At 60.7% G+C, this 82940-nt stretch carries 70 protein-coding genes, 4 tRNA genes and 1 pseudogene (1 of these 75 only partly in view); 51 read left to right on the forward strand and 24 right to left on the reverse strand.

The window, feature by feature from the left end; all coding sequences use genetic code 11:
- The 3 genes in view from bcsG to bcsE are tightly spaced (each overlapping or abutting the next) and all read right to left on the reverse strand, a layout consistent with a single transcriptional unit that may run on beyond the window.
- On the reverse strand, positions 1-1595 hold the 5' portion of the coding sequence (gene bcsG, locus AC2CGQ_RS21840) for a cellulose biosynthesis protein BcsG (RefSeq protein ID WP_021504109.1). Its footprint begins 61 nt before the window's first position; the window shows 1595 of its 1656 coding nt (coding positions 1-1595); the start codon lies at positions 1593-1595; the stop codon falls past the left edge of the window.
- On the reverse strand, positions 1592-1795 hold the full coding sequence (gene bcsF / locus AC2CGQ_RS21845; protein WP_004934139.1) for a cellulose biosynthesis protein BcsF: 204 nt from the start codon (positions 1793-1795) through the stop codon (positions 1592-1594). The genes bcsG and bcsF overlap by 4 nt, the downstream gene beginning before the upstream one ends.
- The gene (gene bcsE, locus AC2CGQ_RS21850; protein ID WP_044030238.1) at positions 1782-3350 is read right to left on the reverse strand and encodes a cellulose biosynthesis protein BcsE; all 1569 of its coding nucleotides are present in this window, start codon (positions 3348-3350) and stop codon (positions 1782-1784) included. Before bcsE ends, bcsF begins: the two co-directional genes overlap by 14 nt.
- 189 nt (positions 3351-3539) lie before the next feature.
- Between bcsE and bcsR the strand changes: the two genes are divergently transcribed.
- The 9 genes from bcsR (at position 3540) to AC2CGQ_RS21895 (ending at position 19556) form a co-directional block, all read left to right on the forward strand.
- A complete protein-coding gene (gene bcsR / locus AC2CGQ_RS21855; protein ID WP_004934148.1) occupies positions 3540-3731 on the forward strand; it encodes a cellulose biosynthesis protein BcsR in 192 nt (63 codons plus the stop codon).
- Between the two features lie 3 nt (positions 3732-3734).
- Positions 3735-4475 (forward strand): cellulose biosynthesis protein BcsQ, encoded by a 741-nt coding sequence (gene bcsQ, locus AC2CGQ_RS21860; RefSeq protein WP_031300299.1) that lies wholly within the window; start codon positions 3735-3737, stop codon positions 4473-4475.
- On the forward strand, positions 4472-7075 hold the full coding sequence (gene bcsA, locus AC2CGQ_RS21865) for a UDP-forming cellulose synthase catalytic subunit (protein WP_004934153.1): 2604 nt from the start codon (positions 4472-4474) through the stop codon (positions 7073-7075). The genes bcsQ and bcsA overlap by 4 nt, the downstream gene beginning before the upstream one ends.
- Before the next feature lie 62 nt (positions 7076-7137).
- Entirely contained in the window at positions 7138-9426 is a 2289-nt protein-coding gene (gene bcsB, locus AC2CGQ_RS21870; protein WP_484593883.1) for a cellulose biosynthesis cyclic di-GMP-binding regulatory protein BcsB, read from the forward strand.
- Between the two features lie 5 nt (positions 9427-9431).
- The gene (bcsZ, locus tag AC2CGQ_RS21875) at positions 9432-10544 is read left to right on the forward strand and encodes a cellulose synthase complex periplasmic endoglucanase BcsZ (RefSeq protein WP_080062489.1); all 1113 of its coding nucleotides are present in this window, start codon (positions 9432-9434) and stop codon (positions 10542-10544) included.
- Complete coding sequence (gene bcsC / locus AC2CGQ_RS21880; protein ID WP_484593884.1) at positions 10526-13999, forward strand: cellulose synthase complex outer membrane protein BcsC; 3474 nt, start codon at positions 10526-10528, stop codon at positions 13997-13999. Before bcsZ ends, bcsC begins: the two co-directional genes overlap by 19 nt.
- A 227-nt stretch (positions 14000-14226) precedes the next feature.
- Positions 14227-16233, forward strand: a complete 2007-nt coding sequence (gene hmsP / locus AC2CGQ_RS21885; RefSeq protein WP_015376245.1) for a biofilm formation regulator HmsP — start codon at positions 14227-14229, stop codon at positions 16231-16233.
- A gap of 273 nt (positions 16234-16506) precedes the next feature.
- Positions 16507-17793: a dicarboxylate/amino acid:cation symporter gene (locus AC2CGQ_RS21890; protein WP_015376246.1), complete on the forward strand. Its 1287-nt coding sequence runs from the start codon at positions 16507-16509 to the stop codon at positions 17791-17793.
- A 260-nt stretch (positions 17794-18053) separates the two neighbouring features.
- Entirely contained in the window at positions 18054-19556 is a 1503-nt protein-coding gene (locus AC2CGQ_RS21895; RefSeq protein ID WP_031300297.1) for a M16 family metallopeptidase, read from the forward strand.
- A gap of 24 nt (positions 19557-19580) precedes the next feature.
- Here AC2CGQ_RS21895 and ppiC read toward each other — a convergent pair whose 3' ends face one another.
- Entirely contained in the window at positions 19581-19862 is a 282-nt protein-coding gene (gene ppiC, locus AC2CGQ_RS21900) for a peptidylprolyl isomerase PpiC (RefSeq protein ID WP_004934175.1), read from the reverse strand.
- Between the two features lie 109 nt (positions 19863-19971).
- On the opposite strand from ppiC, the gene rep reads away from it, so the two are divergent.
- Positions 19972-21996 (forward strand): DNA helicase Rep, encoded by a 2025-nt coding sequence (rep, locus tag AC2CGQ_RS21905; protein WP_004934177.1) that lies wholly within the window; start codon positions 19972-19974, stop codon positions 21994-21996.
- A 32-nt stretch (positions 21997-22028) separates the two neighbouring features.
- Here rep and ppx read toward each other — a convergent pair whose 3' ends face one another.
- A complete protein-coding gene (gene ppx, locus AC2CGQ_RS21910; protein WP_049278782.1) occupies positions 22029-23525 on the reverse strand; it encodes an exopolyphosphatase in 1497 nt (498 codons plus the stop codon).
- A gap of 5 nt (positions 23526-23530) precedes the next feature.
- Positions 23531-24817, reverse strand: coding sequence for an ATP-dependent RNA helicase RhlB (gene rhlB / locus AC2CGQ_RS21915; protein ID WP_015376249.1), 1287 nt, complete (start codon positions 24815-24817; stop codon positions 23531-23533).
- Between the two features lie 131 nt (positions 24818-24948).
- Between rhlB and trxA the strand changes: the two genes are divergently transcribed.
- The 20 genes from trxA to AC2CGQ_RS22015 all read left to right on the forward strand — a co-directional run bounded on the left by trxA (position 24949) and on the right by AC2CGQ_RS22015 (position 42839).
- A complete protein-coding gene (gene trxA / locus AC2CGQ_RS21920) occupies positions 24949-25275 on the forward strand; it encodes a thioredoxin TrxA (protein WP_004934187.1) in 327 nt (108 codons plus the stop codon).
- A gap of 400 nt (positions 25276-25675) precedes the next feature.
- Positions 25676-26935, forward strand: coding sequence for a transcription termination factor Rho (gene rho / locus AC2CGQ_RS21925; RefSeq protein WP_004934188.1), 1260 nt, complete (start codon positions 25676-25678; stop codon positions 26933-26935).
- Positions 26936-27231: 296 nt separating this feature from the next.
- The gene (gene wecA / locus AC2CGQ_RS21930) at positions 27232-28329 is read left to right on the forward strand and encodes a UDP-N-acetylglucosamine--undecaprenyl-phosphate N-acetylglucosaminephosphotransferase (RefSeq protein WP_004934192.1); all 1098 of its coding nucleotides are present in this window, start codon (positions 27232-27234) and stop codon (positions 28327-28329) included.
- A 20-nt stretch (positions 28330-28349) separates the two neighbouring features.
- The gene (wzzE, locus tag AC2CGQ_RS21935) at positions 28350-29402 is read left to right on the forward strand and encodes an ECA polysaccharide chain length modulation protein (protein ID WP_021505188.1); all 1053 of its coding nucleotides are present in this window, start codon (positions 28350-28352) and stop codon (positions 29400-29402) included.
- Between the two features lie 86 nt (positions 29403-29488).
- Positions 29489-30619, forward strand: coding sequence for a non-hydrolyzing UDP-N-acetylglucosamine 2-epimerase (gene wecB / locus AC2CGQ_RS21940; protein ID WP_004934198.1), 1131 nt, complete (start codon positions 29489-29491; stop codon positions 30617-30619).
- Positions 30616-31878, forward strand: a complete 1263-nt coding sequence (gene wecC, locus AC2CGQ_RS21945; protein WP_015376252.1) for a UDP-N-acetyl-D-mannosamine dehydrogenase — start codon at positions 30616-30618, stop codon at positions 31876-31878. The genes wecB and wecC overlap by 4 nt, the downstream gene beginning before the upstream one ends.
- Positions 31875-32942: a dTDP-glucose 4,6-dehydratase gene (gene rffG, locus AC2CGQ_RS21950; RefSeq protein WP_015376253.1), complete on the forward strand. Its 1068-nt coding sequence runs from the start codon at positions 31875-31877 to the stop codon at positions 32940-32942. Before wecC ends, rffG begins: the two co-directional genes overlap by 4 nt.
- A 48-nt stretch (positions 32943-32990) precedes the next feature.
- A complete protein-coding gene (gene rfbA, locus AC2CGQ_RS21955) occupies positions 32991-33872 on the forward strand; it encodes a glucose-1-phosphate thymidylyltransferase RfbA (RefSeq protein WP_015376254.1) in 882 nt (293 codons plus the stop codon).
- A complete protein-coding gene (gene rffC / locus AC2CGQ_RS21960; RefSeq protein ID WP_118892565.1) occupies positions 33850-34578 on the forward strand; it encodes a dTDP-4-amino-4,6-dideoxy-D-galactose acyltransferase in 729 nt (242 codons plus the stop codon). The genes rfbA and rffC overlap by 23 nt, the downstream gene beginning before the upstream one ends.
- A complete protein-coding gene (gene rffA, locus AC2CGQ_RS21965) occupies positions 34565-35695 on the forward strand; it encodes a dTDP-4-amino-4,6-dideoxygalactose transaminase (RefSeq protein WP_048326565.1) in 1131 nt (376 codons plus the stop codon). Before rffC ends, rffA begins: the two co-directional genes overlap by 14 nt.
- Position 35696: 1 nt before the next feature.
- The gene (gene wzxE, locus AC2CGQ_RS21970; protein ID WP_015376257.1) at positions 35697-36947 is read left to right on the forward strand and encodes a lipid III flippase WzxE; all 1251 of its coding nucleotides are present in this window, start codon (positions 35697-35699) and stop codon (positions 36945-36947) included.
- Positions 36944-38029 (forward strand): TDP-N-acetylfucosamine:lipid II N-acetylfucosaminyltransferase, encoded by a 1086-nt coding sequence (locus tag AC2CGQ_RS21975; protein ID WP_015376258.1) that lies wholly within the window; start codon positions 36944-36946, stop codon positions 38027-38029. Before wzxE ends, AC2CGQ_RS21975 begins: the two co-directional genes overlap by 4 nt.
- Positions 38026-39393, forward strand: a complete 1368-nt coding sequence (gene wzyE / locus AC2CGQ_RS21980) for an ECA oligosaccharide polymerase (RefSeq protein ID WP_015376259.1) — start codon at positions 38026-38028, stop codon at positions 39391-39393. Before AC2CGQ_RS21975 ends, wzyE begins: the two co-directional genes overlap by 4 nt.
- Before the next feature lie 14 nt (positions 39394-39407).
- Positions 39408-40148, forward strand: a complete 741-nt coding sequence (wecG, locus tag AC2CGQ_RS21985; protein ID WP_004934224.1) for a lipopolysaccharide N-acetylmannosaminouronosyltransferase — start codon at positions 39408-39410, stop codon at positions 40146-40148.
- 365 nt (positions 40149-40513) lie between these two features.
- Positions 40514-41917, forward strand: coding sequence for a bifunctional threonine/serine APC transporter ThrP (gene thrP, locus AC2CGQ_RS21990; protein WP_004934226.1), 1404 nt, complete (start codon positions 40514-40516; stop codon positions 41915-41917).
- A gap of 135 nt (positions 41918-42052) precedes the next feature.
- Positions 42053-42129 (forward strand) — tRNA-Arg (locus AC2CGQ_RS21995).
- Between the two features lie 63 nt (positions 42130-42192).
- Positions 42193-42268 (forward strand) — tRNA-His (locus AC2CGQ_RS22000).
- A gap of 41 nt (positions 42269-42309) precedes the next feature.
- Positions 42310-42396, forward strand: a tRNA-Leu gene (locus AC2CGQ_RS22005).
- 74 nt (positions 42397-42470) lie between these two features.
- Positions 42471-42547 (forward strand) — tRNA-Pro (locus AC2CGQ_RS22010).
- Positions 42548-42602: 55 nt separating this feature from the next.
- Positions 42603-42839, forward strand: a complete 237-nt coding sequence (locus AC2CGQ_RS22015) for a hypothetical protein (RefSeq protein ID WP_164095907.1) — start codon at positions 42603-42605, stop codon at positions 42837-42839.
- 429 nt (positions 42840-43268) lie between these two features.
- Here AC2CGQ_RS22015 and hemY read toward each other — a convergent pair whose 3' ends face one another.
- Genes hemY through hemC form a run of 4 tightly spaced genes read right to left on the reverse strand, consistent with a single transcriptional unit; the run spans position 43269 to position 47294 of the window.
- Positions 43269-44465, reverse strand: a complete 1197-nt coding sequence (gene hemY / locus AC2CGQ_RS22020) for a protoheme IX biogenesis protein HemY (RefSeq protein ID WP_004934228.1) — start codon at positions 44463-44465, stop codon at positions 43269-43271.
- A 3-nt stretch (positions 44466-44468) separates the two neighbouring features.
- Positions 44469-45593, reverse strand: a complete 1125-nt coding sequence (gene hemX, locus AC2CGQ_RS22025) for a uroporphyrinogen-III C-methyltransferase (protein ID WP_015376260.1) — start codon at positions 45591-45593, stop codon at positions 44469-44471.
- 22 nt (positions 45594-45615) lie between these two features.
- Positions 45616-46356, reverse strand: coding sequence for a uroporphyrinogen-III synthase (gene hemD / locus AC2CGQ_RS22030; RefSeq protein ID WP_015376261.1), 741 nt, complete (start codon positions 46354-46356; stop codon positions 45616-45618).
- Positions 46353-47294 carry a hydroxymethylbilane synthase gene (gene hemC / locus AC2CGQ_RS22035; protein WP_004934233.1) on the reverse strand — a complete coding sequence of 314 codons (942 nt, stop codon included), beginning with the start codon at positions 47292-47294 and terminating at the stop codon, positions 46353-46355. Before hemC ends, hemD begins: the two co-directional genes overlap by 4 nt.
- 316 nt (positions 47295-47610) lie before the next feature.
- Between hemC and AC2CGQ_RS22040 the strand changes: the two genes are divergently transcribed.
- Positions 47611-50163, forward strand: coding sequence for a class I adenylate cyclase (locus AC2CGQ_RS22040; RefSeq protein ID WP_019452546.1), 2553 nt, complete (start codon positions 47611-47613; stop codon positions 50161-50163).
- A gap of 36 nt (positions 50164-50199) precedes the next feature.
- Here AC2CGQ_RS22040 and cyaY read toward each other — a convergent pair whose 3' ends face one another.
- Positions 50200-50520 (reverse strand): iron donor protein CyaY, encoded by a 321-nt coding sequence (gene cyaY / locus AC2CGQ_RS22045; RefSeq protein WP_015376263.1) that lies wholly within the window; start codon positions 50518-50520, stop codon positions 50200-50202.
- 78 nt (positions 50521-50598) lie between these two features.
- On the opposite strand from cyaY, the gene lptM reads away from it, so the two are divergent.
- From lptM to uvrD, 6 genes are all read left to right on the forward strand, one after another.
- The gene (gene lptM, locus AC2CGQ_RS22050) at positions 50599-50805 is read left to right on the forward strand and encodes an LPS translocon maturation chaperone LptM (RefSeq protein ID WP_004934241.1); all 207 of its coding nucleotides are present in this window, start codon (positions 50599-50601) and stop codon (positions 50803-50805) included.
- A 71-nt stretch (positions 50806-50876) separates the two neighbouring features.
- Positions 50877-51701: a diaminopimelate epimerase gene (gene dapF / locus AC2CGQ_RS22055; protein WP_015376265.1), complete on the forward strand. Its 825-nt coding sequence runs from the start codon at positions 50877-50879 to the stop codon at positions 51699-51701.
- Positions 51698-52411, forward strand: a complete 714-nt coding sequence (locus AC2CGQ_RS22060) for a DUF484 domain-containing protein (protein ID WP_004934247.1) — start codon at positions 51698-51700, stop codon at positions 52409-52411. Before dapF ends, AC2CGQ_RS22060 begins: the two co-directional genes overlap by 4 nt.
- Positions 52408-53319 (forward strand): tyrosine recombinase XerC, encoded by a 912-nt coding sequence (gene xerC / locus AC2CGQ_RS22065; protein WP_015376266.1) that lies wholly within the window; start codon positions 52408-52410, stop codon positions 53317-53319. Before AC2CGQ_RS22060 ends, xerC begins: the two co-directional genes overlap by 4 nt.
- Positions 53319-54035 carry a 5-amino-6-(5-phospho-D-ribitylamino)uracil phosphatase YigB gene (gene yigB, locus AC2CGQ_RS22070; protein ID WP_015376267.1) on the forward strand — a complete coding sequence of 239 codons (717 nt, stop codon included), beginning with the start codon at positions 53319-53321 and terminating at the stop codon, positions 54033-54035. Before xerC ends, yigB begins: the two co-directional genes overlap by 1 nt.
- Positions 54036-54113: 78 nt before the next feature.
- Positions 54114-56276, forward strand: coding sequence for a DNA helicase II (gene uvrD / locus AC2CGQ_RS22075; protein WP_015376268.1), 2163 nt, complete (start codon positions 54114-54116; stop codon positions 56274-56276).
- 43 nt (positions 56277-56319) lie between these two features.
- Here the strand turns inward: uvrD and AC2CGQ_RS22080 are convergent, their stop codons facing one another.
- Positions 56320-56793 carry a WbuC family cupin fold metalloprotein gene (locus tag AC2CGQ_RS22080; RefSeq protein ID WP_004934257.1) on the reverse strand — a complete coding sequence of 158 codons (474 nt, stop codon included), beginning with the start codon at positions 56791-56793 and terminating at the stop codon, positions 56320-56322.
- Positions 56794-57238: 445 nt separating this feature from the next.
- Between AC2CGQ_RS22080 and corA the strand changes: the two genes are divergently transcribed.
- Entirely contained in the window at positions 57239-58189 is a 951-nt protein-coding gene (corA, locus tag AC2CGQ_RS22085) for a magnesium/cobalt transporter CorA (RefSeq protein WP_004934262.1), read from the forward strand.
- A gap of 16 nt (positions 58190-58205) precedes the next feature.
- Here the strand turns inward: corA and rarD are convergent, their stop codons facing one another.
- Together rarD and AC2CGQ_RS22095 are read right to left on the reverse strand one after the other, a co-directional pair.
- Complete coding sequence (rarD, locus tag AC2CGQ_RS22090) at positions 58206-59093, reverse strand: EamA family transporter RarD (protein WP_004934265.1); 888 nt, start codon at positions 59091-59093, stop codon at positions 58206-58208.
- A 66-nt stretch (positions 59094-59159) separates the two neighbouring features.
- The gene (locus tag AC2CGQ_RS22095; RefSeq protein WP_004934267.1) at positions 59160-59630 is read right to left on the reverse strand and encodes a thioesterase family protein; all 471 of its coding nucleotides are present in this window, start codon (positions 59628-59630) and stop codon (positions 59160-59162) included.
- Positions 59631-59833: 203 nt separating this feature from the next.
- Between AC2CGQ_RS22095 and pldA the strand changes: the two genes are divergently transcribed.
- Genes pldA through rhtC form a run of 3 tightly spaced genes read left to right on the forward strand, consistent with a single transcriptional unit; the run spans position 59834 to position 63221 of the window.
- Positions 59834-60712, forward strand: a complete 879-nt coding sequence (pldA, locus tag AC2CGQ_RS22100; protein ID WP_004934270.1) for a phospholipase A — start codon at positions 59834-59836, stop codon at positions 60710-60712.
- A 43-nt stretch (positions 60713-60755) separates the two neighbouring features.
- Positions 60756-62588 (forward strand): ATP-dependent DNA helicase RecQ, encoded by a 1833-nt coding sequence (recQ, locus tag AC2CGQ_RS22105; protein ID WP_031300091.1) that lies wholly within the window; start codon positions 60756-60758, stop codon positions 62586-62588.
- Between the two features lie 12 nt (positions 62589-62600).
- Complete coding sequence (gene rhtC, locus AC2CGQ_RS22110; protein WP_004934276.1) at positions 62601-63221, forward strand: threonine export protein RhtC; 621 nt, start codon at positions 62601-62603, stop codon at positions 63219-63221.
- Between the two features lie 48 nt (positions 63222-63269).
- On the opposite strand, the gene rhtB is transcribed toward rhtC, so the two are convergent.
- A complete protein-coding gene (rhtB, locus tag AC2CGQ_RS22115; RefSeq protein WP_004934282.1) occupies positions 63270-63890 on the reverse strand; it encodes a homoserine/homoserine lactone efflux protein in 621 nt (206 codons plus the stop codon).
- Between the two features lie 147 nt (positions 63891-64037).
- On the opposite strand from rhtB, the gene pldB reads away from it, so the two are divergent.
- Both pldB and yigL read left to right on the forward strand, forming a co-directional pair.
- Positions 64038-65081: a lysophospholipase L2 gene (gene pldB, locus AC2CGQ_RS22120; protein ID WP_484593885.1), complete on the forward strand. Its 1044-nt coding sequence runs from the start codon at positions 64038-64040 to the stop codon at positions 65079-65081.
- Positions 65082-65085: 4 nt separating this feature from the next.
- Entirely contained in the window at positions 65086-65883 is a 798-nt protein-coding gene (gene yigL, locus AC2CGQ_RS22125; RefSeq protein WP_004934290.1) for a sugar/pyridoxal phosphate phosphatase YigL, read from the forward strand.
- A gap of 43 nt (positions 65884-65926) precedes the next feature.
- Here yigL and glpQ read toward each other — a convergent pair whose 3' ends face one another.
- Together glpQ and glpT are read right to left on the reverse strand one after the other, a co-directional pair.
- On the reverse strand, positions 65927-67006 hold the full coding sequence (glpQ, locus tag AC2CGQ_RS22130) for a glycerophosphodiester phosphodiesterase (RefSeq protein WP_004934292.1): 1080 nt from the start codon (positions 67004-67006) through the stop codon (positions 65927-65929).
- 82 nt (positions 67007-67088) lie between these two features.
- Positions 67089-68441, reverse strand: a complete 1353-nt coding sequence (gene glpT, locus AC2CGQ_RS22135; protein WP_015376273.1) for a glycerol-3-phosphate transporter — start codon at positions 68439-68441, stop codon at positions 67089-67091.
- Positions 68442-68805: 364 nt separating this feature from the next.
- Here glpT and glpA point away from each other — a divergent pair, with 364 nt between their 5' ends.
- Genes glpA through glpC form a run of 3 tightly spaced genes read left to right on the forward strand, consistent with a single transcriptional unit; the run spans position 68806 to position 72909 of the window.
- Positions 68806-70455: an anaerobic glycerol-3-phosphate dehydrogenase subunit A gene (glpA, locus tag AC2CGQ_RS22140; protein ID WP_021504814.1), complete on the forward strand. Its 1650-nt coding sequence runs from the start codon at positions 68806-68808 to the stop codon at positions 70453-70455.
- Positions 70445-71713, forward strand: coding sequence for a glycerol-3-phosphate dehydrogenase subunit GlpB (gene glpB / locus AC2CGQ_RS22145; protein ID WP_015376275.1), 1269 nt, complete (start codon positions 70445-70447; stop codon positions 71711-71713). The genes glpA and glpB overlap by 11 nt, the downstream gene beginning before the upstream one ends.
- Positions 71710-72909 carry an anaerobic glycerol-3-phosphate dehydrogenase subunit GlpC gene (gene glpC / locus AC2CGQ_RS22150; protein WP_015376276.1) on the forward strand — a complete coding sequence of 400 codons (1200 nt, stop codon included), beginning with the start codon at positions 71710-71712 and terminating at the stop codon, positions 72907-72909. The genes glpB and glpC overlap by 4 nt, the downstream gene beginning before the upstream one ends.
- A gap of 34 nt (positions 72910-72943) precedes the next feature.
- Here the strand turns inward: glpC and AC2CGQ_RS22155 are convergent, their stop codons facing one another.
- From AC2CGQ_RS22155 to AC2CGQ_RS22165, 3 genes are all read right to left on the reverse strand, one after another.
- A complete protein-coding gene (locus AC2CGQ_RS22155; protein WP_015376277.1) occupies positions 72944-73507 on the reverse strand; it encodes a DcrB family lipoprotein in 564 nt (187 codons plus the stop codon).
- 80 nt (positions 73508-73587) lie between these two features.
- Positions 73588-74022 carry a GNAT family N-acetyltransferase gene (locus AC2CGQ_RS22160; RefSeq protein WP_004934307.1) on the reverse strand — a complete coding sequence of 145 codons (435 nt, stop codon included), beginning with the start codon at positions 74020-74022 and terminating at the stop codon, positions 73588-73590.
- A gap of 41 nt (positions 74023-74063) precedes the next feature.
- Positions 74064-74723, reverse strand: a complete 660-nt coding sequence (locus AC2CGQ_RS22165) for a 7-cyano-7-deazaguanine/7-aminomethyl-7-deazaguanine transporter (RefSeq protein ID WP_004934310.1) — start codon at positions 74721-74723, stop codon at positions 74064-74066.
- A 220-nt stretch (positions 74724-74943) separates the two neighbouring features.
- Between AC2CGQ_RS22165 and tusA the strand changes: the two genes are divergently transcribed.
- Positions 74944-75189, forward strand: a complete 246-nt coding sequence (tusA, locus tag AC2CGQ_RS22170; protein WP_004934314.1) for a sulfurtransferase TusA — start codon at positions 74944-74946, stop codon at positions 75187-75189.
- Positions 75190-75269: 80 nt separating this feature from the next.
- Here tusA and AC2CGQ_RS22175 read toward each other — a convergent pair whose 3' ends face one another.
- A complete protein-coding gene (locus tag AC2CGQ_RS22175; protein ID WP_484593886.1) occupies positions 75270-77588 on the reverse strand; it encodes a zinc/cadmium/mercury/lead-transporting ATPase in 2319 nt (772 codons plus the stop codon).
- Positions 77589-78270: 682 nt separating this feature from the next.
- Here AC2CGQ_RS22175 and AC2CGQ_RS22180 point away from each other — a divergent pair.
- Positions 78271-79734 carry a serralysin family metalloprotease gene (locus tag AC2CGQ_RS22180; RefSeq protein WP_484593887.1) on the forward strand — a complete coding sequence of 488 codons (1464 nt, stop codon included), beginning with the start codon at positions 78271-78273 and terminating at the stop codon, positions 79732-79734.
- Positions 79735-79789: 55 nt separating this feature from the next.
- Positions 79790-80167, forward strand: a complete 378-nt coding sequence (locus AC2CGQ_RS22185; RefSeq protein WP_015376281.1) for an AprI/Inh family metalloprotease inhibitor — start codon at positions 79790-79792, stop codon at positions 80165-80167.
- A gap of 40 nt (positions 80168-80207) precedes the next feature.
- On the opposite strand, the gene AC2CGQ_RS22190 is transcribed toward AC2CGQ_RS22185, so the two are convergent.
- On the reverse strand, positions 80208-80834 hold the full coding sequence (locus tag AC2CGQ_RS22190) for a lysoplasmalogenase (protein WP_015376282.1): 627 nt from the start codon (positions 80832-80834) through the stop codon (positions 80208-80210).
- Positions 80835-80994: 160 nt separating this feature from the next.
- Here AC2CGQ_RS22190 and AC2CGQ_RS22195 point away from each other — a divergent pair, with 160 nt between their 5' ends.
- Positions 80995-81351: a DUF2500 domain-containing protein gene (locus AC2CGQ_RS22195; RefSeq protein WP_015376283.1), complete on the forward strand. Its 357-nt coding sequence runs from the start codon at positions 80995-80997 to the stop codon at positions 81349-81351.
- A gap of 3 nt (positions 81352-81354) precedes the next feature.
- On the opposite strand, the gene AC2CGQ_RS22200 is transcribed toward AC2CGQ_RS22195, so the two are convergent.
- Positions 81355-81627 carry a DUF1145 family protein gene (locus AC2CGQ_RS22200; protein ID WP_004934327.1) on the reverse strand — a complete coding sequence of 91 codons (273 nt, stop codon included), beginning with the start codon at positions 81625-81627 and terminating at the stop codon, positions 81355-81357.
- Positions 81617-82237, reverse strand: coding sequence for a 16S rRNA (guanine(966)-N(2))-methyltransferase (gene rsmD / locus AC2CGQ_RS22205; protein WP_015376284.1), 621 nt, complete (start codon positions 82235-82237; stop codon positions 81617-81619). Before rsmD ends, AC2CGQ_RS22200 begins: the two co-directional genes overlap by 11 nt.
- A gap of 242 nt (positions 82238-82479) precedes the next feature.
- Here rsmD and AC2CGQ_RS22210 point away from each other — a divergent pair.
- Positions 82480-82940 (forward strand): annotated as a pseudogene (locus AC2CGQ_RS22210) (signal recognition particle-docking protein FtsY); the annotation flags it as partial.

An 82940-nucleotide genomic window follows, 5' to 3' on the forward strand; every position in this document is an offset into this window, starting at 1 on the left:
TGCATCACGATGGCGTTGTCGTTTTCGGAGATGACCGGGGTCTGCGGCAGCCCCTGGGTCAGCGCCTGCCAGTCGACGCTGGATTCGCTGAAGACCTTGCCGTCCACCAGACGTGATACCAGCTCCGACAGCGCCAGATAGCTGCTCGGCGTTTTGATCTGCAGCGGGCTGCCCTGATGCGGCGCCTTCATGCCCACCAGTTTGATGCCGACCGGCGTATGGGTGATGTTCGGGCTGGGAATATCGCGCAGGCCGGACATTTGCATCTTGTCGCCCACCAACGCCGCGCCGTGCTCCGGCACGATCACCACCACCACTTTGCGGCCGGATTTTTCCAGCTGATCGAGGAAGGTGTTCAGCTGATCGAACAGCTTCTGCGCGCGCGGCTGATAGTCGGCGCTCTTGTTGGAGCCGACGAAGCGGTTGCCGTCGTGCAGCGGGATGACGTTGAAGAAGGTGGCGGTGCGGGCGTCTCCGGCTTTTTGCTGCTGATCCAGCCAGCGGGTCAGCAATTCCAGATCGTTATAAATCGGCTCACCGTCGAACGACGTCAGCTCGTTGCCGATGCCGGCCTGCGACATTAACGGCGCCTGCATGTCGCCCTGTTCACGCAGCTCTTTCAGGTAGTTGCCGAACACACCGGAGTGATCGAGCATCAGCTGTTGCTTGAAGCCGAGCTTCGCCAGGTTGTCGAACAGGTAACACTGCTGGTTCACCGGCTGGTACAAATCATGATGCGAAAGCTGGCCGCAGCTGGCGCGCAGCAACCGTATCGAGGCCGGGCCGCTGTAGGCGGTGGCCGAGTTGAAGCTGTCGAACATGATGTCCATCTTCGACCACAGCGGATGATTCTGCAGGTTGACCGCCTCCATATCGGCCCAGGCCAGCGAACAGATGTTGATCACCAGCAGATCGAACGGTTGGGCGTCGGCGGGCAAGGTGGCCGGGAACGCGGTGGCGCGGCCTTTTTCCCGCTCGTAGAACTGGTTCAGGTAGGCCGTCAGGTTGGCGCTGGTCGGCGGCAGGCTGTCTGCCGGCGCAGCGTCCCCCGCCGCCGGCGCTGATGTGGCCGGGGTATTGGCGCCGCCGGCGGCAGCCGTGGAAGTGGCGGGCAGCAGTGAAACCGCCGGCCCGGCGATGTTGACGATATTGAGCCACACCAGCGCCGCCACGGTGAACACCGTGACGCGCACCCACTGTGCGACGAACAGGTAGGCGATAAACAGCACGAAGGCCGCGCCGATCATCTGCCAGTTGATAAAGCGGTTGATCAGCTCCAGCAGATACTGGGCGCTGAAACCGGCCAGCTGCGAGCCCTGGCTGAGGATGCTGTTGATGCCCGGCAGCCAGGTGTCGTGGTAGAACAGCGCGATGCCGATCGGGATAGCGAGGTAATGGCGCCAGCGATGCAGGCGTTGCGAAGGGATCGGCATCAGCAGAAACGCCATGAACACCAGGTTCGGTAGCGCGTGGAAATTCAGGTAGCCGAACCACAGCAGGGCGAATTTGGCCAGAAAGTAGAGGTTCCAGCCGCCCAGCCCGCGCCAGTAGCGCCACAGAGCGTTATCGGATTGCGTCTTCGAGTTTGGATTCATGGCTGCTTCTTACGTTTAATCTGAGATGAGGAGCCTGTGCGCACCCATAAACCGGCGGATTTCAAATAGCGCGGCGATAACAACAGGTTTTGCCAGTATTGACGCAAATGCGGAAAACGCCGGTGAAAGGCGTAGCCCAGCGGAATGAAGATAAGCGCGCACAGCAGGATCAGTTGCACGATGTCGTTAAGGTTCAGCATGCGGTTCCTCCTGCGGGCCAAGCGGCAGCGTGAAGGCGACCGGCTGCCGCCGTTCCGCGGGCACCTCGGCTGCCGCCACGCGGGGGCGCGGCGCGGCACCGGCGGCGCCGGTGGCCGAAATCTGCCAGCGCCCCTGGGCCATGCGTTTTATTTCCGAAATGATATCGACATCCTGGTGCCACACCACCCGGTTGCTGAAGGCTTCATCCACCGGCAGGCGGAAGATGAACTTCAGCGCGGTATCCAGATCGTTGATGCGGCAGGTGGAAAGGAACAGCACCAGCCGCCCCTGCACCACGGTCATCACGTCGCCGAACCGCCGCAGGTGGCACAGGGTCATCGCCTGTTCGGCGCGCAGGCCGGTGGCCGGGCGCAACGCCACCATCACGCCTTTGCCGTCCTCGGGCAGCAAGGTGTTGGCCATCAGCGAAAGCACCGCCTGGCTGAACGCTTCCGGCCGCATGTAGCCTTTGAGCTGCAGCGGACGCAGCCCGGCCAACAGCGCATCGATGTCGGCGGGCACATGCCGTGAGAAGCGCTGCCCCTGGATGCCCTCGAGCATGGTCAGAAAACGCGACAGCGGCGCGACGTGCGGCACGATCAGGTTGGCGCCGCAGGCCAGCAGCAGCCGTTCGTCGCTGTAGCGCAGGCTGGCGCTCATCTCGCGCACCGCAATTTTCAGGCCGTTGCCGCGGCTGCGGCGCAGGGTGTGGATCTGGTGCGCCAGATGATCGATTTGGTCGCTTTGATACAACGCGAAAATCAACGTCGCCGAGAGTCTCAGCATGCCGTGCTGCGCCAGTTCGTCGTTGCTCTCCAGCAGTTGCCAGTTGGCGGACAGCGGCGGCGCGCCTTCCAGGATGCTGCGCTCGGCCAGATACAGGCTTTCGTCGCTGCGTAAGGCGGTGGGGGAGGGTTGGCTATTTTCATCCTCGCCCTGCCAGCCGCCTTCCGCCGCATACAAGGTCAGCAGCTGGTTGGCGTTGATGCCGTTTTCGGTGCTCCACCAGTTCACCAGGTATTGCGCGCTGTCCTGCTGCCATTGCAGGCTGGACAGGCCGTTCAGGATGCGGTGCTGTGCGCTGAGCTGCCCTTTGAGCTTATTGATGCCGCCGCCGTGGCTAAGGATCAACAGCGTACAGCCCTGCCGCCGCAGCCAGGCGGCGAGGGTGCGCGTCCACTCGCGCAGCTCTTCGGTGGTGAAGGTTTGCCACAGGCTGGCGTGGGCCAGCAGGATAAGTAAGCGATTTTGCGGCCGCAGGGCGCGCATCAGATCGTCGTTCAACTGTGTCAGCGCGGCTTTTTTCTCCGGTAATTGATACAGCGGCAGCTTCTGCAACGCGGGCGCAGCCAGTTCGGCCAGCAGGCGCTCGGGTTTGTCGCCGCTGCAGATCAGGGCGACTTTGTGAGTGGCCGGTTGAGCGGCGATGACCTGGCGACACAGCAGCGCGGCGTCGCTTTGCCTGTCGATATTGATCCAATAAAGCCCGGGGGCCTGCATCACCGACAGCTCTTCCCAAATCTGCCGAATGCCTAGAGAAAAAGAGTGCGCCATAGGATGTGTTCTACTTTCGTTGAAAGCCGACTAAAGGCGTTTATATTTAAAGATAGCCATTTTTACGCTGGCAATAACAAATCTCCGACGCTCTTCAACAATATTTGTTGAGAATCATCTTATTGCCTCTCTCTTTTTGTATCGTTGCTATAGTTAATTAACATAGCCTATTTTCGCCAAGGCGGAAGAATGAATAACGCACCCACCCATTTTCGTGCAGCGGCGCCTGGGGAGAGCCAGGATGACCTGCAGGCGCTCAGCCAGGCTTTTTCATTGCCGAAATTACGCTATGTCGATATTTCGCGGCAGGAGCGGTTAACGCAAATGATGACGCGCTGGCCACTGTTGGCCGAATTGGCGCAGACCACGGGGAGCCACTGATCTATGCCGGTGCTCGCGCTGCAAGGGTTGCGGGGTGGAATGGGGACGACCTCGGTCACGGCGGCGCTCGCCTGGGCGTTGCAGCAGCTGGGCGAGTCGGTGCTGGCGATCGACTTCACGCCGGATAATCTGCTGCGCTTGCATTTCAACACCCCGTTCGAGCTGGCGCGCGGCTGGGCCCGCGCGGAGCGGGATGGCGGCGTTTGGCAGGAAGGCGCGCTGCGTTATTGTGAAAACCTCGACTTTCTGCCTTTTGGCCGCCTGAATGGGGCGGAACGGCTGGAAGTACAACGTCAATGTCAGCAGCAGCCCGAGCGTTGGCGAGACAATCTGCGCCAACTGATCGCCGGCGATCCGCAGCGCTGGATCCTGCTGGATGTCCCGGTCGGGGACGGCGTGCTCGCGCAGCAGGCGCTGCAGCTTGCCGACAGCGTGTTCGTGCTGTTGAACCCCGACGCCAACTGTCAGGTGCGGCTCCATCAACAGACGCTGCCGAATGACTGCCGTTTCCTGGTCAATCACTACTCCTCCGCCAGCCAGCTGCAGCAGGATCTGCATCAGCTGTGGCTGCAAACCCTGAGCGGCCTGCTGCCGGTGGTGATCCACCGCGACGAAGCGTTGGCGGAAGCGCTGGCGGTCAAACAGCCGTTGGGCGAGTATCGCCCCGAGAGCCTGGCGGCGGATGAAGTGCTGACGCTGGCCAACTGGTGCCTGATCAACCTCAAACGGGGCGTTGCCCCATGAGCCGGGTACTGAGCCTGCTGCTGGTACCGCCGGTGCGTCAGGCGGTGCAGGCGCGCTACCGCGGCTATCGCCGCAACGGCGCGTCGGCGCTGACCGCCTTTTTCGCCACGCTGCTGGTGGCGCTGGGGTGGATGCTGCTGCGCTTCGAGTCACCGGCCTGGCAGCGCGTGCGCGTCGGCCGCGCTTACTGGTTCCCGCATCTGTCCGCCGAACGCCCGCGCCCGGCGGATGCGCTGCGCTATCTGCTGCAGGGCCTGTGGCTGCTGCTGTTTCGCAGCGGTCGCGCGCCGGTGCCGCGCGACTATTTCGCCGGGTGGCGGCGGCTGCAGCAGCGCTACGCCGATTGGCTGCAGAGCCTGCCGCAACGGCTGAAAAACGCCGGCGTGGAACAGCGTTCGGTAGAGCGCCTCGGCCGCATGAACCGCGGCATGCGACGCGCGCTGTTTATTCTGGTCGGCGTGCTGGCGGCGATCCTCGCCATACTGTGCATTTCGCAGCCGTTCGATCTGTCGGCGCAGTTCGTGTTCGTCGTGCTGCTGTGGGGGATCGCGATGGTGGTGCGCCGGGTGCCGGGGCGTTTGCCTGCGCTGATGCTGATCGTGCTGTCGCTGACCGTGTCCTGTCGTTACCTGTGGTGGCGTTATACCGCCACGCTGAACTGGGACGATCCGCTCAGCCTGGTGTGCGGCCTGTTGCTGCTGGTGGCGGAAACCTACGCCTGGGTGGTGCTGGTGCTGGGCTATTTCCAGACCATCTGGCCGCTTAACCGCCAGCCGGTGCCGTTGCCCGAAGACAGCGCCACCTGGCCGACCATCGATCTGATGGTGCCAACCTACAACGAAGACCTCGGGGTGGTGAAGCCCACCCTCTATGCGGCGTTGGGCATCGACTGGCCGAAAGAGAAAGTGAACATCTATATCCTCGACGACGGCAATCGCCCCGAATTCCGGGCGTTCGCCGCCGAAGTGGGGGTGAAATACATCGCCAGGCCGACCCACGAACACGCCAAGGCCGGCAACATCAACAATGCGCTGAAGCAGGCCACCGGCGAGTTCGTGGCGATTTTCGACTGCGACCACGTGCCGACGCGCTCCTTCCTGCAGCTGACCATGGGCTGGTTCTTCAAAGACAAAAAGCTGGCGATGCTGCAGACCCCGCACCACTTCTTCTCGCCGGATCCGTTCGAACGCAACCTCGGCCGCTTCCGCCAGACGCCCAACGAAGGCACTTTGTTCTACGGGCTGGTGCAGGACGGCAACGACATGTGGGACGCCACCTTCTTCTGCGGTTCTTGCGCCATTCTGCGCCGCAGCGCGCTGGACGAAATCGGCGGCATCGCGGTGGAAACCGTCACCGAAGACGCCCATACCTCGCTGCGTTTGCACCGGCGCGGGCACACCTCGGCCTATATCCGCATTCCGCAGGCCGCCGGGCTGGCGACCGAAAGCCTGTCGGCGCACATCGGCCAGCGCATTCGCTGGGCGCGCGGCATGGTGCAGATCTTCCGGCTCGACAACCCGCTGCTGGGCAAGGGGCTGAAACTGGCGCAGCGCCTGTGCTACGCCAACGCCATGCTGCACTTCCTGTCGGGCATTCCGCGGCTGATCTTCCTCACCGCGCCGTTGGCGTTTTTACTGCTGCATGCCTACATCATCTTCGCGCCGGCGCTGGCGATCGCGCTTTATGTGCTGCCGCACATGATCCACGCCAGCCTGACCAACTCGCGCATCCAGGGGAAATACCGCCATTCGTTCTGGAGCGAGATCTATGAAACGGTGCTGGCCTGGTATATCGCGCGGCCGACGACGGTAGCGCTGTTTAATCCGCACAAGGGCAAATTCAACGTCACCGCCAAAGGCGGCCTGGTGGAAGAGGAGCACGTAGACTGGGTGATCACCCGGCCTTACATGTTCCTGGTGGTGCTTAACCTGGCTGGGCTGGCGTTCGGCGCCTGGCGGCTGGCCTATGGCCCGACGGACGAGGTGATGACGGTGATCATCAGCCTGGTGTGGGTGCTGTACAACATGACCATTCTCGGCGGCGCGGTGGCGGTGGCGGTGGAGGCCAAGCAGGTGCGCCAGGCGCACCGCGTGGAGATCGCCATGCCGGCGGCGATCGCGCGTGCCGATGGCCACCTCTACCCCTGCACGCTGCGCGATTACTCCGACGGCGGCGTGGGCATTGAGATGCGAGTGGAAAACGCGTTGAAAGACGGCGACAAGGCCTCGCTGTTGCTCAAGCGCGGCCAGCAGGAGTACAGCTTCCCCTGTGTGGTGACGCGCGCCTTCGGCAACAAGGTGGGGGTGCGTCTGGTCAGTCTCTCCACCCGTGAACACATCGATTTCATTCAGTGCACCTTCGCCCGCGCCGATACCTGGGCGCTGTGGCAGGACGGGTTCCCTGAAGACCGGCCGATCGAAAGCCTGCGCGACGTGCTGGCGTTGGGCTTCCGCGGCTATGTGCGCATGGCGGACTACGCGCCGCCGCTGGTGCGCGGCCTGCTGGTCGGGGTCACTTCGCTGACCGCCTGGGTAGTGTCGTTTATTCCGCGCGGCGTCGGCAGGGATCCGACCTTGGGTCAACAAGAAACCGTGGGTTAGCTGCGAGTTCAACCGCCCGCTCACTCGCCCGGTGAACAGGCTCCAACATTGATGATGATACGATGACGAGAAAAATAACCTGGTTAACTGCTCTGGCCTTAGGCATCAGCACCCTGTCGCAGGCCGAAACCGCCACCGCGCCGACCGTGGCGGCCCAGCCGCCGATCGCCGCGGCGGCCGATACGGCGACCGCGCCGCAGGATCCGAATGCGCCGGTGCGCGACGTGTCGCTGCCGTTCGCGCAGATAGCGCCGCCGCCGGGCACCTTTGTTCTGCGCGGCACCCGGCCGGACGGGCAGATCGAATTCGGCGTGCGCAGCGATGAGGTGGTCTCGCAGGCGATGCTCGACCTGGAATTTACGCCGTCGCCGGCGCTGATCCCGGTCGAGTCGCACGTCAAGATCTACCTGAACGACGAGCTGATGGGCGTAACCACGATCTCCAAGGAGCAGTTGGGCAAGCCCAATCGCATCCAGATGGCGATCGATCCGCGCTATATCACCGATTTTAACCGCGTCCGGCTGGTGTTCGTCGGCCATTATCAGAACATCTGCGAAAACCCGGCCAGCACTTCGCTGTGGCTCGACGTCAGCCAATCCAGCGCGCTGAAGCTGCGTTTCCAGACGCTGCCGGTGAAAAACGAGCTGTCGCACTTCCCTGAGCCGTTCTTCGACAGCCGCGACAATCGGCCGCTGACGCTGCCGATGGTATTCGCCGGCCAGCCTGATCTCGCCCAGCAGCGCGCGGCGGGCATTCTGGCCTCCTGGTTCGGCAGCAAGGCGCAGTGGCGCGGGCAATCCTTCCCGACGCTGTACAATGCGCTGCCGGCGCAGCACGCGGTGGTGTTCGCCACCAACTCGCAGCGCCCGGATTTCCTGCGCGATTATCCGGCGGTCAACGGCCCGACGGTGGAGATGATCAGCCACCCCGACAATCCGTACGTCAAACTGCTGTTGATTCAGGGGCGTGACGACAACGATTTGATCACCGCGGTGAAGGGTATCGCGCAGGGTAACATTCTGTTCCGCGGCCAGAACGTGACGGTGGACAAGGTGGAACAGCTCGCGGCGCGCCAGCCTTACGACGCGCCGAACTGGGTGCGCACCGATCGGCCGATGACCTTCGCCGAGCTGCAGCAATATGCCGAACAGCTGCAAACCAGCGGCATCGAACCCGGCCCGATTTCGCTGACCATGAACCTGCCGCCGGATCTGTTCCTGATCCGCAGCACCGGCATCGACATGCACCTGAAATACCGTTATACCGCGCCGCGCATTCAGGACGGTTCGCGGCTGAGCGTCAGCCTGAACAACCAGTTCGTGCAGGCTTACTCGCTGGTGCCGGAACACGAGCAGGGCGCGCAGCTGCTGCGACTGCCGCTGACGCAGGGGCTGCTCGACTCCGACAGGAACGTCAGCATCCCGGCGTTGCGGCTGGGCGCCACCAACCAGCTGCGCTTTGACTTTGACTACACCACGCTGCTGGCCAGCGGCGCGGAAGGGCGCTGCGAAACCTACTCCTTCACGCAAAACCACGCGGTGATCGACGGCGCGTCCACCATCGATTTCTCCGGCTATCGCCACTTTATGGCGATGCCGGATTTGCGCGCCTTCGCCAACGCCGGCTTCCCGTTCAGCCGCCTGGCGGATCTGTCGCAAACGCTGGTGTTGGTGAACCAGAAACCGCAGCCGGCGCAGGTCAGCGCGCTGCTGAACGCGCTCGGCGTGATCGGCGCGCAAACCGGCTACCCGGCGCTGGCCTTTACGCTGAGCGACGACTGGTCGCAGGCCAAGGATCGTGACGACGATATCCTGATGATCGGCACCATTCCGCCGGCGCTGCGCGACGACAAGAAAATCAGCCTGCTGGTGGACGCCACTCAAAGCTGGGTGAAGCAGCCGACGCGCCAACCGCCGTTGCCGAGCGCGGAATTGCTGGCGGAGGACGCCAAGCCGGACAGCAAAACCACCGTCAGCTCCGAGGGCGCAATGTCGGCGATCATCGGCGTGCAATCGCCGTTCAACGATCAGCGCAGCATCGTGGCGCTGCTGGCGGACAGCCCGCGCGGCTATGAGTTGCTGAACAATGCCCTGCTGGACAGCGGCAAGCGCGCCGCGGTGTTCGGCTCGGTGGCGGTGATCCGCGAATCGGGGGTCAACAGCCTGCGCGTCGGCGATGTTTACTATGTCGGCCACCTGCCTTGGTGGGAGCGGCTGTGGTATGCCCTCTCCACCCATCCGGTCCTGCTGGCGGTGCTCGCGGTGGTGCTGGTGGTGATCCTGGGGCTGATGCTGTGGCGCGGCCTGAAGGCCTTCAGCCGGCGGCGTCTGGCGCCTGAAGATCGGGATTGACGGCGGTGAACGCGATGCTGCAACGCCTGTCGCTCGGCATGCTGCTGCTGTGCGCTTTCAGCGCGGCGGCGGCCTGCGAGTGGCCGGGCTGGCAACAGTACAAGCAGTTCTACATCAGCCCGCAGGGGCGGGTGATCGACCCGAGCAGCCCGAACAAAATCACCACCTCTGAGGGCCAGAGTTACGGCCTGTTCTTCGCCCTGGTGGCCAATGACCGGCCGACCTTCGACCAGCTGTTGACCTGGACGGAGAACAATCTGGCGGCGGGCGATCTCAGCGCCCGTTTGCCCGCCTGGCTGTGGGGCGAGAGCGACGATAAGCAGTGGAAGGTGCTGGACGCCAACTCGGCGTCGGACGCCGATCTGTGGATCGCCTACAACCTGCTCGAAGCCGGCCGCCTGTGGAAAAGCCGGCGTTATCAAACCCTGGGGACGCTGCTGCTGCAACGCATCGGCCGCGAGGAAGTGGCCGACATTCCCGGCCTGGGCCTGATGCTGCTACCGGGCAAAGTCGGGTTCGTGGCGGAAGATCGCTGGCGGCTGAATCCCAGCTACCTGCCGCCGCAGCTGTTGGCGCGTTTTGCGGCGCTGAACGGCCCATGGCGCGCGATGCGCGAGGTCAATCAACGGCTGTGGCTGGACACCGCGCCGCACGGTTTCTCACCGGATTGGGTGGTGTGGCGTGTCGGTGCCGGTTGGCAGCCGGACACCGTCAAGCCGAACGTCGGCAGCTACGACGCCATTCGGGTTTATCTGTGGGCCGGCATGCTGGCGGACGACGATGAACACAAGGCGGCACTGCTTGAACGCTTCCAGCCGATGGCGCAGTTCACTGCCAAACAGGGCGTTCCGCCGGAGAAAACCGATACCGCCAGCGGCAAAACCACCGGAGACGGCCCGGTCGGTTTCTCCGCTTCTGTGCTGCCGATGCTGGCGACGCAGGCTGAAGCGCTGGCGGTGCAGCGGCAGCGCATCAGCGAGCACCCGCCGGGTGACGACGCCTATTTCAGCGCTTCGCTGACGCTGTTCGGTCAGGGGTGGGATCAACAACGTTATCGCTTTAATCGTCAGGGTGAATTGCAACCCTCGTGGGACGGCCAATGCACAACTTCAAAATAAACTGGCTGAATTTGATTCCGCTGAGCCTGGCGATGCTGCCGCAGGCGCGCGCTGCGGAGGCCGTGGCCCCGGAACAGTGGCTGCTGGAACAGGTGCGCATTGGCGAGGCCGGCAACAAGGACGATCTGGTGCGCCAGTCGCTGTACCGGCTCGAGCTGATGGATCCGAACAACCCGGACGTGATCGCCGCGCGCATGCGTTTGGCGCTGCGGCAGGGCAACCTGGCGCTGGCGCAGCAGCAGCTGGACAAACTGAAAACCCTCGCGCCACAGTCCAGCGCCTATCGCCAGGCGCAAATGAACATGCTGCTGACCCAGCCGGAAACCCGGCAAAAGCTGCAGCAGGCGCGCCTGATGGCGACCGCCGGCCGGTTGCCGGAAGCCAAGGCGCAGTACGATGCGCTGTTTCACGGCGAGCCGCCGACGCTCGATCTGGCGGTGGAATACTGGCGGCTGGTGGCGCGTTTGCCGGGGCAGGAGGCGAAGGCGTTAAAGCAGCTGCAGGCGCTGGATCAGCAATATTCAGGCAATGTGGCGCTGCGTATGTCGCTGGCGCGTATGCTGTTCAGTCAGAACCAGGACGCGCAGGCCTATGAACTGCTGCAGAAGATCGCCGCCGATCCGGCCGGGCGCGGCGATGCCGCCGATCTGTGGCTGGACAAGGTCAAAGCGATGCCGGTCAGCGCGCAGAGCGTGGCGGCGCTCAACCGCTTCCTCGGCGTGTTCGACACTGGCGATCAGGCGACCAGCGCCCGCGAAGAGCTGGCCAGACAGCAGAAATTGTTGGCCGATCCGGCCTATCAGGCGCGGGTGCGCGGCCTGGCGCAGGTGGATAAAGGCGGCAGCCGGGCAGCCATTCCTGAGTTGCAAAAGGCGCTGGCGGCGGCGCCGAACGACGCCGAGGTGCTGGGGGCGCTCGGCCAGGCCTACTCGCGCGCCGGCAACCGCCCGCAGGCGCTGAAGCTGTTTCGCCAGGCGCTGGCGGCCGACAAGAACGGCTACGACAGCGGCAAGTGGCAGAGCCTGATCAAAAGCACCAGCTACTGGCTGGCGATCGACGAGGGCGACAAAGCGCTGAAGGCCGGCAATCTCGCGCTGGCCCGGCAGAAATATCAGCAGGCGCGTCAGCTCGACGACAGCGACGGCGACGCGTTCATCGGCCTGGGCGATGTGGCGGTGGCGAGCAAGGATGACGCCGCGGCGGAAGGGTTTTATCAGCAGGCGTTGCGACGCGATCCCGGCAACGGCAGCGCGCTGCGCGGCCTGGTGAATATCTATCAGCGCCAGTCGCCGGAAAAAGCGCTGGCCTACCTCAACGGCCTGCCGCGCAGCCAACAGGCCAAGCTGCGCAGCACCCTCGACGGACTGCGGCTCGATATGTTGAAGCAGCAGGCGGAGACGCTGGCGGCACAGCAGCAGTGGCGGCAGGCGGCGGAAATCTATCGCCGCGCTCAGCCGATGGATCCCGACGACGTCTGGCTGACCTATCGCTATGCGCAGGCGCTGCGTCAGGCCGGGCAGCCGCAGCAGGCAGACGCTCTGTTCCGGCAGCTGGCGCAGCGCCAACATGCCAATCCGCAGCTGACCTACGCCTATGCGCTCTATCTTTCCGGCAGCGATCGCGACAGGCAGGCGCTGGCACAACTCAATACGCTGCCTGCGGCACAGTGGAACGACAACATGCGCGAGCTGGCGCAGCGGCTGAAAATGCAGGCGGTAATCGAGCATGCCGAACGGCTGCGGGCGGCCGGTGACGAACCGGCGGCGGAAGCCTATCTGCGCCGGCAGCCGGCGGACACGCGCATCGATTTACTGCTGGCCGATTGGGCACTGGCGCGCGGGGAGTATGCGGCGGCGCTGGACGACTATCAGCGGGTGAAACGGCGTGAGCCGAACAACCCGGATGCGCAGCTGGGCGAGATCGAAGCCTATGTGGCGCAGGGGGATCTGGACGCGGCGCGTCAACGGCTTAAAACCGAACCGCAGCCACAAGACGCTTCGCTCAACAGCCAGCGGCGAGTCGCCAACGCCTGGGGGGCGGTCGGCGATCCGCAGCAGGCCGAAGCTATCTTCGACCGACTGAAAACGGCGGCGGCTTCGGAGCCCGTCGGGCAGAGCAAGGCGCTGGTTTACCGTGACGCCGCCCGGCTGGAGCGGGCTCAGCAACAGCCTGAGCGGGCGCAGCAGGATTACCGCCAGGCGATGGTGGCCAGCGGCATCACGCCGACGCTGCCGCAGGATAATGACAGCTACACCTATTTGACGCGCAATAATCCGAGCGACGACTGGCTGAAACGCGGCATCCGCTCCGACGCCGCGGATCTGTATCGACAGCAAGACGTGAACGTCACGCTCGATCACGATTACTGGCGCTCGAGCGGCACCGGCGGCATTTCCGACTTCAACGCGCACGATACCATGCTGCAGGTGGACATGCCGCTGTATGACGGGCGCGCCTTCTTGCGCACCGACACCGTGCAGCTGGATGCCGGCCGCTTTTCGACCGACGGCAGCGGCAAATACTACGAAACCTTCGGCACCTGCCACACGCAAGGGTGCCGCGGCGATGAACACCAGAAAACCACCGGCACCAGCGTGGCGGCCGGTTGGAAAAACGATCGCTGGGCCGCCGATATCGGCACGACGCCGATGGGCTTCGAGGTGGTCGACTGGAGCGGCGGCCTGGCCTACAGCGGCGACTGGAACCACATCGGCTGGACGCTGGCGGCCTCGCGGCGGCCGATCTCCAGCTCGCTGCTGGCGTTCGGCGGCGCCAAAGACCCGAATACCGGCATCACCTGGGGCGGCGTGCGCGCTACCGGCGTCAGCCTGAGCGCCAGCTACGATCGCGGCGAGGCGAACGGCGTCTGGGCCGATCTCAGCGCGCACCAGATTACCGGCAAGAACGTGGCGGACAACCAGCGGCAGCGGTTGATGGCCGGTTACTACTACAAGCTGATCAACGAAGACAATCGCCGCCTGAGCGTCGGGCTCAATACCATGCTGTGGCACTACCAGAAGGATTTGAGCGGCTATTCGCTGGGGCAGGGCGGCTATTACAGCCCGCAGCAATATCTGTCGCTGTCGTTACCGGTCAACTACCGCCAGCGCACCGAGAACTGGTCGTGGGAGCTGGGCGGTTCGGTTTCGCTGTCCCATTCGAAAACCGACAGCCAGCGCCGCTATCCGCTGCAGGGGCTGATCCCGGATTCGTTGCCCGATAAGTTCGCCGTCGAGGACGGCAGCTCTTCGAGCGGCGTCGGTTATACCCTGCGGGCGATCGTCGAACGCCGTCTCAGTTCGCACTGGACGCTCGGCGCCGGCATCGATATTCAACAGGCGAAGGACTATACGCCGAGCCACGCGTTGATTTATCTGCGTTATTCCCTGGCCGGCTGGCAAGGGGATCTCGATTTGCCGCCGCAGCCGCTGACGCCATACGCCGACTTCAAGTAGCCGGGAGGGGAAGATTCGGAGTGTCGGACACCGGGGAGTTTTGTTACCCTGTGTCCGGGTCGCGTTTGTCCGCTTTAGGAAAAGACTGAAACCCGCGATTTTCTTGGTTTTGCCTGCGGCATAGCCAGATAAAAACAGCCGATGATCGAGTATACTCAGCCCGGTTCGAGGGGGCGGGTGAGAGTCAGCCCCCTTTTTGTTTCAGCCCGATTTCACGGAGAGCAGGTTTGCGGGTCAGGCGTTCGTTAACGATTAAGCAGATGGCGACAGTGTCCGGCGTGGCGCTGGTCACGATCTGCATTTTTATCGTGATCCAGTTATTCCACTTTGTGCAGCAGCGCAGGGATGACTACGCCCAGCAACTGGAGAATATCGCTCATTCCGTGCGCCAGCCGCTGGCGGAAGCGGTGCTGCGCATGGACGTGCCGGAAGCCAAAAAGGTGCTGAACACGCTGTTGCCGGTCGGCATTCTCAGCCGGGCGGATATCGTGTTGCCGAACGAGTTTCAGGCGCTGCACGCCAATTTCCCGCCGGAGCGGCCGGTGCCGACGCTGATCGCCCGGCTGTTTGAACTGCCTATCCAAATTTCCGTGCCGCTCTATTCGCTGGAGCGGGTGCCCGCCAACCAGCAGCCGCTGGCCTATCTGGTGCTGCAGGCCGATTCGTTCCGCATGTACCAGTTTATCCTCAGCATTTTGTCGACCATGCTGTCGACCTACCTGCTGCTGGCGCTGATCCTGTCGGTGGCCATCACCTGGTGCATGAACCGGTTGATGGTGCATCCGCTGCGCGCGATGGCCAAAGAGCTGGAGAACATCTCGCAGGACGAAGCGCCCTATCACCAGCTGATGCTGCCGGCGCTGCACCAGGACGACGAGCTCGGCCTGCTGGTGCGCAATTACAACCGCAATCAACAGACGCTGGCCAAGGCGCATGCCGATATGAGCCGCCTGAGCACCCGCCACCCGGTGACCGAACTGCCGAATCCTGCATTGCTGAACGCGTTGCTGGAACAGCATATCGCCTCCAGTCTGCGCCCTGAGCGTTTTAACCTGCTGGTGATCGGCATCGAGACGCTGCATGAAGCGTCTGGCGTGATGAGCCCGGCGATGCGTGAAGCGCTGCTGCTGGCGCTGGCGAAGAAGCTGCGCGGCTGCATCGACGAAAACGGCGTGCTGGCACAGTTGAGCAATACCGAATTCGCCATTCTGGCCAAGGGCATTGAGCGGCCGTTCCACGCCATGCAGCTGGCGCGGCGCATCATGGCGGAGATCAATGCGCCGTTGACGCTGGAAGGTCTGGCGCTGCGGCCCAACGCCAGCATCGGCATCGCGCACTACCTCAATCAGGGGGAGAGCGCGGAACAGCTGCTGCGCAGCGCCACCTCGGCAATGATGTCCGCGCACCGCGAAGGAAAAAATCAGATCCTGTTCTTCGAACCCAGCCTGACGGAACGCACGCAGAAGCGGCTGACGCAGGAGAGTGAGATCCTGCACGGCATCGAGCAGCGGCATTTCACGCTGTTCCTGCAGCCGCAGATCGACATGCAGTCCAACGAGGTGATCGGCGCCGAAGCGCTGCTGCGTTGGCAACAGTATGACGGCAGCTATACCCTGCCGGCCGACGTTATCCCGCTCGCGGAAGAGCTGGGCGTGATCGTGCCTCTCGGCAACTGGGTGCTGGAAGAGTCTTGCCGTATCCTGGCGGACTGGCAGCAACGCGGCATTGCGCTGCCGCTGGCGGTTAACGTTTCCGGTATTCAGATGCAGGATGAAGCGTTCGTCCCGCATCTGAAAAACCTGCTGGCGCAGTATCGGATCGATCCGCGCAAGCTGCTGCTGGAGATCACCGAGACGGTACGCATCGACGATCTCGATCGCGCCCTGGCGCTGCTGCGCGAGTTGCACGACCTGGGGCTGTCGATCGCGCTGGACGACTTCGGCATGGGCTACTCCAGCCTGGAGTACCTCAACCGCTTGAAATCCCTGCCGATCGATTTGATTAAGATCGACCGCAGTTTCATTCAGGGGCTGCCGGGCGACGATGCGATGGTGCGCATCGTCAGTTCGATCTCCGAAGTGCTGGCGTTGCCGGTGATGGCCGAAGGCGTGGAAAACGCCGAACAGCGCGACTGGCTGCTGCAGCACGGCATTCGCAGTGGGCAAGGATTCCTGTTCGCTCGGCCGCTGCCGCGCGAAGCGTTCGAAGCCGAGTTTTGCCGCGCGGCGCCGTGAGCGTCGCGATACCTTTCCGGTACTTTTCCTCGTCCGAAAATCGCCATTCTTTATCTACCTCTTTTGCGTTAGTGCAAACAAAGGCTTACGCAATTTTCAGCTTTGCACCCCGACTGACGCGTTTCAGCTCTTAAATTCACATCAACCCCACACGGTGGGTGCAACAAATTATTTCCATGTTGTTAAGTGGGTGTTATTTTCCGCGCAAGCGATGAACAGGCTGGATTTTTAGACTGCTGCCTGGTGCGTGTCTTCCCCCCATAGGATGTTCATATGAAAACAACGATCTTTAAGAGCCTCTATTTTCAGGTGCTGACGGCGATCACGCTGGGTATCCTGCTTGGCCATTTCTACCCTGACCTTGGCGCCGAGATGAAACCTCTGGGCGATGGCTTCGTCAAACTGATCAAGATGATCATCGCGCCGGTGATCTTCTGCACCGTGGTGACCGGCATCGCCGGCATGGAAAGCATGAAGGCGGTGGGGCGCACCGGCGCCATCGCGCTGCTGTATTTTGAAATCGTCAGCACCATTGCGCTGATTATCGGCCTGGTGATCGTCAACCTGGTGCAACCGGGCGCCGGCATGAACGTCGATCCCGGCACGCTGGACGCCAAAGCGGTGGCGATCTACGCCGAGCAGGCGCAGCAGCAGGGCATCATTCCGTTCCTGCTGGATATCATCCCCGGCAGCGTGATCGGCGCGTTCGCCAGCGGCAACATTCTTCAGGTGCTGCTGTTCGCGGTACTGTTCGGCTTCGCCCTGCATCGTCTGGGCGACAAAGGGCAGCTGATCTACAACGTGATCGACAGCTTCTCGCGGGTGATTTTCGGCATCATCAACATGATCATGCGCCTGGCGCCGCTGGGGGCCTTCGGCGCCATGGCGTTTACCATCGGTAAATACGGCGTCGGCACGCTGGTGCAACTCGGCCAGCTGATCGTGTGCTTCTATATCACCTGCATCCTGTTCGTGGTGGTGGTGTTGGGCAGCATCGCCCGCGCCAACGGCTTCAGCATCTTCAAATTCGTCAACTACATCAAAGAAGAGCTGCTGATCGTGCTGGGAACCTCGTCGTCCGAATCCGCGCTGCCGCGCATGCTGGATAAAATGGAGAAGTTGGGCTGCAAGAAATCGGTGGTGGGTCTGGTGATCCCGACCGGATACTCCTTCAACCTGGATGGCACCTCTATCTACCTGACCATGGCCGCGGTGTTTATCGCTCAGGCGACCAACACCCACATGGATATCATGCATCAGATTACCCTGCTGGTGGTGTTGCTGCTCTCCTCCAAAGGGGCGGCGGGCGTGACCGGCAGCGGCTTTATCGTTTTGGCCGCCACCATCTCCGCCGTAGGCCACCTGCCGCTGGCCGGCCTGGCGCTGATCCTCGGCATCGACCGCTTTATGTCGGAAGCCCGCGCGCTGACCAACCTGGTGGGCAATGGCGTGGCGACCGTGGTCGTGGCCAAATGGTGTAATCAACTGGATGAGAAACAGCTGAAAGACACCCTGAACAACAAAAACACCGGCGCGGACAAAACGCTGCCTTCCGCCTGATTTCGGCTGTAAATCACCGGCCGCAGCCGCGGCCGGTGAGCTTCTTCCCCTGCCTCGTAACGATTTTTTGCATTAAAAACCCCGCAATCTATTATTTTTCACTCTAATGAGTGACATCCGCAAAGGCGCGCGGTCTAACACGATGGTACACTTTCTGCTTTCCGCCCCACTGTGAAACTCAGGGCGTATTTTTATGATTCCATTGAATGGAATACACGCATTTGCATAAGAAATTGGATAGTCATTAAGTAGGGGTTCACATGCAGGGCACCAGAATTCATCTTATAGTTGGTGGGCTGCTACTGGCGGCAGCCAGTAGCAGCGTGCAGGCTGAAGCACTACAACCCGATCCTGCCTGGCAGCAGGGGGCGCTGGCCAACGGGTTTTCATGGCAGATTCTCGATACGCCGCAGCGGCCAAGCGACCGCGTGGAACTGCGGCTGATCGTCAATACCGGCTCTCTGGTGGAGTCTTCGCAGCAGACCGGTTTCGCCCATCTGCTGCCGCGGCTGGCGTTGGCGCGCAGCGAAAGCTTTACCGCGCCGCAGCTGCGCGCCCTGTGGCAACAGAGCGTGGATAACGAGCGGCCGCTGCCGCCGGCGATCATCTCGTATGATTTCACCATGTATAACCTCAGCCTGCCGAACAACCGGCCCGACCTGCTGAAAGAAGCGCTGGCCTGGCTGGCGGACACCACCGGCAAACTGGCGATCGACGAGCATACGGTGCACGCGGTGATGAATTCCAGCATCAATCCGGTCGGCACTTTCCCGCCCAATACCCAAGATGCCTGGTGGCGTTATCGCCTGAAAGGCTCGACGCTGCTGGCGCACGATCCGGCGCAGCCGGCGAAACGGCCGGTCAACCTTGAGCAGTTGAAGAAATTCTATCAGCAGTGGTACACACCGGACGCCATGACGCTGTTCGTGGTCGGCAAGGTTGACAGCCGCAGCCTGGGCGAGCAGATCAACAAGGCCTTCTCGCCGCTGCAGGGCAAACGTGAAACCCCGGCCCCGATGCCGACCCTGACGCCGCTGCCGCAGCAGCCGGTGAGCCTGATCAGCGAGCAGGTGAAACAGGATACGCTGTCGATCATGTGGGATTCGCCGTGGCACCCGATTCGCGATTCGCAGAGCCTGCTCCGTTACTGGCGTGGCGATCTCGCCCGCGAGGCGCTGTTCTGGCATCTTCAGCAGACGCTGGAAAAAAGCGACCAGAAGAGCCTGCATCTGGGCTTTGACTGCCGCGTGCAGTACCAGCGTGGGCAGTGCGCCATCCATCTGGATACGCCGAACAACAATCTGAACGGCAGCCTGGGCTTTATCGCCCGCGAGCTGGCCAACGTGCGTGATAACGGTCTGTCGAAAGAGGAATTCGATGCGCTGCTGGCGCAGAAAAACGATCAGCTGAGCAAGCTATTCGCCACCTACGCCCGCACCGATACCGACGTGCTGATGAGCCAGCGCCTGCGTTCGCAGCAGAGCGGGGTGGTGGATATCGCGCCAGAGCTGTATCAGAAATTGCGCCAGGAATTCCTGGCCAGCCTGACGCTGGAGACGCTGAATCAGGCGCTGAAGCTGCAGCTGTCTCAGGAGGCGACCCTGGTGCTGATGCAGCCGAAGGGCGAGCCGGAAATGAGCATGAAGCAGCTGCAGGAAACCTATGACGGCATCATGATGCCGGCGCCGGCGGTGGTGACGGAAGAAGCCAAACCGGCCGACACCGCGGTGGCTGCGCCGGCGACGGACGCCGGCGCGCAGTAATTCGCAGCAGGGGGCGCAGGCCCCCTAGTTGCGGTACAGCACCTTGATGATGTGGTAACCGAACTGGGTTTTGACCGGGCCGTAAGGTTTGAGCAGCGGTATGCTGAACACCGCTTTATCGAACGCCGGCACCATCGCGCCCTTGTTGAATTCGCCCAGCGAGCCGCCGTTGCGTTTTGACGGGCAGCTCGAATATTTGCGTGCCAGCGTGTCGAAGCTGACGCCGCGCTTCAGCTTGGCCAGCAGCTCGTTGGCCAGCTTTTCATTGTCTACCAGAATGTGCAGGGCGCACGCCGTTTTTGCCATGGTATTGCCTTTGTCGATGCGAAAATTGCGCTGATTATACCCGCTAAATCTCATCGGCGCTTTCTGCTACAATTCCCTTCCACGTTTTACAGTTGAGCAAGCCAGCACCATGCGATTAAACCCCAGCCAACAACAAGCCGTCGAATTCGTTACCGGGCCCTGCCTGGTGTTGGCCGGCGCCGGTTCCGGCAAGACGCGCGTTATCACCAACAAGATAGCCCACCTGATCCACCACTGCGGCTATCAGGCGCGGCACATCGCCGCCGTGACCTTTACCAACAAGGCCGCACGCGAGATGAAAGAGCGCGTGTCGCAAACCCTGGGGCGCAAAGAGGCGCGCGGGCTGATGATTTCGACCTTCCATACCCTGGGGCTGGAGATCATCAAGCGTGAATACGTGGCGTTGGGGATGAAGTCCAACTTCTCGCTGTTCGACGATCAGGATCAGCTGGCGCTATTGAAAGAGCTGACCGAAAAGTGGCTGGAAAGCGACAAAACGCTGGTGGCGCAGCTGATTTCGACCATCTCCAACTGGAAAAACGACCTGATCGATCCCCAGCGGGCGGCAGAGTTGGCGCGCTCGGAACGCGACAAGCTGTTCGCCCACTGCTACGGTCTTTACCACGCCCATATGCGGGCGTGCAATGTGCTGGACTTCGATGACCTGATCCTGCTGCCGACGCTGCTGTTGCAACGCAACGAAGAGGTGCGCGAACGCTGGCAGCAGCGCATCCGCTATCTGCTGGTGGATGAGTATCAGGATACCAACACCAGCCAATACGAGCTGGTGAAGCTGCTGGTGGGCAACCGCGCGCGCTTTACCGTGGTGGGCGACGACGACCAGTCGATCTACTCCTGGCGCGGCGCGCGGCCGCAGAACCTGGTGTTGCTGAAGGAAGATTTCCCGGCGCTGCAGGTGATCAAGCTGGAGCAAAACTACCGTTCCAGCGAGCGCATTTTGAAGGCGGCCAACATTCTGATCGCCAATAACCCACACGTGTTTGAAAAGCGGCTGTTTTCTGAGCTGGGGTATGGCGAAGAGCTGAAGGTAGTGACCGCCAACAATGAGGATCACGAAGCCGAGCGGGTGGTAGGGGAGCTTATCGCCCACCACTTCGTGAAAAAGACCAATTACGGCGACTATGCGATCCTGTACCGCGGCAATCACCAGTCGCGGGTGTTTGAAAAGATGCTGATGCAGAACCGTATCCCGTACAAGATTTCCGGCGGCACCTCGTTCTTCTCGCGCCCCGAGATCAAGGATCTGCTGGCTTACCTGCGCGTGCTGACCAACCCGGAAGACGACAGCGCCTTTCTGCGCATCGTCAATACCCCCAAGCGTGAGATCGGCCCGGCAACGCTGCAGAAGCTTGGCGAGTGGGCCAACCAGCGCAACAAAAGTTTGTTCCATGCCAGCTTCGATCTGGGGCTGAGCCAGCACTTGACCGGACGCGGGCTGGAATCGCTGCAGCGCTTCACCCATTGGCTGGGCGGCATCGCCCAGCAGGCGGAACGTGAGCCAGTGGCGGCGGTGCGCGATCTGATCCGCGGCGTGGATTATGAGAGCTGGCTGTTTGAAACCTCGACCAGCCCGAAGGCCGCCGAAATGCGGATGAAAAACGTCAACACGCTGTTCGGTTGGATGACGGAAATGCTGGAAGGCAACGATCTGGACGAGCCGATGACGCTGACCCAGGTCGTGACGCGCTTCACCCTGCGTGACATGATGGAACGCGGCGAAAGTGAAGAGGAGCTGGATCAGGTGCAGCTAATGACGCTGCACGCCTCAAAGGGGCTGGAGTTCCCTTACGTGTTCTTGGTGGGCATGGAAGAGGGGCTGCTGCCGCACCAGAGCAGCATCGACGAAGACAATGTCGATGAAGAGCGGCGTCTGGCCTATGTAGGGATCACCCGCGCGCAAAAAGAGCTGATTTTCACCCTGTGCCGCGAGCGCCGTCAGTACGGCGAGCTGGTGCGGCCGGAGCCGAGCCGGTTCCTGCTGGAGCTGCCGCAGGACGATTTGGCGTGGGAAACCGAACGCAAAGTGGTGAGCCCGCAGGAGCGGATGCAGAAGGGGCAGAGCCATCTGGCCAATATCCGCGCCCAGCTGGCCAAGGCCAAAGGCGGGAATTAAAAAGAAAGGGCGCGATTCGCGCCCTGGTCATGTCAACGTTGTTCTTCCAACCGCAGCGTCCAGTGGACGTAGCTCTGCCAGTGGCTTTCCTGCTCCAGCGCCTCGGCGCGCAGCGGATGCTGTTCCAGCCAGCCCGGCGGCAAGATCACCGTCAGTTCATCGTCCTGATTGGCGCGTAACCGCACCGCCGGCAGCGTGTCGTCGCGGCGGCGGCTGGCGAAGATGATCGCCAGGCGCAAAATGCGGCACAGGCGCTGCGCAGTGCGCGGCGGCAGGGCGTTTTGCTGGTTCAACAGCGACAGGTCGAGGGTGTTGCTCTGATTTTGCAGCAGGGTGGCCAGCAGTTTTTTCTGCGCCGGGGTAAAGCCGGGTAAGTCCAGGTGGCGGATCAGGTAGGCGGCGTGTTGCGGCGCCTGCTTGAAATCGACGCTGAGGCCGAGTTCGTGGATCAGGCTGGCGCTGTGCAACAGCTCGCGACATCGCGCATCCAGCTGCCACTCGTTGGCGACCTGCTGGGAGAAGTTGGCGGCGAGCTGGCTGACGCGTTCGGCCTGCTCGGTGTCGATCAGGTAGCGGCGCTGCAGGTTGCGGATGGTGCGGATGCGAATATCCTGCTCCACCGGCAGATGCAGCATGCCGTAAACCAGACCTTCACGCAGCGCCCCGCCGGCCAGCATCATGCTCTCGATGCCCAGCTCCTGGAAGATGGCCAACAGGATGGACAGGCCGCTCGGGAACACCAGCGCGCGCTCCAGCGTCAACCCTTCGATCTCCAGCTCTTCCAGCTTGCCGCACTGAATGGCGCGCTGTTTCAGCTGGCGCAGTTTGGGCAGGGTGATGCGCTCATCCATGCCCTGCGCCACCATGATCTCCTGCAGCGCTTGCACGGTGCCGGAAGCGCCGACGCAGATCTGCCAACCTTGCTGGCGCAATTGCGGTGCGATCGGCCGCACCATTTCGCGCGCGGCCTGTTCGGCGCGCTCGAAGTTTTCTTGCCCAAGGTTGCGATCGCTGAAGTAGCGTTCCAGCCAGGTGACGCAGCCCATCGACAGGCTATACAGCTGCGTTGCCTGTGCGCCGCTGCCGGTGACCAGTTCGGTGCTGCCGCCGCCGATGTCGACGACCAGCCGACGATCCGGCCCGCCGGTGGTGTGCGCGACGCCGTGATAGATCAGCCGTGCCTCTTCTTCGCCGCTGATCACCTGTACCGGGCAGCCGAGGATTTGCTCGGCGGCCTGCAGGAACTCATCGGCGTTGGACGCCAGACGCAGCGTGGCGGTGGCGACGACGCGGATCTGCTCGCGTGGTATGTCCTGCAGGCGTTCGGAGAACAGCCGCAGGCACTGCCAGCCGCGTTGCATGGCCTCATGCGACAGGTGATTGTTCTGATCCAGCCCGGCCGCCAGGCGCACTTTGCGCTTGATCCGCGCCAGAGTCTGAATGCTGCCGGCCACCTCGCGCACTACCAACATGTGGAAGCTGTTGGAGCCGAGATCGATGGCAGCATAAAGCGTGCTGGAACTGAGCATGGCGATCAGCTCGAACGTTTACGGTTGTTGCGCGGCGCGCCGCCGCGACGTGGCGCGGAGTTGCGACGTGGGCCGTTGCCGCCGCGCGGACGCGACAGGCGCTTCGGCGCCGGCAAATCGGTCAGCAGCGCATCGCTGTTGTACTTGCTCACCGGAATGCTGTGGTCGATATAGGTCTCGATCGCCGGCAGGTTGAGCGCATACTCTTCACACGCCAGGCTGATGGAGTGGCCGCTGGCGCCTGCGCGGCCGGTACGGCCGATGCGGTGCACGTAGTCTTCGCAGTCGTCAGGCAGATCGTAGTTGAAGACGTGCGTGACGGAAGGGATGTGCAGACCGCGCGCGGCGACGTCGGTGGCGACCAGAATATCGAGATTGCCTTTGGTGAAGTCGTCGAGGATGCGCAGGCGTTTTTTCTGCGCCACGTCACCGGTCAGCAGGCCCACGCGGTGACCGTCGGCGGCCAGATGGCCCCAGATGTCTTCGCAGCGGTGCTTGGTGTTGGCAAAGATGATGGCGCGATCCGGCCACTCTTCTTCGATCAGCGTCTGCAGCAGACGCATTTTTTCTTCGTTGGACGGGTAGAACAGCTCTTCTTTAATGCGGTGGCCGGTTTTCTGTTCCGGTTCCACTTCAACATATTCGGCGTTGTTCATCTGCTCGAAGGCCAGTTCGCGTACGCGATAGGACAGGGTAGCGGAGAACAGCATGTTCAGGCGTTGATCGGCCGCAGGCATGCGGCGGAACAGCCAACGGATGTCTTTGATAAAGCCAAGATCGTACATGCGATCGGCTTCATCCAGCACGACGACCTGCATCGCGCCGAGATCGACATAGTTCTGTTTGGTGTAATCGATTAAACGGCCGGTGGTGCCAATCAGAATGTCCACGCCGCTTTCCAGCACCTTCAGCTGTTTGTCGTAGCCGTCGCCGCCGTAGGCCAGGCCCAGTTTCAGGCCGGTGCTCTGGGAGAGCGCTTCCGCATCGGAGTGGATTTGCACCGCCAGTTCACGCGTAGGCGCCATGATCAAGGCGCGCGGCTGATTGGTCTGGCGATCCTGTTTCGCCGGGTGAGTCAGCAAATAGTGAAAAGTAGACGCCAAAAACGCCAGCGTCTTTCCGGTACCGGTTTGCGCCTGACCTGCAACGTCACGCCCGGAGAGCGTGAGCGGCAATGCTAACGCCTGGATGGGCGTGCAATTGTGAAACCCTTTTTTCTCAAGGGCTTCAAGGACTAACGGGTGCAGGGCGAAGTCGGAAAACTTCTGTTCGGTCAAGTGTGTTTTGCTCATAGTGTGGTAGAATATCAGCTAACTATTGCTTTACGAAAGCACATCCGTTGAAATAAACGCGGTGCAATAAAATCACCTTGAGTTGGTTAATGCTACACCAACAAGGTAGACATAATCCTGTGGAGTAGAACATGAGCGATAAAATTATTCACCTGACTGACAGCAGCTTCGAAGCTGACGTGCTGAAAGCGGAAGGGCCGATCCTGGTCGATTTCTGGGCTGAATGGTGTGGGCCGTGCAAGATGATTGCTCCGATTCTGGATGAGATTGCCGAAGAGTTCGAAGGCAAACTGACCATCACCAAGCTGAATATCGATCAGAACCCGGCTACCGCGCCTAAGTACGGTATCCGTGGCATCCCTACGCTGTTGCTGTTCAAGAACGGTGAAGTGGCCGCGACCAAGGTTGGCGCGTTGTCCAAAGGTCAGCTCAAAGATTTCCTGAACGCGAATCTGTAATCGGGCGGGAAGCCCAGTATCAGGCGCCTGGCGGTGATGTTCAATTCACCGCTAGACGCCTGCCAAGAAGCGTGTTAAGTTTAACCACACTGCATATAGAACTTGCCCGAAGTTTTAAATCTAAAGAGTTTGAATCTAAAGCTATACTCTGTGTCGAATCACTGGCGTTGAAAGTAAACTGAACTCAGCCCGTGTTTTGGCAATCAAACGGTTTTGCAAAAATCATTTTTAAGGTACCTTCGATCTTCAACCGTCAATGCGTGCGCCCGATGTAAGCCATTTCTTACCGCGACGGCTCTGCGCCCGGTGATCGAACGTCCAGTAAACAGGCACGCATTTCGCTGCCATACCATTCACGATACAAGTTCGAGACATACCCCGAGTTTAAGAACCCACCACTATGAATCTTACCGAATTAAAGAATACGCCGGTTTCTGAGCTGATTACTCTCGGCGAAAATATGGGGCTGGAAAACCTTGCCCGTATGCGCAAGCAGGACATTATCTTCTCCATTCTGAAGCAACATGCGAAAAGCGGAGAAGATATCTTCGGCGACGGCGTGCTCGAGATATTGCAGGATGGATTCGGTTTCCTCCGCTCTGGAGACAGTTCCTACCTCGCCGGTCCCGACGACATCTACGTATCCCCTAGCCAAATCCGCCGCTTCAACCTCCGCACTGGTGACACCATTTCCGGTAAGATTCGTCCGCCAAAAGAAGGCGAGCGCTATTTTGCACTGTTGAAAGTCAACGAAGTCAACTACGACAAGCCGGAAAACGCCCGCAGCAAGATCCTGTTCGAGAACTTGACGCCGCTGCACGCCAATTCTCGTCTGCGGATGGAGCGCGGCAACGGCTCGACCGAAGACCTGACGGCGCGCGTACTGGATCTGGCGGCGCCTATTGGCCGCGGCCAGCGTGGCCTGATCGTGGCACCGCCGAAAGCCGGTAAAACCATGCTGCTGCAGAATATTGCGCAGAGCATTGCCTACAACCACCCAGACTGCGTGCTGATGGTGCTGCTGATCGACGAACGTCCGGAAGAAGTGACCGAGATGCAGCGCCTGGTGAAAGGCGAAGTGATCGCCTCGACCTTCGACGAGCCGGCTTCGCGTCACGTGCAAGTGGCCGAAATGGTGATCGAGAAGGCCAAGCGCCTGGTTGAGCACAAGAAAGACGTGATCATTCTGCTCGACTCCATCACCCGTCTGGCGCGTGCCTACAACACCGTGGTACCGGCCTCTGGCAAGGTGCTGACCGGTGGTGTGGACGCCAACGCCCTGCATCGTCCGAAGCGTTTCTTCGGTGCGGCGCGTAACGTGGAAGAGGGCGGCAGCCTGACCATCATCGCGACCGCGCTGGTTGATACCGGTTCGAAGATGGACGAAGTGATCTACGAAGAATTTAAAGGTACCGGCAACATGGAATTGCATCTGGCGCGTAAAATCGCCGAGAAACGCGTATTCCCTGCGATCGATTACAACCGCTCCGGTACCCGTAAAGAAGAGCTGCTCACCACTTCCGAAGAGCTGCAGAAAATGTGGATCCTGCGCAAAATCATTCACCCGATGGGTGAGATTGACGCGATGGAGTTCCTCATTAATAAGTTGGCGATGACCAAAACCAACGATGAATTCTTCGATATGATGAAACGCTCATAATTCGTTAAAAAATTCGCTGAACGCCACGCCTAGTCGTGGCGTTTTTCGCTTTTGGCGGATACGATAAGTAGCAGTAATGGAAAAGTAAGTTGTTTCCTCGACTTATTGAGAATTCATCTTGTTTGTCGGTCGGCCCGGTGCCGGTCGGCTTTGCTGCTGTCGTTTTGTCAGCCGATGCGAAGAAAATAGGCATGAATCACCGTTGTCATAGGAAATGACCGAAAGGTGGCGGGGGTCGATGGCACAAGCTATTGCCCGTGGTAAGCTGCCTTATCTTCTACAGAGATCTGTTAACTGTGAACTTACTCACTATGAGTACTGAAATTCTATTTGTTTTCCTGTTTTCTTTGGCTTTTCTCTTTGTTGCCCGCAAGGCGGCAAAACGTATTGGTCTGGTAGATAAACCCAATTATCGCAAACGCCATCAGGGGTTGATTCCGCTGGTCGGCGGTATTTCCGTTTATGCCGGGTTGTGCTTCGCGTTTTGGATTTCCGAACAACCTATCGCGCACGCCAAGCTTTATCTCACCTGCGCCGGCATTCTGGTGTTTGTGGGCGCGCTCGACGATCGTTTCGACATCAGCGTTAAAATCCGCGCCCTGGTGCAGGCGCTGGTCGGCATCGCCATGATGGTGTTCGCCGGTCTGTATCTGCGCAGCTTCGGCCATGTGCTGGGTGACTGGGAGATGCTGCTGGGGCCGTTCGGTTATCTGGTGACGCTGTTCGCGGTATGGGCGGCGATCAACGCCTTCAACATGGTCGACGGCATCGATGGCCTGCTGGGTGGGCTGTCGTGCGTTTCCTTCGGGGCGCTGGGCCTGCTGCTGTACCTGAGCGGCCATCATGAGCTGGCGTTCTGGTGCTTTGCGATGATCGCCACCATCGTTCCCTATATTTTGCTCAACCTCGGCATCCTCGGCCGCCGTTATAAGGTGTTTATGGGGGACGCCGGCAGCACCCTGATCGGCTTTACTGCCATTTGGCTGCTGCTGCAAAGCTCGCAGGGTAAGGCTCACTCGATCAACCCGGTGACCGCGCTGTGGATCATCGCTATTCCGCTGATGGACATGATAGCAATCATGTACCGTCGTTTACGCAAGGGGATGAGCCCCTTCTCTCCCGATCGTCAACATATTCACCACCTGATCATGCGCGCCGGCTTTACGCCGCGGCAGGCTTTCGTGTTGATCACCCTGGCGGCCGCATTGCTGGCGGCGGTGGGCGTGATCGGCGAACGCCTGACTTTTATCCCTGAGTGGGTTATGTTGGCATTATTTTTGCTTGCTTTCTTCCTGTACGGTTACTGCATCAAGCGCGCCTGGCGGGTTGCGCGGTACATTAAGCGTATCAAGCGCCGGCTGCGGCGTTCGAGCGATAACAAGCAAGTATCTTAACCAGAGGCTTTTTGGCTGTGATGAATCCAGAAACAACGTCTGACAAGCATACCCCGGCGGTGGATAACGAACTCGATATCCGCGGCCTGTGCTGCACCCTGTGGCGCGGCAAACCGTGGATTATCGGCATTGCGGTGCTGTTCGCGGCGGTCGCGCTGATCGTTTCTTACCTGGTTAAGCAAGAGTGGAGCGCGACCGCAATCACCGACAAACCCACGGTGAATGCGCTGGGTGGTTACTATTCCCAGCAGCAGTTCCTGCGCAATCTGGACGTGCGCACGCTGCCGGCGATGGCCGGCGATCAGCCGAGCATCGCGGATGAAGCGTACAATGAGTTCATCATGCAGCTGGCGGCTTACGACACGCGTCGCGATTTCTGGCTGCAGAGCGATTACTACAAACAGCGTCAGGAAGGGGATGCCCGCGCCGATGCGGCATTGCTCGACGAGTTGATCAATAACATCCTGTTCACGCCGCGCGACGACAAAAAAGTCCCGAACGACGGCGTGAAGCTGACGGCGGAAACCGCCGCAGACGCCAACCGCCTGCTGCGCCAATATGTGGCCTTCGCCAGCCACCGCGCTGCCCTGCATCTGAACGAAGAGATTCAGGGGGCGTGGGCCGCTCGCACTACTTCGATGAAGGCACAGGTCAAGCGCCAGGAAGCGGTGGCGGAGTCGGTTTACAAGCGCGAGCTGAACACCACGCAGCAGGCGTTGAAAATCGCCGAAAGCCAGGGGATCAGCCGCACGCAAACCGACACCCCGGCAGAACAGTTGCCGGATTCGGATCTGTTCCTGCTGGGCCGGCCAATGCTGCAGGCGCGTCTGGAAGGCCTGCAGGCCTCCGGCCCGACCTACGATCTGGATTACGATCAGAATCGCGCAATGTTGGCGACGCTGAACGTTGGCCCGACGTTGGATGAGAAGTTCCAGACCTATCGTTATTTGCGCACGCCGGAAGAGCCGGTAAAACGCGACAGCCCGCGCCGGGTATTCTGGCTGATTCTGTGGGGCGCGATGGGCGCTTTGGTTGGCGCGGGTGTTGCCTTGGCGCGTCGGCCGCGTAGTTAAAAAATAATATAATAATCTGATGCAGGGCGCGTGAGCGCCCCATTCGCAGGCGGGGCCTGCGATTAACCGACCAAAAGAGATTCGCTGTGAAAGTGTTGACTGTTTTCGGCACCAGACCTGAAGCCATTAAAATGGCACCGCTGGTACATGCACTGGCCCAGGATGAGGCCTTTGAAGCAAGAGTCTGCGTAACGGCACAGCATCGTGAGATGTTGGATCAGGTATTGCGGTTGTTCGAGATCACGCCGGATTACGACCTGAACATCATGAAACCCGGCCAGGGGCTAACGGAAATCACCTGTCGCATCCTGGAAGGGCTGAAAGGGGTGCTGGAAGACTTCAAACCGGACGTGGTGCTGGTGCACGGCGATACCACCACCACGCTGGCGACCAGTCTGGCAGCGTTCTATCAACGCATCCCCGTCGGGCATGTCGAGGCCGGGCTGCGTACCGGCAATCTGTATTCTCCCTGGCCGGAAGAGGCCAACCGAAAACTGACCGGCCATCTGGCGATGTACCACTTCGCGCCGACCGAGAACTCGCGCCAAAACCTGCTGCGCGAGCTGCTGCCGGACAACCGTATTTTTGTGACCGGCAATACGGTGATAGACGCGCTGTTCTGGGTGCGCGATCGCGTGATGAGCGATGCTGCGCTGCGCGCCAGCCTGGCGCAGCGTTACCCGTTCCTCGATGCCGACAAAAAACTGATTCTGGTCACCGGCCATCGCCGGGAAAGTTTTGGCGGCGGTTTTGAGCGGATTTGCAGTGCGCTGGCGGAGATCGCCCGCAGCCACCCGGAAGTGCAGGTGGTGTACCCGGTGCATCTCAATCCGAATGTCAGCGAGCCGGTGAATCGCATTTTGAAAGGCATCGACAACGTCATGCTGATCGAGCCGCAGGATTATTTGCCGTTTGTCTATTTGATGACCCACGCTTACATGATCCTGACCGACTCCGGCGGCATTCAGGAAGAGGCGCCCTCGTTAGGCAAGCCGGTGCTGGTGATGCGCGACACCACCGAGCGCCCGGAGGCGGTAGATGCGGGCACGGTGCGCCTGGTCGGCACCGATGTGGCCAAAATTGTTGAAGCGGTGACCCGGCTGTTGACGGACGAAAGCGAATATCACGCGATGAGCCGGGCGCATAACCCATACGGCGACGGGCATGCCTGTCAGCGTATCCTCGAAGCTTTAAAGAATCATCAGGTGACACTATGAGTTTTGACACTATTTCGGTTATCGGCCTGGGTTATATCGGCTTGCCAACGGCGGCGGCGTTTGCTTCCCGCAAGAAAAAAGTGGTGGGCGTAGATGTTAACCAACATGCGGTAGATACCATTAACCGCGGCGCGATCCATATCGTCGAGCCGGATCTGGACAAAGTGGTCAAGGACGCCGTCGACGGCGGTTTCCTGCGGGCGGTGACCAAACCGCTGGCGGCCGATGCGTTCCTGATCGCGGTACCTACGCCGTTCAAGGGCGATCACGAGCCGGATCTGGCTTATGTCGAAGCAGCGGCGAAATCGCTGGCGCCGGTGCTGAAAAAAGGCGATCTGGTGATCCTGGAGTCCACCTCGCCGGTGGGCGCCACTGAACAAATGGCGGACTGGTTGGCGCAGGCGCGCAGCGATCTCAGCTTCCCGCAGCAAGCGGGCGAAGCGGCGGACGTGAATATCGCCTACTGTCCGGAGCGCGTGTTGCCGGGGCAGGTGATGGTAGAGCTGATTCAAAACGACCGAGTGATCGGCGGCATGACGCCGAAGTGCTCGGAACGAGCCAGCGCGCTGTACAAGATTTTCCTCGAGGGGGAATGCGTAGTCACCAACTCACGCACTGCCGAGATGTGCAAGCTGACGGAAAACAGCTTCCGCGACGTGAATATCGCCTTTGCCAACGAACTGTCGTTGATTTGCGCCGAACAGGGGATCAACGTCTGGGAACTGATCCGCCTGGCGAACCGCCATCCGCGGGTGAATATTCTGCAGCCGGGGCCGGGCGTAGGCGGTCACTGCATCGCCGTCGATCCGTGGTTTATCGTGGCGCAAAACCCGCAGCAGGCGCGTTTGATTCACACCGCACGCCTGGTGAACGACGGCAAACCGCTGTGGGTGGTCGACCGGGTGAAAGCGGCGGTGGCCGATTGCCTGGCCGCCACCGACAAGCGCGCGTCCGAGGTGAAAATCGCCTGCTTCGGCCTGGCCTTCAAACCGAATATCGACGATTTGCGTGAAAGTCCGGCGGTGGAAGTGGCGCACCTGATCGCCGAATGGCACGTCGGCGAAACGCTGGCGGTGGAACCGAACGTCGAACAGTTGCCGAAGTCGCTGGCGGGCCATGTGACGTTGACGCCAATCGCTGAGGCGTTGCAGCAGGCCGATGTGATTGTGATGTTGGTCGATCACCAACAGTTCAAGGCCATCCGGCCGGAAGAGATCAAGCAAAGCTGGGTGGTGGATACCAAGGGAGTCTGGCGTTGAAGCGTATCTTAGTCACCGGCGGCGCCGGTTTCATTGGCTCCGCAGTGGTGCGGCACATCATCGAAGCCACCGGCGACAGCGTGGTGGTAGTGGATAAGCTGACCTATGCCGGTAACCTCGAGTCGCTGGCGGTGGTGGCCGACAGCGAGCGCTATGCTTTCGAGCAGGTCGACATCTGCGATCGTGCCGAGCTGGACCGGGTATTTGCCCGCTATCAGCCGGACGTGGTGATGCACCTGGCGGCGGAAAGCCACGTCGATCGTTCTATCGACGGCCCGGCGGCGTTTATCGAGACCAACGTGGTTGGCACTTACACGATGCTGGAAGCGGCGCGCCATTACTGGCAGCCGTTGGCGGCGGAGAAGAAGCAGTCTTTCCGCTTCCATCATATCTCCACCGACGAAGTGTACGGCGACCTGCACGGCACCGACGATCTGTTCACCGAAACCACGCCGTATGCGCCGAGCAGTCCGTATTCCGCCTCCAAGGCATCGAGCGATCATCTGGTGCGTGCCTGGTTGCGCACCTACGGTTTGCCGACCCTCGTGACCAACTGTTCGAACAACTACGGCCCTTATCACTTCCCAGAGAAGTTGATTCCGTTGGTGATCCTGAATGCGGTAGCCGGCAAACCGCTGCCGGTATACGGCAACGGCGCGCAGGTGCGTGACTGGTTGTATGTTGAAGATCACGCGCGCGCGCTCTATCAGGTCGTGACCGAAGGCGTGGTAGGCGAAACTTACAATATTGGTGGCCATAACGAGCGCAAGAATATCGAAGTGGTGCAGACCATTTGCGATCTGCTGGAAGAATTGGCGCCAAATAAACCGCAGGGCGTGACGAACTACCGCGATCTGATCACTTACGTGAAGGATCGCCCAGGCCACGATATGCGTTACGCCATCGACGCCGGCAAAATCGATCGCGAGTTGGGCTGGCGGCCGCAGGAAACGTTTGAAAGCGGCATTCGCAAGACGGTCGCCTGGTATTTGGCTAACGAAACCTGGTGGCGCCGGGTGCAAGACGGTTCTTATGCCGGTGAGCGTTTGGGGTTGTCAGATTAATTTAACGCCGCGTCGCTTTGCGGCGGTGCGGCGGGTTTTGGAGTAAGTATGAAAGGTATTGTGCTGGCTGGCGGTTCCGGTACGCGTCTGCATCCGATCACGCGCGGCGTGTCCAAGCAACTGCTGCCGATTTATGACAAGCCGATGATCTATTACCCGCTGTCGGTACTGATGTTGGCAGGGATCAAAGACATTCTGATTATCTCCACGCCGGAAGATCTGCCTTCTTTCAAGCGTTTGTTGGGCAGCGGCGAAGCGTTTGGCATCAATCTCAGCTATGCCGAGCAGCCTAGCCCCGATGGCCTGGCTCAGGCATTTCTGATTGGCGAAGAATTCTTGGCCGGCGAGCCGAGCTGCCTGGTGTTGGGCGATAATATTTACTTTGGTCAGGGGTTCAGTCCCAAGCTGAGAAGCGTTGCGGCGCGCACCGCCGGTGCCACTGTATTTGGCTATCAGGTGATGGATCCCGAGCGTTTCGGCGTGGTGGAGTTTGACGACCACTTCCGCGCGCTGTCGATCGAAGAAAAGCCGGTTAAACCGAAGTCCAATTGGGCGGTGACCGGATTATATTTTTATGATGCTCAGGTGGTGGAGTTCGCCAAGCAGATCAAGCCGTCAGCTCGGGGAGAATTGGAGATCACCAGCATCAACCAGATGTATCTGGAGCGTGGCGAGCTGACCGTCGAGCTGCTGGGGCGCGGTTTTGCCTGGCTGGACACCGGGACTCACGACAGCCTGCTGGAAGCCAGTAGCTTCGTGCAGACGGTAGAGAAACGTCAGGGCTTTAAAATCGCCTGTCTTGAAGAGATCGCCTGGCGCAATGGCTGGCTGGATGATGAGGGCGTGAAACGCGCGGCTCAGACGCTGGCCAAAACAGGTTACGGCAAATACTTACTGGATTTATTGCATGCACGTCCACGCCAGTATTGAACCGCTGAATTGGGAGAGCGACTTCTTCCAATTGAAGAGCGCCAAGTTGCATTTCGACGACTCTGCGGCCCCCGTGAGCAACGCTGATTTGGATGCTTATGCGTTGGTGCAGGCTAAAATCCCCGCTTACCGATTGGAGTGGGCCGATGCACTGTCGGCGCTGGGCTTCCGGCTGGTCGAAGGCGAAGTGGATCTGGCCGTGAACATTGCAACTGGACGCGAGACGGTCGATACCGCTGCGGCCGGGGTGCGCATGGCCGTGCCCGAGGACATCCCGTCGTTGCGGGCTGCCGCCGGTGAGGTGTTCGCCGCCAGCCGATTTCGCGCACCGTGGTACGAGCGCACCGATAGCGGGCGATTCTATGCGGCCTGGATCGAAAAAGCGGTGCTGGGCACCTTCGATCATCAATGCTTGCTGGTATTGGGTAACCAGGGGCAACCTGAAGGCTTTGTCAGCCTGCGCGACATTGGCGGCCAGGAAATGCGTATCGGCTTGCTGGCGGCCTACCCCGGCGCATCAGGCCGGGGCATTGGTTCCAGACTGATGGCGGCGGCGCTGGCCGAATGTCGGCGGCAGGGGATGCAACGCCTGCGGGTTGCGACCCAGGTAGGCAATATCGCCGCATTACGACTCTATCAACGACAGGGTGCCGTGATTGAAAGCACCGCGTACTGGTTATACAGAGGTAGACATGATTCCATTTAACGCTCCACCGGTTGTTGGCACTGAACTGGAATATATGCAGGCTGCGATGAGCAGCGGCAAGTTGTGCGGCGACGGCGGTTTTACCCGTCGCTGCCAGCAGTGGATGGAACAGCGTTTCGGCAGCGCGAAAGTGCTGTTGACGCCTTCCTGCACCGCGTCGTTGGAAATGGCCGCCATCCTGCTGGATATCCAGCCGGGTGACGAAGTGATCATGCCGAGCTTTACCTTCGTTTCCACCGCCAACGCCTTTGTGCTGCGCGGTGCCAAAGTGGTGTTCGTCGACCTGCGTCCGGACACCATGAACATCGACGAAACCAAAATCGAAGCGGCGATCACCGATAAAACCCGCGCGATTGTACCGGTGCACTATGCCGGCGTTGCCTGTGAGATGGATACCATCATGGCGCTGGCGAAGAAATATAACCTCTTCGTGGTGGAAGACGCCGCGCAGGGCGTGATGTCGACCTACAAAGGCAAGGCATTGGGCACCATCGGCCATATCGGCTGCTTCAGCTTCCATGAAACCAAAAACTACACCGCCGGCGGCGAAGGCGGCGCGACGCTGGTGAACGATCCTGCCCTGATCGATCGGGCTGAAGTCATCCGCGAGAAGGGCACCAACCGCAGTCAGTTCTTCCGTGGCCAGGTCGACAAATATACCTGGCGCGACATCGGTTCCAGCTATCTGATGTCTGACCTGCAGGCCGCCTACCTGTGGGGCCAGCTGGAAGTGGCGGAACGCATCAACCAGCGCCGTTTGGCTCTGTGGCAGAAGTACTACGACAGCTTCCTGCCGTTGGCGCAGGCCGGCCGTATCGAGTTGCCGACTGTGCCGGCGGACTGCGAGCACAATGCGCACATGTTCTATATCAAGCTGCGTGATATCGACGATCGCACCGCCTTTATCGACTACCTGAAGGAAGCTGAGATCATGACGGTGTTTCACTATATCCCGCTGCATGCGTGCCCGGCCGGCGAACAGTTTGGCCGCTTTGCCGGTGAAGATCGCTATACCAGCCAGGAAAGCGCGCGCCTGGTGCGTTTGCCGCTGTTCTACAATATGTCCGATGCTAATCAACGTACGGTAATCAATACCATCCTGAGCTTCTTCGCCTGATATGTCGTTGGCAAAAGCGTCGATATGGACCGCCGGCTCCACGCTGATCAAGATTGGCGTGGGGCTGTTGGTGGTGAAACTGCTGGCGGTGGCGTTTGGCCCCAGCGGCGTGGGGCAGGCGGGTAACTTTCGCCAGTTGATCACCGTGCTGGGCGTGCTGTCCGGCGCGGGCATTTTTAACGGCATCACCAAATACGTGGCGGAGTACCATCAGGACTCGCAGCGTCTGCGCCTGGCGGTCGGTACCGCATCGAGCATCGTGCTGGGTTTTTCGACCTTGCTGGCGCTGGTGTTTTTGTTCGCCGCCGAGCCGATCAGCATCGGGCTGTTCGGGCATGCCGATTACGTCGGCGTGGTGCGCGCCGTCGCCTTCATTCAGATGGGCATCGCCTACGCCAACCTGTTCATGGCGGTGCTGAAAGGCTATCGCGACGCGATGGGCAACGCGCTGGCGGTGATCGGCGGCAGCCTGATCGGCGTGATGGCTTATTATCTGTGCTTCAAGCTGGGGGGCTATGAAGGCGCGCTGGCAGGGCTGGCGTTGGTGCCGGCGTTGGTGGTGCTGCCGGCCGGGCTGATGCTGTGGCGGCGCAAAACGTTGCCGCTGCGCTACCTGGCGCCGCGCTGGGACAAAGGGGTGGCCGGCAACCTCGGCAAATTCACCCTCATGGCGTTGATCACCTCGGTGACGCTGCCGGTGGCCTACGTGATGATGCGTAACCTGTTGGCCGCGCATTACGGTTGGGATGAGGTGGGGATCTGGCAAGGCGTCAGCAGCATTTCCGATGCCTATCTGCAGTTTATCACCGCCTCGTTTACCGTCTATCTGCTGCCGACGCTGTCGCGGTTGACGGACAAGGGCGCCATCTCGCGGGAGATCGTGCGCTCGCTGAAATTCGTGCTGCCGGCGGTAGCGGCGGCGAGCTTTACGGTGTGGTTGCTGCGTGATTTCGCCATCTGGCTGTTGTTCTCGGACAAGTTCGTCGCCATGCGCGATCTGTTTGCCTGGCAACTGGTGGGCGACGTGCTGAAAGTCGGGGCCTATGTGTTCGGCTATTTGGTGATCGCCAAAGCGTCGCTGCGCTTTTATATCCTGACGGAAGTCAGCCAGTTTCTGCTGCTGACGCTGTTCTCGCACTGGCTGATCCCACTGCGCGGCGCGCTGGGGGCGGCTCAGGCCTATATGGCAACCTACATCGTGTATTTCGCGCTCTGTAGCTGCGTGTTTCTTATTTATCGTAGACGAGTATGACCATACTGATTCACGTTCTGGGATCCGATATCCCACATCATAACCAGACGGTGCTGCGCTTCTTCAACGACGTGTTGGCGCCGCGTCTGCCGGCTGAGCAGACGCGGCATTTTATGGTGGCGGCCAAGGATGTGGCGGCACTGGGAGATTTCCCCGCCCTGAACATTGAGCCCTACGCGGACAAGAAAAGCCTGGCGGCGGCGGTCATCGCGCGCGCCCAAGCCGATCGCGATACGCGTTTCTTCCTGCACGGCCAGTTCAACCCGGGGCTGTGGCTGGCGCTGCTGAGCGGCAAGATCAAGGCGCGTCAGGTCAGTTGGCATATTTGGGGCGCCGATCTGTATGAGGACGCCACCAGCTGGAAATTCCGGTTGTTCTATCTGCTGCGCCGCATTGCGCAGGGGCGGGTAGGGAATGTGTTTGCCACTCGCGGCGACGTGATTCACTACCAGCAGCGCCATGCGCGGGTGCCGGCCTCGCTGCTGTATTTCCCTACCCGCATGGATCCGGCGCTGACCGACGTTCACGTCGAGAAAAACCTGGCCGGGCCGATGACGATTCTGGTGGGCAACTCCGGCGATCGCAGCAATCGGCATATCGAAGCGCTGCAGGCGATTCATCAGCAGTTCGGCGCCGACGTGCGCGTGATCCTGCCGATGGGTTATCCGGCCAACAACGATGCTTACATCGAGCAGGTGCGCGCCGCCGGGTTGCCGCTGTTCGGCGAGAAAAACCTGCAGCTGCTCACGCAGCAGGTGGCATTCGAGGACTACCTCAATATTCTGCGCGCCTGCGATCTGGGCTATTTCATTTTCAATCGCCAGCAGGGGATTGGCACCCTGTGCCTGCTGATTCAGTTCGGCGTGCCTTTTGTGCTCAGCCGGCAAAACCCGTTCTGGCAGGATTTGGCGGAACAGCACCTGCCGGTGCTGTTCTACGGCGATTCGCTGGACGAGGCGGTGGTGCGCGAAGCGCAGCGTCAGCTGGCGGCGGTGGATAAACAGGCGATCGCCTTCTTCAATCCGAACTATGTTGACGGCTGGCAGCAGGCCCTGGCGCTGGCGGCGGGAGAGCACTCATGACGTTGGCGCAATTCGGCGGCCTGTTTGTCGTCTATCTGGTCAGCCTGACGTTTATCCTGACGCTGACCTACCAGGAGTTTCGGCGCGTGCGCTTTAACTTCAACGTCTTCTTCTCGTTGCTGTATTTGCTGACGTTCTATTTCGGCTTCCCGTTAACCTGCCTGCTGGTGTTTCAGTTTGACGTCGAGGTGGTGCCGGTGGAGTTTCTGCTGTATGCCCTGCTGTCGGCGACGGCGTTTTACGCCATCTATTACGTCACTTACAAGACCCGGCTGCGCAAGCGCCGCACTCAGCCGCGCGCGGCGCTGTTTACCATGAACCGGGTAGAGACTCATATGACCTGGGTGCTGCTGGCGCTGGTGGCGATCGGTACCGTTGGGATCTTCTTCATGCAGAACGGCTTCCTGCTGTTCAAGCTCAATTCCTACAGTCAGATCTTCTCCAGCGACGTGTCCGGCGTGGCGCTCAAGCGGTTCTTCTACTTCTTCATTCCGGCGATGCTGGTGGTCTATTTCCTGCGGCAGGATCTGCGCGCCTGGTTTTTGTTCCTGGTGGCGACGGTGGCGTTCGGTATTCTGACCTACGTGATCGTCGGCGGCACCCGTGCCAACATCATTATCGCTTTCGCGCTGTTCTTGTTTATCGGCATCGTGCGCGGCTGGATCACGCTGTGGATGCTGGCGGCGGCGGGCATATTCGGCGTGGTCGGCATGTTCTGGCTGGCGTTGAAGCGCTATAGCCTGGACGTCAGCGGCGCGGAAGCGTTTTATACCTTCCTCTATCTGACCCGAGACACCTTCTCGCCGTGGGAAAACCTGGCGCTGCTGCTGCAAAATTACGACAAGATCGATTTCCAGGGCCTGGCGCCGATCTTGCGTGATTTCTACGTCTTTATCCCAACCTGGCTATGGCCGGGCCGGCCGGACGTGGTGCTGAACTCGGCCAACTATTTCACCTGGGAAGTGCTGAACAACCACTCCGGGCTGGCGATATCCCCGACGCTGATCGGTTCGCTGGTGGTGATGGGCGGCGCGCTGTTCATCCCGCTCGGCGCGATTCTGGTGGGTATGATCATCAAGTGGTTCGACTGGCTGTATGAGCTGGGCAAAACAGAGCCGAACCGCTATAAGGCGGCTATCCTGCAAGGATTCTGCTTCGGCGCGGTGTTCAACATGATTGTATTGGCGCGCGAAGGGGTGGACTCATTCGTTTCGCGCGTGGTGTTCTTCTGCATTATTTTCGGCGCCTGTCTGGTGCTGGCGAAGTTGCTGTATTGGCTGTTCGATACCGCCGGGCTCATCAAGGCCAGAGTGACGCGCGCCCGCGCGCTGGCCTCTTCCCCACGGGCGGACGGTCTTTTGTAAGGGTAATGACGACGATGGAAACAAAGATTTCGGTGCCGCAGTATGAGCTGCGCGGTTTCAGCCTGTGGGGCTTTCGCGATATGGCGCACTGTATGGATTTTCTGTTCGACGGCGGCCGGGTCAAACAGGGCACGCTGGTGGCGATGAATGCGGAAAAGATCCTGAAGGCGGAAGAGGACCCGGCGCTGCATGCGTTGCTGGATGAAGCGGAGTACAAGTACGCCGACGGCATCAGCATGGTGCGCTCGATTCGCCGCAAATACCCGGCGGCGGATGTGTCGCGCGTCGCGGGCGCCGATCTGTGGGAAGCGTTGATGCAGCGCGCCGGCCGCGAAGGCACGCCGGTCTTCTTGGTCGGCGGCAAGCCGGAAGTCTTGGCGGAAACCGAGCAGAAGCTGCGCAGCCAGTGGAATGTCAACCTGGTGGGCAGCCAGGACGGCTATTTCAAACCGGATCAGCGAGAGGCGTTGTTCGAGCGTATTCGCGCCAGCGGCGCCGCTATCGTGACGGTGGCGATGGGATCGCCGAAGCAGGAGATCCTGATGCGCGACTGCCGCAAGGTGCATCCGCAGGCGCTGTATATGGGCGTGGGCGGCACCTACGACGTTTTTACCGGCCATGTGAAGCGTGCGCCCAAGGTGTGGCAGAACCTTGGTCTGGAATGGCTCTACCGCCTGCTCAGCCAACCCAGCCGCATCGGCCGTCAGTTGAAGCTGTTGAAGTTTGTCGGCTACTACTACAGCGGCAAGATGTAACCCCTCATCCGGGGTGGAAAGTGCTGTTCCGCTCCGGACTGCTGTACCAATAATCTGCTTTTGTGCGTTTCTCCCGCATATCTATAACCCTCGGCCCTAAACGCCGCAGCATTTATTCCATAAAGTTTTAAATTGCGGTTTGCTTATAGCGGCGAAATGCGAAACGATACCGCCCGGAAATTATCCCTGGCCGCTGAAGCCTGATGCGACAGCGCTGAACGATGTCCTTCTCACGGTAACTTCGCTCCGACTACCCGTTGATGCCAGTCCGATCGGCAGGGGATGATTTATTCTTTTAATAATGACAATAACGACCGGCAGCGGCCGGCAGGCAAACACAACCCGAGAAAAATTATTGAGGATTTATGGCACACAAAGAGAAACCGCAAGGGCTACACCGGGGTCTTGAGGCCCGGCACATCGAGCTTATCGCTCTGGGGGGCACCATCGGCGTCGGCCTGTTTATGGGCTCGGCCAGTACGCTGAAGTGGGCGGGGCCATCGGTGCTGCTGGCTTACATCATCGCCGGGCTGTTCGTATTCTTCATTATGCGTTCGATGGGAGAAATGCTGTTCCTTGAGCCGGTCGCCGGGTCGTTTGCCGTTTACGCGCATAAGTACATGAATCCCTACTTCGGTTATCTGACCGCCTGGGGCTACTGGTTTATGTGGATTGCCGTCGGCATTTCTGAGATCACCGCCATCGGGGTGTATGTGCAGTTCTGGTTCCCGGAAATACCGCAGTGGGTGCCGGCGCTGATTGCCGTGGCGATGGTGGCGCTGGCCAACCTGGCGGCGGTGCGCCTGTATGGGGAGCTGGAGTTCTGGTTCGCCATGATCAAGGTCACCACTATCATCGTGATGATTCTGGTGGGGCTGGGGGTGATCTTCTTCGGCTTCGGCAACGGCGGTGAACCTATCGGTTTCGCCAATTTGACGGCGCACGGCGGTTTCTTTGCCGGCGGCTGGAAAGGCTTCCTGTTTGCGCTGTGCATCGTGGTGGCGTCCTATCAGGGGGTTGAGCTGGTGGGCATCACCGCCGGGGAAGCCAAGAACCCGCAGGTGACACTGAAACGCGCGATCAACAATATCCTGTGGCGCATCCTGATCTTCTATGTCGGCGCGATCTTCGTCATCGTGACCATCTTCCCGTGGAACGGCATCGGCACCACCGGCAGCCCGTTCGTGCTGACCTTCGCCAAGATCGGCATCGTCGCCGCCGCCGGCATCATCAACTTCGTGGTACTGACCGCCGCGCTTTCCGGCTGCAACAGCGGCATGTACAGCGGCGGCCGCATGCTGTACGCCCTGGCCAAGAATCGCCAACTGCCGGCGGCGCTGACCAAGCTTTCCGCCAGCGGCGTGCCGGTCAACTGCATCGCCGTCACCATTGGCTGCCTGTTGGTGGGCTCCGCGCTGAACTACATCATCCCTAATCCGGAGCAGGTGTTCGTCTATGTCTACAGCGCCAGCGTGTTGCCGGGCATGGTGCCGTGGTTCGTGGTGCTGATCAGCCAGCTCTATTTCCGCCGCGCCCATAAGGAAGCGATCAAAAACCACAGCTTTAAGTCGATCATGTTCCCGTATGTGAACTATCTGACCATCGCTTTTCTGGTTTGCGTACTGGTCGGCATGGGAATCAACCCGGATACGCGAATTTCCCTGCTGGTCGGGGCGATTTTCTTAGCGGGCGTCAGCCTGTGCTACTTCGCTTTCGGCATGCATAAGAAACATCATCCGGCTGAAAATCGGGTAGAAACACGGCAATAAACGGTGAAAAGGGGCTACGGAGTGCGCTTTCCTGCGCAGGAGTGAGCAAAGCGTAATCAAACGCAACATTTCTGCGAAAAAGCACTAGACAGGATTGGCGTAAATCCGTAGTATCCCCTCCCGCAACGGCGCTACGCGCCCGTAGCTCAGCTGGATAGAGCGCTGCCCTCCGGAGGCAGAGGTCTCAGGTTCGAATCCTGTCGGGCGCGCCATTAAGTTTGTGCGCAGGAGCTGCGGTGGTAATATTACCGCGTGAGTAAGAAGAAGTAGTAATGGTGGCTATAGCTCAGTTGGTAGAGCCCTGGATTGTGATTCCAGTTGTCGTGGGTTCGAGTCCCATTAGCCACCCCACTTCCTGATGAAGTGAAGATTTAGCAGTATTTTGTGACAGTGCGAAGGTGGCGGAATTGGTAGACGCGCTAGCTTCAGGTGTTAGTGTTCTTACGGACGTGAGGGTTCAAGTCCCTCTCTTCGCACCACGCAAAATATCTGATAAATATAAGATTTATATGGACAACGGTCTGATAAATCGGGTAGTATGAGCAACACAAATCGGCGAGTAGCGCAGCTTGGTAGCGCAACTGGTTTGGGACCAGTGGGTCGGAGGTTCGAATCCTCTCTCGCCGACCACATTCGAAAAACCTGCTTTTTAAAGCAGGTTTTTTTTCGTCTGCAGTTTATGAGGATGAGTACCTCCGCAGGAGGAGCCTCGCGAAGCGAGACGAGAAGGCAGGCCCGCGCAGCAATGTGCGGGCTTTTTGCATCCATGAGGGCTGGCATCTTGTGCCTGCCTGTGAGCATGTTGGTTTTCAGCGACATGACCATCCAGCGCTGTCGTCAGGTTGAGACAAATAATTTATTGATTTTAAAAGATAAAAATGGATTTGGCTTAAGCCGTCGTTTTGAAGCGACATTCTTATAACGGCCGCTGGCATGGAATGCCAGGGAGAGGTATCAGGCAGGAAGGGTGGGGAGGAAGTATAAATTATTTATATTTCAATGCATTGAATTAAATTTCCTATTGGAAATGGGCTCAATCTAAAAGTTGGCACGTCAAATGCATTATCTATAGCGTAGATGCTCATTCCACCTCTTATGTTCGCCTTAGGCTTCATAAACCCTGGGAATGACGCAGAGCCGATTTAGGGTGCCTATCGCCCACGAGAACGATGACTAACCCGTCATCACGCTCAGGGCAAAACGTTGAGTGAGGCACCGCCCCTGTTGTCCTAGACCTGATTGCTTCTTTATACACTTGCCATACGGCAAGTGTTTTTTTTTGCGCCACAGAAAACCCTGGGCAAAAAAAAGCGCGGCATCGGAGCCGCGCTTTTCTCACTTGGGCAGGGCGTTATTCGCCGCCGTTCTGTTTCAGCGTCAACATCAGTCCCTCACGTCGCATCTGCGCCGCTTCATCCGAACGATGCAGTTTTTCCAGCGTATCGGCCAACCAGGCGTAGTCGTAAGCATCCGGGCGCTGTTTCAACGCTTCGCGGAAAGCGTCGGCCGCTTGCTGCCACTCGCCGTGCTTCATCAGCAGTTGCCCCAGCGTGCTGTTCAGCAGCGGCGTCGCGCCGTGTTGCTTCATCTGCTGACGCAGCGCTTTTTCCAACTGCTCGGGGTTGCCGGACTTCAGCCGCGGCAGCAACAGCACCAGGCGCTCGTCATATTGGCGCTTCAGGCTGTCGAGCACAATCTCCTGCGCCAGTTCGTGGTCGTTGCATTCGATCAGGTGCTCCACCATCGCGATTTGCAGCGGCACTTCGTGACGCGTCTTGCGGCTCTGATCTTTCCACCAGCGCTTCAGGCCTTCGCTGCCTTCGTCCGCCATCGCCTGATTCATCAGCCCGATATAAGCCTGTTGCTGCAATGCCTGCAGCTGCTCTTCACTGTGCAGCTCGATTTTACGCATCGACGGCAGCACTTCCAGCAGCGACGCGTAGGCGCCGGTGCGCAGATAGGCTTGTTCCGCCAGGCGCAACACTTCCGGATGGCGCGGCGCCTGGTTCAGCAGGCGATCGACGCCGTGGCGCGCGGCATGGTTCTCGCCCTGCGCCAGCTGGATGCGAACCCGGGTGATATCCACCGGCAGCTGATCGGTATCGGCGGCTTCAGCGGCGCGCTCCAGATATTGGTTGGTACGGAAGTCATCGCCGCGTTGTTGTGCGGCCTCGGCGGCCAGCAGGTAGTTCACCACCGGTTGCTCAGCGTGATCGGCGTTGCGCGTCATCAGCTTTTCAACCTGCTTGTAGTCGCCTTCCGCCAGTTTGATCAGCGCGGCTTTGGTTTGCTGGCGCGCGCGGGTGCGCTTGCGGCCGATAAACCAGCCGCGCGTGCGGGCGCCGGTACGGAAGATACGGCGCAGGATCCATTCGATCGCCAGCAGCACCACGAACAGCAGCACCAGCATGATCACCAGGCCGGTGACGCTGGTTTCAATATTGTAATTATCGGTCTGGATCAGCACATAGCCCTGATGCCCGGCTAACATCGGCCCGAGCACCACGCTGGCGATCACCACCAGGAACAGAAATAGCACGCGTAACATGGCTTAACCCTCCTGGTGAGCGGCAGGGGACTGGGTCATCAGGTTGCGCACCCGGGTCTGCATCACTTTTTCCAGCAGCGGCTGGCTCTTCAGCTGATCCGGCACATCCATCGAGATCGACTGTTGGCTCAGGTTGTCCAGTTCTTCCAGGAAGGCCTTGGTCGCCGGGTCGGTGGTGTCGAAATAGGCGCGCACCCAGGTGGAGACGGTTTCCAGCGACTGCTTGTAGGTCTCGTTCTGATGGCGCGGGATGGCCTGTGCGGCCACCAGCAGGCGCGAACGGATGTTCTCGCGCAGGTAGATGTCCTGGTTCGGCGCCAGCAGCGGTTCGGCGCTGGTGTCGCGGCGGCGGATGGTGATGAAGTCGGCCATGAAATTGCGCCAGCTCTTGGCCAGGTTCTGCCGCCATTCGCCGATCGAGCCGGAGAGCTCGCTGCTGTTTTGATCCATCGGCGCTTCGTCGGTGTCGTTGTCCGCCAGGCGCAGGTTATCCACCTGATTGGACAGCTGATTGACCTTGAGGATGATGCCGTCGTAATCGACCTGGGTCAGCGTGGAAAGCGTGCTGATGTCTTCGGTAATGGCGCGGCGCACGTCGAGCAGGCTCGGATCGTTCATGTCCGCCAGGCTGGCGTCGGCGCTTTTCAGCAGCGCGGCGGCGCTGGTGACGTCCTGATCGCTCCACAGCTTGCGGCCGGCCATTTTCACCAGGAAATCGGCCTGCGCCAGCAGCCAGGTTTTGGCGTCGCTGCCGGAGATGGTCGCCACTTTTTCCTGCAGCTCGCTCAGTTGGCGCGCCAGATTCGCCTGCTCGCGATCGGCGGCGTCCAGGGTTTTACCCTGCTGTTGCAGCAGGCCTTCCAGCGCGTTTCTTTCCTGCTGCTGGCTCTGCTTTACGCCTTCAAGCTGCTGCTGCAGTGCCTGATTGGCGGCGATCAGCTGTTGCGCCTGCTTGTGCGTGTGGTAATAGCCGCCCGCGCCGAGGGCGATGACCAGCACGATAGCGATCGCGCCGAGCACCGGGCCGGTGTTCTTGCCTTTGCGGCTGGCAGCGGCTGGCTGCTGGGAGCTCTCAACCGCGGTGGTTGGCTCTTCAACCGGGGCGGATGGGGTATTTTGTTCCGTCATAGTGGCACATCCCATAGTCAGATTATTGTAGCGCGCGGATCAGCGCGTCATTATCGGCGTTGTCAGCTACCCGAATCGTACGCCAGCCCAAGTCCCGGGCGAGGGTAGCCAGGCGTTCGCTCACTACTACCAGGCGGCAACGCAGCAGCCATGAAGAACGATAGTAATCAGGAACTAAAGTATAGAGCTGTTGTAACATTTCACCGCTGGTCACCACCAGCGTATCCACACCGGCGCGCTGCCAGTGGGCGCTTTGCTCGCTGCCGTCATAGTGCACCGGGCTGCGTTGATAACATTCATAATAGCTGACGTCGGCGCCGCGCTCGCTCAGCGTCGACCCCAACAGTTCGCGGCCGCCGTTGCCGCGTAAAATCAGCGCGCGTTTGCCCGCCAGCTTTTGCAGCGCCGGCAGCAGCAGCAGCGTTTCGCTGATCTCGCGTTCGCGCGGGTACTCCACCGGCAAACTGCTGATGCGGTGCAGCGCCAGCCCGGTGGTGCGACCGATGGCGTAATAAGTCAGGTGCGCGGGCCAGCTCAGCCCGGCGCGGCCGATAACCGAATCGGCATAACTCACCGAATGCTGCGACAGCACGAACACCAGATCGCCGGCGCTAAGCTGCTGCAACGCCTGCGGCAGCTTCGGCAGATCGCCGCCGGGGGCGAAGTCGATCAGCGGTGCATGATAGGCAACCCGGCCGAGCGCGCGCAGCCGGCTCACCAGCAGCTCTCCCGAAGGCGATGGGCGGGTTACCAGAATGGTCATGCCGGCGGATTTCCCTGATAAACTTCGCGCAGGATCTCGCGCGCGCCGCGCGCCAGCAGCTCTTCCGCCAGCTCAACGCCCATCCGTTCGGCCTCGGCGGCCGGGCCGCGGCGCTCGCCGCGCACCATCTGGCTGCCGTCCGGCGCGCCGACCAGCGCGCGCAGCCACAGGCTGTCGCCATCCAGTTCGGCATAGCTGCCGATCGGTACCTGGCAGCCGCCTTCCAGGCGGGTGTTCATCGCCCGTTCGGCGCGCACGCGGGTTTCGGTGGCCGCATGGTTCAGCGGCGCCAGCAGCGCGCGGGTGACGCTGTCGTCGAGACGGCATTCAATGCCGACCGCACCCTGGCCGACCGCCGGCAGACACTCTTCGGCGCTCAGCGGGCTGCGGATGCGTTGCTCCAGACCTAAACGCTTCAGGCCGGCCACCGCCAGGATAATCGCGTCGTAGTCGCCGTTGTCCAGCTTGGCCAGGCGAGTGCCGACGTTGCCGCGCAGGTCGCGCACGATCAGATCCGGGCGGCGTTCACGCAGCTGGCACTGGCGGCGTAGGCTGGAGGTGCCGACCACGCTGCCCTGCGGCAGCTGATCGAGCGAGGCGAAACGATTGGAAACAAAAGCGTCGCGCGGATCTTCGCGTTCGCAAATGGTGGTCAAACCGAGCCCGGCAGGGAAATCGACCGGCACGTCTTTCATCGAATGCACGGCGATGTCGGCGCGGCCTTCCAGCAGCGCCAGCTCGAGTTCTTTAACAAACAGGCCTTTACCGCCGACTTTCGCCAACGGCGTATCCAGAATAACGTCGCCGCGGGTGACCATCGGCACCAACTCGACCTGCAGGCCGGGATGGCAGGCCATCAGACGTTGCTGCACATAATGTGCTTGCCAAAGAGCAAGCGGGCTTTGTCGGGTGGCAATTCGAATAATTTTGTCTAACATGCTTGTTACCGTTTTTATATTTCGCCATCCATCCTACCACTGAGAGCCAATACTGTCAGTGCAAGAAGCCGGAGGCGGAAAAAGGACAACGGAATCAAAGGGACGTGTGATGTGCTTTGGGGCAGTTAACACTGCGGGTAAATCGTTTAGGGAAGCGCTACAATAATTGTGAAGCGTTACCTCCTTTACGGTCAATCAGCAAGGTGTTAAATTGATCACGTTTCCAGCAATAAGTCGCCAAATATTCTTCTTACACTAACGGCGCTTATGGAATACGGGTTTTTTTCTAAACACCGGGATAATCAGGCGAGACGTCTTGTACCTCTACATCGAGACATTGAAGCAGAGACTGGATGCGATCAATCAGCTACGCGTCGATCGCGCCCTGGCGGCTATGAAGCCCGCGTTTCAACGGGTATACAGTCTGCTGCCCACCTTACTGCACCACCACCACCCGCTGATGCCGGGTTACCTGAACGGTAACGTTCCCCACGGCATTTGCCTCTACACGCCTGATGAAACTCAACAAGATTACCTGAACGATTTAGAAGACAAATGGGGCAGCCCGTTTGACAAACCGGCCAGCGGCGAGCTGCCGATCACCGGCGTCTATTCGATGGGCAGCACCTCGTCTATCGGCCAAAGCTGCAGCTCGGATCTCGATATCTGGGTCTGCCACCAGTCCTGGCTGGACAACGAAGAACGCACCCGCCTGCAGCAAAAATGCAGCCTGCTTGAGAAGTGGGCCGCCTCGATGGGGGTGGAAGTCAGCTTCTTCCTGATCGACGAAAACCGTTTCCGCCATAATGAAAGCGGCAGCCTGGGCGGCGAAGACTGCGGCTCGACGCAGCACATCCTGTTGCTGGACGAGTTCTACCGCACCGCGGTGCGCCTGGCCGGCAAACGCATCCTGTGGAACATGGTGCCGGGCGAAGAAGAAGCGCACTACGATGAATACGTGCTGTCGCTGTACGCGCAGGGCGCGCTGACGCCGAACGAGTGGCTGGATCTCGGCGGCCTGAGTTCGCTGTCGGCGGAAGAGTACTTCGGCGCCAGCCTGTGGCAGCTGTACAAGAGCATCGATTCGCCTTACAAGGCGGTGCTGAAGACCCTGCTGCTGGAAGCCTATTCCTGGGAATACCCCAATACCCAGCTGCTGGCGACGGACATCAAACATCGCCTGCATCAGGGCGAGATCGTCAGCTTCGGGCTCGACGCCTACTGCATGATGCTCGAGCGCGTGACCCGCTATCTGACCGACATCAACGACACCACCCGCCTCGATCTGGCCCGCCGCTGTTTCTACCTGAAAGTGTGTGAAAAGCTGTCGCTGGCCAAGGCCTGCGTCGGCTGGCGGCGCGAGATCCTCAGCCAACTGGTCAGCGAGTGGGGCTGGAGCGAAGAGCGTCTGGCGATGCTGGACAACCGTGCCAACTGGAAGATCGAGCGGGTGCGCGAAGCGCATAACGAGTTGCTCGATGCGATGATGCAGAGCTACCGCAACCTGATCCGTTTCGCCCGCCGCAATAACCTCAGCGTCAGCGCCAGCCCGCAGGATATCGGCGTGCTGACCCGCAAACTGTATGCGGCGTTCGAAGCGCTGCCCGGCAAGGTGACGCTGGTGAACCCGCAGATTTCGCCGGACCTGTCGGAAAACGATTTAACCTTTATTCATGTGCCGGTTGGCCGCGCCAACCGCACCGGCTGGTACCTGTACAATCAGGCGCCGGCCATGGATTCGATAGTCAGCCATCAGCCGCTGGAATATAACCGCTACCTGAACAAGCTGGTGGCCTGGGCCTATTTCAACGGCCTGCTGACGCCGCAGACCCGCCTGCACATCAAGAGCGGCAACCTGTGCGACACCGCCAAGCTGCAGGAGCTGGTGGCCGACGTTTCTCATCACTTCCCGCTGCGCCTGCCGGCGCCGACGCCGAAAGCGCTGTACAGCCCGTGCGAGATTCGCCATCTGGCGATCATCGTCAATCTGGAAAACGATCCGACCGCCGCCTTCCGCAATCAGGTGGTGCACTTCGATTTCCGCAAGCTGGACGTGTTCAGCTTCGGCCAGCAGCAGCAGTGTTTGGTGGGCAGCATCGATCTGCTGTACCGCAACTCCTGGAACGAAGTGCGTACCCTGCATTTCAGCGGCGAGCAGTCGGTGCTGGAAGCGCTGAAAACCATTCTCGGCAAAATGCATCAGGACGCCGCACCGCCGGAGTCGGTGGAAGTGTTCTGCTACAGCCAGCACCTGCGCGGCCTGATCCGCACCCGCATTCAGCAGTTGGTATCGGAATGCATCGAGCTGCGCCTGTCCAGCACCCGGCTGGAACCCGGCCGCTTCAAGGCGGTGCGCGTCGCCGGGCAGACCTGGGGGCTGTTCTTCGAGCGCCTGAGCGTGTCGGTGCAAAAACTGGAGAATGCGGTGGAGTTTTACGGTGCCATCTCCAACAACAAGCTGCACGGCCTGTCTATCAAGGTGGAAACCGATCAGGTGCATCTGCCGCCGGTGGTGGATGGCTTCGCCAGCGAAGGGATCATCCAGTTCTTCTTCGAAGACACCTCGGATGACAAGGGTTTCAACATCTATATTCTGGACGAGTCGAATCGGGTGGAGGTGTATCACCACTGCGAGGGCAGTAAAGAAGAGCTGGTGCGCGACGTCAGCCGCTTCTACTCTTCATCGCACGATCGTTTCACCTACGGCTCCAGCTTCATCAACTTTAACCTGCCGCAGTTCTATCAAATCGTGCAGCTCGACGGGCGCACGCAGGTGATCCCGTTCCGCAGCAACGTGCTGTCCAGCCTGTGTGTGACGGTGGCCGACGGCGCCGCTCAGCCGCTGAAGCAGCAGTTCCAGCTGCATTGACGCCGCAAGGGCTCGGTGGCCGAGCCCCGCATTGCCTCAGGAAAAACGCAGTTCCTCACCGGCCTGCGCGCTGGCCGCTTCGCTGAGCAGTTGGTAAAACGGCTGCCCGCTGCGATCGCATAACCAGACGCCGTCGCGGTAGTTGAAGTGGTAACCGCCGGCCTTGGTGGCGAGCCACACCTGGTGCAGCGGCTCCTGGCGGTTGATGACAATTTTGGTGCCGTTTTCGAAGCTCAGCGTCATCACGCCGCCATTGGTTTCGTAATCGATGTCCGCATCGCCGTCAAAATCGTCCAGTGTCTCTTCAATATTCAGCATCAGCTGGTCGGCCAACTGGTGAAACTCGCTGTCGTTCATATTCAATTCCTATTGCTTTTCATGATCCACCTGCGATTATAGAGACCTTGGACGCATGAATTACAGGCATTAATGCAAATGAAAAAACAACTACGCTATGCGCTGATGGCAGTTCTGGTTACCGGCCTCGCCGGCTGTGGTCTGAAAGGCCCGCTTTACTTCCCGCCTGCCGACCCCGCCAGCCAAAAACCGGCCAAGCCGCCGGTGCAAACGGGCGATCAGGTGCAAAAGAACCAGCAGGAGCAGTCTGGCTCTCAGCAAAAACCGTCGATGGTTGACCAGTAACACCCTGTTTGCGGTGGCGAGCGCCGCCGTAAAATCAAGACGGATAGCGCGTCCAGATAGCGGAGTATGATATGCAGTTCTCCAAAATGCACGGTCTGGGCAACGACTTTATGGTGGTCGATGCCGTTACACAGAATGTCTATTTTTCACCTGAGCTGATCCGCCGGCTGGCCGATCGGCACCTGGGCGTCGGCTTTGACCAGATGCTGGTGGTAGAACCGCCTTACGATCCCGAACTGGATTTTCACTACCGAATTTTTAACGCCGACGGCAGCGAAGTGGCGCAGTGCGGCAACGGCGCGCGTTGCTTCGCGCGCTTCGTGCGGCTGAAAGGGCTGACCAACAAACGCGACATCCGCGTCAGCACCCAAACCGGGCGCATGGTGCTCAGCGTCACCGACGACGATCTGGTGTGCGTCAACATGGGTGAGCCGAATTTCGACCCGCAGGCGGTGCCGTTCCGCGCCGCCAAGGCTGAAAAGACCTACATCATGCGCGCGGCGGAACATACCGTGTTGTGCGGCGTGGTGTCGATGGGCAACCCGCATTGTGTTTTGCAGGTGGACGACGTAAACACCGCCAAGGTGGAGCTGCTCGGGCCGGTGCTGGAAGGGCATGAACGCTTCCCGGAACGGGCCAACATCGGCTTTATGCAGGTGGTCAGCCGCGATCATATCAAGCTGCGCGTTTATGAGCGCGGCGCCGGTGAAACGCAGGCCTGCGGCAGCGGCGCCTGTGCGGCGGTGGCGGTGGGGATCCAACAGGAATTGCTGTCAGAAGAAGTGCATGTAGAGCTGCCGGGCGGCAGCCTGCATATTCGCTGGAAAGGGCCGGGCAACCCGCTGTTTATGACCGGTCCGGCAACCCATGTCTATGACGGATTTATTCATCTATGAAAAGCGTAGAAGAACAGAGCGTCGCCGGCCTGGCGCTGGATGACGACACCGTGATGCAGTATCTGCTGCAGAACCCGGATTTCTTTATTCGCAACGCGCGCCAGGTTGAGCAGATGCGCGTGCCTCACCCGGTGCGTGGCACCGTTTCGCTGGTGGAATGGCATCTGGCCCGCCAGCGCAATCATATCGAACGGCTGGAAGAAGAGATCACGCTGCTGATGGAGCAGGCCAGCGCCAACGAAGGGCTGTTCGCCAGGCTGCTGCACCTGCAGGCCGATCTGGCCACCGCCGACAGCTTGCAGGACATGCTCAACCGGCTGCAGCGCTGGGCGCGCGGCTTCGGTTTGGCCGGCGCCACGGTGCGTCTGTTCGCCGAGCGCTGGAATATCGGCGCGCCTTCCGATTTCACCCATCTGGCGCTGACGCGTTCGGCGTTCGAGCCGTTCCGCATCCAGCGGCTGGGCAGCGAACAACACTACCTCGGCGGCCTGAACGGCCCCGAACTGCTGCTGCTGTTGCCGCAGGCCAAACAGATCGGCCAGATTGGTTCGGTAGCGCTGTCGATGCTGGGCGACGATGGCGAGCTGGGCATGGTGATCTTCAGCAGCCGCGATACGCAACATTATCAGCAGGGCATGGGCACGGTAATGCTCAATCAACTGGCGCGCATGCTGCCGGAACTGCTGGAACGCTGGATCGAACGCGCATGACGCCGATTGCGCCCAGCCTGCAGCAGCCGGTGGACGCTTTTCTGCGTTATCTCAAGGTAGAACGGCAACTCAGCCCGCTGACGCAGCTCAGCTATTCACGCCAGCTGACGGCGCTGATGTGCCTGGCGCAGGAGATCGGCGTCACCGACTGGGCGGCGCTGGATGCCGCCCGGGTGCGCATGCTGGCGGCGCGCAGCAAACGCGCCGGCCTGCAGTCCGCCAGCCTGGCGCTGCGGCTCTCTTCGTTGCGCAGTTTCCTCGACTGGCTGGTCAGCCAGGGCGTGCTGCACGCCAACCCGGCCAAAGGCATCCGCACGCCGCGCAGCGGTCGCCATCTGCCGAAAAATATCGACGTCGATGAAATGAACCAACTGCTGGAGATCGATCTCAACGATCCGCTGGCGGTGCGCGATCGCGCCATGCTGGAGGTGATGTACGGCGCCGGCCTGCGTCTTTCCGAGCTGGTGGGGCTGGATTGCCGCCATGTCGATATGGCGGCCGGCGAGGTGTGGGTGATGGGGAAAGGCAGCAAAGAGCGTAAACTGCCGATCGGACGCACCGCCGTCACCTGGCTGGAACACTGGCTGGCGATGCGCGATCTGTTTGGGCCGCAGGATGATGCGATGTTTCTGTCCAATCAGGGGCGACGCATCTCGACGCGCAACGTGCAAAAGCGCTTCGCCGAATGGGGCGTGAAACAGGGCGTCAACAGCCACATTCACCCGCACAAACTGCGTCACTCCTTTGCTACCCACATGCTGGAGTCCAGCGGCGACCTGCGCGCGGTGCAGGAGCTGCTCGGCCACGCCAACCTGACCACCACGCAAATTTATACCCACCTCGACTTTCAACATCTGGCGAACGTGTACGATGCCGCGCATCCGCGCGCCAAACGGGGGAAATCCTGATGCATTTTTATCGCCCGCTGCGCCCGCTGGCGGCGCTGACTTTCGATCTGGACGACACGCTGTATGACAACCGTCCGGTGATCCGGCAAACCGAGCAGCAGTCGGTGGCCTTCCTGCAGAGCTACCATCCCGGCCTGAACAGCTTCCAGTCGGCGGATTTCCACCGTCTGCGCCAGGAGCTGCGTGAGCAGGATCCGGAGATCTACCACGACGTCACCCAGTGGCGCTGGCGCGCCATTCATCTGGCGCTGAGCCGGCAGGGGCTGCGCGACGCCGAAGCCGCGATCGGAGCCGATGCGGCGATGCAAAACTTCGCGCTGTGGCGCAGCCGCATCGAGGTGCCGGAAGCGACCCACGCCACGCTGAAGGCGCTGGCCGCGCGCTACCCGCTGGTGGCGATCACCAACGGCAACGCCGATCCGGCGCAGTGCGGCCTGGACGGTTACTTCCAGTTCGTGTTGCGATCCGGGCCGGACGGGCGCGCCAAGCCGTATCAAGACATGTATCACCTGGCCGTCGAACGGCTGGGCGTGGCGCCCGGGCAGATCCTGCACGTGGGCGACGATCTGACTACCGACGTCGCCGGCGCGCTGCGCGCGGGGCTGCAGGCCTGTTGGATCAACGATCGGCAACGCTGCCTGATGCAGGCCGCCGACAGCCGCCTGCTGCCGCATATTGAGATTTCGCAGTTGGCATCGCTGACAGCATTGTTATAATCCCTGCCAGAACTCTGTATAAATTTCCAGTGAAAAACTCGTCACCGGCGGGTTTTCCCTTAACCATTAGTGGTGCCTATGGACGTCTCCGATCTGCTCGACAGCCTGAATGAAAAACAACGTGAAGCCGTGGCGGCGCCGCGCAGCAACCTGTTGGTTCTGGCCGGAGCGGGCAGCGGCAAGACGCGGGTGCTGGTGCATCGCATCGCCTGGCTGCTGTCGGTGGAGAACTGCTCGCCGTATTCGATTATGGCGGTGACCTTCACCAACAAGGCGGCGGCGGAAATGCGTCACCGAATCGAACATCTGATCGGCACCAGCCAGGGCGGCATGTGGATCGGCACCTTCCACGGCCTGGCGCATCGTCTGTTGCGCGCCCACCACCTGGAAGCCAACCTGCCGCAGGATTTCCAGATCCTCGACAGCGATGACCAGCTGCGGTTGCTCAAGCGCATCATCAAGGCGCTGAACGTCGACGAGAAGCAGTGGCCGCCGCGTCAGGCGATGTGGTACATCAACGGCAAGAAAGATGAGGGCCTGCGCCCGCAGCACGTCGAAACCTACAACAACCCGGTGGAGGCCACCTGGCTGCGCATCTACCAGGCCTATCAGGAAGCCTGCGATCGCGCGGGGCTGGTGGATTTCGCCGAGCTGCTGCTGCGCGCGCACGAGCTATGGCTGAACAAGCCGCATATCCTCAACCACTACCGCGAGCGTTTCACCAACGTGCTGGTGGATGAATTCCAGGATACCAACAGCATCCAGTACGCCTGGATCCGCCTGCTGGCGGGCGGCAACAGCAGCGTGATGATCGTCGGCGACGATGACCAGTCAATCTACGGTTGGCGCGGCGCGCAGGTGGAAAACATCCAGCGCTTCCTGAAGGATTTCCCCGGCGCGGAAACCATCCGTCTGGAGCAGAACTACCGTTCCACCAGCAACATCCTGAAAGCGGCCAACACCCTGATCGCCAACAACGACGGGCGCATGGGCAAAAACCTGTGGACCGAAGGCGGTGAAGGCGAGCCGATTTCCCTCTACTGCGCCTTCAACGAACTCGACGAAGCGCGCTTCGTGGTCAACCGCATCAAGACCTGGCAAGACAACGGCGGCGCGCTGAACGACTGCGCCATCCTGTACCGCAGCAACGCCCAGTCGCGGGTGCTGGAAGAGGCGCTGTTGCAGACGGCGATGCCGTACCGCATCTACGGCGGCCAGCGCTTCTTCGAACGCCAGGAAATCAAGGATGCGCTGGCTTACCTGCGCCTCATTTCCAACCGCAACGACGACGCAGCCTTCGAGCGCGTGGTCAATACCCCGACGCGCGGCATCGGCGATCGCACCCTCGACGTGGTGCGCCAGGCGGCGCGCGATCGCCAGCTGACGCTGTGGCAGGCGACGCGCGAGCTAATGCAGGACAAGGTGTTGGCCGGCCGCGCCGCGTCGGCGCTGCAGCGTTTCATCGAACTGGTGGAATCGCTGGCGCATGAAACCGCCGACATGCCGCTGCATGTGCAGACCGACCGGGTGATCCGCGACTCCGGGCTGTTCATCATGTATGAACAGGAGAAGGGCGAGAAGGGGCAGGCGCGTATCGAAAACCTCGAGGAACTGGTGACGGCGACGCGCCAGTTCAGCTATCAGGACGAAGATCAGGATCTGATGCCGCTGCAGGCGTTCCTGTCGCATGCGGCGCTGGAAGCGGGCGAAGGCCAGGCCGACGCCTATCAGGACGCGGTGCAGCTGATGACTCTGCACTCGGCCAAGGGGCTGGAGTTCCCGCTGGTGTTTATCGTCGGCATGGAAGAGGGCATGTTCCCGAGCCAGATGTCGCTGGATGAAGGCGGCCGTCTGGAGGAGGAGCGCCGTCTGGCCTATGTGGGCGTAACGCGCGCCATGCAGAAGCTGACGCTGACCTATGCCGAAACGCGCCGTCTGTACGGCAAAGAGGTTTACCATCGGCCGTCGCGCTTTATCGGCGAACTGCCGGAGGAGTGCGTGGAAGAAGTGCGCCTGCGCGCCAGCGTATCGCGCCCGGTCAATCACCGCCGCATGGGCACGCCGATCAGCGAGAACGATACCGGCTATAAGCTGGGCCAGCGCGTGCGCCATCCCAAGTTTGGCGAAGGCACCATCGTCAATCTGGAGGGCAGCGGCGAGCACAGCCGGCTGCAGATCGCCTTCCCGGGTGAAGGCATCAAATGGCTGGTGGCGGCCTACGCGCGTTTGGAAACGGTCTAACGAGAGAGGCGTTGCAGGGGCAAGCCCCTGCAATCGTTCACCATCAGTGAGGGTAGCGGTCGCCGACCTGTGCGGTGGCGTACCAGCGCATCACTGCTTCGGTACCTTCGCCGCCTTCCTGCGGCGCCCACGGCATGCAGTCTTCTTCGGTCAGCGCCTGATACGGTCCCTGCTTCACTTCGAACACCACGCCGCCGGCATCGACCGACAGCACCGCATGCCAGGTAAAGGCCGGCATCTCCAGCACTTTGGTTTCTTCGCCGAGCAGGGTGCGCTGCGTCACGACGCCGTCATCGTTGAACTGTAACACGACGAAACGGCCGCGCAGCGGCGTCAGCAGCTCCCAGGTTTGCGGGTGGCGGTGCGGGCGGATATAGGTGCCGGGTTCCATGGCGATCGCCAGGCGTTGCACCGGGTCGCTCAGCTCTTCGTGTAAGGTGCGGTGCGCGCGCAGGCGGGCCACGCTGGCGGCCTGTTCGCTCATCGCGGTCAGTTCATGGGCGGTAATCTGTTTCATCGTTTAAATCCGCATGCTTGTCGTACCATTAGGGTGATGTCATCTTAGCAACATTCTGGGAGGTGGTAAGCGATCGCCGCGACTTTTTCAGTACGGTTTAAGCGCCATTTCTGCCATTGATCATCGTGATGATTTGTTGCGCAATTATCCCGCCTAACGTGTTGACAGGCTTTTTCTTCTCGGCGTAACATGCGCGCACTATTATCATTGAGGACAGACGCCTTGGACACACCCAGTAGATACTGGCTCACTGACCTGCGCCGCAGGTATAACTTCTAAGGCTCTCCGTTTTTGCTGATAGCCTTCGTGGTTGTCGGCGACCCCGCAAAGCGTCGCTATGAGTCAGATCTCTTCATGGTCTGAAACAAATCGGTGATACGCATCCCCTCTGTTTCTGTGCTTCAACGCGTTGTCCGCACCCGTTACCTTCACGGAGTTTTGGCACATGCTGAGCGCTTTTAAATTAGATAACCGCCGCTTGTCCCGTCTGGAACTGGACGACTCGGATGATCTCACGTCATCGCTGTGGGTTGATCTGGTCGAGCCGGAAGAGGGCGAGCGTGAGCGCGTGCAGAATGAGCTGGGACAAAGCCTGGCGACGCGTCCCGAACTGGACGACATCGAAGCCTCCGCCCGTTTCTTCGAAGACGAAGACGGTCTGCATATCCACTCCTTCTTCTACTTTGAAGATGCGGAAGATCACGCCGGCAACTCCACGGTGGCCTTCACCATCCGCGACGGTCGCCTGTATACCCTGCGTGAGCGTGAACTGCCGGCGTTTCGCCTGTACCGCATGCGCGCCCGCAACCAGACCATGCTCGAAGGCAACGCCTACGAACTGCTGCTGGATTTGTTCGAAACCAAGATTGAACAGCTGGCGGATGAGATAGAGAACATCTACAGCGATCTGGAACAGCTTAGCCGGGTGATCATGGAAGGGCATCAGGGCGACGAATACGACGCCGCGCTGTCGACGCTGGCGGAGCTGGAAGATATCGGCTGGAAGGTGCGTTTGTGTCTGATGGATACCCAGCGCGCGCTCAACTTCCTGGTGCGCAAGGCGCGTTTGCCGACCGGCCAGCTGGAGCAGGCGCGTGAAGTGCTGCGCGATATCGAATCCCTGCTGCCGCACAACGAATCGCTGTTCCAGAAGGTGAACTTCCTGATGCAGGCGGCGATGGGTTTCATCAACATCGAACAGAACCGTATCATCAAGATCTTCTCGGTGGTGTCGGTGGTGTTCCTGCCGCCTACGCTGGTGGCCTCCAGCTACGGCATGAACTTTGAATTCATGCCGGAACTGAAATGGTCGTTCGGCTACCCGGGCGCCATCACCTTGATGATCCTGGCGGGCCTGGCCCCTTACCTGTACTTCAAGCGCAAGAACTGGCTGTAACTCGGCGGCGCCGGGCTCAGCGCAGCTTGCGCTGGGTATAGAGCGCGTCGAGGGTGAACAGGATCAGCGCCGCCCAGATAAAGCCGAAGGTCACCAGCTTGTCCTGGCCGACGGTCTCGCCGTAGAAGGTGACCGCCAGCAGGAACATCAGCGTCGGGCCGAGATACTGGAAGAAACCGAGCGTCGACAGGCGCAGCCGGGTAGCCGCCGCGGTGAAGCACAGCAGCGGCACGGTGGTGACGATACCGGCGGCGACCAGCAGTAGATTCAGCGACCACGGGTTGGCGCTCAGGTGGCTGGTGGGGCTGTCGGCGAACAGGAACAGGTAGCCCGCCGCCACCGGCAGCAGCCACAGCGTTTCAATCAGCATGCCGGTCTGCGCGTCGATGGCGATTTTCTTGCGCAGCAGGCCGTAGAAGGCGAAGCTGAACGCCAGGCCCAGACCGATGATCGGCAATGAGCCGAACTGCCAGAGCTGCACCAGCACCCCGGTGAACGCCAGCGCCACCGCCACCCACTGCATGCGGCGGAAACGTTCGCCGAGAAACAGCATCCCCAACAGCACGTTAACCAGCGGGTTGATGAAGTAGCCCAGGCTGGCTTCCAGCATATGGTGATTGTTCACCGCCCAGATGAACAGCAGCCAGTTGCCGCCGATCAACAGCGCGGTGACCGCCAGCAACAGCAGCCGTTTGCGGTTTTGGCAGGCGGCGCGCACTTTCGGCCAGTTGCGGCCCAGCGTGATCAGCGCCAGCATGAAGAAAAACGACCAGATGATCCGGTGGGTGAGGATCTCGTCCGCGGATACTTGCTGGATCAGTTTGAAATAGGCCGGGGCGATGCCCCACATAAAATAGGCGGCCAGGGCGAAGAAAATGCCCTGACGCGTTTGCTTTGCGTCCATGACGTCACTCTGGTGGGGAACGTAAGATGCGGTGAGTGTACTGAAGTCGCTCACCGCACACAATCATCAGCCGACCAGATAGGTGGCGGTAGCGGTGGCGATATGCAGGCCGTCGTGGTTATGCAGTTCTACGCGCGCGACGGCGACCTTGTTGCCGCTGCGCAGCACGCTGGCGGAGGCGACGAAGTGTTCGCCGCGGCCGGGGCGCAGATAGTCGACGCGCAGATCGATGGTGCCCATGCGCGACAGTTTGGCGGCGATCTCTTCTTCGATCAGCGGTTCCATACGCGTCAGCACGCCGCCGGCGCAGGCCAGCCCGGCGGCGACGTCGAGCACCGCGGCGATCACGCCGCCGTGCAGAATTTCCTGCGCGGCGTTGCCCACCAGCTTGCGCTGGTTGGTGAAGCTCAGCTCGACGTAGTCATCGTCGAAGCGGCGCAGCTCCAGGCCAAGCTCGCGGTTGAACGGCATGTGGTAGACAAAGATTTCGCCGATCTTGCGGCGGGCGGCTTCCAGGGTCAGAGCAGTGGTTGACATAGCGGGGTTCCGTTTTTCTTTTGCGTTTTAAGGGAGCTAACTGGTCAGTCCAGGTTAATGGAATGTTGATTTTATGCTTAACCTTTGTTGCTTTCCAGACTATTCCAATAAAACCGGACCGCGCTGCGGTAAATCCTCCTTTGTGTGTAAAATGGCCTGATTTTTTCCGGGCTTGCCCTTTTTCGTTGGAGTAAGGAGAGGTTATGCGCATTTTGTCAGGGATCGTTTCCGCCACGCTGTTGATGCCGGCGCTGGCATTGGCTGAGGAAGCCAAAGAGCAGCAGATTCACGATAAGCCGGCGGTGCGCGGCAGCATTATCGCCAACCTGCTGCAGGAGCACGATAATCCATTCACGCTGTATCCTTACGATCCCAATTACCTGCTGTACACCGACACCAGCGATATCAACAAAGAAGCCATCAAGACGTACAACTGGGCCGACAAGGCGCGCAAGGACGAGGTGAAATACCAGCTTAGCCTGGCGTTTCCGCTGTGGCGGGGCATTGCCGGTGACAACTCGGTGCTCGGCGCGTCTTATACTCAGCGCTCCTGGTGGCAATTGTCCAACCGCGGCGAGTCTTCGCCGTTCCGCGAGACCAACTACGAGCCGCAGCTGTTCGTGGGGTGGGCGACCGATTACCGCTTTGCCGGCTGGACGCTGCGCGATGTTGAAATCGGCGTTAACCATCAGTCTAACGGCCGCTCGGATCCGACGTCGCGCAGCTGGAATCGCGGCTATGCGCGGCTGATGGCGCAAAATGGCAACTGGCAGGTGGATCTCAAGCCCTGGTTCCGCTTCTCGGAGAGCTCGAGCAACGACGACAACCCGGACATCACCAAATACATGGGATACTACCGGTTGAAGGTCGGTTACGCCTGGGGCGACAGTGTGTTCAGCGTCGACAGCCACTACAACTGGAACAGCGGCTACGGCGGCGCGGAACTGGGCTGGAGTTACCCGATCACCCGCAACGTGCGTTTCTATACCCAGGTGTTCAGCGGCTACGGCGAATCGCTGATCGACTACAACTTCCGGCAGACACGGGTGGGCGTTGGTGTCATGCTGAACGATATTATGTAATCATACCCGATGGGTGTGTACCGATGAAAAAATGGGGAAGTGTGTGTCAACCGCAGCAGTGATTAACAGAGAGTTGCTGGCCGAGCAGGTATTGCGCGATACCTTTGGCTACCAGCAATTCCGCCCGGGCCAACAAACGATTATCAACGCCGCGATCGGCGGGCAGGATTGCCTGGTGGTGATGCCGACCGGCGGCGGCAAGTCGCTGTGTTACCAAATCCCGGCGCTGGTGATGGACGGCCTGACGCTGGTCGTTTCCCCGTTGATCTCGCTGATGAAGGACCAGGTCGACCAACTGTTGGCCTACGGCGTTTCCGCCGCCTGCTACAACTCGACGCAAACCCGCGAGGAGCAGCTGGACGTTATGGCCGGCTGCCGCAACGGTACCATCAAGATGCTGTACATCGCGCCGGAGCGGCTGATGATGGAAAGCTTCCTCAGCCTGCTCGATCACTGTCCGCCGGCGATGCTGGCGGTGGATGAGGCGCACTGTATTTCGCAGTGGGGCCATGACTTCCGGCCGGAATATCGCGCGCTGGGTCAGCTGAAACAGCGCTTCCCGTCGATGCCGGTGATCGCGCTGACCGCCACCGCCGACGAGGCCACCCGCGGCGATATCGTGCGCCTGCTGTCGCTGCAGGACCCGCTGGTGCAGGTCAGCAGCTTCGACCGGCCGAACATCCGCTACACGCTGGTGGAAAAATTCAAACCGCTCGATCAGCTGTGGCGCTTCGTGCAGGATCAGCGCGGCAAGAGCGGCATTATCTATTGCAACAGCCGCGCCAAGGTGGAAGACACAGCCGCGCGCCTGCAAAGCCGCGGGCTGAGCGTCGGCGCTTATCACGCCGGGCTGGACAACGATCGCCGCGCCCAGGTGCAGGAAGCGTTCCAGCGTGACGATCTGCAGGTGGTGGTGGCCACCGTCGCCTTCGGCATGGGCATCAACAAACCCAACGTGCGTTTCGTGGTGCATTTCGACATCCCGCGCAATATCGAATCCTATTATCAGGAGACCGGCCGCGCCGGGCGCGACGGCCTGCCGGCCGAAGCCATCCTGCTGTACGATCCGGCCGATATGGCCTGGCTGCGCCGCTGCCTGGAAGAGAAACCCGCCGGGCAACAGCTGGACATCGAGCGCCACAAGCTGAATGCCATGGGGGCGTTCGCCGAGGCGCAAACCTGCCGCCGCCTGGTGCTGCTCAACTACTTTGGCGAAGGCAAGCACGAAAACTGCGGCAACTGCGATATCTGCCTCGATCCGCCCAAGCGCTACGACGGGCTGGAGGACGCGCGCAAGGCGCTGTCCTGCGTGTATCGCGTCGGCCAGCGCTTCGGCCTCGGGTACATCGTGGAAGTGCTGCGCGGCTCCAACAACCAGCGTATCCGCGAATATGGCCACGACAAGCTGCCGGTGTACGGCATCGGCCGCGATCAGACCACCGAACACTGGACCAGCGTGCTGCGTCAGCTGATCCACCTGGGTTTTATCACCCAGAACATCGCCATGCACTCGGCGCTGCAATTGACCGAGGCGGCGCGCCCGGTGTTGCGCGGCGAGGTGGCACTGCAGCTGGCGGTGCCGCGCATTCAGAGCCTGAAGTCGCGCAGCAGCGCCAACCAGAAATCCTACGGCGGCAATTACGATCGCAAGCTGTTCGCCAAGCTGCGCAAACTGCGCAAGTCGATCGCCGACGAAGAAAACATTCCTCCCTACGTGGTGTTCAACGACGCCACGCTGCTGGAAATGGCCGAACAGATGCCGATCAAGGCCGGCGATCTGCTGAGCGTCAACGGCGTCGGCCAGCGCAAACTGGAGCGTTTCGGCGCGCCCTTTATGGCGATGATCCGCGACCATCTCGACAATGACGAAGACTGAGGGCGATAAATCATGCTAATGCTGTTTCTCACCGTGGCGCTGGTGCATCTGATTGCGCTGATGAGCCCGGGGCCGGACTTCTTTTTTGTGTCGCAAACCGCCGCCAGCCGTTCGCGCCGCGAGGCGATGATGGGCGTGGTCGGCATTTCGCTCGGCATCGTGGTGTGGGCCGGCGTGGCGTTGATGGGGCTGCACCTGATCCTGCAGAAGATGGCCTGGCTGCATCAGATCATCATGGTCGGCGGCGGGATGTACCTGTGCTGGATGGGGTGGCAACTGCTGCGTTCCGCGCGGGCGCAGCAAGCGCAGCCGGCAGCGGAGGCCCAGGTGGCGTTGCCCAAGGCCGGGCGCAGCTTTATTCGCGGCTTCCTGACCAATCTGTCCAACCCGAAAGCGGTGATCTATTTCGGCAGCGTGTTCTCGCTGTTCGTCGGCGACAGCGTTGGCGCCGGAGCGCGCTGGGGGCTGTTCTTGCTGATCGTCGCCGAGACCTTTGTCTGGTTCAGCCTGGTGGCGGTGGTGTTCGCGCTGCCGGCGATGCGCCGCGGTTATCAGCGGTTGGCCAAGTGGATAGACGGGGTGGCGGGCGTGCTGTTTACCGGCTTCGGGTTACACCTGATCTTTACCCGCTGACCGGCAGTGAAATGCCCAAGGCCGAGCAGCGATGCCCGGCCTTTTTTGTCAGGCTTTGCGGGCAGTCGCCAGCAGCCCCGCCACCAGAATGAACAGCGAACCGAACAGTCGGTTGAGCAACTGCATCTGGCGCGGCGTTCTCAGCCAGCCGGCGATGCGCGTCGCCAAAGTGGCGTAACCGATCATCACCAGAATATCCACCACCACGGTGGTGACGCCGAGCACCAGATACTGCTCGGCCTGCGGCTGATTGGGCAAGATGAACTGCGGGAACAGCGCGGCGAGAAACACGATGCTTTTCGGGTTGGTCAGGTTGACCAGCACCGCGCGGCGGAACAGACGGCGGCGCGGCATGCTGCCCGCCAGCGCATGCAGATCCAGCGCGCCGGCGGCGCGCCACTGCTGGATGCCGAGCCACACCAGGTAGGCGGCGCCCAACCATTTCAACAGTTCGAACGCCAGCAGCGATTGCGATATCAGCGCGCCGAGACCGATGCCCACCAGCACGATGTGCGCGCTCAGCCCGACCTGCAGCCCGGCTATCGAGGCGGCGGCGCCGCGATAGCCGTGGCTGATGCCGGTGCTCATGGTATTGATGGCGCCTGAGCCGGGGGAAAGGCTCAGGATAAGCGTGGTCAGCAGATAGGTTAACCACCAGTCCAAGGTCATGGTGCTTCGGCTCCCTGAAAGTGTCGTTTTGTGCCACAATGCGCCGAGGCGGCGCTGTTTTTGTCAGAATTGAATCACAATACGCTAGTATGATTTCTTGTGCCAGCGGTCACATTTTCCGCCGGCCCCACAGGGAAAACGCTCTCGATGACCTCGTTCACTCTCAGCTCCGATGACTGGTTAACGCGTGAAACGCAGTTCGCTGCCTTCGCCACCGGGCCGCTGCTGGATTTCTGGCGGCAGCGCGAAGAAGGCGAATTCAGCGGCGTGGACGGCGTGCCGATCCGCTTTGTGCGCTTCAGTTCTGCGCGGCATCAGCGAGTGGTGGTGGTCAGCCCCGGCCGCATCGAAAGCTACGTGAAATACCCTGAGGTGGCCTACGATCTGTTCCACTGCGGCTACGACGTGGTGATCGTCGATCATCGCGGCCAGGGGCGTTCCGGGCGTTTACTGGCGGATACGCACCGCGGTCATGTGGTAAACTTCGCCGACTACGTGGACGATTTCGAACAGCTGTGGCTGCGCGAGGTCGAATCGCACGGTTATCGGCAGCGCTTCGCGCTGGCGCATTCGATGGGCGGCGCGATCCTGGCGCAGTTTCTGCAGCGCCGGCCGCAGGCGTTCGACGCGGCGGCGTTTTGCGCGCCGATGTTCGGCATCCGGCTGCCGATGCCGGGTTGGCTGGCCGATCGCATTCTCGACTGGGCGGAGACCCGCCCGGCGATCCGCGACTATTACGCGGTGGGCACCGGCCAGTGGCGTCCGCTGCCCTATGTGGTCAACGTGTTGACCCATAGCCGCGAGCGTTACCGGCGCAGCCTGCGTTATTATGCCGATTACCCCGAGCTGCAGGTGGGCGGGCCGACCTACCATTGGGTGCGGGAGAGCATCCGCGCCGGCCGGCAGATTATCGCGCAGGCCGGGAAGATCACCACGCCGCTGTTGCTTTTGCAGGCCGGTGAAGAACGGGTAGTCGACAACCGTTCGCACCAGGCTTTTTGTCAGGCTCTGTCAGACGCGGGGCGGCCTTGCGAAGGGGGGCTCCCGTGGGTTATCAACGGCGCACGCCATGAGATCCTGTTCGAGCGGGACGCGCTGCGCGCCGAAGCACTGAACGCAATTCTGCGCTTCTTTGCTCAACACTTAGGCGGCACGCTGCCGCCGACAACTCCATCAGAGGTTAGAACATAACGCTATGTATCACGTCGTCGCTTCCGATTTAGATGGCACGCTGCTGTCTCCCGACCATACCCTGTCGCCGTACGCTAAAGAAACGCTGAAGTTGCTGACTCAGCGCGGCGTGCATTTCGTGTTCGCCACCGGCCGCCACCATATCGACGTGGCGCAGATCCGCGACAGCCTGGAGATCAGCGCCTTTATGATCACTTCCAACGGCGCACGGGTGCACAACACCGCCGGCGAACTGATTTTCAGCCACAACCTGGACGGGGATATCGCCCGCGATCTGTACGGCATGCTGCACGACGATCCGGATATCACCACCAACGTCTACCGTAACGACGATTGGTTTACCAACCGCGAAAGCCCGGAGCAGGAAGAGTTCTTCCAGGAGTCGGTGTTCAAATATCAGCTGTTTGAGCCGGGCCTGCTGGAAACCGACGGCGTCTGCAAGGTTTACTTCACCTGTGAAGATCACGAGCGGTTGCTGCAGGTGGAAGACGCCATCAACGCGCGCTGGGGCGATCGGGTCAACGTCAGCTTCTCGTTCCCTACCTGCCTGGAAGTGATGGCGGGCGGCGTGTCGAAAGGGCATGCGCTGGAAGAAGTGGCCAAGATCATCGGCTATACGCTGCAAGAGTGCATCGCCTTCGGCGACGGCATGAACGATCTGGAGATGTTGTCGATGGCCGGCAAGGGCTGCATCATGCGCGACGCACATCAGCGCCTGAAGGACATGCTGCCGGAGCTGGAAGTGATCGGCTCCAACGTCGATAACGCGGTGCCGCACTACCTGCGCAAGATGTTCCTTTGAAATAACCATTAAATAATAAGGGCGCCTCGCGGCGCCCTTGGCATTACTTGTGCTGGCCCTGCTTCTGCAGGAACTGCACGCCCTTGTCCGGGAAGTCGGTGAACACGCCGTCGACGCCGGCCTGGTTGTAAATCACGTCATACAGCTGGTTCACGTCGGTCACGTACTTCGGCAGCGCATCGGCGCGGATGGTGAACGGATGCACCGCCAGCTTGCTGGCGTGCGCTTCTTTCACCATGTCGGTCAGCACGATGTGACCCGGCTTGGATTTTTCCGCCACCACCAGCATGTGGTAGTCCGGCCCGATGCCGTCGGCATACTGAGCGATTTTCTTCATCGCGCCCGGTTTGAACATCCAGTCGTAGTCGTATTCCACCCACTTGCCATCGGCTTTCTGCTCGTAGGTTTCCTGCCAGTCGTTATAGGCGATCAGCTGCACCAGCTTCAAATCCATGCCCAGCTTCGGCTCCAGCTCGTTCTTGATGCGCTTGAGCTCGTTGGCGTCGAAGCACTGCAGGTAGACGTTGTCGTTTTTGCCGGTGTAGCCGTACTGCTTGAGCACCGCCAGCACTTTACTGGAGATGTCTTTGCCTTCCTGTTTGTGGAACCACGGCGCCTTGATTTCAGGGTAGATGCCGATGTTCTTGCCGGTCGAATGGTTCAGACCCTGCACGAACTCGATCTCTTCCTGGAAGGTGTGCACGCGGAAGTCGGATTTGCCCATCGGGAAGCGGCCAGGGTAGCCCTGCACCTTCTTGCCGTTTTCGATTTCAAAGCCTTCGGTGAACTTCAGCGATTTGATCTCCGCCAGCGTAAAGTCGATGGCGTAATAACGGCCGTCTTTACGCGCGCGGTCCGGGAAGCGTTCGGCGACGTCGGTGACGCGATCGAGGTAATGGTCGTGCAGCACCACCAGCTCGTTGTCCTTGGTCATCACCAGATCTTGTTCGAGATAATCGGCGCCCTGCGCGTAGGCCATCGCCTTCGCCGGCAGGGTGTGTTCCGGCAGGTAGCCGCTGGCGCCGCGGTGGGCGATCACCACTTTGTCCGCCGCCTGCGCGGCGCTGACCATCGAGGTGGCGAGAATGATCCCTGTCAGCAGGGCTTTGACTTGAGTCCGCATTCCGTTTTCTCCGTGTTGTTGGGGGCAGGGTAGTAAAAAGGCCGCAGGGCGGCCTTTAAATCATGCAAAAGTCGTGTGACGCTTAACCGCGCTTGGCGGCGATTTCCGCGTGGTGTTTCTTCTCGTTCAGCATGGTCAGCAGCAGCAGGATGACCGCTGCGATGCTGCCGCCGATCATCACCATGAAGCCGCCGTCCCAACCGAAGAAGTCCACGGTGTAACCGACGATGGCGCTGGCCGCGACCGAGCCGCCCAGGTAGCCGAACAGGCCGGTGAAGCCCGCGGCGGTGCCGGCGGCTTTCTTCGGCGCCAGCTCCAGCGCGTGCAGGCCGATCAGCATCACCGGGCCGTAGATCAGGAAGCCGATGACCAGCATACAGATCATGTCCACGGTCGGGTTGCCGGCCGGGTTCATCCAGAACACCACGGTGGCGATGGTCACCAGCGTCATGAAGAACACGCCGGTGGCGCCGCGGTTACCTTTGAACACTTTGTCCGACATCCAGCCGCACAGCAGAGTGCCCGGGATACCGGCGTATTCATACAGGAAGTAGGCCCAGGAAGACTTGTCCAGCGCGAAGTGCTTCACTTCTTTCAGGTAGGTCGGCGACCAGTCCAGAATGCCGTAACGCAGCAGGTAGACGAACACGTTGGCGACCGCGATGTACCACAGCAGCTTGTTCGGCAGGATGTACTGCATGAAGATCTGCTTGGCGGTCAGCTCTTCTTCGTCTTTTTCGCTGTAGTCGTCCGGATAGTCGTTTTTGTACTCTTCAATCGGCGGCAGGCCGCAGGATTGCGGGGTGTCGCGCATCAGGGCGAAGGCGATCAGGGCCACCAGGATGGCGCCGAAGGCCGGCATGTACAGCGCCGCGTGCCAGTCGTTGAACCAGGCCATACCCAGCAGGAACAGCAGCGGCGGCAGGCCGCCACCCACGTTGTGGGCGCAGTTCCAGATGGAAACGATGCCGCCGCGTTCTTTCTGCGACCACCAGTGCACCATGGTACGGCCGCACGGCGGCCAACCCATGCCCTGGAACCAGCCGCACAGGAACAGCAGAACGAACATCACCGCGATGCTGGAGGTGGCCCACGGCACGAAGCCCATGAACAACATCACCGCCGCCGCCAGGATCAGGCCGGCAGGCAGGAACACTCGCGGGTTGGAACGGTCGGAGACCGAACCCATGATGAATTTGGAGAAGCCGTAGGCGATGGAGATGCCCGACAGCGCGAAGCCGAGGTCGCCGCGGCTGAAGCCTTGTTCGATCAGGTAAGGCATGGCCAGGGTGAAGTTCTTACGCACCAGATAGTAAGCGGCGTAACCGAAGAAGATCCCCAGGAAAATTTGCCAGCGCAGCTTACGGTAGAGCGGGTCTACCTTATCGCTCGGCACACGGGCGATGTGTGCGGCCGGCTTAAAAATACTCAACATGAGCGCCTCCGATGGCTTTATCTGTTATCACATCAATATGACCTTTTACGTTCATTTGATGATTGAGCGGATATCGAATGTGGTGTTTTTGTGTTCCATAACGAGCGCCATTGTCGACAAATACGCCTGGTGTCGCTGTGACGAATGGCGCAATTGTTACACTTTCATGAAACCACGGCGGATTTTGAGCGATTCGTTAACGTTATGAAATAGAAAAACGTCCAAAAATCGTGATTATGATCACATTGATGGTTTTTTGTGGACATTTTTATTTCGTTTTATGTTCGTTCTTGTTCCTTATCAAACAAAGACCCTAATAACCGTGGCTCAATAGGCTCATAACTACCGATCCTGAGGGAGCGACATGAGCAGCTATTTTGACGGCGGCGAAACGGATGTGATCATCATCGGCGGCGGCGCCACCGGCGCAGGCATTGCCCGCGATTGTGCGCGGCGCGGCTTGCGCTGCATTTTGCTGGAGCGTCACGACATCGCCACCGGCGCCACCGGCCGCAACCACGGCTTGCTGCACAGCGGCGCGCGCTATGCGGTGACCGACGGCGAGTCGGCGCGCGAGTGCATCGAAGAGAACCGCATCCTGAAACGCATCGCGCATCACTGTATCGAGCGCACCGATGGGCTGTTCATCACCCTGCCGCAGGACTCGCTGGAGTATCAGCAACAGTTTATCGCCGCCTGTCGCCAGGCCGACATCGACGCCGAAGCGATCGACCCGCAGCTGGCGCTGCGGCTGGAGCCGGCGGCTAATCCGGCGCTGATTGGCGCGGTGCGGGTGCCGGACGGCACCGTCGATCCTTTCCGGCTGACCGCCGCCAATATGCTGGATGCGCGCGAACACGGCGCGCAGATCCTGACTTACCACCAGGTGGTCGGATTGTTGCGCAGCGGCGACCGGGTGACGGGCGTGCGCGTTTACGACCATCAGAATCAGCGGCGCTATGAGCTGCACGCAGCGGTGGTGGTCAACGCCGCCGGCATCTGGGGCCAGCAGATCGCCGAATACGCCGATTTGCGTATCCGCATGTTCCCGGCCAAGGGAGCGCTGCTGATCCTCGGTCACCGCATCAACAACATGGTGATCAACCGCTGCCGCAAACCGGCGGACGCCGACATCCTGGTGCCGGGCGACACCATCTCGCTGATCGGCACCACCTCGACCCATATCGACTACGACCAAATTGACAACATGCTGGTGACCCCGCAGGAGGTGGACATTCTGATCCGCGAGGGGGCGCTGCTGGCGCCCACCCTGGCGCAGACCCGCATTCTGCGTGCCTATGCCGGGGTGCGGCCGCTGGTGGCCAGCGACGACGATCCCAGCGGGCGCAATGTCAGCCGCGGCATCGTGCTGCTCGATCACGCCGCCCGCGACGGGCTGGAAGGGTTTATCACCATCACCGGCGGCAAGCTGATGACCTACCGCCTGATGGCGGAGTGGGCCACCGACAAGGTATGTGAAAAGCTCGGCGTAAATAGTCCGTGCACCACCGCGCAGGACGCGCTGCCCGGATCCCGTCAGTCGGCGGAGGAAACGGTGCGCAGCGTGGTTTCTCTGCCCGCCAGCATCCGCGGCTCGGCGATTTACCGGCACGGCGATCGCGCCAGCCAGGTGCCGGCGGCCGATCGGCTCGACACCAGCCTGGTGTGCGAGTGCGAGGCGGTGACCGCCGGGGAAGTGCGCTATGCGGTCAATTCGCTGACCGTCAATAACCTGGTGGATCTGCGCCGCCGCACCCGCGTCGGCATGGGCACCTGCCAGGGTGAACTCTGCGCCTGCCGCGCCGCCGGACTGCTGACGCGCTTCAAGGTCAGCACGCCGCAGCAATCCATCGCGCAGCTGTCGCAGTTCCTCAACGAACGCTGGAAAGGCGTGCGGCCGATCGCCTGGGGCGATGCGCTGCGCGAGAGTGAATTTACCAGTTGGGTTTACCAGGGATTATGCGGGCTTGAGGCCCAGGCAGACAAAGAGCAGGAGGCGGATGATGCGATTTGACGTAGTGGTGATTGGCGGCGGCCTGGCGGGCCTGAGCTGCGCCATTGCCGTGGCCGAACAGGGCAAACGCTGTGCGGTGGTCAGTTCCGGCCAGAGCGCGCTCTACTTCTCCTCCGGCTCGCTCGATCTGCTGGCGAGATTGCCGGACGGCACGCCGGTCGAGATGCCACTGGCGGCGCTGCCGCAGCTGGCGCAACAGGCGCCGCAGCATCCGTATTCTCTGATTGGCCCCGGCCGGGTGGCGGCGCTGTCCGCCGCCGCGCAGCGGCTGCTGGAACGCTGCGGGCTGAATCTCCAGGGCGAGGGGGTGAACAACCATCTGCGCATCACGCCGCTCGGCACGCGCCGCGCCACCTGGCTCAGCCCGCAGGCGATCCCGACGCTGCCGCTGACCGGCCAACTGCCCTGGCGGCGCATTGCGGTGATCGGCATCGAAGGGTTCCTCGACTTCCAACCGCAGATGGCCGCCGACGCCTTAAGCCGCGAGCTCGGCGTGCAGACGGACGTGGCCTATCTGCACATGCCGGCGCTGGACAGATTGCGCAATAACCCCAGCGAGTTCCGCGCGGTGAACATCGCCCGGGTACTGGATTTGATGGAAAGCCTGCCGCCGTTGGCTGAAGAGCTGCGGCGGCTGGCGGGCGAGGCCGAGGCGCTCTTCCTGCCGGCCTGTCTGGGCCTGGAGGACGACGCGTCGCTGGCGGTGTTGCAGGATGCGGTCGGCAAGCCGGTCCGACTGCTGCCGACGTTGCCGCCTTCGGTGCCCGGCATGCGCTTGCACCAGGCGTTGCGGCGGCGTTTCCAACAGCTGGGCGGCGTTTTCATGCCGGGCGACAGCGTGCTGCGCGCCGAGTGTGAAGCCGGCCGCGTCACCGGCCTGTATACCCGCAACCACGGCGATATTCCGCTGCGGGCGCAGCAGGTGGTGCTGGCCAGCGGCAGCTTCTTCAGCAACGGGCTGGTGGCGGATTTCGATGAAGTGCGTGAGCCGATCTTCGGGCTGGACGTGCACAGCCGCGCCGATCGCGCCGACTGGAGCCGACGCGAGCTGTTCGCGCCGCAGCCTTACCTGCAGTTCGGCGTGCGTACCGACGGCAGGCTGCGGGCGATGAAGCAGGGAGTGCCGTTCGACAATCTGTATGCCATCGGTGCGGTCGCCGGCGGTTACGATCCGCTGCAGCAGGGCTGCGGCGCCGGCGTGTCATTGATCGGTGCGCTGCACGTTGCGCAGCAGATCGCCGCGGAGGAGAACGCATGAGCCTGCATCAGGATCACAGCTTTGAAAGCTGCATCAAATGTACCGTCTGCACCACCTACTGCCCGGTCGCCAAAGTGAACCCGCTCTACCCGGGGCCGAAACAGGCGGGGCCGGACGGCGAGCGGCTGCGGCTGAAAGACCCGACGCTGTACGATGAAGCGCTGAAATATTGCACCAACTGCAAGCGTTGTGAAGTGGCCTGCCCGTCCGATGTCAAAATCGGCGACATCATTCAGCGCGCCCGCGCCGACTTTGCCCAGAGCAAGCCGACGCTGCGTGACGCCATCCTCAGCCACACCGATATCATGGGATCGCTGTCGACGCCGTTCGCGCCGATCGTCAACGCCGCCACCGGGCTGAAACCGGTGCGCAAGCTGCTGGACAAGGCGCTGAAGATCGATCACCGTCGTGAACTGCCGAAATACTCGTTCGGCACCTTCCGCCGCTGGTACCGGCAACAGGCGCAGGCGCAGCAGCGTTACGCCGAGCAGGTGGCGTTCTTCCACGGCTGCTTCGTCAACTATAACCACCCGCAGCTGGGCAAGGATTTGGTCCGGGTGTTCAACGCGCTGGATATCGGCGTGCAGCTGCTGAAACGCGAGAAATGCTGCGGCGTGCCGCTGATCGCCAACGGGTTTATCGAGCAGGCCAAAAAGCAGGCCAGGGTCAATGCCGAATCGCTGCATGAAACGGTGCTGGAGCGCGGCATTCCGGTGGTGGCCACTTCGTCGAGCTGCACCTTCACCCTGCGTGACGAATACCCTCATCTGCTGGACGTGGACACCACTGCGGTGCGCGAGCGGGTGGAGCTGGCGACGCGCTATCTCTATCGTCTGATCAATCAGGGGCGCAGCCTGCCGCTCAAGCGCACGCCGCTGCGGGTGGCTTATCACACGCCTTGCCATATGGAGAAGATGGGCTGGACCGCCTACACCCTGGAGCTGCTGCGGCAGATACCGGGGCTGGAGCTGGTGGTGCTGGATTCGCAGTGCTGCGGCATCGCCGGCACCTACGGGTTCAAATCGGAGAACTACGCCACGTCGCAGGGTATCGGCGCACCGCTGTTCCGGCAGATAGAAGAGAGCGGGGTGGATCTGGTGGTGACCGACTGCGAGACCTGCAAATGGCAGATAGAAATGTCCACCAGCAAACGCTGCGAACATCCGATCACCCTGCTGGCGCAGGCGCTGGCATAAAGCGAAAGGGCCGGCAAGCCGGCCCTTTGTGGGATTACTGCTTCAGCTTCAGGGTGGAGATGATGCCTTCGGCTTCGGTCTGCGCCTGCTGCTGATTGTCCGCCGGCAGCGTTACCTGAATGGTCAGCATGTTGTTGTTCAGCGAGCCGATCAGGACGGAAGAATAGGCTTTCTCGCCGCCGCTGGTGATGATGCTGTCCAGCTGACGCAGCGGTACACCGTTGACGTCGAGCGCTTTGTTGGTGATCACCTGCAGGTTGGCGTCACGCGCGCGTTGGGTATTCTCCAGGCGCTTGGCCAGGGTCTCCAGGCTGTCGGCGGTCTTGTCACCCAGGATCACAATCACCGCGCGCTGGCCGGTGCTGTCTGCGTAAACATGCATGTTGTTGGCCTGGTTGCCCAGCTTGCCGCTCTGATCCGCCATGCCGACAGGCAGGGTGAACGCCAGTTTACCGTCCAGCAGGCTCACCTGCTGCCCGGCCGGCGCGCTGGCCGCCGCGCCGTCCGTTGCCGCCTTGGTGTCTTTGGTTTCGCCGTCGCAGGCCGCGAGGCCAAGCGCCAGCAGGCTGATACCCATCAATTTCGCTACTTTACGCATCGGGCTTCCTTCTTCCTTTCCGGTAGGGATTCACTGTCGTATCGCAACCTATTCCAGGTTGAAATGCAAGGCAGATGTTGTCACAAGTTTTTTTCCAGTAATAGCCGATAATCAGCCACTTCGCCTTTCTTTTCCAGCTGAACAATCTGATAGTGGTGGGCGATCAGCATCGTCAGCATGGCGCGGAACCGGTTACGGGTTTTGACCGTCAGTTGGCGATAGCCCTGCGCCCGCGCCCAGCGCTCTTGTTCGGCCAACAAGGCCTGCGCCACGCCGTGGCGACGAAATGCCGGCAACACGCCGCCCAGCCAGCTGTAAAACACCGTTTCCTGCCGTTGATAACCGAGTTTGAAACCGGCCGGTTGCCCGGCTATCTCGGCGATCAACAGGCTGGCGGGGGCGGCGCCGATGCGCCGCTGCAGATCGGCCAGGCTATGCAGGCCGCCGAATTCAGGGATGCGTTGGTAAAGGCGGTGGATGTCTTCAAGCGTGGCGGTGCGGACGATTGGGGTCATGAGCGGCCTCCAAAGGATAGGGCCGCCCAGAATAACACGACTCAGCCCGGCTGCAGGCCGCCGCTGCGCGCCGCGATGCGTTTGAGCAGCATGTTCAGCAACACGCCGTACATCGGCAGGAAGAACAGCAGGCAGATCATCACCTTGAAGCTGTAATCCACCAGCGCGATCTCCACCCAGTTGTTGGCCATGAAGGGATCGCTGCTCTTATAAAAGGCGATGAAGAAGAACGCCAGCGTATCGCTGATGTTGCCGAGGAACATCGCCGCCGCCGGCGCCACCCACCAGGCGCTGCGTTGACGCAGGCGGTTGAAGACGTGTACGTCGAGGATCTGGCCGAGCACATAGGCCATAAAGCTGGCGACGGCGATGCGCGCCACGAACAGGTTAAAACTGTTCAGCGCCGCAAAGCCCTGCCATTCTCCCTGATAGGTGACGGTGGAGATCACATAAGAGATGAACAGCGCCGGCACCATCACCGCCAGGATGATGCGCCGCGCCAGCGGCGCGCCGAAGATGCGCACGGTCAGATCGGTCGCCAAGAAGATAAACGGGAAAGTAAAGGCGCCCCAGGTGGTATGGAAGCCGAAAACGGTGATCGGCAGCTGCACCAGGTAGTTGCTGGAGGTAATGATGGCGATATGAAACAGCGAAAGCCAGACCAACGCGGTAAAGCGCTGCTGTGCGGTAAACGAATACATGTTGTAGCCTTTTTAGCAGTGGGGTGAGGGAACCCAGTGTGTCTTGTCAAAACAGCAAAAAACGCTGCGCGGCGGCATGATACGCGTTTGCGCAACCAATGCAATGGTTAAATTTAACGCAAACGTTAACGCATCTTGCGCAGAAAAACTACCGGCGTAAACTAGGCGCTAATGAGATGCGGCGAGCGTTCGCCGATCGTTTTTGAACGAGAAAAATTGCATGACTGACTTATTTGCCCAGGCAGACCAGACGCTCGACGCGCTGGGGCTGCGCTGTCCGGAACCGGTGATGATGGTGCGCAAAACCGTGCGCCATATGGACAACGGCGAAACGCTGCTGATTATCGCCGACGATCCGGCCACCACCCGCGATATCCCGGGGTTCTGCCGCTTTATGGAGCATACGCTGGTGGCGCAGGAGACCGAACAGGTGCCATACCGTTATCTGTTACGTAAAGGCGTCTAACGGCGGCGCGGCCGAGTTAAAAGTTCCCTCCCCCAAATGACAACGGGCGCGGTATGCCGCGCCCGTGTTTGTTTCAGAGCTTAGCTGCGCTTTCTCAATAGCCGCAGCGCGTTGGCGGTGACCAGCGCGGTGGCGCCGGAGTCAGCCAGCACCGCCAGCCACAAACCGGTCAGCCCCAGCAGGCTGGTGATCAGGAAGACCCCCTTCAACCCCAGCGCGATGGTGATGTTTTGCCGGATATTGGCGTGGGTGGCGCGCGAGATGCGGATCATCTCCGCGACGCCCACCAGCCGATTGTGGGTCAGGGCGGCGTCGGCGGTTTCCAGCGCCACGTCGGTGCCGCTGCCCATGGCGATGCCGATGCTGGAGGCTTTCATCGCCGGGGCGTCGTTGATGCCGTCGCCGATCATCGCCGTCGGGCGCAGTTCGCTCAGCTCGGTGACTGCGCTGACCTTATCTTCCGGCAGCAGACCGGCGCGATAGTCGAGGCCCAGCTCGCCGGCGATCGCGGCGGCGGCGCGCGGGTTGTCGCCGGTCAGCATCACGCCGCGAATGCCCAGCGCGTTCAGTTCGGCTATCGCCTGCTTGGCGTCGCCGCGCAGCGTATCGCGCAGCGCCAGCAAGCCGATGGGCGCGCCGTCTTCCAGCACCACCACCGCCGTTTTGCCGGCGTTTTCCAGCTTGTCTACCTGGCTCTGCCATTGGGCGTCGAGCAGGCCCGGCGCCAGCTTGCCCGGCGCGCTGATCAGCACGGTCTTGCCGTCCACGATCCCTTCCACGCCGACGCCGGCCAGCGCGCGGCGCGCCTGCGCCAGCGGCAACTCAGCCCCGCTTGCGGCGGCGCGGTTGATGATCGCCTGCGCCAGCGGGTGATGTGAACCGGCTTCCACCGCGGCGGCAAGCTGCAGCAGCCGCTGTTCGGTGAGCGCGCCGATCGGCAGCACGTCGGTCACCGTCGGCTTGCCTTCGGTCAGGGTGCCGGTTTTATCGAAGGCGATGGTTTGGATCTGGCCCAGTTGCTCCAGCGCCGCGCCGCCTTTAATCAGCGCGCCGCGCCGCGTGGCGGCCGCCAGTCCGGATGTGATGGCCGCCGGCGTTGAGATCACCAGCGCACATGGGCAGCCGATCAGCAGCAGCGTCAGGCCGCGATAGATCCAGGTATCCCACGGCTGCGAGAACAGCAGCGGTGGCACCAGGATCACCGCGACGGCCAGCAGCATAATGGCCGGGGTGTAATAGCGGCTGAAGCGATCGAGGAAGCGTTCGATCGGCGCGCGGCGCTCTTCGGCCTCTTCAATCAGCTGCAGGATGCGGTCGATGGCGTTTTTGCCGGGCTCGGATATCACCTTCATCTGCGCCGCCTGATCGACGGACAGGCTGCCGGCGGCCACTTTCTCCCCCTGTTGGCGCTCGACCGGCACCGATTCGCCGGTCAGGGCGCTTTCATCGAAGCTGGCGAACGGATTGAGCAGCTCGGCGTCGGCCGGCAGGCGCCCACCGGGCGCGATTTCAATCACGTCGCCGGGGCGCAGGCTGGCGACCGGCACGCGTTTGCGTTCCGTGCCTTGCAGCAGCAGCGCATCTTCCGGCACCAGCTCCATCAGCGCTTTCACCCCGCGCCGTGCGCGGTTGGCGGCGTAGGATTCCAGCAGTTCGCCGACCATAAACAGCAGCAGCACCATCGCCGCTTCGGCGGTGGCGCCGATGAACAGCGCGCCGATGGCCGCCACGCTCATCAGCGTTTCGATGGCAAACGGCGTGCCGGAACGAATCAAACGCAGCGCCTTGGCGGCGACCGGCGCCAACCCGACCAGCGTGGTGGCGATAAAGGCGATGCGGCCCAGCTCCGGGTTAACCCGATCCAGCACCCAACTGACCACCATCAGGGTGGTTAACAGCAGCAGCGGCGCGAATTCGCCGAAGCGTGAGGTTTTCGGCGCGGCGGCTTTGGCGGTCTGAGCGCCGAGCAGGGTAAAGCCGGCCTGGGCGACCGCGTCCTGGATCCGCAGGCTGAGGTCGGACTGCGCGTCGACCACCAGTTTCTCGGTGGCGAACAACACGCGCGCGCTGTCGACGCCGGGGAGTGCGGTGACGGCATTTTCGATTTTCTTGGCGCAGCTGGGGCAGTCCATGCCGGTGACTTTCCAGCTGAAACGTTGGCTGCCGGAAGGGGGAGCGGCGGCCAGCCTGTCGCTTTCCTCGTCCGGATCGTCGGGCGCGGCGGTGCAGCAGCCGCTATCGCCATGATCGTGATGATGGTGGGCGTGTTCGGCCTGTGCGGCGGCGTTTTTCGGTTCGCTGCTGCAGCCGTGCTGAGTTTTGCTGTGGCTGTGGTTGCAGCCGCATCCGCCTTCGGCGTGGTGATGTTCCTGATGATTATGGTTTTGCTGATTGTGCATAACGTCCCCCTGCGGGCTGTTAAACGGGTTTGCTCAACTGACTCTACACCCTGGAGTCCACTCCAGAGTCAAGCGCCGGATGAGAATTATTGCTAACGGCGTTCAAGCGTAGAAAGGGGGTATTCATTCAATAATGAATAATGCGGATTTTAATCTATCGGCTTTTCTTATCCCCTATTGGGGGGAAAAGGCTCGCCACCGTTAGTTTAAATAAGAAAATAATATTCCTATAGAAACTAAAAAATCGCCCGACCTAATAATAAAGAGTTATTAATCTATAACGCTTTAGCAAAATTTACCTTTTCCCCTGAGTAAAGCCAGCATGATTCGCTTGAGTCTGCAGGCCGCATTGCTATTGAAGTTTGGTGCCAACTTATCCTCATCAAGTTTCATTTGCTTTGTAAAGAAGCCTAAAAAGCAGCATAACAAACTTTCGTTGCGATAATAAATGGTTGATTATTTTATGTGCGGTTTTGCGACCCTGCCTATAATTGGAATCGATTACCATTTTTAATGGTGATCTTATTTGCTGATATATATGCATTAATTCTACCTAACACACTGCCGGTAACGGCGCATAAGCCCCTTCCAGCAAGCTTAAGGTTTATTAACCGTGGCTTACGGGGAGGTTATGTCTATCTGTCTGATTGATATCAATCAGGTAATGAGTGGAATCGAACCAATGCAATCTACTAAAAAGGCAATTGAAATTACTGAATCCAGCCTTGCGGCCGCGACAACCGGCTACGATGCTGTAGATGACCTGCTGCATTATCATGAGCGGGGTAACGGGATTCAGATTAATGGCAAGGATTCATTTTCTAATGAGCAAGCTGGGCTGTTTATTACCCGCGAGAACCAAACCTGGAACGGTTACAAGGTATTTGGCCAGCCGGTCAAATTAACCTTCTCCTTCCCGGACTATAAGTTCTCTTCCACCAACGTCGCCGGCGATACCGGGCTGAGCAAGTTCAGCGCGGAACAGCAGCAGCAGGCTAAGCTGTCGCTGCAGTCCTGGGCTGACGTCGCCAATATCATCTTCACCGAAGTGGCGGCCGGTCAAAAGGCCAATATCACCTTCGGCAATTACAGCCAGGATCGTCCCGGCCACTATGATTATGGTACCCAGGCCTACGCCTTCCTGCCGAACACCATTTGGCAGGGCCAGGATTTGGGTGGCCAGACCTGGTACAACGTCAACCAATCCAACGTGAAGCATCCGGCGACCGAAGACTACGGCCGCCAGACGTTCACCCATGAGATTGGCCATGCGCTGGGCCTGAGCCACCCGGGCGACTACAACGCCGGTGAGGGCAACCCGACCTATAACGACGTCACCTATGCGGAAGATACCCGCCAGTTCAGCCTGATGAGCTACTGGAGTGAAACCAACACCGGTGGCGACAACGGCGGTCACTATGCCGCGGCTCCGCTGCTGGATGACATTGCCGCCATTCAGCATCTGTATGGCGCCAACCTGTCGACCCGCACCGGCGACACCGTGTACGGCTTTAACTCCAATACCGGTCGTGACTTCCTCAGCACCACCAGCAATTCGCAGAAAGTGATCTTTGCGGCCTGGGATGCGGGTGGCAACGATACCTTCGACTTCTCCGGTTATACCGCTAACCAGCGCATCAACCTGAATGAGAAATCGTTCTCCGACGTGGGCGGCCTGAAGGGCAACGTCTCGATCGCCGCCGGTGTGACCATTGAGAACGCCATTGGCGGTTCCGGCAACGACGTGATCGTCGGCAACGCGGCCAACAACGTGCTGAAAGGCGGCGCGGGTAACGACGTGCTGTTCGGCGGCGGCGGGGCGGATGAACTGTGGGGTGGTGCCGGCAAAGACATCTTTGTGTTCTCTGCCGCCAGCGATTCCGCACCGGGTGCTTCCGACTGGATCCGCGACTTCCAGAAAGGGATCGACAAGATCGACCTGTCGTTCTTCAATAAAGAAGCGAATAGCAGTGATTTCATCCACTTCGTCGATCACTTCAGCGGCACGGCCGGTGAGGCGCTGCTGAGCTACAACGCGTCCAGCAACGTGACCGATTTGTCGGTGAACATCGGCGGGCATCAGGCGCCGGACTTCTTGGTGAAAATCGTCGGCCAGGTAGACGTCGCCACGGACTTTATCGTGTAACACAGCAACGGAACGCCCGGCGCAGTCTCGGCCGGGCGTGATGCAGGAGCCCGGTATGAAAGGTACTTTAACGCGCGCCGCTTTGGCGGCGGGTGGCATGATGGTGACGAGTGCGGTGATGGCCGGCAGTTTGGCATTGCCGACCGCGCAGTCGCTGGCGGGGCAATGGCAGGTGGCCGACAGCGAACGGCAATGCCAAATCGAGTTTCTGGCGCATGAACAAAGCGAGACCAACGGCTATCAGCTGGTGGATCGGCAACAGTGTTTGCAGAGCGTGTTTGCGGCGGAAGTCGTGGGCTGGCGCCCGGCTCCGGACGGCATCGCCCTGCTGCGGGCGGATGGCAGCACGCTGGCGTTCTTCTCGCGCGACGGCGATCTGTACCGCAATCAGCTGGGTGCGGATGATGCTCTGACGTTGAAAGCGCTGGCTTGATGAAGAAACGGGTTCGGCGCGCCGAACCCGCGGTAGGTCTCTACAGGTAGAGCGAACGCACGATCAGGAAGTGGCCGGAGAAGTAACAGAAAGCCACGATGGCGTCCGCCGCGCGGAAGGTGAAGCGGTAGCGGTTGAGCAGCCAAACCACGTTGGCCAGCAGCAGCAGCGAGGTGCCGGTCAGCAGCGAGAAGCCGAAATCGGTGCTGCGCAGGAAATATTGTTCGCCCGCCAGCCAGACCATCAGCAGCGTCATCGCCACGTAGGTAACGATCGGCCAGCGCATCTCTTCCAGCCGGGTCCAGACGGTGGCCAGCAGCAGTGCGCCGATCGCCAGCAGCGCCAGCGGCAGCGGCCAGAACAGGCTGAACGTCATCTGGCTGGCGAAACTCAGGGTGTACAGCAGGTGGGACAGGAAAAAGGCGCCGATGGCATACAGCACCCGTTCGCGCGGCAACAGGAGCAATGCGTCGCCGATCAGCGTCGCCAGCAGGCCGAGTACGATCAGATAACCCGCAGCGCTGAGCACCGGCGCCTGCCAGGCCAACAGCAACAGCAGCAGCAGCGTGACGGGTTTGAACACCCAGCGCTGCCAGCGCGGCCCACGGTAAGAGGCGTCGACGAACAGCCAACCGGAAAAGAATACGGCAAGGAACGGCCAACTCATTAATGTCTTCCTTATGTATGAGGGAGCCGCAACAACCGGCTCCAAACTGTCACCAATGTCACTTCTTCATTTCAGTGTAGGTAGCCTGCCGGCGATCGACAATGCTTTCTTGAGAATGCTATGTTTACGCTGATTTAGCCGCGAAGGAAATGGGAAACCGATGAGTAAGCCACCGTTATTTTTTGTCGCCGTGATTGCGCTGATCGCCGTGCTGGCCACGCAACGCTACTTCAAGCAGCGGCAGCAGGAGGCGGAAAACGATCGCGCGCCGATGCGCAGTCTGCAGGTGACGGTGAGCGACAAACGCGCGGTGCCGGTCACCAAGACCCGCGCGCCGCAGCGCGAGCCGTTGGTCAATGAACCGATGAATTACGAGGTGGTGTTCAGCCCGGTACAGGGAGGTGAAGACATCCAGCTGCGGCTGAAGCAATGGCAGTACAACCCGATAGAAAAGGGCGCGCAGGGCACGTTGAACATGCAGGGCACGCGCTTCGTCTCGTTCACCGCTCAGCCGTAGCGGTCACTTCTTCTTGATGGGCGGCTGTTTCTTTTGCCAGGCCAGCAGCTCGAACACGCCAAAGATAAAGATCTTGGCCTCTTGCCAGTAGCTGATCGGCTGATCCTTCGGCTGGGTGGATTTCAACAGCACCAGCTGCAGGCCGTGCATCACCACCATAAAGAACAGCGCCACGTCGATGAAATACTTCAGCGGCTTGGGAAACGGATGGAACAGGTTAGAGAGCAGGAAGCCCCACACGCACAGCATCAGCAGGCGGCCCAGATTAATCAACATGGTCGGTTTTCTCTTGCGAACGAATATAAAGGCGATAGGCCACCTGGCCGGCGACCTTCTCCCGGTGCAGTTGCCAGCTGGCAGGCACGTCCGCCGCGGCGCTTTCCGCCTCGGCTTCTACATAGATCCAGGCCTCGTCGGCCAGCCAGCCGCGTTGCTCCAGCAACAGGGCGGTCTCCGCCAGCAGGCCTTTGCGAAACGGCGGATCGAGGAACACCACGTCGAACGGTTGGCCATCGCCCGCCAGCCAGCTCAGCGCGTTGGTGTTGATAACCACCCCTTTGCCCTGCAGCAGCGCCAGATTTTTTTCCAGCTGCTGCGCCACCGGCCGTTCGAATTCGAGCAGCGTGGCGCTGCCGGCATAGCGCGACAGCGCTTCCAGCCCCAATGCGCCGCTGCCGGCGAAACAGTCGAGGCAGCGCGCGCCCTGAATCACCGGCGCCAGCCAGTTGAACAGGGTTTCGCGTACCCGATCGGTGGTGGGGCGCAGCCCCGGGCTGTTCGGCACCGGGAGTTTGCGACCGCGCCATTGGCCGCCGATGATGCGGATCTGTCCGGCTGCGGCCTGGGGCGGTTTTTTGGCCGCCGCCCGTGGCGAGAGTCTTGTCATAAGCGTTGTTTGGTTTCTTTCGCGGCGCGGGGCCGCCGAGGTTAACGAAAAGTTGTCCCTATTCTACCGGTGACGGGCGTCGGGGGGAACGGTAAAACGTTGTTGTCTGATTTCACGCCGGAAAGCATGCCGGATGCGTGTTGCTGGGCGAGGGAAAGTGATAGACTCGGCGGATTATTGTCAGCATATATCCTTCAGGTATGGAGGGTAAGCGAGCCTTCGGTACGGAGTAGAGTCATAACATGGCAAAAGATAAGAAACGTGGGTTTTTCTCCTGGCTGGGGTTTGGCCAGAAGGAGAAGGAAGAAGATCAACAGCAACCTGAGCCGTCGGTAGAGCAGGCGGAACCTCAGGCCGCGGAGACGCCGGCTGAACCGGTCACCGCCAAGCTGGACGACAAGCTCCCCGCCCAGGAATCTGAACCTGCCGCCTCCGTCGACACCCCGGGAGAGTGGGATAACGGTCAGGCCGGCGAGCAAATCGCGGAAAATCTGCCGGCAGCGGCCGAGCATCCGGCGGCGCAAGCGCTGGCCGAAGAGATCGTCAGCGTCACCGAACAGGTGGCGGCGCAGCAGCAACCTGTTACCGAACCCGAGCCGGTCGTCGAACCCGAGCCAGTCATCGAACCTGAGCCGGTCGTCGAACCCGAGCCGGTCGTTGAGCCTGAGCCGGTCGTTGAGCCTGAGCCGGTCGTTGAGCCTGA

This window comes from Serratia sp. DFXYC6 (assembly GCF_057196085.1).

Excerpts from the sequence above, each read along its gene's own strand:
- rarD (WP_004934265.1), bottom strand. The coding sequence starts at position 59,093 with ATGGACGCAAAGCAAACGCGTCAGGGCATTTTCTTCGCCCTGGCCGCC.
- rep (WP_004934177.1), top strand. The coding sequence starts at position 19,972 with ATGCGATTAAACCCCAGCCAACAACAAGCCGTCGAATTCGTTACCGGG.
- ppiC (WP_004934175.1), bottom strand. The coding sequence starts at position 19,862 with ATGGCAAAAACGGCGTGCGCCCTGCACATTCTGGTAGACAATGAAAAG.
- corA (WP_004934262.1), top strand. The coding sequence starts at position 57,239 with ATGCTGAGCGCTTTTAAATTAGATAACCGCCGCTTGTCCCGTCTGGAA.
- tusA (WP_004934314.1), top strand. The coding sequence starts at position 74,944 with ATGACTGACTTATTTGCCCAGGCAGACCAGACGCTCGACGCGCTGGGG.
- glpA (WP_021504814.1), top strand. The coding sequence starts at position 68,806 with ATGAGCAGCTATTTTGACGGCGGCGAAACGGATGTGATCATCATCGGC.
- xerC (WP_015376266.1), top strand. The coding sequence starts at position 52,408 with ATGACGCCGATTGCGCCCAGCCTGCAGCAGCCGGTGGACGCTTTTCTG.
- yigB (WP_015376267.1), top strand. The coding sequence starts at position 53,319 with ATGCATTTTTATCGCCCGCTGCGCCCGCTGGCGGCGCTGACTTTCGAT.
- pldB (WP_484593885.1), top strand. The coding sequence starts at position 64,038 with ATGACCTCGTTCACTCTCAGCTCCGATGACTGGTTAACGCGTGAAACG.
- rsmD (WP_015376284.1), bottom strand. The coding sequence starts at position 82,237 with ATGACAAGACTCTCGCCACGGGCGGCGGCCAAAAAACCGCCCCAGGCC.
- wzzE (WP_021505188.1), top strand. The coding sequence starts at position 28,350 with ATGAATCCAGAAACAACGTCTGACAAGCATACCCCGGCGGTGGATAAC.
- thrP (WP_004934226.1), top strand. The coding sequence starts at position 40,514 with ATGGCACACAAAGAGAAACCGCAAGGGCTACACCGGGGTCTTGAGGCC.
- wecC (WP_015376252.1), top strand. The coding sequence starts at position 30,616 with ATGAGTTTTGACACTATTTCGGTTATCGGCCTGGGTTATATCGGCTTG.
- wzxE (WP_015376257.1), top strand. The coding sequence starts at position 35,697 with ATGTCGTTGGCAAAAGCGTCGATATGGACCGCCGGCTCCACGCTGATC.
- AC2CGQ_RS22080 (WP_004934257.1), bottom strand. The coding sequence starts at position 56,793 with ATGAAACAGATTACCGCCCATGAACTGACCGCGATGAGCGAACAGGCC.
- AC2CGQ_RS22095 (WP_004934267.1), bottom strand. The coding sequence starts at position 59,630 with ATGTCAACCACTGCTCTGACCCTGGAAGCCGCCCGCCGCAAGATCGGC.
- AC2CGQ_RS22165 (WP_004934310.1), bottom strand. The coding sequence starts at position 74,723 with ATGTATTCGTTTACCGCACAGCAGCGCTTTACCGCGTTGGTCTGGCTT.
- glpB (WP_015376275.1), top strand. The coding sequence starts at position 70,445 with ATGCGATTTGACGTAGTGGTGATTGGCGGCGGCCTGGCGGGCCTGAGC.
- AC2CGQ_RS22200 (WP_004934327.1), bottom strand. The coding sequence starts at position 81,627 with ATGTTGATTAATCTGGGCCGCCTGCTGATGCTGTGCGTGTGGGGCTTC.
- AC2CGQ_RS22015 (WP_164095907.1), top strand. The coding sequence starts at position 42,603 with ATGAGTACCTCCGCAGGAGGAGCCTCGCGAAGCGAGACGAGAAGGCAG.
- bcsC (WP_484593884.1), top strand. The coding sequence starts at position 10,526 with ATGCACAACTTCAAAATAAACTGGCTGAATTTGATTCCGCTGAGCCTG.
- AC2CGQ_RS21890 (WP_015376246.1), top strand. The coding sequence starts at position 16,507 with ATGAAAACAACGATCTTTAAGAGCCTCTATTTTCAGGTGCTGACGGCG.
- trxA (WP_004934187.1), top strand. The coding sequence starts at position 24,949 with ATGAGCGATAAAATTATTCACCTGACTGACAGCAGCTTCGAAGCTGAC.
- wecG (WP_004934224.1), top strand. The coding sequence starts at position 39,408 with ATGGAAACAAAGATTTCGGTGCCGCAGTATGAGCTGCGCGGTTTCAGC.
- pldA (WP_004934270.1), top strand. The coding sequence starts at position 59,834 with ATGCGCATTTTGTCAGGGATCGTTTCCGCCACGCTGTTGATGCCGGCG.
- hemY (WP_004934228.1), bottom strand. The coding sequence starts at position 44,465 with ATGTTACGCGTGCTATTTCTGTTCCTGGTGGTGATCGCCAGCGTGGTG.
- AC2CGQ_RS22195 (WP_015376283.1), top strand. The coding sequence starts at position 80,995 with ATGAGTAAGCCACCGTTATTTTTTGTCGCCGTGATTGCGCTGATCGCC.
- dapF (WP_015376265.1), top strand. The coding sequence starts at position 50,877 with ATGCAGTTCTCCAAAATGCACGGTCTGGGCAACGACTTTATGGTGGTC.
- rhlB (WP_015376249.1), bottom strand. The coding sequence starts at position 24,817 with ATGAGCAAAACACACTTGACCGAACAGAAGTTTTCCGACTTCGCCCTG.
- rho (WP_004934188.1), top strand. The coding sequence starts at position 25,676 with ATGAATCTTACCGAATTAAAGAATACGCCGGTTTCTGAGCTGATTACT.
- bcsR (WP_004934148.1), top strand. The coding sequence starts at position 3,540 with ATGAATAACGCACCCACCCATTTTCGTGCAGCGGCGCCTGGGGAGAGC.
- glpQ (WP_004934292.1), bottom strand. The coding sequence starts at position 67,006 with ATGCGGACTCAAGTCAAAGCCCTGCTGACAGGGATCATTCTCGCCACC.
- bcsB (WP_484593883.1), top strand. The coding sequence starts at position 7,138 with ATGACGAGAAAAATAACCTGGTTAACTGCTCTGGCCTTAGGCATCAGC.
- AC2CGQ_RS21975 (WP_015376258.1), top strand. The coding sequence starts at position 36,944 with ATGACCATACTGATTCACGTTCTGGGATCCGATATCCCACATCATAAC.
- uvrD (WP_015376268.1), top strand. The coding sequence starts at position 54,114 with ATGGACGTCTCCGATCTGCTCGACAGCCTGAATGAAAAACAACGTGAA.
- bcsF (WP_004934139.1), bottom strand. The coding sequence starts at position 1,795 with ATGCTGAACCTTAACGACATCGTGCAACTGATCCTGCTGTGCGCGCTT.
- glpC (WP_015376276.1), top strand. The coding sequence starts at position 71,710 with ATGAGCCTGCATCAGGATCACAGCTTTGAAAGCTGCATCAAATGTACC.
- AC2CGQ_RS22175 (WP_484593886.1), bottom strand. The coding sequence starts at position 77,588 with ATGCACAATCAGCAAAACCATAATCATCAGGAACATCACCACGCCGAA.
- cyaY (WP_015376263.1), bottom strand. The coding sequence starts at position 50,520 with ATGAACGACAGCGAGTTTCACCAGTTGGCCGACCAGCTGATGCTGAAT.
- yigL (WP_004934290.1), top strand. The coding sequence starts at position 65,086 with ATGTATCACGTCGTCGCTTCCGATTTAGATGGCACGCTGCTGTCTCCC.
- AC2CGQ_RS22155 (WP_015376277.1), bottom strand. The coding sequence starts at position 73,507 with ATGCGTAAAGTAGCGAAATTGATGGGTATCAGCCTGCTGGCGCTTGGC.
- rfbA (WP_015376254.1), top strand. The coding sequence starts at position 32,991 with ATGAAAGGTATTGTGCTGGCTGGCGGTTCCGGTACGCGTCTGCATCCG.
- wzyE (WP_015376259.1), top strand. The coding sequence starts at position 38,026 with ATGACGTTGGCGCAATTCGGCGGCCTGTTTGTCGTCTATCTGGTCAGC.
- rffA (WP_048326565.1), top strand. The coding sequence starts at position 34,565 with ATGATTCCATTTAACGCTCCACCGGTTGTTGGCACTGAACTGGAATAT.
- AC2CGQ_RS22185 (WP_015376281.1), top strand. The coding sequence starts at position 79,790 with ATGAAAGGTACTTTAACGCGCGCCGCTTTGGCGGCGGGTGGCATGATG.
- AC2CGQ_RS22060 (WP_004934247.1), top strand. The coding sequence starts at position 51,698 with ATGAAAAGCGTAGAAGAACAGAGCGTCGCCGGCCTGGCGCTGGATGAC.
- bcsA (WP_004934153.1), top strand. The coding sequence starts at position 4,472 with ATGAGCCGGGTACTGAGCCTGCTGCTGGTACCGCCGGTGCGTCAGGCG.
- bcsE (WP_044030238.1), bottom strand. The coding sequence starts at position 3,350 with ATGGCGCACTCTTTTTCTCTAGGCATTCGGCAGATTTGGGAAGAGCTG.
- AC2CGQ_RS22190 (WP_015376282.1), bottom strand. The coding sequence starts at position 80,834 with ATGAGTTGGCCGTTCCTTGCCGTATTCTTTTCCGGTTGGCTGTTCGTC.
- glpT (WP_015376273.1), bottom strand. The coding sequence starts at position 68,441 with ATGTTGAGTATTTTTAAGCCGGCCGCACACATCGCCCGTGTGCCGAGC.
- rffC (WP_118892565.1), top strand. The coding sequence starts at position 33,850 with ATGCACGTCCACGCCAGTATTGAACCGCTGAATTGGGAGAGCGACTTC.
- hemX (WP_015376260.1), bottom strand. The coding sequence starts at position 45,593 with ATGACGGAACAAAATACCCCATCCGCCCCGGTTGAAGAGCCAACCACC.
- AC2CGQ_RS22160 (WP_004934307.1), bottom strand. The coding sequence starts at position 74,022 with ATGACCCCAATCGTCCGCACCGCCACGCTTGAAGACATCCACCGCCTT.
- AC2CGQ_RS21895 (WP_031300297.1), top strand. The coding sequence starts at position 18,054 with ATGCAGGGCACCAGAATTCATCTTATAGTTGGTGGGCTGCTACTGGCG.
- rhtB (WP_004934282.1), bottom strand. The coding sequence starts at position 63,890 with ATGACCTTGGACTGGTGGTTAACCTATCTGCTGACCACGCTTATCCTG.
- bcsQ (WP_031300299.1), top strand. The coding sequence starts at position 3,735 with ATGCCGGTGCTCGCGCTGCAAGGGTTGCGGGGTGGAATGGGGACGACC.
- ppx (WP_049278782.1), bottom strand. The coding sequence starts at position 23,525 with ATGCTCAGTTCCAGCACGCTTTATGCTGCCATCGATCTCGGCTCCAAC.
- hemD (WP_015376261.1), bottom strand. The coding sequence starts at position 46,356 with ATGACCATTCTGGTAACCCGCCCATCGCCTTCGGGAGAGCTGCTGGTG.
- AC2CGQ_RS22180 (WP_484593887.1), top strand. The coding sequence starts at position 78,271 with ATGCAATCTACTAAAAAGGCAATTGAAATTACTGAATCCAGCCTTGCG.
- rhtC (WP_004934276.1), top strand. The coding sequence starts at position 62,601 with ATGCTAATGCTGTTTCTCACCGTGGCGCTGGTGCATCTGATTGCGCTG.
- hemC (WP_004934233.1), bottom strand. The coding sequence starts at position 47,294 with ATGTTAGACAAAATTATTCGAATTGCCACCCGACAAAGCCCGCTTGCT.
- lptM (WP_004934241.1), top strand. The coding sequence starts at position 50,599 with ATGAAAAAACAACTACGCTATGCGCTGATGGCAGTTCTGGTTACCGGC.